Annotated in this window: 77 protein-coding genes and 1 pseudogene (1 of these 78 running past the window's edge); 8 read left to right on the top strand and 70 right to left on the bottom strand. The window is 49.4% G+C overall.

The features are described from left to right. From RB620_RS00390 to RB620_RS00295, 20 genes and pseudogenes are all read right to left on the bottom strand, one after another. Nucleotides 1–1,145, bottom strand: partial view of an RICIN domain-containing protein gene (locus RB620_RS00390; protein ID WP_308091518.1) — the 5' portion only. 565 nt of this gene lie to the left of the window's left edge; the window shows 1,145 of its 1,710 coding nt (coding positions 1–1,145); it begins with the start codon at nt 1,143–1,145; its stop codon lies off the left edge, out of view. A 113-nt stretch (nt 1,146–1,258) separates the two neighbouring features. Beyond that, on the bottom strand, nt 1,259–6,199 hold the full coding sequence (locus tag RB620_RS00385; RefSeq protein ID WP_308091517.1) for a beta-L-arabinofuranosidase domain-containing protein: 4,941 nt from the start codon (nt 6,197–6,199) through the stop codon (nt 1,259–1,261). A gap of 294 nt (nt 6,200–6,493) precedes the next feature. Further along, nucleotides 6,494–6,670 (bottom strand): annotated as a pseudogene (locus RB620_RS00380) (HAD family hydrolase); the annotation flags it as partial. A 118-nt stretch (nt 6,671–6,788) separates the two neighbouring features. Continuing rightward, nucleotides 6,789–8,426, bottom strand: coding sequence for a MutS-related protein (locus RB620_RS00375; RefSeq protein WP_308091516.1), 1,638 nt, complete (start codon nt 8,424–8,426; stop codon nt 6,789–6,791). Between the two features lie 368 nt (nt 8,427–8,794). Then, nucleotides 8,795–9,295 carry a hypothetical protein gene (locus RB620_RS00370; protein ID WP_308091515.1) on the bottom strand — a complete coding sequence of 167 codons (501 nt, stop codon included), beginning with the start codon at nt 9,293–9,295 and terminating at the stop codon, nt 8,795–8,797. A 279-nt stretch (nt 9,296–9,574) separates the two neighbouring features. Next, nucleotides 9,575–10,345 (bottom strand): helix-turn-helix domain-containing protein, encoded by a 771-nt coding sequence (locus RB620_RS00365; protein ID WP_308091514.1) that lies wholly within the window; start codon nt 10,343–10,345, stop codon nt 9,575–9,577. Between the two features lie 126 nt (nt 10,346–10,471). Further along, a complete protein-coding gene (locus RB620_RS00360) occupies nt 10,472–11,077 on the bottom strand; it encodes a class I SAM-dependent methyltransferase (protein WP_308091513.1) in 606 nt (201 codons plus the stop codon). A gap of 156 nt (nt 11,078–11,233) precedes the next feature. Beyond that, on the bottom strand, nt 11,234–12,760 hold the full coding sequence (locus RB620_RS00355) for a glycoside hydrolase family 43 protein (RefSeq protein WP_308091512.1): 1,527 nt from the start codon (nt 12,758–12,760) through the stop codon (nt 11,234–11,236). A gap of 41 nt (nt 12,761–12,801) precedes the next feature. Beyond that, nucleotides 12,802–13,299, bottom strand: coding sequence for a DUF1854 domain-containing protein (locus RB620_RS00350; protein WP_308091511.1), 498 nt, complete (start codon nt 13,297–13,299; stop codon nt 12,802–12,804). Then, a complete protein-coding gene (locus RB620_RS00345; RefSeq protein ID WP_308091510.1) occupies nt 13,299–15,491 on the bottom strand; it encodes an ABC transporter ATP-binding protein in 2,193 nt (730 codons plus the stop codon). Before RB620_RS00345 ends, RB620_RS00350 begins: the two co-directional genes overlap by 1 nt. An 18-nt stretch (nt 15,492–15,509) precedes the next feature. After that, nucleotides 15,510–16,658: an endo-1,4-beta-xylanase gene (locus RB620_RS00340; protein ID WP_308091509.1), complete on the bottom strand. Its 1,149-nt coding sequence runs from the start codon at nt 16,656–16,658 to the stop codon at nt 15,510–15,512. Nucleotides 16,659–16,685: 27 nt separating this feature from the next. Beyond that, entirely contained in the window at nt 16,686–17,636 is a 951-nt protein-coding gene (locus RB620_RS00335; RefSeq protein ID WP_374121341.1) for a carbohydrate ABC transporter permease, read from the bottom strand. Nucleotides 17,637–17,653: 17 nt separating this feature from the next. Further along, nucleotides 17,654–18,571, bottom strand: a complete 918-nt coding sequence (locus RB620_RS00330; protein WP_308091508.1) for a carbohydrate ABC transporter permease — start codon at nt 18,569–18,571, stop codon at nt 17,654–17,656. Further along, nucleotides 18,568–21,114 carry a DUF5696 domain-containing protein gene (locus RB620_RS00325; RefSeq protein ID WP_308091507.1) on the bottom strand — a complete coding sequence of 849 codons (2,547 nt, stop codon included), beginning with the start codon at nt 21,112–21,114 and terminating at the stop codon, nt 18,568–18,570. Before RB620_RS00325 ends, RB620_RS00330 begins: the two co-directional genes overlap by 4 nt. Nucleotides 21,115–21,130: 16 nt before the next feature. Next, entirely contained in the window at nt 21,131–21,757 is a 627-nt protein-coding gene (locus RB620_RS00320; protein WP_308091506.1) for a Yip1 family protein, read from the bottom strand. After that, entirely contained in the window at nt 21,750–23,213 is a 1,464-nt protein-coding gene (locus tag RB620_RS00315; RefSeq protein ID WP_308091505.1) for a hypothetical protein, read from the bottom strand. Before RB620_RS00315 ends, RB620_RS00320 begins: the two co-directional genes overlap by 8 nt. Nucleotides 23,214–23,229: 16 nt before the next feature. Then, nucleotides 23,230–24,099 (bottom strand): carbohydrate ABC transporter permease, encoded by an 870-nt coding sequence (locus RB620_RS00310; RefSeq protein WP_308091504.1) that lies wholly within the window; start codon nt 24,097–24,099, stop codon nt 23,230–23,232. An 8-nt stretch (nt 24,100–24,107) separates the two neighbouring features. Beyond that, nucleotides 24,108–25,064: a carbohydrate ABC transporter permease gene (locus tag RB620_RS00305; RefSeq protein WP_308091503.1), complete on the bottom strand. Its 957-nt coding sequence runs from the start codon at nt 25,062–25,064 to the stop codon at nt 24,108–24,110. Between the two features lie 21 nt (nt 25,065–25,085). Next, entirely contained in the window at nt 25,086–27,977 is a 2,892-nt protein-coding gene (locus RB620_RS00300) for an extracellular solute-binding protein (RefSeq protein WP_374121340.1), read from the bottom strand. A gap of 92 nt (nt 27,978–28,069) precedes the next feature. Further along, complete coding sequence (locus RB620_RS00295; protein ID WP_308091501.1) at nt 28,070–29,440, bottom strand: extracellular solute-binding protein; 1,371 nt, start codon at nt 29,438–29,440, stop codon at nt 28,070–28,072. 277 nt (nt 29,441–29,717) lie between these two features. Between RB620_RS00295 and RB620_RS00290 the strand changes: the two genes are divergently transcribed. Continuing rightward, complete coding sequence (locus RB620_RS00290) at nt 29,718–30,479, top strand: response regulator transcription factor (RefSeq protein ID WP_308091500.1); 762 nt, start codon at nt 29,718–29,720, stop codon at nt 30,477–30,479. A gap of 107 nt (nt 30,480–30,586) precedes the next feature. Here the strand turns inward: RB620_RS00290 and RB620_RS00285 are convergent, their stop codons facing one another. The 4 genes from RB620_RS00285 to RB620_RS00270 are packed head-to-tail and all read right to left on the bottom strand — an operon-like array spanning nt 30,587 to nt 36,162. Continuing rightward, nucleotides 30,587–31,480 (bottom strand): ABC transporter ATP-binding protein, encoded by an 894-nt coding sequence (locus RB620_RS00285; protein ID WP_308091499.1) that lies wholly within the window; start codon nt 31,478–31,480, stop codon nt 30,587–30,589. A gap of 3 nt (nt 31,481–31,483) precedes the next feature. Then, nucleotides 31,484–34,357: an ABC transporter permease gene (locus RB620_RS00280; RefSeq protein WP_308091498.1), complete on the bottom strand. Its 2,874-nt coding sequence runs from the start codon at nt 34,355–34,357 to the stop codon at nt 31,484–31,486. A gap of 46 nt (nt 34,358–34,403) precedes the next feature. Then, on the bottom strand, nt 34,404–35,471 hold the full coding sequence (locus tag RB620_RS00275; protein ID WP_308091497.1) for an efflux RND transporter periplasmic adaptor subunit: 1,068 nt from the start codon (nt 35,469–35,471) through the stop codon (nt 34,404–34,406). After that, nucleotides 35,437–36,162, bottom strand: a complete 726-nt coding sequence (locus tag RB620_RS00270) for an ABC transporter ATP-binding protein (protein WP_308091643.1) — start codon at nt 36,160–36,162, stop codon at nt 35,437–35,439. Before RB620_RS00270 ends, RB620_RS00275 begins: the two co-directional genes overlap by 35 nt. Before the next feature lie 257 nt (nt 36,163–36,419). Between RB620_RS00270 and RB620_RS00265 the strand changes: the two genes are divergently transcribed. After that, nucleotides 36,420–37,190, top strand: a complete 771-nt coding sequence (locus RB620_RS00265) for a response regulator transcription factor (protein ID WP_308091496.1) — start codon at nt 36,420–36,422, stop codon at nt 37,188–37,190. 51 nt (nt 37,191–37,241) lie between these two features. Here RB620_RS00265 and RB620_RS00260 read toward each other — a convergent pair whose 3' ends face one another. The 6 genes from RB620_RS00260 to RB620_RS30500 form a co-directional block, all read right to left on the bottom strand. Further along, a complete protein-coding gene (locus RB620_RS00260) occupies nt 37,242–38,180 on the bottom strand; it encodes a carbohydrate ABC transporter permease (RefSeq protein WP_308091495.1) in 939 nt (312 codons plus the stop codon). 18 nt (nt 38,181–38,198) lie between these two features. Continuing rightward, nucleotides 38,199–39,113, bottom strand: a complete 915-nt coding sequence (locus RB620_RS00255) for an ABC transporter permease (protein ID WP_308091642.1) — start codon at nt 39,111–39,113, stop codon at nt 38,199–38,201. 157 nt (nt 39,114–39,270) lie between these two features. Then, nucleotides 39,271–40,959: a type 2 periplasmic-binding domain-containing protein gene (locus RB620_RS00250; RefSeq protein ID WP_308091494.1), complete on the bottom strand. Its 1,689-nt coding sequence runs from the start codon at nt 40,957–40,959 to the stop codon at nt 39,271–39,273. A gap of 96 nt (nt 40,960–41,055) precedes the next feature. Then, a complete protein-coding gene (locus tag RB620_RS00245) occupies nt 41,056–42,828 on the bottom strand; it encodes a sensor histidine kinase (protein WP_308091493.1) in 1,773 nt (590 codons plus the stop codon). Nucleotides 42,829–42,838: 10 nt separating this feature from the next. Further along, complete coding sequence (locus RB620_RS30505) at nt 42,839–43,156, bottom strand: helix-turn-helix domain-containing protein (RefSeq protein WP_308091492.1); 318 nt, start codon at nt 43,154–43,156, stop codon at nt 42,839–42,841. After that, complete coding sequence (locus RB620_RS30500; protein WP_308091491.1) at nt 43,153–43,560, bottom strand: response regulator; 408 nt, start codon at nt 43,558–43,560, stop codon at nt 43,153–43,155. The genes RB620_RS30505 and RB620_RS30500 overlap by 4 nt, the downstream gene beginning before the upstream one ends. A gap of 116 nt (nt 43,561–43,676) precedes the next feature. Here RB620_RS30500 and RB620_RS00230 point away from each other — a divergent pair, with 116 nt between their 5' ends. After that, on the top strand, nt 43,677–44,819 hold the full coding sequence (locus tag RB620_RS00230; protein ID WP_308091490.1) for a family 8 glycosyl hydrolase: 1,143 nt from the start codon (nt 43,677–43,679) through the stop codon (nt 44,817–44,819). Nucleotides 44,820–45,361: 542 nt separating this feature from the next. On the opposite strand, the gene RB620_RS00225 is transcribed toward RB620_RS00230, so the two are convergent. From RB620_RS00225 to RB620_RS00175, 11 genes are all read right to left on the bottom strand, one after another. After that, nucleotides 45,362–46,606 carry a S41 family peptidase gene (locus RB620_RS00225; protein WP_308091489.1) on the bottom strand — a complete coding sequence of 415 codons (1,245 nt, stop codon included), beginning with the start codon at nt 46,604–46,606 and terminating at the stop codon, nt 45,362–45,364. A gap of 374 nt (nt 46,607–46,980) precedes the next feature. Continuing rightward, complete coding sequence (locus RB620_RS00220; RefSeq protein WP_308091488.1) at nt 46,981–51,252, bottom strand: endo-1,4-beta-xylanase; 4,272 nt, start codon at nt 51,250–51,252, stop codon at nt 46,981–46,983. A 96-nt stretch (nt 51,253–51,348) separates the two neighbouring features. Further along, complete coding sequence (locus RB620_RS00215; protein WP_308091487.1) at nt 51,349–52,812, bottom strand: glycoside hydrolase family 43 protein; 1,464 nt, start codon at nt 52,810–52,812, stop codon at nt 51,349–51,351. A gap of 189 nt (nt 52,813–53,001) precedes the next feature. Next, on the bottom strand, nt 53,002–54,636 hold the full coding sequence (locus RB620_RS00210; protein ID WP_308091486.1) for a response regulator: 1,635 nt from the start codon (nt 54,634–54,636) through the stop codon (nt 53,002–53,004). Further along, nucleotides 54,629–56,380 (bottom strand): sensor histidine kinase, encoded by a 1,752-nt coding sequence (locus RB620_RS00205; RefSeq protein WP_308091485.1) that lies wholly within the window; start codon nt 56,378–56,380, stop codon nt 54,629–54,631. Before RB620_RS00205 ends, RB620_RS00210 begins: the two co-directional genes overlap by 8 nt. Nucleotides 56,381–56,416: 36 nt before the next feature. Continuing rightward, nucleotides 56,417–58,096 (bottom strand): extracellular solute-binding protein, encoded by a 1,680-nt coding sequence (locus RB620_RS00200; protein WP_308091484.1) that lies wholly within the window; start codon nt 58,094–58,096, stop codon nt 56,417–56,419. 204 nt (nt 58,097–58,300) lie between these two features. Then, on the bottom strand, nt 58,301–59,356 hold the full coding sequence (locus tag RB620_RS00195) for an ABC transporter substrate-binding protein (RefSeq protein ID WP_308091483.1): 1,056 nt from the start codon (nt 59,354–59,356) through the stop codon (nt 58,301–58,303). A 149-nt stretch (nt 59,357–59,505) separates the two neighbouring features. Further along, complete coding sequence (gene yjfF / locus RB620_RS00190) at nt 59,506–60,471, bottom strand: galactofuranose ABC transporter, permease protein YjfF (protein ID WP_308091482.1); 966 nt, start codon at nt 60,469–60,471, stop codon at nt 59,506–59,508. Continuing rightward, complete coding sequence (locus RB620_RS00185; protein WP_308091481.1) at nt 60,464–61,504, bottom strand: ABC transporter permease; 1,041 nt, start codon at nt 61,502–61,504, stop codon at nt 60,464–60,466. Before RB620_RS00185 ends, yjfF begins: the two co-directional genes overlap by 8 nt. 6 nt (nt 61,505–61,510) lie before the next feature. Continuing rightward, nucleotides 61,511–63,022 (bottom strand): sugar ABC transporter ATP-binding protein, encoded by a 1,512-nt coding sequence (locus RB620_RS00180; RefSeq protein WP_308091480.1) that lies wholly within the window; start codon nt 63,020–63,022, stop codon nt 61,511–61,513. 113 nt (nt 63,023–63,135) lie between these two features. Then, nucleotides 63,136–64,167, bottom strand: coding sequence for an ABC transporter substrate-binding protein (locus tag RB620_RS00175; RefSeq protein ID WP_308091479.1), 1,032 nt, complete (start codon nt 64,165–64,167; stop codon nt 63,136–63,138). 259 nt (nt 64,168–64,426) lie between these two features. Between RB620_RS00175 and RB620_RS00170 the strand changes: the two genes are divergently transcribed. From RB620_RS00170 to RB620_RS00160, 3 genes are read left to right on the top strand one after another with little or no spacing between them, the layout of a single operon-like run. Beyond that, nucleotides 64,427–66,244 (top strand): sensor histidine kinase, encoded by a 1,818-nt coding sequence (locus RB620_RS00170; protein WP_308091478.1) that lies wholly within the window; start codon nt 64,427–64,429, stop codon nt 66,242–66,244. Between the two features lies 1 nt (nt 66,245). After that, a complete protein-coding gene (locus RB620_RS00165) occupies nt 66,246–67,871 on the top strand; it encodes a response regulator (protein ID WP_308091477.1) in 1,626 nt (541 codons plus the stop codon). Continuing rightward, the gene (locus tag RB620_RS00160) at nt 67,864–68,838 is read left to right on the top strand and encodes a sugar ABC transporter substrate-binding protein (RefSeq protein ID WP_308091476.1); all 975 of its coding nucleotides are present in this window, start codon (nt 67,864–67,866) and stop codon (nt 68,836–68,838) included. The genes RB620_RS00165 and RB620_RS00160 overlap by 8 nt, the downstream gene beginning before the upstream one ends. Before the next feature lie 130 nt (nt 68,839–68,968). Here RB620_RS00160 and sigK read toward each other — a convergent pair whose 3' ends face one another. The 14 genes from sigK to RB620_RS00090 form a co-directional block, all read right to left on the bottom strand. Continuing rightward, nucleotides 68,969–69,667 (bottom strand): RNA polymerase sporulation sigma factor SigK, encoded by a 699-nt coding sequence (sigK, locus tag RB620_RS00155; protein ID WP_308091475.1) that lies wholly within the window; start codon nt 69,665–69,667, stop codon nt 68,969–68,971. A 204-nt stretch (nt 69,668–69,871) separates the two neighbouring features. Continuing rightward, a complete protein-coding gene (locus RB620_RS00150) occupies nt 69,872–72,175 on the bottom strand; it encodes a glycoside hydrolase family 3 N-terminal domain-containing protein (protein WP_308091641.1) in 2,304 nt (767 codons plus the stop codon). Nucleotides 72,176–72,182: 7 nt separating this feature from the next. Continuing rightward, on the bottom strand, nt 72,183–73,778 hold the full coding sequence (locus RB620_RS00145) for a response regulator transcription factor (RefSeq protein ID WP_308091474.1): 1,596 nt from the start codon (nt 73,776–73,778) through the stop codon (nt 72,183–72,185). 13 nt (nt 73,779–73,791) lie between these two features. Continuing rightward, entirely contained in the window at nt 73,792–75,579 is a 1,788-nt protein-coding gene (locus RB620_RS00140; protein WP_308091473.1) for a cache domain-containing sensor histidine kinase, read from the bottom strand. Nucleotides 75,580–75,658: 79 nt separating this feature from the next. Further along, on the bottom strand, nt 75,659–76,489 hold the full coding sequence (locus tag RB620_RS00135; protein WP_308091472.1) for a carbohydrate ABC transporter permease: 831 nt from the start codon (nt 76,487–76,489) through the stop codon (nt 75,659–75,661). Nucleotides 76,490–76,504: 15 nt separating this feature from the next. Continuing rightward, complete coding sequence (locus RB620_RS00130) at nt 76,505–77,377, bottom strand: carbohydrate ABC transporter permease (RefSeq protein WP_308091471.1); 873 nt, start codon at nt 77,375–77,377, stop codon at nt 76,505–76,507. 378 nt (nt 77,378–77,755) lie between these two features. Further along, nucleotides 77,756–79,069: an ABC transporter substrate-binding protein gene (locus RB620_RS00125; protein ID WP_308091470.1), complete on the bottom strand. Its 1,314-nt coding sequence runs from the start codon at nt 79,067–79,069 to the stop codon at nt 77,756–77,758. Between the two features lie 145 nt (nt 79,070–79,214). Continuing rightward, nucleotides 79,215–80,234, bottom strand: a complete 1,020-nt coding sequence (locus tag RB620_RS00120; RefSeq protein ID WP_308091469.1) for a glycoside hydrolase family 130 protein — start codon at nt 80,232–80,234, stop codon at nt 79,215–79,217. 405 nt (nt 80,235–80,639) lie between these two features. Then, a complete protein-coding gene (locus tag RB620_RS00115; RefSeq protein WP_308091468.1) occupies nt 80,640–83,258 on the bottom strand; it encodes a family 16 glycosylhydrolase in 2,619 nt (872 codons plus the stop codon). A gap of 208 nt (nt 83,259–83,466) precedes the next feature. Continuing rightward, nucleotides 83,467–85,008, bottom strand: a complete 1,542-nt coding sequence (locus RB620_RS00110) for a response regulator transcription factor (RefSeq protein ID WP_308091467.1) — start codon at nt 85,006–85,008, stop codon at nt 83,467–83,469. Between the two features lie 3 nt (nt 85,009–85,011). Further along, nucleotides 85,012–86,859 (bottom strand): sensor histidine kinase, encoded by a 1,848-nt coding sequence (locus RB620_RS00105; RefSeq protein WP_308091466.1) that lies wholly within the window; start codon nt 86,857–86,859, stop codon nt 85,012–85,014. Nucleotides 86,860–87,003: 144 nt separating this feature from the next. Next, nucleotides 87,004–88,677 (bottom strand): extracellular solute-binding protein, encoded by a 1,674-nt coding sequence (locus RB620_RS00100; RefSeq protein WP_308091465.1) that lies wholly within the window; start codon nt 88,675–88,677, stop codon nt 87,004–87,006. A gap of 89 nt (nt 88,678–88,766) precedes the next feature. Further along, on the bottom strand, nt 88,767–89,639 hold the full coding sequence (locus tag RB620_RS00095; protein ID WP_308091464.1) for a carbohydrate ABC transporter permease: 873 nt from the start codon (nt 89,637–89,639) through the stop codon (nt 88,767–88,769). A gap of 14 nt (nt 89,640–89,653) precedes the next feature. Continuing rightward, nucleotides 89,654–90,574 carry an ABC transporter permease gene (locus tag RB620_RS00090; protein WP_308091463.1) on the bottom strand — a complete coding sequence of 307 codons (921 nt, stop codon included), beginning with the start codon at nt 90,572–90,574 and terminating at the stop codon, nt 89,654–89,656. Nucleotides 90,575–90,723: 149 nt separating this feature from the next. Here RB620_RS00090 and RB620_RS00085 point away from each other — a divergent pair, with 149 nt between their 5' ends. Then, nucleotides 90,724–91,470, top strand: coding sequence for a glycoside hydrolase family 16 protein (locus RB620_RS00085; RefSeq protein WP_308091462.1), 747 nt, complete (start codon nt 90,724–90,726; stop codon nt 91,468–91,470). Nucleotides 91,471–91,759: 289 nt separating this feature from the next. On the opposite strand, the gene RB620_RS00080 is transcribed toward RB620_RS00085, so the two are convergent. From RB620_RS00080 to RB620_RS00040, 9 genes are all read right to left on the bottom strand, one after another. Continuing rightward, the gene (locus tag RB620_RS00080) at nt 91,760–93,121 is read right to left on the bottom strand and encodes an ABC transporter substrate-binding protein (RefSeq protein WP_308091461.1); all 1,362 of its coding nucleotides are present in this window, start codon (nt 93,119–93,121) and stop codon (nt 91,760–91,762) included. Nucleotides 93,122–93,272: 151 nt separating this feature from the next. Continuing rightward, nucleotides 93,273–94,256 carry a carbohydrate ABC transporter permease gene (locus RB620_RS00075; protein ID WP_308091460.1) on the bottom strand — a complete coding sequence of 328 codons (984 nt, stop codon included), beginning with the start codon at nt 94,254–94,256 and terminating at the stop codon, nt 93,273–93,275. Next, a complete protein-coding gene (locus tag RB620_RS00070) occupies nt 94,253–95,146 on the bottom strand; it encodes a carbohydrate ABC transporter permease (RefSeq protein ID WP_308091459.1) in 894 nt (297 codons plus the stop codon). Before RB620_RS00070 ends, RB620_RS00075 begins: the two co-directional genes overlap by 4 nt. Next, nucleotides 95,136–97,379 (bottom strand): DUF5696 domain-containing protein, encoded by a 2,244-nt coding sequence (locus RB620_RS00065; protein ID WP_308091458.1) that lies wholly within the window; start codon nt 97,377–97,379, stop codon nt 95,136–95,138. The genes RB620_RS00070 and RB620_RS00065 overlap by 11 nt, the downstream gene beginning before the upstream one ends. Next, nucleotides 97,372–99,387, bottom strand: a complete 2,016-nt coding sequence (locus RB620_RS00060) for a YIP1 family protein (protein WP_308091457.1) — start codon at nt 99,385–99,387, stop codon at nt 97,372–97,374. Before RB620_RS00060 ends, RB620_RS00065 begins: the two co-directional genes overlap by 8 nt. A gap of 53 nt (nt 99,388–99,440) precedes the next feature. Then, nucleotides 99,441–100,289 (bottom strand): carbohydrate ABC transporter permease, encoded by an 849-nt coding sequence (locus RB620_RS00055; RefSeq protein WP_308091456.1) that lies wholly within the window; start codon nt 100,287–100,289, stop codon nt 99,441–99,443. Continuing rightward, complete coding sequence (locus RB620_RS00050) at nt 100,286–101,263, bottom strand: carbohydrate ABC transporter permease (RefSeq protein ID WP_308091455.1); 978 nt, start codon at nt 101,261–101,263, stop codon at nt 100,286–100,288. Before RB620_RS00050 ends, RB620_RS00055 begins: the two co-directional genes overlap by 4 nt. Further along, the gene (locus tag RB620_RS00045; RefSeq protein WP_308091454.1) at nt 101,260–104,199 is read right to left on the bottom strand and encodes an extracellular solute-binding protein; all 2,940 of its coding nucleotides are present in this window, start codon (nt 104,197–104,199) and stop codon (nt 101,260–101,262) included. The genes RB620_RS00050 and RB620_RS00045 overlap by 4 nt, the downstream gene beginning before the upstream one ends. Next, on the bottom strand, nt 104,196–105,326 hold the full coding sequence (locus tag RB620_RS00040) for an ABC transporter ATP-binding protein (protein WP_308091453.1): 1,131 nt from the start codon (nt 105,324–105,326) through the stop codon (nt 104,196–104,198). The genes RB620_RS00045 and RB620_RS00040 overlap by 4 nt, the downstream gene beginning before the upstream one ends. 408 nt (nt 105,327–105,734) lie before the next feature. Between RB620_RS00040 and RB620_RS00035 the strand changes: the two genes are divergently transcribed. Further along, a complete protein-coding gene (locus tag RB620_RS00035) occupies nt 105,735–107,069 on the top strand; it encodes a family 43 glycosylhydrolase (RefSeq protein WP_308091452.1) in 1,335 nt (444 codons plus the stop codon). A gap of 105 nt (nt 107,070–107,174) precedes the next feature. Here RB620_RS00035 and RB620_RS00030 read toward each other — a convergent pair whose 3' ends face one another. The 6 genes from RB620_RS00030 to RB620_RS00005 all read right to left on the bottom strand — a co-directional run bounded on the left by RB620_RS00030 (nt 107,175) and on the right by RB620_RS00005 (nt 115,144). After that, nucleotides 107,175–107,408, bottom strand: a complete 234-nt coding sequence (locus RB620_RS00030; protein WP_308091451.1) for a hypothetical protein — start codon at nt 107,406–107,408, stop codon at nt 107,175–107,177. Nucleotides 107,409–107,496: 88 nt separating this feature from the next. Next, nucleotides 107,497–108,276, bottom strand: a complete 780-nt coding sequence (locus RB620_RS00025) for a phytanoyl-CoA dioxygenase family protein (protein ID WP_308091450.1) — start codon at nt 108,274–108,276, stop codon at nt 107,497–107,499. A gap of 185 nt (nt 108,277–108,461) precedes the next feature. After that, complete coding sequence (locus RB620_RS00020) at nt 108,462–109,334, bottom strand: helix-turn-helix domain-containing protein (RefSeq protein ID WP_308091449.1); 873 nt, start codon at nt 109,332–109,334, stop codon at nt 108,462–108,464. A 722-nt stretch (nt 109,335–110,056) separates the two neighbouring features. Continuing rightward, nucleotides 110,057–113,677 (bottom strand): Ig-like domain-containing protein, encoded by a 3,621-nt coding sequence (locus RB620_RS00015; RefSeq protein ID WP_308091448.1) that lies wholly within the window; start codon nt 113,675–113,677, stop codon nt 110,057–110,059. Nucleotides 113,678–114,089: 412 nt separating this feature from the next. After that, complete coding sequence (locus RB620_RS00010; protein ID WP_308091447.1) at nt 114,090–114,683, bottom strand: chloramphenicol phosphotransferase CPT family protein; 594 nt, start codon at nt 114,681–114,683, stop codon at nt 114,090–114,092. A gap of 227 nt (nt 114,684–114,910) precedes the next feature. Next, nucleotides 114,911–115,144: a hypothetical protein gene (locus RB620_RS00005; RefSeq protein ID WP_308091446.1), complete on the bottom strand. Its 234-nt coding sequence runs from the start codon at nt 115,142–115,144 to the stop codon at nt 114,911–114,913. Between the last annotated feature and the right edge of the window lie 199 nt (nt 115,145–115,343).

The following is a 115,343-nucleotide window of genomic DNA, read 5'->3' as shown; positions in this document are numbered from 1 at the left end:
GCCGTATTATTGAAATCGGCCATCAACTGAATTTTTTCTCCATTGGCCTTGGTTCCGTTTTTGACATCCATCACTTTATTATTGGCAGATACGCTCTTGATCTCATAATGCCCGCTGCCCATGTTAGTAATGACCCACTGCTGTGCAGTACCGCCAAGATCCGACCATTGCTGCAGTTGCAAGCCGCTCACATCCTGCCCGCCCGGGATATCGACTACTTTACCCGAGCTTCTATTGATAAGCTTATAAACTGCTCCAGATACGATACCGTTTGATATACCGCTACCCGGGTAGGATTGTGCTCTCTCATAGAACCAATCGAATACAAAACGTCCCATCGCATCCCGTGTCGTGTCGCCATCCCATTTGATACCTGCAGTTGGGTCGGCAACCGAGCTTCTTGGCCCGGGCTCGAGCAATTCACCGTTTGCACCCATGATCACACTAACATTCCCTGCCGCGGTGAAAATGGACTTCGTATTTTTGCCGAATCCTTCGCTCGAAGCGTTAAAAAGATTCCAGTATTCCGGATCTCCGTCAACACGCTTGAACCATACGCACTCCGTAATATTGATGGGATAGACATCAGCGGCTGGTTTTATCGTCGTATCCCAAATCGATTGCAAGGCGGCCATGTCATCGCCTCCGCCATAGCCCGGATACCAGTGAACGGCATATCCATAGTTGCTTAACGGATCCGTTATCGGGTAGATGGCAGCCAATTCATACAGTTGGTCCCAGCCGAGTCCGGCTGCCCAAATCACATTATCCGCCCCCGTTTCGCGAATCGTCGAAATGATTTCATTCTGAAAATCCCTTAATGCCTTCCAATGATCGACATAATCGGGATCTCCAGTCCATCCGCTCCAGTGACCGTTGGCATAGCTTTGCACGGGTTCATTAATTAGTTCAAACATAACATTATCCGCGCTTTTCAGCTCTGGCTGCGAGGCAATATAGCCCCAGATCTCCTTAAATTTTGCCAAATTTTCAGGAGTTGTAGATTGATAATCGTTAAATGTAAACTCGAGATCAATCGTTACGTAGACTCCCTTCGTCCTTGCATATTGCACGTAAGGAATAATAATCTCTTGAACCGCTGTTTGCAGACCCGCGAAATTATATTGACCCACAGCAATAACCATACGTATGAACCTTACAATCATCGCAGCCCTTATTATTTCACGAAGCAAGACCGAGGAAGAGTAAGGAGTCTGAAATTACAAGCTCCTTACTCCTACTCATGTTCATTACGATGTTAAATGAAATCGGAACTCTTTAATAACCTCATAACGACTATCGCAACCTCCGCTCGAGTTATCAAATCTTTCGGAGCTAGCGTGTTCTCATTTTTACCTGAAACGATACCTGTCTGAACATTTGCAGCTATCTCTTCCTTTGCCCAATCCGAAATGGACCGCGAGTCCTGGAAAGTTCGAAGTACGCTATCGGCAGACTGATGGTCAGTATTGTCCCAGAGACCCGTAAGTTTCATAGCCCTGGCCAGAATTGTCATCGCCTGCTCGCGCGTAATCTTATTCATTGGACGGAACGAACCATCCTCGTAGCCACTTATCAAACCATAAGCATGTGCGGTTTTAATTGCGCTTCCGTACCAGTCCGCTGCTTGTACATCCGTAAACAAAGTCGCTCCGGCTTCCAGCCGCAGACCCAAAGCCCTGACTAAGATGGCAGCAAATTCAGCGCGCGTAATATCGTCATCTGGACGATATTCGCCATTCTCATTCCCGCCAATAATCTTTCTTGATCCCAGTTCCAGAATCGCATTCTTCGCCCAATGCGCGGCGCTGTCATTGAATGATGTCTCGTTATGCACGACAGCATAGAGACTATTGGACAAGCTCTTGATATTGGCATAATACTTGCCATCCTGATTTACAACAGTGGTCGGAACATGTCGAATCGAGCCATCCGGTTCAATCACGATGCCAGTAATAATATCTTTTTTATCCGTTCTATTCGGAAGTGCAATGGATCGTTCGACATAACCTATGAACTCGGAAAGTTCGAAAAACTTTTCTCCGATTACGATTCCAACCTTGAATTCCACGGGCGGTGCAATTAAGGAAAGCTCATTTCCATTCATTAGCTCATCTACCCACTCCACTTTTTCTTCTGACGGACTGCCAATTTCCACTTGAAGATAAACATCTGCAAGTGTGTTCGATAACCCTGACTGGTTGACGATCATCGAGACGTCCAAAAGTTCTGTTGGTAGTGTGTATGTGCCTTTTTTCGAGCGTAATTCCAGTTTAATTCCTTTCTCCTCCATTAATTTAAGCGACTGTCCGGGAATTGTGGCAATCGAGATATCAGAATCGATGTGAATGGGTACGGTTAATACTGTTCCTTGCGGCGTTTCTTCTAAGCTTTTTGTCAGACTTTTTTCATCGAACTTTACAGTAACGAGCGACTGACCGTCTCTAGTCGATTTCGATGCGATTCCTTTAATGACTGTTTTTCCATCCGCAACAGCCATGATAACGTCATCTTGAGCATCTATCTGATTTGAATTGTTGGGGGTAGGAATGCCTCCTCCCGGCTCTGAAGTATCGTCTTGCGACTTCTTAATAGAAAGCGTATACGTATTCTCTGTTTCTCGATCCTCCGCAACTACCCGGATGTTTAGCGTAGTAATGTCTGCACTGAGCGGAATTTTTCTCTCAATCGTGTCGTCAATAAGAATATCATCAACGTAAACCAAGGCATTGGCATTAACAGGCTTAAAACGAACCATTCCTTCCTCGGCATTATGCGGCACGGAAATTGTCCATTCACGATCGTGGACGGTTGCCACTGTGTTTCCGATCGTCACACTTTGTAAATCCGCATTGGTACTATAGTCTTTCATGATCGATACCGTCCCGAACAAACCACCCATGAAGCTGTTGCCTCGATTGGCGAACTTCACCGTCACTTTGCTTTTACCCGCAACTAAATGAGCGGGTATAGCATACCGTACATCATAGAATTGGGCTGGAGTCTTGGCTTCGACCGTCACTTCCTGTATCAACGCACCGTCAACATATACGTTGAACGTTCTTCCGGCATCGCCGCTGTAATATTTCGTCGATACATAATTTGTAATGGCCGGGTTCACTGCCAAGTCGTAGCTGAGCCAACCTTCACCGGTATTCGCGCCTGATGCATGGCGATACTGGTAACCGCCATAGGAACCGCCTGATGAATTACCCTGCAAATTATGAGCCAATTCATGTTGATCATTGGTGACTTGCACCTCATCGATGAGCGCGACTTCCTTCCTCGCCGTGTTCTTTTTATTCAGAATATTGTTTTGAAAGAAAGGAGAATCCAATGCTGATAAGTAGAAGTAAATGCCATACCTTTCACCCGTATTTAAATAATAAGGCGTGAATATCAGGTTGTCGTCTTCATCGGTATTACGAAGCGTGAACTCCACTTTTCCTTCCGTCTTGACCAAATTGTTCTTGACGTTCGACATCCATTCCTCGACGGTTCCCTCTTCGATTAAGATATAATCTTTGAACGACAAGCCTTCCGGAATATGGGCTTTTTGCACGGCTAGATGAGGTACGGACACCATTTGTTCCGAACCCATTCCTGCGCTCAGAACAACCGGACCGTACGTAAAGGCTACCGCTTCTTCGTTATCCTTCAGTGCCGAGACTTTGACTTCCATTGGAAACGTCACTTCTACGATGTCTCCGGCTACCCAAGCACGCTCTACATTCACATAACCATCAATGACCGTCTCATTTACTACATTACCGTTGACTGAAACATTAACCTGCTTCCCTTCCGCCACCCAATCCGGCGACCGGAATTTGAAATTAACGTTTTCGCCTGAAGCTGCATGAATCGTGAACGTAACTTTATCACTTGCAGGCAGGTCTGCCTGCTGCGTCAGCTTCAGTCCTTTAGCTCTCCACTCCAGAATTGAGCTTACGTATGTGTTGACATATAAATCGGACTCCGTGTGGAAGTATAGGCTATCATCCAACTTACTGAAGCTTTCCATACCCGTTCCAGTATCACACCAGAAGCTCTCGAACTCGGTTCCGTATAGCTTAAAATAACCGGTTCCCATCGGTTTGAAGTATGTCGTCATTCCCGTCTCCGGGTCCATGGAAGCCATGATTTCATTCTTCAATGCCCTCTCATAGTAATCCGCGTATTTAACGTCGCCAGTCAATCGGAACAGCTCTCGCGTAAGCTTGAGCATATTATACGTATTGCATGTCTCAGCATTAACGTTGTTCCTATGAGCGTCAAGAAGACCAGGTTCTCTAAAATGCTCATTTTCACTGTTTCCACCGGTCACGTACGTATGGTCATGAACAACCATTTCCCAGAAGTTCTCGGCTGCTTCTAAATAGAACGTTTCCGTTTCCCCTACAGTTCTGTAACGGTTCAGTGCGCCAATAAACTTTACAATCTGGGTATTAGCGTGTTTGTTCTGCAATACATCCGTTTCATTGACAATCGGCGTGAACAACGAATCTTCGTCAAACATATGGGCAGCTATTAAGTGAGTCGGCTCCTGTGTCACCTTGTACAGTTCATACAAGCCGTCATTCATACCACCGTATTCGATATTGAGGACTCTTGTATGTATCGCTTCGTCCCATGTCTGTGTTCGATTGTAAGTCCAATCGCCCAACTCGTCCGCAATTTCTAATGCCGTGTCGTTTTCCGCATACCGGTAAACATCAACTAAACCCGCTACAATCTTATGCATCGTGTACCAGGGCACCCAACTAGGGCCTTCTGCTTTTCCTTCGATTACGTCAAAATGCGTTTCAGGCGTCGCGAATAAATAGCCATTCGGACTCGCCTCTTGGGCGATCTTCAATTCGCTGACCAAATAATCGATCTTTGTCTTGAGCTGCTGGTTGACGATGGGGTTTCCTTTTGTTTGCTTATAGGCTTGTGAAAGCGCTGTCAAATAATGGCCCATGGTATGGCCTCTCAGATAACTCCATTCGCCTTCCCAGCCTCCATACAACTCAGCCTTCTTCGGCAAACCCGCGACTGTTCTAAATCCTGCCATTAGACGATCTGGATCGAGTGAGAGGAGATAATCTACGTTTTTATTAAAAGCATTAACATAGAACGGATCTGTAACTTCCACGTCTTCCATGTCGAAGGGCTGGATAGGAGCAAAATCGTTAATAGGTGAGTTGGATTTAATAGTCAATTCGAATGATCGAGACAAGGTTACTGCGCCATAGGTGACGGCCGCATTCAAAGTGACCACTGTATCCTCCTCAGGTTCGAAAACTTCACCTGTATTTGAAAGTACGGCCGTATTGGAAGATGTCCATACAATTGTGCTTCCGTTCGTTCCGCGGGTTGGGAGCGGCAGACTTACTCTAACAAATTCCGGCAGCGTGATTGAATTCAGATCTAAATTGGCAAGCGCCGACTCGTCAATAGCGCCGCCATCGTCTTGGTACAACGTGCGAATTTCTTCCATGGATATATCCGTGCTGTAAATTTTGAACTCGTCCAAATTAAGCTTGGCGTATCCCCCACCGTAACCAGGAGAATTAAATCCTAAATATTTGTGGTCAGAGTCATTAGAGGCAATGCTTCCCGTCTTGCTTGTATATAACACGTCCTGTGTAATGCCGTTCCGGTAAATTGCCACATCTTTCGTTGCCTGATCGTAAGTGACTGCGACATGTGTCCATTCACCCACAGGGAAGAACTCGCCTCTGTTTCCAATCACATAGGATTCCTGTACTCCGGTACCCGTTGATAACTTCAGCGGAACTTCGTCGCTCAAAATACTGAGATACCAGCCTTCTCCGTTCCATGATCCGCTCGGTTTGTTCCACATCAACATGTGCTCGCCCGACAGCGACTCGTCAGGTTTTATCCAGAAGGAAACCGTTAAATTCTCCGGTTGCAGCACGGATGAAGTGCCGAGATCGATGTAGTTATTCGTCCCATTCAACTGAAGTGCCTTTCCCACTTTTCCTTCAATGTAAGTCGCTGTTCCGTTTAACGTACCTTGAATCCCATTCGCAGATGAATCCGCTATTGAATCCTCGAATCTCAGATCCAGTTCTTTGGCTGCTTCCAAATCAGCCGCTTGCAAAGTACCAGTGACGACCACCCCGTTCGCTATTAACGTGAAGATTAGTGCAGCGATCGCCGTTTTTTTCAAGCTTCTTTTAGATACTTGCTTCATTCATTCATCCCCTAACATATTCAAATAATCACGATGCATTATCATTGTAGCGACCATGAAAGCGTTTTTACATGGAATATCATATTCAAAACGTAGTGAATCTTTGGCACTTCGAATGAAAGCAAAAAGGTCAATCGGTGGATTAACCGATTGACCTCTTACTTTAAAATGAAATTAGTCGACCTTTGAAGAATACCTGGTACACTCAAAAATGCAAGTATCTCATTTTCGCTTTTTTCCGGTATTGAATAATAAATGCAGCAACCTTCACGATTAACTTTTTTCTAAGTGCAATCAAACTCTCCTCCTTTTTCCTTGATGGATAGCCAGAATGAACCATGTAGCCTGATAAGGAATCAAACCGGCATCCGCAGCGCCCTGCAGTTCATTCGAGCCCCCGTCGCCTACAAATAAACATTCGGAAGGAGATAAATTTAATCTTTTGCAGGCCAATTGATAGATAGATGGATCAGGCTTTGCTAATTTTTAAAACATAATATTTATATTAAGCCAGGAATGCGGCCCAAGCTTCAACGTTAGATGCCTAAGTATTCAACATAAAAAGAATCTATACTGCATTTAGCAGCGCTTAATTATTATTCATCACACGGACGAGTTGCTCGTAGGTTACACCATATTTTTGTGCAATATCACGTGCATAACTATTGCCCTGTGGACGTGATCGACGGAGGACATAGCTTCTCTGTCCTGAGGCTGTATCAATCTCAGCGGTGAGCGTATCGATACGGCTGCCCCCTTCAAGTGGGACAGCGTTGAGCTTATCTATCTGGTCTGTTAATTCATGCAAATGTGTTGCAAAAATAACGCGGCAGCCTGACACACGTAATGCGAGCAGCACTTCACCCGCTATAGCGGCAGCCTCAGAAGCGCTTGTGCTAGAGAAGGTCTCATCCATCAGAAGAAGGCTATTGCAAGTTAGTTTACCGAATACCTGTTGTAATCGACTGCACTCTTCACCGAAGCGTCCCTTCATCTGATGATCCCGAGCTTGGCTCTGTGCATGCACAAGTACACGATCCACGGGACGAATCGTTGCCGAGTAAGCAGGGACAAACAGCCCCAACTGATACAGCAGCTGCGCGATTCCTACCGCTTGCATGAAAACGGTCTTCCCTCCCTGATTAGGTCCCGTCAGAATATAGATCGACCCGTTCTCATCAAACGTAATGTTGTTCTTCACTACCGAAGATGCGCCATTCGCTTGTTTCTCCGCTGCCTGGATCGCTAACAACGGATGATACAGTCCATCGATAACCGACGATTCTTCGTTCTCGGCGACTTGTGGCCTGCAAAGTGGAAGACCTTTCAATGCCAGCTGTTTCATCCATGAGACACTGCTGAGCAAGAAACGAATTTCAGGCGCTAATCCTACTAAAAAGTTAGAGGAGGTAACCGCGTACATCTTAATACAGTTGCGCCATTCTCGGACGGACCCTTTTAATATCGTGTTCAATGCGCTATTAATCGCTCTGCTCAAAGCTAAATTCTGTTCGCTGCTTCGCTCTTTTCCAGACGCCATGAGCGGAGCTAAGCTTTGAAAGCCATCATCTTTCATATCCAGTCGCAGCCAGCGATCAATCAGGTTTCCAGAACGAAACAACTGATCATTCACAGATATAATACCTGCTTCACAAGGGTAGAGCTGCGGATCGAGATTGATACCGACCGTAATGCTTTTAATGTTGCGTACGCTGAAGGAAAGCTTGCGCGTATCCACACGCAGCGATTGAAAGGTTGGGCTTTCGTATCGTTCAGCAATGAGTTGAGACAGGCGTTGAAGTCCTTGGGAGGCGGGTTGGGTACTGCACAATCCATGATATAACCGTTCAACACACGACAAGTAAAGCTCAATCTCTGAGACTGTATATAAGGAAGCTGCTGTATCATCATCCGACCAACGATCACGCTGCTGTAAATCTCTCAGATCCTCAAGTAATGGAAGAAGCTCGTATAGCAGTAGATAAATTGCCTCCTGTCTATACAAATCTTCCACGATATTAGAACGATACGTAATGATCTGAATGTCAGAAGTAAAGTACATTAACGGATGAGGCTGCTTGGTTCGATATCCCCATGGACCGTTACTGATTTCGTGAAATAAAGCATCCAATCCTAAATCTACAATCTCGGCTTGCATTGATACTGTGGAATAGATTGAATCAGTAGACATTCCGGTTGGGTATAGCAAACTAAACATCTCATCCATATCTGAACACACCTCGGATCAAGACTTGTAGGATCAACTTCCGAACTATTGGGGCTATCCAGATGGACAGTATGATTGATAACGAAGCCAGCAATGTCAGAACAATTCGTGAATAACCGTACTGCCTCCATATTTGCGCAAGGAAAATAAAGCGATGGCATACAGTAGCAATGAGAATCGGGATTGTGATAAAAATAAACACATTAACCGAAAGTGCAGTCAACAGCAGTAATAGACCGAATTGACATAACACCTCACGGAAGATTAGCGCTCTAGGCGGATTAATGAGCATAATACGTTCTGGCATGTAGAGCTTGGAATGGTTAGCCATTCATTTACCTCCCATCGTGCAAATCGTAATATGCCGTTTATACCTTCAATATTCTGATTGGAATGAAGGTTGATAATGGCCCCGTTCCCCATCTTGTTACGCTAAGAACAAGACAGCATTCCGCATTTCCATATCGATTGATTAAAGCAACTGGAATCTCAACTGTCACCTTATATGGATCCACTGATAATTCCCAGCAGCAGCCTTCCGGTCTTTCTTCCGTTGCCAATAGATTGTTATCTACAGAAAAACAGCATCTTTGCTCGTCAGTGAATATTTCAAACACATCACAATTCAGACCTGGCATCAGTTCATGGAGTATTATCGAAAATACAAATCGATGAGCTTCCCGTCTAATTGTTATGCGCTGTACTTGTTGTACGCCATGAGAGTTATAAGAATGAATATTCGGAACCTCAACCTCGATATCGTCAGACAGTGTAATAGGTTCTGCAACAAGGTTTCCAATGAACTCAGTAAGCCCGAAGTAAACAAATTCCTCGCGTTCAGATGGAATATATGGGATCGATTGCAGCATACTCAATTCCATCTGCCGATATAGTGCCACCACCAGTAAGTTTAACCGCTGTATCGCCTCCCAACAACCCGTCACAATGTAGGACCTTTAGAGAATCTTAAAGTATTAAGCGAATTCCCGTTCAATAAAAAGGACGCTCCCTCAGCTGCGCTTGGGCTACGTCCTCCTCACACTAAGAAACTAATCTATTTTTCTGACATAAATAGCTTTCTGTGCAGTCACTCATATCAACTGGCTGCCTGAAGGGCGATGAACCATACTTTCCTTTCTGTATGAAACTTACTTCCCTCCCACTGTCACATTCATTGTACCTCGTTTATTTATAGATTGATGTACGATTGCTAATAAACGAACAGCTAGATCAGCCTTATAATTTAGACGGTAACCTCCTCGTACCCGATCAACAAACCCCAGTTCAATACACTCTGTAAGAACGAGGTCGAAATTATTGATTCCGGGCAGTAGAGAACGGAGAGTGTTTTCATCCACCGCATAGTCCGGTTTCAAATCGTCTATATCCCGTAAGAGGACGAGTAAAACTTCTCGAATATCATCGGATAGCAGGTTAAGCGGGAACTCGGCTTCTTTCCCGAGCGTCACAATCGATTCTTCCAGAAATGTTGTCGTCGCGATACAAACCAGCCGATCTTTAGCCCATAGACCAATTCCGGTTGGACCCAAATGAATGTGTACAAGCGATGGGTGCACATTCTGTTCTGCCTGCGGCGAGTGTATAGGCGCTTCTACAACCAAGATCATATCGCGAAGGAACCTGATTTTTTGTTCAATCGTCATGTTAAAAGCCGCTTCCCTAATTTGCGGCAATAACGACTCGATTCCGCCTTCTCGCCCTAATAAATAATCGGTTGTGCAATCGAATAAATCGGCTAGCCTTACGACCAAAGAGAGATCGGGAACTGAATCGCCATTTTCCCATTTCGAGAGTGCTTGCGCGGACACAGACACTTGTCTCCCTAGCTCTTCCTGCGTAAAGCTGCGGGACTTCCTAAGATGGGCAATTTTTACTCCAATATCGCTTAATCCTGCCATAAGAAGAAAACCTCCTTTTCATGTTTATCATTAAAATAACGGAAATGTCTCCTGAGGGGTATCGATGCATACGGGAGTCCACAACTACTGGTTGTAGAATTAGTAACTGTAGTTGTGTTATAAAGCTTATAAGGTCGTTTCACCGGGCTTTTTTATTTTGCAGATATAAAAAGGGTACTCCGGAAACGCATCGTAAGTATTCAATTCTTCCATTTGGTGTTCTGTGCTCCTTATATACTGCTCGACCATTTCAACAGGAGACTTTCTCGTGTTCGCCATGAACATCAGATGCCCGCCTGGTTTTAGCAAGCCAAAACAGGAATCCAAACACTTATTGAAATTTCCTGTTTCGTTTATGGCAGATCCGATTAACGTTACAATTTCGAATTCTGCCGCAGGAACACCTTCGTCAAATATACTCATGCATAAAACCTTCGACGGATTGGGATGCCCCTCTCTTCTTTGCCTGTACTCGAAAATTTCACAAATAGCTTTGTTGATATCGATACTTGTTACGGTGCCCCTACCATTGAGCCAATACCCCAGATAATTGTCCCAATCACCCATACCAATGCCAACATTGCATACCTGCAAGCTATTGGTAACAGCAAACGATTTACTAATGTAATCTCTGGTTATCAACTCCGTATGCAGGCACTGCGGGGATAGGTTCCATTCACCGGAATCGGGACTTCTTAGCTCCAGATAGTAATTCAATAACTTTTCATCCATATCGTCCTCCGTTCTAAAATGCTTCATAAACGCGACTCGTTCGACACCGTCCCAGATTGGACCACGCCATACCTCTTTGTAACGCAGCTTTTTGTAAAACGTTATACACCTCCGCCCTAATCGAACGAAGGTGTATATTCGCTTCTAATCTAACATCTATTCCATGCCCTCATAATCAAACCATTCAAAATGAGCTGGTGTCTCCGCATGCGATCCGTTGCCTGTTGCGTACATGGCGATCATGACGCCGGTGAAACCGCCTGCCACTTCGGTAGCTAATAAAGACGACTCTCCCTGACCAAACCAGAACGGCTCATCTTTTTCCTCCAAAGAGAACCCGAAGCTATAACCCTCTCTTTCCGCTTTAATTGTCAGAACAACGGAGTCAGCAGGATATGGCACCTCGTTCTCCACTTTCCACAAGGAGCCGATTCTCCGGCGGAAAATGAGTTTCCTCTCGCCAGCGATTCGACTAACTGCCAGATCATAATGGAATCGTTCGCTCATATAGACAGTCAGTCCTGCTTCCTCCCCATCCTTCCGTGGCGCAAACGCAAGATTGGTTGAAACTCGGCAACTGAAATGCTGCTGCCTCCGCGCGACGAATGCAGGCGCCCCGGTTTCGTTCAAAGTAGCGGCTGTTCCGCGAAGCGTCAGACTTCCCGGACGATCCGTTAATGACCACTTCTCTTCGTCCGGTGAACGCAAGAAATTCCAGCAAGGCGAAAGCGTTGTCGCGTCAAAATCGTCCCGAATAGGCAATTCACTTGCGGTTTCTGGACGCAAAACTAGTCCATCAGCTGGCATTGTTTCGCTAACGGTACCTTTATCACCAATGATCGGCCAATCGTCCCAACTCCAGGTGACCGGAGCAAGGAATGTCTCTCTGCCGAGATGGTGGCGTTTCGGATATCCATGAGGTCTGATGGCCAGGAAGACAGCCCACCAGTCGCCTTCCGGAGTCTGAACCAGATCCGCATGCCCCGTCGCATGTATATCCTTCATCAGGCTTCGGTGCGTCAAGATCGGATTATGCGGGCAAGGCTCGAACGGTCCGTCCGGCCGTTCGCTTCTCGCAATCGTCTCCATATGGCCATACTCGGTACCGCCTTCAGCGATCATGAGATAATACCAATTTCCGATACGATATATGTGAGGCGCCTCCGGGTATTGACCTCCGGTTCCCGTCCACAAAAACTTCGGTTCCGACAACCGTACCCCTGATTTAATGTCGATTCGACTCTGGTAAATGCCAGGACCTTCGGTGCCATGTGCAGCCGAAGTTAAATAAACCGTACCCTCTTCGTCGAAGAATAGGTCGGGGTCGATTCCCGGATGATCGACGAAGAGTGGATTCGACCATTCTCCTCGCGGATCGTTCGTATGCACGATAAAGTTTCCGCCAGCCGATATATTCGTCGTGATCATGTAGAACGTTCCTTTATGCTCGCGAATCGTCGGCGCGAATATGCCTCCGGAGCTTGGAGCCCGGCTAAGATCAAGCTGCTCAGGGCGGGTCAGTACATGTCCGATTTGCGTCCAATTCACGAGGTCCTTACTGTGAAACAACGGAACTCCTGGGAAATATTCGAACGAGCTTGTAACAAGATAATAGTCTTCTCCGGAACGGCATACGCTTGGGTCTGGATGAAAACCTCTAATAATGGGATTTTGATAGGTCATGTTTTAAACTCCTACTTTCTTGTATAGTTAATTACAAATGGCTATATAACTTCTTCGAGCTTCTTACGACTCTGAGAATCGAGCGCTTGCCAATCGGGAATTTCACATCGTTTACCGTTTAGATCGGTCAGAATAATCCGGCCTCCGCCTGGATACTGGATATGTTCATGTAAGTTCCGCATCACCATTTTCGTTCTTCCGAGATGGGTCTGCAAATCCCACAACCATAAGCCCGATTTGTTCTTCACGCTATCCACGCGAGTCACTTTCGGAAGGAAATACCGGAGCTGAAGCTCCTTCTCCAGCTCATCGGCACTTTCCTTATCGAGATCACTTATCATATAGACGATCCCAAGCTCTTCTCCTTTTACATTGCGGATCGAAATATAGGAGGAATCGTGCTTGAACGGAAAAGCGCGGTAAACCACAACCTCTTCACATATCTGACCGTCAACCACACCTTGAAGGATGCCGCCCTTGTTGCGCGACAGTGAAATCTCCGCATGGGTTAGCCTGCGAATATCATATCGATTCTCCATTAGACGCCTACTCCCCTGATCTGCGACATTTCTTTCTGCGCATCTACTAGTTTGCGGTAAACGCCGTCCTTATTTTCCAACAATTGCTCATGAGTGCCAACCTCTACAATTTTGCCCTGATCGAGCACGACAAGCCGGTTCGCTCCCCTAAGCGTGGACAGACGGTGGGCAATCGCGAACGTGGTTCTTCCTTGAATTAATCTTGATATCGCTTCTTGGATTTGACGCTCCGTCTCCGTATCCACGGAGGCAGTCGCTTCATCCAGAATCAATATCCGCGGATCATGGATGATAGCGCGCGCAATGGCAACACGCTGCTTCTCGCCCCCCGAAAGCTTATGACCGCGTTCCCCGACTCTCGTATCGTAGCCATCGGGAAGGCGAACGATAAAGTCGTGCGCGTTCGCAATTTTGGCCGCTCGCATAATCTCAACCGGGGTCGCATTCGGTTTGGAATATGCGATATTATCCGCGATCGAACCATCGAAGAGAAACGTCTCTTGAAGAACGACCCCGATCTGCTGCCTGAGGTCGGATTGACTGATCTGCCGAATCGGAACGCCGTCTATGAGAATGGCTCCCTCATCCGTATCGTAGAATCGGCATAGCAAATTAATGAAGGTCGATTTGCCGGCTCCGGAGTGGCCGACAAGTCCGATCATCTCTCCGGCTTTAACCCTAAGATTTACATCCTTTAATACGGGATGATGCTTCTCGTATCCGTACGTCACACGCTCAAAGTCGACTTGGCCCTTAATCATACCGAGAGATACCGGTTGAACAGCTTCCGGTACTTCGGAAGGCGTATCCATAATTTCGAATATGCGATGAGCAGACGCGATCGCATTGCTCGCCCAGTTAATCATCTGGCTGACCCATTGCAGCGGCCCGAACAACATGCCTAAGTATGCGACGATCGCCATGAGCACCCCTAGCTGGATTTCATTACCGAGCACTTTCCCCCCGCCGTAATACCAGATAAGCAACGTACCCACTCCGGCAATAAGATGAAAGGCCGGGAAGATAATTTGCCACAGGCCCTCCGTCTTAATATTGTTCTGCACCACTTCCAGGTTCGCCCCATCGTATCTTGACATCTCTTCGTTCTCTCTGCCGAATGCCTTTACGACGCGAATACCTTGCATGGATTCACCTACCATCGTGTTGAGTCGGAAGATGGATCGCCATTGCTGGTAGAGACGACGTCCAACCTTTGGCAAGATCGTGAAGGACGCAATGATCATGAAGGGTACGGGTAACAACGCAAGCAGGGACAACTGCCAATCCAGGCTAAAAATAATAACACAGATAGCGACGAAGCGAAGCATTTCGCCGCCTACGTAGATGACGCCGTCCGTCAGAAATTGACGCATCGATTCAGCGTCGCTATTGACGCGGCCTATAAATTGAGAGGTTTGCCTCCTGTCGAAGTAAGCTAGCGACAGCCTCATGAGCGAGCCGTATATGTCATTCCGGATATCGCCCATCACTTTAGAACCAACCCAAATACCGATAAATCCCCGTACGGTCTGCATGACTGCCATCAGAACGGTGGTTATGCCTAAAGCCAGGACGAAGACCAGGAGTGCCGAGCCGGCTGCTTTCGGTTGAAGCACGTCGTCTATAATGAGCTTTGTCAAATAAGGCGGCACCAATTCGATAATAGTCGTCAGGATAAGCAGGAAAGCCGCCGTTGCCATTTGTGCTTTATAAGGTTTGGCGTAACGCAGAACTCGCGCAGCCGCTTGGCCCTTGTTCAGGCAAAATTGGCAAACCTGCGTACCTTCTCCGAGCGGATGTCCGCAAGAAGGACAATACCGCGGGAGATCCCGTTCCGAGACGATAGGCAGCCCTTCCTTCTTGGCAAGCGCTCCGATGAGCTTCGCGGCAAATCCGATCATCGATGCATGCGTGGCTGTATAACGTCCGAGCACGACGGGACCCTCATCGGTATCAACGATAAGGGATCCGCCGCCAATCCCTCCCGCACTCCTCGAATCCCGAATCTTCCGTACGGGTATGGCCTCCTTCGGTCTTTCTTCATTCTCCCAAACGAAGATCGTATCGTCAGTTACGGCGATCCATTGCTCTCCGAAGGCTCCATTCAGAAGAAGGTCCGTACGGCAGCAAAACAGCGGCTCCGCCGTCAGTTGCTTCCGGAATTTCTCCGGAAGCTGATCTAGTATGGCCATAGACTCCCCCACGTTTCATTAGTCTGTTTTTACAGACGGATCAACGACAGACCAAAAGGCCGGCTTGGCTTGATACTGCTTGTCGAACAGCAGCGGCGCGTTGGTCCGTTTAACCGGAAATCCGTTTAACCATGTATGATCATCCGCAATGCCCCAAAAAACGACGCCGCTCAAAATCTCCCTATGATCCCTGAACGCTTGAAACAGCTCTCCGTATCGCTTGGCCTGCTGCGCCAAAATTTCCTCCGGGATAACCGTGCCGTAATCACTTCGGTCATTCCAACTGTAGATGCTCATATCCAGCTCGGTTACGATATTATCTAGACCCAGCTCCGCGAATTTCCTCATCGACTCGATAATGGATTCAACCGTCGGACCGTAGACATCGATATGCGTTTGATGACCGACACCGTCAATCGGCACTCCTTGATCCAGCAGCTTCTTTACCAAATCGTACAGGAGGTCACGCTTTCTCGGATCGTCTGTCCCATAATCGTTAATATATAATTTGATATCCGGCCCGCCTGCTTCTCGGGCGGCTTGAAATGCTGTAGCTATATAATCGATGCCGGCTATTTTGTACCATTCGCTGGCACGCATGCCGTCCGGATCAGCCGGCTCGATTACCTCATTTACGACATCCCAAGACTTAATATCGTTTTTGTAACGATCAACGATCGTCCGAACATGCGTATCAAGCCTCTCCAACAGCAGCTTCTTATTCGCCTTTTGCCTAACCGGATCGGTCTCATCCACCATAGGCTTACCTTCCGAATCCTTGAAGAACCAAGCTCCGACCTGGCTGTGCCAGACCAGGGTATGGTACCGTATTTCCATGCCGTTTTCCTTTGCGAATGCCACGATTTTATCTGCGTTCGACCAATTGAAGGTTTCTTCCGCAGGATGAATCGAATCCGGCTTCATCACGTTTTCGGCTACTAACCAGTTGACGTGCTTCTTCAGCAATCCAGCTTTCAGCCCATTCGTCTGGGAAGGTTCAATTGCCGCTCCAATGGGGAAGAAATCCGCATATTCAACAGCCAATGAGGGAATATCCGACTGAGCAGGTTCATTCGGATCAGATCGGTTCACGATCAAGATGGCTACGATCAGGATGAGAACAGCTCCGGCCATGATTCCCGAAACTATCTTAGCTAATCTTGACAAAACAGTACACCTCCTTTGGTACCAATCTTAACCGACGATACCCGTTCTTTCGATGCTTTCCACGAAGTATCGTTGAACGAACAGATAAATAATGATGAGCGGTAAAATGGCGAGCAGAATGCCCGTATCCTGCACCATGCTCTGGAAGAACGGATCCGTGCCGATCTGTACGCCATCCACGACCGTAACCTTTAAGTTGTAAGGCAAGGATGCCAGCATGAGCGACATCACTTTACTTGACGTCAGATAAGTAGTCGTGAAGAAGCTGTCATTCCACTGCCATACGAAGGAGAAGAGCAAAACAGTAACGATGGCCGGAATAGCATTCGGGAGCATGATGCGGAGAAACGTTGATCCGATGCCCGCCCCGTCAATATAAGCTGCCTCTTCAACCTCCTTCGGAATTCCTCTAAAGAACTGTCTGAAAATAAAAATGTAAAGTCCTGCTTTAAGCGAATTCCCCGTAAGCGACGTCAAAATAAACGGCCAGTAGCTGTCAAGCAAATTGACGGAATCACCGGTCAATAACGGGATTAACCCGAGCAAGGTGAAATCCTTTAGGTTCATATAAATCGGAATAAGGATAGTCGTTGGCGGTACCAGAATGGTCAGAATGACCCCCGCAAACAGCAGGTTGCTCCCCTTAAACTTCAGCCTTGCGAATGCATAGCCCGCAAGCGCGCATGACACGGCAGTCAGAATCGTTGTCGTAGCCGATAACGCAAATGTATTCAACAAGGTCTCCCAATAATCCATGATCGTGATGGCATATTTGAAGTTTTGAAGCGAAAAATGTTGAGGGATCCATACCACGATAGGCGAATAGATATCCGTTTTATCCTTGATTGCCGTCGAGATCTTCTGAAGGATTGGATACAGAATGATAAATGATAATCCCGCGATCAACACCAATCGTACAATCGTCCATAACCAACGCTTCCAGCTTTCGATGGATAACAAGCGCGTTAACAACAGCATGATGCTCACCTCTCCTTCTAATCTTGGTAGAAGACCTTCTTGGATACTAAATATGTGCTAATAAGCAAAATAATCATGATCGATAGGAAATAGATCCACGCCATTGCGGAACTGAGCCCGAAATTGAAAGTACGAAATCCCGTATCCATGATCAACTCCGTCATTGTATTCCGTGAGAAGGAATCGATTATTGTGTAGATCATATTGACCAGAATAAGCGGGCTGACCATTGGAAACGTAATTTTCCAAAATGCTTCGTAGCCCGTCGCTCCCTCAATCTTGGAGGCTTCATACAGTTGAGGAGAAATCGTCTGAATGCCCGCCAGGAAGATCAAAATCTGAACCCCGGACTGACTTACGATTTCATAAATTCGATCGACTGCACCTGTTAAATATAGAACGATGTCCTCGTTCACGCCGGCTCTCAGCATGATTCTCTGTAATTCAAAAGAACTGAAAGCACTGCTAAAAGTTCCCGACGTACCGGAGCTTTGTTCCGTTACCGCTTGAACCAGGCTTTGCGTATCCAAATTCGCAATAACACCTGATGCCAGGATGACCGGCAGGAAGAAGATGGATCTTGCAAATGCCCTTCCAACAAACTTTTGGTTCAGCAAGACGGCAAGGAATAAGCTGAAGACGACAATTAACGGTACGTTGACAACCATATTGACGATGGATTCCGTCAACGTGCGATTGAATTGGGTATTTATCGTCAAGGCTTCTACGTAGTTCTGGAACCCGATGAACGATATCGTCATCCCGCTCGCATTGGCGTCGATCTTGCTCAAGCTGTATTGCATGGAAGCCGCTAGTGGCATGACGAAAAAAAACAAAAACCCCAGCAGCCATGGCAAGACATACATAAAACCCCAAAACGCTTTCTGCTGCGCGTATGTCCGTCGTTTCGTCCCGAGCTTCGATACAAACCTCAAGATCGTTCACCACCTGTCAAATAACTCTTGGCCTCGACCGTACTGCCGTCGATCCGTACCGCTTCTTCGTTGTAGTTGACGATTACATAGTCTCCGTTCCCGTAAACCGTCTTGTACACGCCGTCCGCTAATTTCTCATGTCCGATGATTGGATCGTTGCGAACGCCTTTAAGTGTCTCATTTATCTGGCTATAGATTTCTGCAGCCTTATCGATCCACAACTCGTAGTTAACGGCGTACAATTGGTTGTATTCCGTATCCTTCACCTTGTAATTCGGCTCATAGATCCATTCGAAATGGACTCCGGATCCGTACTCCAAGCTTTTCAGCACATAATCTCTTTCGTCCGTAAACGAGGAAAGGTTGTAAGGTGCTCCCGTATAACCAATTAAGCCGTGTATGACCATTTGGTAGAACGGAATGGCTTCGTCTTCAATCTTGAAGCCGCTATTTGAAACCGGTACATTCGTTAAATCCGTCACATATGGGAGAGCATAAGCATTGCCTCCGTCTGCCATAATTTCGTGGCCTTCTTCGTGAATTTGCTTCAATGACTGAATGGAAAGTCGTTCCGATTCCGCACGGTCGATCTGTTTATTTTTCAAGAAATCGCTGTTTAATTTATCAGCCAGATCTCTAAGCGAGATGCCGTCGGTCTCATACTCGTCGAAGTCGTTTAGCATATCCTCCGTGTATTTACCTACAAGGCGTGGCGAAATGGCATAGGAGGGCGACTTGGATCTGTCCCGTCTATTAATCGCAAGATTCAACGGATAGACGTCTGCCGGCACGTCACGTAATGTTCGCGAGGCATCATTTTTCTCATCGAACCCATCCCCTGTATTCGCTATTAATAAAGCAACATCAGGGAACAATGAGATCCCTTGAGACTGGGTATACGACGCGAAATTCCGTAAGCCTTTGCTGCCTCCAATTGCCCGATCTACCGAAATCTTATCCGGCACTTCATGATCAAGCCCGCCATTGAACCATCCCGAATACTTGAGTTTGATATTGTTAATATTCCGGGACTTCGCCTGCTCCAGAATTTCTTTTGCCTGCTCGAAAGTCGTTAACGGTTCAAGCGCTTTGTATGGTATACCCGCGAAGTGTTTTTTTGTCGAGATGCTTCCAATCAGTTGCATGTAGAAAGGAAGATCTTCTGCATTCCGTTCAGGATCGGACTGTGGAAGTCCGTTGCTTGATTGCAGGTAATCACGATAATAGCGTGCCATACCCGAATAGGATGCATCGTCTCCATTCAGAAATGCGTAACGAACCTGATAATCCGTTGACATGACATTCTCCTGGAACATTGGCAACGACCGTTCCTGCCCGCCTGCATTTAACGTGAGTTGTCCTTTGTTAATGACATAAAAGCTGGGATAGACATAGTTGTAGCTATTCAAGCGCCCGCCAATGTCCGCGCTAATCGTAGAGACAGACGCGCCTTCTTCTATGATTCCAAGGAATGCCCCGCCCTCTTTCATCATGCCGAATACGGGAAGTCTGACCTGTTGCTCCCTCACGCCGTCCTCGATCGCATTCATGGCCAGATCCTGTCCAAACACCGATTGTTGGTATGCCGGATATTTGTTCTTGCCATTGTTAAAATGAATGAGAGCTCCGGAGCCGTCTGGAACAAAGATGGATCCGCTCTGTTCCGGTCCTCCCGCTCCGAAGAAGTTCATGAATGATATCATATTTACCGGGTATTCTTCGGGATATTGAAGCTCGGAAACCGGCACCTTTACAACCAGACTGTCACCGTCAAGCATATATTCGATAGAAGCCCGGAAAACAGTCGGAGCGGGTTTGTCCTGTACGAAATTCAATTCCGCCATATCCTGCTCCAAATCTTCTTCCGAGTAACCCGCATCTTCGAATGCCTGGATCGCCCGGTTGAGCTGTATGCCTTGCAAGACGCTGTCATTTCTTTGGTAAATCGAGGTTTCTTTATCCAAGCGATAAGCTAGCTTAATCGCCCGTTTCCCGGTATTGTCCAGTTTATCCGACAGCTGCTCGAACCGCTCCGCGCTCAACATTTTCGGAAGGTCATACGCCGATACTTCATCCTTGCCGAATTGATAGGATACCTTAACGCCATTCTGTAATTCTTCAAATGCGATTTGTTTATGAACGACGCCGTCCGTATATGAGTTGATCGAGTTCATCTGTCCGAAATTGTTATAATAGTCGATCTTCATTTGAGCGGACAACAAATCTTTGTTTACTCCTGCCGCGTTGGAATCCGACTCCCGTTCGGGCGGATTGCTATACCAGATTTGTCCGCTTCTTTTATCCAAAATCGCAATAACGCCAGAGGTTTCTTCAACAAATAATCTTAATTGTTCATTCTCGACGATACCTTTCATACTCGATAAGCGAGGGTCGGAGAAGGATGCTGATAAAGCTTTCCCCTTCACGAAAGCCTCAATTACGCTATCGTCGCTGGCAGATGAATTGGAACTATCCGAACAACCGGTGAAGACAAGCGCTGCAATTGCAAATGCAGCTAGAACGGATAACCTTGCAATCTGCATTTTCATTCCTCCTTTCCTATTTTCTCAAGGAGATCTCTTGATAGATTGTCGATACGAATCCCATCATTTCCTGAATCAAACTAAAGAACAACATACAGATAAATGCCATGAAGCCCATGGCCACAACCGACAAGAGTATGGTTCCGATCGCTTTCGATGGAGAATATTGATGGACCGTCATATTGCCTACGAATAACAGATACAACGACCACATTACGGCAGCGCTATTCGAAAAATAGTAAAAGGCCGTTTCCTGCAGCGAGACAACGTTACTGAGCCATATCCACGGAAAGTTAATGATAACCAACGGCAGCAGCGCAAAGCAGGTCGAAGTAAAGATTTCTACAAACTTTCCTTCTCCATCCATCAACGTCGTAAGCGACCAATTCGCCACGCACCAAAACAAGACAGGTACAACCACATAAATAATTTCCATCAAGCTGTTCATATTGTTCGGATTATAAATGTTGACTAGAAATCCACTGTACTGGCTGCTTAAGATATTCGTTATGGCCAGTAAAAACAAAATGAAGAAGGAAATAATGAGATTTGCTTTTTTACTGGCTTCATACTTAAGATCCCAATAACCGTTAAAGGGATGAACGATGAGGTAAAACGGGTATTTAACCAGTTCTCTATTCAATCTCCACACCTCTCTTTCTACCCGTTATTTTCCGCCATCTTCCCACAGCGAACGCAATGACAGCCAATATCGCGATCCCGGTCATAATGGAAGGGAAATATTCTCTCAATACTTGCTTACGGTAAAGCAAAAACGCTTTCGAATAATTCTCCTGGTCATAGCTTTGCTTAAAATAACGCATTGCTTCATTGTAATTACCTTGCCTTAGCAGTGCTTTGCCGATGCCTGCGTATGCAAATTCCAGATTCGCATTCAAATTAATCGTTTCGTTATAGAGCTCGAGTGCTTTTTCTTCATCGCCACGATAGTAGCTTCTAACCGCTTCGTTAATAACTCGACCATACGATGTCGGTTCGAAAACCGTTATTTCTCCTAACGCCTTATCTAGCACAATGAAATCTTCTCCGATATGTTCGACGGCCGTCGGTGTATTAAACTCCCCGAGCCGGTTCCCTAGCCCGCCGAATACGTACATGAAGTGGCCATCGCCGTTGTACGTAAAAACTCTTCCCCTCTTGGAGTCAAGCACGGAATAAATTTCGCTGTCTCCGACGTCGATATCTATGAGTCGAGAAGGACCAATGTCGCTTGTGTACCAAATATCACCTTCCGGGGCGTAATACCCTGTTCGTCTCAAAATATCGTTCCCTTGGGCGTTAAGTTTCTTAATGGTATCTCCCCATAAATCTCCGTTCGTAGCATAAATAAATCCTTCTTCATTAATATCCAGATTGGTGAATTCGGTTGGCGTAAACATGACCATCTGGCTGCGCTGCGCTTGTGTGGACAACCGCTTCCAGAACAATTCGACAGGATCTACATATACTCGGTTTGCGCCGATAAACGAGGTAAACTGGCCGTCGGAGTTAAACTCCATAAACCCGTCGAACACTCCTATTGCCATGACGTAAATGCGCTGCGCTTTGTCTACCACAACCCGAACGGGTTGAAAATCAAAGTTCGATGACAATAGCTCCGATTGTGGCGCATTCAGGATCTTCACTACATTCAAGTTCTGATCAAGATGTACGACACGCTTATTGCCCGTATCGGCCACTAAGATGTCCTTCTGTTCCGTGACGAATAATCCCTGAGGACTAAGGAACGAATCCTGTTGTCCTTCTCGAACGAATGAATCGATGATTTGAAGCAAGTTATATTGCTGATCCATAACAATAATTCGGTTATTGCCGGAGTCCAGCACATAGATCTGATGGTCTGCTGTCACATGAAGATCACTCGGTTCTTTGAACGGACCTGCTCCAATTCCATTACCTGTCAATAACTCGGTGCCCTGATAGGCAACAGGCGCCGAGACAGGATTCCCCCAGAACGAATAATTATAGGAGGCATCACCGTCGGCAGCGTAAGCTAACGACCCTCCCGCGCTCATACCAATCAAGCAGCACAGTGCAACCCCGATGCTTACTTTTAATTTTTGGATGTTCTTCAACATTGAGATCGGCTCCCTTCTAATCCTTCATCCCGGAAGTAGCCATCGTTTGAATGACGTTGCTTTGCGAGATGATAAAGAGCGTGATGGGAACAATCATCAAAATTAAAGCGATGGCAGCTCCTACACCTGCTCTGGCGATGCCTCCCAGCGTGATTTGCCCGAGCGCGTAATGTAGCGTCTTGAGATCCTCGCTATAAATGAAGCTGCCCCCGTCCGTTCCCCATAACATCGGAAACTGCAAAATCATTAGCGTCAACCAAGCCGGTTTCACGTTCGGCATGACGATACTCCAATAGATCCGGTACTCGCTGGCCCCGTCAATCTTGGCGGCTTCCAGCAAAGCATCGGGAATCTGTTCCATAAATTGCTTCATGAGAAACAGTCCGAGCGGAAACGCCAGCGATGGCACAATGACAGAAGCATGAGTGTTAATCCAGCCAAGCCAGGACATGACCATATAATTCGGAATGGCTGTAACGTGTCCCGAGAACATAAGCGACAGGACGACGACCGAGAATAGAGTCTTAGCACCTAGAAATCTGTACTTTGCAAGCGGATAAGCCGCAGCCGATGCCAATAGGATATGGCCAACCGTGCCGGCGATGGTGATCAACAGCGTATTCGCGATATAACGAGTAAGCGGAACCCACGAATTGCCCATTAATGCAACCAAATCGAAAAAATTATCTAGCGTCGGATTATTAACGAGAAGTCTCGGCGGGAAAATAAACAGTTCGTCGAGCGGCTTAAATGCATTATTCACCGCATAAATCAGCGGCAAGGCCATAAAACAGCCAAATACAGCAAGAAACAAAAACAATAAGAAACTCACGGTAAACGAGCGGTTCAGTCTACTGGACGTTCGGAATGACGACATCAACTTCATAACCAAAATCACTCACCTATCTTTCTCAACAGTTTTTGCGTCACCAAGTTAGATCCGATCATTATGCAGAACAGGATCGTGGCTATGGCGGATGCGTATCCCATTTCGAAACGAATGGTGCCAAAGTCGATTAGATGCGTGACAATGGTATGCGCCGCATAGTTAACGCTTGGGAATCCAGCTAGCGCAATGGAGATGTCGGCTACCGCCAATGAGCCGGTAATTTGCAAGACGGCGCCGAACATTAATTGCGGTCTCATCGAAGGAAGCGTAATAAACCACAGTTCTTGCCAGCGATTCTTAATGCCATCCATAACCGCCGCCTCGACAATAGACTTGTCGATCGTCTGGAGTCCAGCGATAAAGGCGAGGAAGCTCGTACCCAAACTAAGCCATAGCTGGACGATCATGACGATCATCAAAATGTATTTCTCGTTCGTTAACCATTGAATGGGTTCTAATATAAATCCGAATTCCATTAGAAATCCGTTCAAATAGCCGTAGCTGTCTCCGGAAAATACAATTAGCCAAATAAAGAATACGTTGCCTGAAATCGATGGCGCATAAAAGACCAACGTCATAAACGCGCGCACCTTCGGCGATAATTCGTTAATAATCCACGCGAAGATAAAACAAGCGATGTAACTAACGGGCCCTGTAATGACGGCAAACATAAAGGTATTCTTCAATGCGATCATGAACACGTCGTCATTCAGGAACAGCCTGGAGTAGTTCTGCCATCCGACAAATCGTGGAAACTCCAACATATTGAAGTAAAAAAAACTGAGCAGCAATGAAAAGGCTACCGGTATAACCGTAAAGGTGAAGAAGATAAGCATGTATGGGCTCATCAAGATGTAATAGTGTTTGTTCTTCTTCAACTCTCGCCAGATTTCCGCTAGCTTTGACCTTTTATTAGGACGTATAACATCCGACACGGCCTGACGGGTCGTTTCTGCTTGCATCGGCCTCCACCCCCTGACTATTTACGGTAAGTTGAATTCTTTCCGCTTGAGTTCGATCTCGTCGTTCATATAAAGAATATAGTCCGACAACGATTCGCGAGGATTCTCGTTCCCATTCACGACTTTACGGAAGGCATTATCAAGATGCCTGCCTGTGAAGTATCCTCCCGGCACTTGCGGAATGCCCTTGACCCATTGCCATTGACTCTCTAAATTTTGATAATCTTTGACTGGCCAAGGCAGCTCTTCGAGAGCTTCAATATTGGCGGTCGGGTACCGAGCCGCTGCGCCCATAAGACCTTCCATTTCTCGTCCGTAAGCGATCTGAATATCCTTGCCCGTCCACCATTTCATGAAGGCCCAAGCTGCTTCTTTGTCATCCGCATTCTCAAGCATCATAGCTCCGGTCGTATGGCTCGCAACTGCATGATTAATCGCTCCGTCAGTCGACTCAGTACCTGGTACAATCGTAAAGTCCCACAGGCCTTTGATTTCAGGCGCCATTACAGTAAGCATGTTATACGTCGTGTAATCGGCAATTCCGATCGGCATTTCTCCAACGCGGAATCGGTTCGGAAAATCAGCAGTTAGTGGAAACTTATAATTGGTATAGAACTGCGTCCACTTTTTGAATACCTCCATTGATACGTCTGCATCCAGAGCGCTCTTCCGATCGTCTTCCGTATAAAACTCACCGTCATTTTGATACAATAAAGCGGCAAAAGTCGCATTCGGCACTAAGTTTGCATTCGCCGCTTCAAGCGGCAAATAAAACTCCATATTATTCTTCTGAAGAACGGCAATCATATTGTAAATATCCTGCCATGTTTTCGGTGGCTCTAGGCCCAGTTCTTCAAGAATGTCTTTACGGTAAAATAGCATCGGAAATGTCTGCTGCTCCGGGAGAGCATATACGCCGCCACCATATTCATAAGGCACCAAGGCGCTGTCGCGGAATCGAGAAGCGACATCCTTGTAATCGGCAAATTGCGTCAGATCAGCCGCAGCGCTTCTCATCGCATAGTTGACGGGAACATCTTCACCAATCTGAAGTGCAACGTCCGGTCCTTCGTCTGCTAATGTAGCCGGCAAGAGAATGTTGCCTGGAACCAGCTTAAGATTTACGGATATGCCTGTCTCTGGCGTAAACGAATCGTCGATTAATGCTTTCAAGACTTGGGCTTGATCTCGGCCCGTCGTTACCCACACCGTAACCGATCGATTCGAATCGGCAGTATTGCCAATGCTGTCATAATCCTCGGTATACGATGCGACATAGGCACCTAATTCGTGCATAACTTCCTCAAGGAATGTTGCTTCTACTCTCTCTAGTTCCTTCCCAGGAGAAGAAACAACCAGATAATCAAGCGTCAATGGCTGCTCACGAACCGTCAGAATCCAGGTTCCAAGACCCCCGACATTAACTTTGAATGAATTCAAGCGCCTTGCAACCGTTTCCGGATAAGCCACCAAGTCATTCAATTGTCGAACCATGGAATGTAGAACAGCTACCTTGTCGCTCTTCTCCCCGGTCGATTGCTCCAAATAATCGGCTACGCTTTGTATAATCTTGGCCTGCTCCTGGAACACTTCCGTCATCTCCGGAATGCGCTTCTCCAATTGATAATCCCGATAAGGGTCCGGCGTATTGGAAGCAATCATGAGAATCTTGCGGTACATCTCGTTAAGCTCAAGTACGCTCGACTCGATCGTTCTTAAGAGCGGGGCCATATCTCCTAGAGATACCATCATTCGAATCGTATGCTTTCCTTTGGTCAAATGGAATAAATAGGGTTCTTCCCCGCCGAGCACATCCATTTTCCATTCCAGATCGAAGGTGAAGCGTATTTGCTTCATCTCCTCAAATGGGATTTTTCCGTCAATCATGATATTGCGCGTAGCGTATATTCCGCGAAGTTGATCCTGCTTGCGCTTTAATGCGATTTGATATTGACCATCCTCTTCCACTTCGAATTCCCATTCAATCCATTGTCCAGGCAGCTTCCAATTGAGTCCTCCGATTGTATTCACTCTAATCTTGGACACATCGTAAGGAATAACGGTTGGGCTGGATCGGTCGGATACAGGATACAAGGTCGGAGAAGATTTTAGGTTCGCCTCTTCTGCTTGAATCAGAATGTACTGGTCTTGTGTTGGTTTCACCCCTGCCGCTTCATATCCCGCGGCCACCTGTTCATAAGGCTTCAGCTCTTGTTCCTGATATAACTCGATATAGTCAATCGCCATCGGTTCGCGAAGCGACTTCAGAGAAAGTGTTTGTATGCCTTGTTCTAGATAGAAGGAATAAGGTTCTTCATATCGGCCCTCGCCATCCCGGAACGAAGCCATTTGCCAATCGGGCTTTTCAATCTGTCTAGGACGTAAATCATTGCCCCTGTTATCCTGTTGCACTTCATCGTGCCGATTGTCCCAAAGCCGGTCGAATAAGAGGATCTCGGCACCTTTGAATGGAACAATCTGGTTTATCGTTAATTCTCGCTCGATAGCCGAGCTTTTCCCTTCCATAGGGAAATAATGAATTCGAATGTTGTACAAGCCCGGTTGATTGACCGGCACTTCCCAGCTGACGCTTCCTTCCTCCGGCGTCAAAAGTGCTTGGCCGTCTAACCCTTTGTAATCGGCTGCGACATCGAATCCTGCACCTGAATGTTCCCCATAATCTTCGCCCTCGATTCGGATGACTTGATCCGGACGGCTTGCTGTCGAATGGCTATTCAAGTAATGTTCGTAACCGCCTTCGACTTCATTGTTCGTAACGGCCTCAAACTCGTCCATGGCAAGAACCTGCCCATCATTGGAGCCATTCTTAGAAGGGTAGAACGCCCAAATGGACAAAAAAAATAATATTAGAACGAGTATGACCGCAACATAGTTCTTCTTCCGTATGATCAATTCTTCTCCCCTCCTAAAGCTGCGAATAAAATTCAACAACTGTCCCCACCTAGAACGTTCTAAATGGGGACAGTTCGACAATCGATCTTTTATTATTGACCGTATACCTGGTCAATCGCCGCTTGGAACGGACCTTTGTACTTCTCAACGATCGTGGATACCGAAACACCGGTCATGAGTTCCCCATTAAAGGCGTAAATGTCCATACCTGCCGGAACAAATGTCGAGTGATCTAATACAAGCATGCCTTCCTGAACCTTCTTTGCGTTTTCGATGTCATCTTCGCTTGTAAAGTTAGACTCCAACATGGATTGCGAAGGATAATCGAACATGGAATCGATATCGTGAATTTTTTCCCAGATGTACATCAGCTGCTCCGGATTCTCAACGGCTTTCGGAATCGTTAAAGCTTGGAACAGTCCTTCGCCGGAGTGATAAGCCGTTGCGCTTGGTCCTTTCGGGAATGGGACGAATCCGATCTCGTAGTCAGCCATATCCGTCTTAAGTCCCCAAATCTCCCACATAGCACCGGAATACATCAATGTATTGCCTTCGCGGAAATACAAGCCGGGATTTTGCCCTTCAACAAACGGTCGATTAATTTGCTCTACGCCAATTCGGGATACGAAATTGAGCGCTTCAAGCGTCTTTGGATCGTCGAGATTCTGCTTGTTATCTTTTGTGAGACCTGTTTCGTTGGAGTAGAGCGCCGGATCGAGCAGCCAATCGTTAGCCAATCCCCAAGTATCCAACTTTCCATCATTGTTCGTGTCTTTGTTGGCTTCCTTGGCAACTTGAATAAATGTGTCCCAGTTCCAGTTGTCTTCGTTGACATAGTCTTGAAGAGGCTTGAGACCGAGCTGATTCAATAGCGTTTTGTTATAAAAGATGCCGGTAATCAGATTTTCTTGACTGGCATCGAATCCGTAGCCTCTGCCGTTGTACGTGTAGTTATTGTTTGTCGTGAGTTGATTAAACACTTTTTCATTTTTCGTGTATTCGTCAATTGGCCAGAATAGATCTTGTTTCACTAGCGTAGGAACCGAAACGGTCTTACCCATTCTGACGATATCGCCAAGCGGCTCACCGGCAAGAAGCGACGCCGTTATTTTATCGTGGTATTCCATGTAATCGAGGACGACGACTTCCAATTTGAAGTTATGCTTGGCTTCAAGAGCTTCCAGGTTTTCGATGCGCGCGATATCGTCCGGATTTTCGGATTCCCGGTCCAGCATATTAAACCAAGATGTTACCTTGATCGTCTTGCCGCCCAAATCAAAATCCATCTCCGGAGTTCCCGTTTCTTCTTCTCCGGTACCCTCGTTCGTCGGTCCAGCATTGTTGGTACCATTGTTGGCACCGTTGTTGGCACCGTTGTTGGCACCGTTGTTCGAATTGCCGCTGCAGGCCGCGAGTACAAGAACTAACGCGAAGAGCAGCACCATCATTTTGCGAATCCGCATTCGTAATCCCCCTTAAAATTTGTGAACACATCTGAAGTTTAGCGCTTACATTTGGTTGCAACAACCTGTCGAATGCGAGGTGTTCAACCCGCTAAATTATAGATATAATTGGGCGGTCTGAAAGCGTTTTATCAGTTGTACACCAAGAGGTAAACGAAGGTGAACAAAGCAAATAATAGCATGTTGTTATCGTCGTCGTTGATACAGATAATGAAAGCGTAATCTATTGGTTTGTTGTGGGTTCAGTATTAACGCAAGTGCAATGGGGGGGTATATCATGCATAAGGTATTACTGATTGATCCGAATCATCATTCAAGAATCAGAGTTCAGAGCATGTTGAATTGGAACAGTCTAAATCTCACATTAGAACATGTTTCCAATTCGCATGATGACATCATTCCATTAATTTCTAACCATCACTATTTGATTGTATTAATCAGTATCCAAGGTGCTGATGCCGAGGGAATAGATTTGTGTGGGATGATTCGGGAAAAACTTAACGCACCGATTATTCTCATCGGCGGAAGCCAAGATTTCCGGTTAGCGAAAAAAGCGATGTATTATCAAGTCCATGATTATTTGCCTGAACCGGTATTCTCCCATCAATTAACGGCAAGCTTGCAGTCAGCTAAAGAAAAAATTGGAATAAATCTTCCGACAACGACTAGGTTGACCAATCTAAACCATTCCAGCAAACTACCCACTTCCCCGAACAAAGTCATAGAGAAAGTCAAAGAATACCTGGAATATACGAAGTATCGCAATATTACCTTAAAAGAGATTTCATCGATTATGCATTTCAATAGCTCGTATTTGGGTCAATTGTTTAAAGAACATGTGAATATGACATTCAATGAGTATTTGTTACAACAGCGGATGGAGAAAGCCAAATACTTGCTAGAGCACACGGATATGAAAGTATACGAAATTGCATGTGAAATCGGATATTCGGAGATGGACTGGTTTTATAAAAAATTTAAGTTGCATACCGGATTAAGCGCCAACGAGTACAGAAAAATTTTCTCCATTACAGCATAAGAAACAGCGGCATTTCGCTGACGGGGAACCGTCTCGAAGCGCCGCTCTTTTTTGATTCTGCCGCCGTTGACGACAAGTTGCTAATTTTCATGGGCAACGGAAACACGTTACCCTGTCTTTCGGTCATGTGGAGGATAGAGAATAATCCGGCCGTCTTCCATCTCCACCCGTACTTTGCTGCTGTCTTTGAAGCCTTCAACACCGAGATATCCAGCGGGAATTTGCAGGCGTCCAGCCTTATCAACAACGGCATATTCAATATGGCTCTCTGCTTCAATCTTCTCTTCCTCAGAATCAAGTAACGCAATCTCTTCCGCATATGAAACTCTTCTTATCATCTCTGCCGATGTTTTACCATCCCGGATCTGAACGACCCGATCTACTTTTCGAGCAAGTTCCGGATCATGAGTAACGATAACGATCGTGATGCCTATCGTCCTATTCAGGTTTCGAAACAGATCCAAGACTTGATTAGACGTTCTCGTATCAAGTGATCCAGTCGGCTCATCCGCAAGCAGAAGGGGAGGTTCGTTAGCAAGCGCAATGGCAATAGCTACGCGTTGCTGCTCACCTCCTGAAAGTTCGCTTAGCCGATTTTTCATCCTATGACCGAGACCTACCGCCTCTAGCAGCTCAAACGCCCGTTCCCGACGACGCTTACCGCGCAGCAGAATCGGAAGCTCTACATTTTCCAGCGCGGTTAAATAAGGGATTAGGTTACGCGCATTATTTTGCCAGACAAACCCGACGCTCTCCCTTTTGTATTTAACTAAATCTTTTTCTCTGAAAGTCAATAGATCCTTATTATCAACAAAGAGCTTTCCGGCGGAGGGCTTGTCGAGCCCCCCGAGCATGTTTAACAACGTCGACTTGCCACTGCCGGAGTTTCCGATGATCGCCATTAATTCTCCAGCCTCGACCTTCAGATCAAGCCCTTGCAGCGCGACAACCTCGAGATCAGCGGTCTTATAAATTTTGACTAGTCCGTCACAATGAATCATCGTTTACTCCTCTCCTAGCTTAAGCGCTTGGGCGACCCGAGTCCGTGCCAGCCGATACCCGAGGATGAAGAGCCCAACAAACAAGGTCGCTCCAACTATTGAATACAATTGCAAATAGTCGCTGAGTTGACGTACGATCTCGAACGGCGGTACCTGCTCTTTCGTTACGAACGACATTTCGAATAAAGGAACGTACAAATCGCTAGTTAAGTTTCCAATTAGAACGCCGATTATAACTGCCGCTCCTGATGTTAACGCTTGTTCGCTAACCAACATGCCGATAATTTGCAAGAACGGAATACCCATCGCCCGCAACACTCCATATTGGAGGGTTCTCCCTGCAAAAGTCAGTATCCAGAATAGAAGGAATCCAAAAAAACTGATAAGCATCGAAATGGCGAATCCAAGCGTCATCACGCCATTGATTGCTAGCCGAAACGGATCGTTTTTCGAATCAATTAGTTGCTGTCTTGAATCCTTGAAACTGACGATTGAGATTTTTTGTTCGGCCAACTGCTCATAAATTTGTTGACTGGTCGCGTTTTCATTCAAATTCAACCATATTTCATAGGGTTCAAGCGCTATTCGGTTCTGGATTGTACTCAAATGACCCACAATGAGATGAGGTTTCTCGATCCCATCATTCCCTTCCGATTTACCGCTTGGCAGCGGATTCCATGTAGGCCAATAGTCGATAATGCCATAAACCGTGAACTGGACTTGATCATGTCCTTCCCAATTGATTCGGATAGGATCTCCAGGCTTGACTTTGGCAGCGTCGGCAATTGATCGTGAGATTAATACTGCATTTGGATTTGACGCAAGCAGGTTCAAATAACTGTTCATGTGATAGTTAAGCAACCCATCTTTCATCCATGCCGTCTCGCCAAAATCCTTTGTATTAATACCCATTAAAGTCGTTTTTCCAGTCGTTCCTTCCTTGCCATTAACAAATTGTGCCCCTTCTTTTCTGAACACCTTTGCATGCGATGCAACACCCTCGAGTTCTTGTAAAGGCTCAAATGGCGGCTCAATGTATTGAATCCGTTTCATATCCGCAAATTCATTTTCTGATAGCTCATTTGTTGCGGATAAACTTGATGATGGCAACTTGTTGCTTGCCCATCGAGTCATCAAAGCCATATCGGCTCCTATGGCATATTGAATCTTACTCTCCATATTCTCATTAATCGTTCTGGCGGCATTCGCGCTGAACAATCCGGTAGCGACGGTCATTATAAGGAACACTTTGATCGTTAAATATTGACCAGACGAGCGACTTATTTGAACCAGAGAGTGGTATAACGCCGGCGGCCACCACCTGCGTCCCGCCCAGAATAGGAGTTGAACCAAATAAGGATATATACGAAGGACTAGTAACCCGCTTCCTAACGCAAAAACCGCCGGCATTAAAAACAGGAGAGGATCAACCTGCAGAGAATCGGAGTCCAGCGCTAATCGCTGCAAATCTTCCCGACGCTTGTTAAAGTTATATAATAAATAGAGTGCTAAGCTAATAAGCAGGACGTCGAGACCTGTTTTGTGCCAGAAGGACATTTTATTCAATCGTGCCGACTGTTGTTTATGTCCCACGATGCTGGTACGCGTCGCTAAGAAAGCTGGGATTAGAATCAGCAGTATGGCACCTCCAACCGCTGCTGCAGCGATCTTATAAGCCCCGCTGCCGAGGCTGACTTCTAGCACCGACCTTTGCACGAATTCCAGAAAGCCGCTTGAAGCTCCCAATACCTTGGTGAACGTGACGCCAAGAAATGGCCCCGCCGCCAAAGCACAAATGCCAAGTATAAGGCTTTCCGTCGTATAGGCTGCCATAATCTGCAGGCGGCTGGCTCCGCGACTCCGAAGCACGGATATTTCCGTCTTTTGCTTTTCGATAATGAGGTTCGCTGCCATGTATAGATAAAAGACCAACATAAGCACAACTGGCGAATAAAGCGATAGCATCATAAGATCAAGCTTGGATTGTATGCCACTATAGGAAACGATGGTCTCGGTAGCAGGGATATTTATCTCCGAGACACCTAGACGTCCTTTGAAATAACGCCGTATATCCCGGTCTGTGGAAACAAATTGATCCATATTATCAACAGACAAGCTGTCGTATTTGAGAGCGTAACGCCACTCCAAATTTGCGACCGAGAGCTTGCCTCCTTGCGTAAATTCGCGTTCGAACTGCTCGTAAGGAATAATAAAACCGTCTGTGTATTCTTCTGTCATGTAAGGCAAATAGGGATCGGCGCTTGGGTCTGTTTGAATGATTCCCACAGGAATGACTTGGAAGCGAGTCTGTTCATTCTCTGGCGACTGGGCTATCAGTTCCTCTCCAAGATCTCGTTTCGCCCCTAGTAAGAACTTCTGGGTAACCAAGGCTTCGAAGACGCCATCCGTACGATCTGCCGGCATTCGACCATCGATTATACGAACACGCTTATCCAAGCTCGACAGCGACTGAAAACTTCCCGTTGTTCTTTGTGATTTGATCTCTTGCTCCGAAGCGTCCGCTCCATATACCTTCAACTTCAACGTTGAACGCTGCTGGTAAAACGATAATGCATCCAGTCCTATCCGCTCCGGAATTAATTGGACAAAACGATCAGCTTGCGAAATTTTTTTCTTCGTTTGATCGTCCATTTCGACAGCTGAGACTGATGTGCTAATTCTTACGTAACCTGGATATACGGCCTCACGATACTGTATCGACTGCAATTCTTTAACCAACGTCCGCTGCAAGATTGCTTCCGAATACAGAGGCATAGAACTGAACAGAGCTACGCATAAGGTTAGACCAAACCATAGGTTTAGCTGCAGCCATTTGTTTTTTGCCATCTTTCGTAGAATCATCGTCCATATGGCCATGTTTTCACCCCATCCTTGAGCCCGGTCGCTCTGGACATTGTTAATGTCAGTTATTCAGAATGACCTGCTGCCCTTCTTCAATTCCCTTTACAATCTCAACCTCGGTTGATGTCGTCAAACCAATCTCAATATCCACTTCTTTACGCCGCTCGCCATCTACTACTTGCACGTAGTTGCGTCCCATATAAGTGCGAATGGCCGAGCGCGGAAGTATGATGATATTCTCGCGTTGCTGAAGCGGAATCGTTATCTCAGCGCTATGGCCTACTTGAACATCTCCCGGCACATCATCTATTCCAATAATAATAGTCATCGCATTGCGTTCAGACTTTGCCGGATCGCTGCCAGGGGGGACGCTGGATGGAGTCTGCAGTACTTTGCCCGTATACTCCACGCCTTTATATTTCAAATTGGCAGGCATCCCGACTTCCAATGCCTGAAGTTCTTTAGTTTCCGTAGCTGCATAGGTGAGCTGCAAACTTTCCGGATCCGCGATTGTTATGATGGACTGGAATGCATTTACGAAATCGTCCGTCTTAAGTTGTTCCGCAAAAATAACAATACCTGCAAATGGAGCGTATAACCGTGATTGAGCGAGACGCTCCTCCATCGATTTCAAGGAAAGTCGTTCCTTCTCCAAGTCGATTTCCCGAAGACGAAGATCAATCTCATTTGCCCCGGCTGATAGCGCTTGTTTATAAAACAGTTCGGCGCGTTCTACATTCAGTCTCTGCAAGCGAGTTTGCAAATCAAGATCGCCAGTATCCATTTCCGCAATTAAATCCCCGGCCACTACTTTCTGACCGAGAGCCACGTTCACTGACTTGATTCGACCGCCAAGCCCTTTGAATGAAAGCGTCTCCGTTTTGGATGAAACAAAATTTGCCGTACCACGAAGTGTAGTCTGAATTGTTCCCTTCGATGCTTCCACTAAATTCAACTGTTCTTCATTAGGCTCTACAAGCGGTGGCTGTAGTGAATCCTCTTCAATAGGGAGAAGCGAGCATCCCGATAACATTATCATTACGGATAACATGGCGGCCGAGACCTTGAAGCGGCAATGCCGACTCGTCTGACGTTTATCTGTTGGTCGTCTGCGAAACAATTTTTCCATCCTCCAATTCAAAAACGTGATCAACCAGTTCCATAATTCCAGGATCATGGGTCGTCATAACGATCGTCATTCCAGTTCTCTTTACTAGATCTCTGAATACGCGCATGACTTGCAATCCCATCCTGCTATCGAGTTCAGCGGTTGGCTCGTCTGCGATGAGCAGCACAGGCTCATGTGCGATCGCGCGAGCAATAGCAACGCGTTGCTGTTCACCGCCGGACAACTCAGACGGACGGTGTCTCATCCGCTCTTTCATACCGACACACTCAAGAGCGCTCTCTGCCGCTTCACGATTCCCCATTACGGGACTGCCAGCTATACGAAGACCAAACTCCACGTTTTCATAGGCCGACATTAACGGCACAAGCCCAAAAGACTGGAACACCAAACCAATCTCCTTACGCCTTAGTGCATTTCGCTCTTTGCCGGACATCCCCGTAATTTCCCTATTGCGAAAAAAAACCTGGCCTTCCGTCGGCTCATCAAGGGCACTGAGAATATTCAACAATGTCGTCTTACCTGAGCCAGATCGTCCCTTAAGCGCCGTGATCGCCCCAGTTTCAATGGTTAAATGAATATCAGAAAGGGCGTTGACGGAAGCATTACCTCTGCCAAAGATTCTCTTGATGCCTGCTGCCTTCAGGATCGCCTCGCCGCTTGTTCGGAGTGTTTTATCCCCCACGACAGACATTTGGCTTCCCCCATTCTCTTCATGACTTGCAATCATTGTAGCGGTTAAGTATCCCAAAAAGTACCTGTCGTTTTTTGTATAATGACCCGTTAAATAATAGATGTTAACTACAAATGCAAAACTATTGTAAACGCTCGCATTTAGGTAAAGAGATGTTGTAAGAATAAAAAGATGCACCTTGTTCATAACGTGCTTGATTCCGCATAATTAAAGCGTACTCAATAAAGATTACTTTCGAAAAGCGGGGGGCCTCAACCATGTATTCCGTGTTGCTTGTTGATCAGAACAGTCACTCTAGAACTCAAATCAAAAACATGATTGATTGGAAGCAACATGGTTTTTCAATCTCTGCATCGATCGATGAGTACGCTAAAGTCACGCCAATCATTCGTCGAAACCAATACTCGCTTGTACTCATTAACATGAGAGGCTTTCAGTCTGGAAGCATTCTTCTCTGTCAGCGGATACGGAAAAAAAGCAAAGTCCCCATCATTCTCCTTGGAGGAGACGATGATTTTCGTTTAGCAAGAAAAGCTATAACTTATCAAGTACGTGATTACTTGGCTGCCCCCATACAAACAAGCGAACTTGCAGAAAGTTTGAAAGCGGTTAAGTTGGAACTAGACAGCTTGGAGAACGCCAAGCCGGAGGCCAATTCTCATCCTTTCGATACCCCTTTGAAAGAACCTATTCAATCTTCGGAATCCATTATCGACCTAGTCAAAGGTTACGTTCAGCAGCAACTGCATGAGAATGTGACTTTGAAGAAGATTTCGGATTTAATGCATTTCAACAGTTCCTATCTGGGGCAAAAATTTAAAACCCAAGAAAACATGACCTTTAATGACTATTTGCTTCAGCAACGTATGGAAAAGGCCAAGATATTATTAGAAAAAACGGATATGAGAGTATATGAAATCGCCAATGAAATCGGCTATACGGAGATCGATTGGTTTTATAAGAAATTCAAAGAATATACGGGATCAAGCGCGAATGAATACAGAAAACACGTTTCTGAAACGGCATAATGCAATAGAAAAGGCGCAGGACTTATGATCTAAGTCTTGCGCCTTGTTTTGTTAACCCTTAACTCCTCCAACCATCATACCCTTAACAAAGTACTTCTGCAGGAATGGATACACCATGATAATTGGTACAGAAGCTACGATTGTCATTGTAGCTCGAACGGATAGCGGCGTAACCGTATTTTGCTGAGCCCCGCTCGCGCCGTTAATCATGCCGTCCAGGCTTGACGTACCTGAACTGGCATTGGAGTTTTGCAATATTTTCTGCAACTCATACTGTAATGTACTGAGGTCAATATGTGAGGAGTTGTAAAGAAACACATCAAACCAGGAGTTCCATTGGTACACCCCCGAAAATAGAGCGACAGTCGCCAATACAGGCGCAGTAAGCGGCAAAACGATATTGAAAAACGTACGATATTCTCCCGCACCATCGATTTTGCTGGATTCCAGAATGCTGTCGGGCAATCCTTCGATAAAGGATCGAATAATGATGAGATTAAACACCCCAATGAGACCTGGCCAAATGTACACCCAGAAGCTTCCGATCAGATCCAGATCCCGAATAAGCAAGTAATTAGGAATTAATCCTCCGTTGAAATACATCGTTAAGATAAAGGCAACCGTGATGAAATTGCGAAGCACGTAGTCCTGTCTGCTGATTGTATATGCAACCATGGCTGAGCAGAACACCGTCGTCACCGTACCGATGATCGTACGCAGCACGGAGATATAAGTAGCATGGAAAATTGTCGCTTCCTTAAAAATATAATTGTAGTTTTCAAGAGTCCATACCCGCGGAAGCAGATAAATCCCGCCCTTGATCGAATCCTGCGCGCTATTTAGCGACACCGCCAGTACATTGAGAAATGGATAAAGTGTAACGATCATCAATAAGATCATAAATACATAGTTGCAAATATCGAAAATGCGATCCCCCGTAGACTGCTTGATTCTAGTCGACTTTTTTGCCTTCACGCTGCTTGCGGCCATATTCTCATGCCCTCCATTCTAGAATAGTCTGGATTCACCCATGCGTTTCGCAAGCGTATTTGCCGCAAACAACAGGATGAAACTGACTACCGTCTTGAACATTCCCGCGGCAATTGAGAGCGAGAAGTTACTCTGTGCGATACCATACTTCAAGACGAATATATCAATGTTCTCGGAATAGTCCACATTCAAACCGTTGCCAAGCAAATATTGCGGCTCAAATCCCGATTCCAGCAAATAGCCGATATTCATAATTAATAACACGATGATAACCGATTTGATTCCCGGAAGCGTAATGTACATCATTCGTTTAAATCGGTTCGCGCCATCGATCTCCGCCGCTTCGTATTGCGCGGGGTCGATCGTTGTCATAGCTGCCAGATACACAATTGTATTCCAACCGATATCCTTCCAGATGGAGCTAGCCCCGAAGATCGTCCAGAAATATTCTGGTATACCTAAAAATAAGATTTCATTTCCTTCTTTGACGGTACCTAGCCATTTCAATAGTTGATTAATAATGCCGTCAGGTGCCAGCGTTGTCTGAATGATACTGGCCGCTACGACCCATGAAATAAAGTGCGGCAAATAACTTACCGTCTGCACGACTCGCTTAAACGCTACCCGGCGGATTTCATTCAACAATAGTGCGAGTCCAATTGCCGTAACAAAGCCAAAAATTAAATTAATGGAGCTCATCGCGAGCGTATTACGCAGTACACGGATGAAACGTTCGTCTCCAAATAAAAACTGGAAATGATCCAAACCGATCCAGGTTTGCTCCCAGAACCCAAGAGCAGGCTTATAGTCTTGAAAAGCAATCGTCCAACCCCAGATCGGAACGTATTTGAATATGAAGAGCCAGATTAAAAAAGGAACAGACATGATAACCAATGCTCGTTGCCTGACCAGCTTCTGAATAAATAGACGGATCCCCTTCGCTTTATTGCTCTCTGATGCCCGGGACGTTGTCTCTACAATATTGGTTTTCAAACGATTCTCTCCTTCCGGTATCCAGTGGTGTGAAGGGAATAGAGGAAAGGCCGGAGTGTCTGTCCATTCGCAGTGTCCGGCCTTTCTCCAAGATCGATTATTTAGTTGCTTCGACTTTCAGCTTCACTTGATCCGTCGTCCATTTCTCATATCCGACCGTATCCAGCTTGCTTAATTCTTTCATGTAATCTTCCCAGACCGATTCGAACTTGTCGGGAGCAGACAGAACCAGTTTCGGGAAGTATTTCTTCGTCAACTCGTCTTTTTTCGTTTCCCACATCAGCTCAGGGGAATTCTGTTCCTTGGCGAAGCCCCAGGCCGGGTACCAAGCGCGGAATACAGGCTTGGCGAACATCTGGCTATATGTTTGAACGTCGTATTTCTCCAAGATTTGTTTATCCTTATCCGTCAAGCTCGTTTGGAATACTTCCGGCTGAACGCCAACGCCTTTGGCGTTGCCATCCGAGAGAGTCGAGTTACCCGTGTAGCTCGGCCAGTTCCAACCATATTGCTTAAAGCCGAACTTTTCGTTAAAGGCTTCGTCGATCTTTTCGATTTGTTCCTGTGTTCGATAATATCGGCCATTCTCATCCACTTCGTACGTCTCGCCTTTAATGCCCCACGAAGTTAGAATTTGGTTTTCTTCCTTCAGCATGTTGTCAAAGTATTGAATAATACGTTCCGGATCCTTTGCGCTCACCGTGATGCCGATTCCCCGGTTCGTAACAAGTCCGCCTTGCGGATCTATATACGCGTCAGGCGTATTCTCATCAAACGTTACGGGCAGAGGGAAATAGTTGTAACCGTCGAGCGAAGGATCTTTACGCGCCGCATCCTTAAGTACATTCAGCCCGCTTTGCACTTGCCATCTGTAATCGAAGAAACCGAGAACATTGTGCGAAGTCAGTTTTGCAATATATTGATCATAGTTATCTACGAACGAAGCTTTATCGAACATGCCATTAGCATTTAAATCGCTTAGCGCCTTCAGCCACTTCTTGGAGGCATCGGAACCAGCGTATGTCTTCGCTTCCAGCGTGTTTGGATCTACCATTACGTTACCATCGTTCGGGTAACCCATCAGGTGCATCGGCGGATTGGAGGTTGCAAAGAAACGCCAGTCATGCGACAACGATACCATGCCCGTCAATTTCTCATCCTTGTGCTTGTCCCTGTAATTCGTAATTAACTCGATATATTGATCGAGCGTTTTGATTTCCGGGTAACCAGCCTCTTCCAGCACTCGGCGCTGCACCCAGAATGCTGCGCCTGGCTCGGGATCCGGTACGAACTCTCCAACTTGTACAGCGATTGGCAGAATATAAAGCTTGCCGTCCTTGGATCTCATTTGGTCCAAGTACTGACCGTATACACGCTTAATATTCGGACCGTGTTGTTCAATAAGATCGTCGAGCGGGATGAAGGCTCCTGCATTCAACACTTCCTCCATTGCCGCGTCCGGAATTAGGACATCCGGATATTCGCCCGAAGCAATCATCGTACCGATTTTTGTGTTCAAATCGCCAACGAGAAACTCCAATTTAAAATTGACGCCGGTTTGGTCTTCGAGCATTTTCCCGATTGTTGTTTCGTTTGTATTAACGTCCTTGGTTCCGGCCACGCCATTATAGATCGTGAAGGTGGCCTTCTCTTGCGTCTTTCCCTCTCCTCCGCTTCCGCCGTTTGTCGCGGCTGGTTCGTTATTATTGTTACCAGAACACGCGGTTACAACGGAGAGCATTAGGGCGGCTACAGCTGTAAGCAACATTATTTTCTTTTTCTTCACTGTTTTTCTTCCCCTTTCGATAACTATAATTTGTTGCATCTTCATTATAAAAGCGATTACATTTTTTGATGACCCGCGTATGAGTAGCGTCTTATTTCACAAATTATAGTTTTGAGTCGAATCACGCGGTAATCGTATTTCGACTAAAGTTCCTTTACCCAATTCGCTCGCTGCTTTAAATCGGAACTTGTCGCCATAGATCATCTTCGCACGGTAGATAACGTTCTGAACGCCTATTCGTTCGCCCATCACTTCTTCCAGCTCTAAGAAGCGATACCAGGAAGCAACCTTCTCCTGCTCCATGCCGACTCCGTTATCCCGGATGGTAAACACAATTTCGCTTTCGTCAGCATTAATCCGAATATCGATCTTGCCGCCACGTTTGAGTGGTTCAATCCCATGTATGCAGGCATTTTCGACAAACGGCAGAAACACCATTTTCGGAACTTCAACCGATCGGGTCTCCGCAGCGATGTCGAGTGAGAAGTTCAGCTTTTCTTCGAATCGATACTTCTGAATATCGAGAAAGCATTGTATAAATCCTAGTTCTTCATTGACGCTAACCCGATCGCGATTCCAGGTTAGCGAGCTTCGGAAGACCTTGGCCATGCTGTGGATGATCGCTGCCGTCTCTTCTTCATTTTTGAGCATGCTGCGCATCCGGATCGTTTCCAGGGCATTAAACAGGAAATGCGGGTTGATTTGACTTTGAAGTGCATTTAATTGTGCTTTGCGGCGCTCAAGCTCCATGGACTTTGTTCGAATATCTGCCAAGTACACATCCTGGATTAAGGACTTCACCTGTAATATCATCTGGTTGAACTCTAGTGTCAGTTGCCCAATTTCATCTTTTGACTCCGGTTGACCTATCATTTCAAAATTTTGGCTTTTTACTTTTTTCATATGTTTCAGAATCTGTACAATTCGCTGATTAATCGACTTCGTCATCAAGAGAATGAAGGCTGTGGGGACGACCATCATCATGCAAGCGGACCACCAGATAAAACTACGCGATTTCTGTACTTCCTGCACGACCTCGTCTTCATTTATCGTACCTACGATCCGCCAACCATCCAAATAGCTGATTCCCCGATACTCTTTCACGAATTCAATCGAATCTTTCGACGATAATGACGAAAACCTTGTCTTCCTATGTTCAATCCAATTAACATTCGTATTCGTCGTGTACTCGATTTCGCCCTCAGGATTAAGCAGATACATGTCGCCTTCCATATTCAAATTGGCGAAGATTGATTCCAAATCAATTGTTTTGAAGTCAATCCGGAGCAATTTCTCCTTCTGCATCTGATCCGAGAAATAATTGAGCTTTCGAATCAGTGAGAAAGTTGCGAAATCGCCGTCCATGCTTTCTATCCGGGTAAACACGGGCTGTGAACGCTTACTGCTTACAGCTGCTTTATACCAGCTCGTGCTACGGATATCGTCCGATAAATAGCCGATATTGCCTGAATGAAGCAATGAGAGATTATCCGCATAAATGGTGACGCTCTGGAGCGACAAGAAGCCCGGACTGTAATTTCCGAGCGTACGCCTTAGGTATGAATCGTAAGCCTCGATATAGGATTCGGGATTAGCGAAATCCCGCTCAAGGATTTCATTCGTATTGTAGTCTGCGTAATAGAAAGCGGATAATCCCACTGCTTCATCTATTTGTGACCGGAAATCGTTCCGGATCTGCTCAACTGCACGCTCGATGTCATCCAGCCTTTGCGTCTTTACATTGTTCGTGATCACCTGGTAAAAGATAACGTTAGTCAACAAAAGTGGGGCAAATACACTTACAAAATAAACAAAAAACATTTTGTTGCGCAACCGCATATCGTTCATCAAGCTCAACATAGGCTCCATCCTCTCACGGCTACTCCTGATCATTCACTTGATTGCGGTATACCGACGGTGACATTTGCTCTCGTTTCTCGAATTGTGTGACGAAATAAGCAGCTTGATTAAAGCCAACCTGCTTCGCGATCTCATAAATACGTAAATTCGACTCCCTCAGCAGTTTCTTTGCTTCGTCCATTCGGAGCTTCGTTAAGTACTCATTGAAATAAATACCGTACCTTCGCTTGAACAGTTGGCCGAGATAAGCCGAGTTCAAATAGAAGTGGGAGGCTGTGCTCTTCAGATTAATTGGCTCGCGGAAATGCTCTTCGATATAGCTTTTTATAGTGATCAATAGGCCGTGTTCTTTCGGTTGTTTCTTCTCCACCTGCCTAGTACGAAAATTTTTTCAAGCGCTTGCTTAATTTCAGCTTGATCAACAGGTTTCAAGACATAATCCAGCACTCCGTATCGCATTGCTTGCCTAGCGTACCTGAAATCGTTGTATCCGCTAATAATGATAAATTCCGTTTCCATCTTCTCTTCAAATGCGGCATGAATAAGTTCGAGCCCGTCCAGTACAGGCATCCGGATATCCGTAAGCACCAAATCGGGCTTTTTTTCTCGCAATAGGATTAAGGCGTCCTCGCCATCTTCGGCCTCGTCAATGACTTGAAAACCACTGCTTTCCCAATCCAGCATCTTTATCAGGCCTTTGCGCACAAATTTTTCGTCATCAACAATAATGACGGTATACATCGTCTTCACCCTCCCAGACCAAATTCAAAATCATATACTTTTCAAAACAAATGCTGAAATTTATGAAATGGCTTTCATGCTATGATGAAACAAATAAGAGATGGAGGTTTATTTAGATGACGGCACTCACGCAAGGAGCCTATTATTCAGGTGAATACCGCAACCTGTTTAAGGAACTCGGATATTCAGAAAAATCGATTATAGAAAAGTTGGATAAGTCTTGGTCCGAACTATTCGATGGAGCACCCGATGTGCGTATCTACTACCCAATGGGCGATAATATGGGCTATATGCTCGATACGGGAAATTCGGATGTACGTACTGAAGGCATGTCCTACGGCATGATGATGGCGGTTCAGATGGACAAGAAGGACATCTTCGATCGGCTATGGACGTTTTCAAAAACGTTTATGCAGCATAAGGAAGGTCGCTACAAAGACTACTTTGCTTGGCACTGCAAACCTGACGGCACTCGCATATCCCAAGGTCCAGCGCCTGACGGAGAAGAGTTTTACGCCATGGTGTTGTTTTTTGCTTCAAACCGTTGGGGCGATGGTCCTACTCCGTACGACTATTCCGAACAAGCAAAAACGATCCTTCGTGCTTGCGTACACAAGGGCGAGGAAGATGACGGCGATTCGATGTGGGACCCTGAGACGAAATTGATCAAATTTATTCCGGAATCTCCATTTAGCGATCCATCCTACCATTTGCCTCATTTCTACGAATTATTTGCGCTGCAGGCTGATGAGCGGGACAGACCTTTCTGGCGGGAAGCAGCTGCGGCAAGCCGGGCTTACCTTCATACCGCTTGTCATCCGGTCACAGGTCTGTCGCCTGAATACGCGAATTATGATGGTACGCCAACTGAGCCGCAGCCTCACGGAGACTTCAGACATTTTTTTAGCGATGCATATCGGGTTGCCGCCAATATTGGTCTGGACTGGGAATGGTTCCGCTCCGACCCTTGGCAGGTGGGACAATCGAACCGGCTGCAGAGCTTCTTCCGTGATATCGATGTATCCGATTACCGCCGTTACATGATCGCCGGACAGCCGTTCGACGAACCAGCTTTGCATCCGATCGGTCTCCTTGCAACGAATGCTATGGCCTCGCTTGCCGCGGACGGTCCAGAATCGGAGCAATTCGTCCGTCTGTTCTGGAATACACCGCTTCGTATCGGCGTTCGCCGCTATTATGACAATTGCCTTTATTTCTTCACCCTGTTGGCTTTAAGCGGCAATTATCGCATTTATTAAGAAGAGACTCTGCTCCAGGGCTTTAATTTTACGATTTCCAGACGAAAGAACAACCTGTTGCATGATTGGCGGATACCTGTCGAATTGCAGGAATGATTTATCTTAATTCAAAGCATAAAGAAAAGGCTGCCGATTGGCAGCCTTTCATAATGAATTAGCAAATGCTCCTTGTGAAAAGATTAGCCGGCCCCAACAACCACTCGGTACCTAGAAGCCTGCAGATTAAACATATGAGCATATTTCCCATTAAGCTTCATAAGTTCATCGTGTGATCCCTGTTCAATAATTGTACCATTTTCCATCATATAGATTCGATCAAGTCATTTTATCCATGACGACATTCTCGGAAAGTGTTGCTGCGAACAAACGGAGTGATTATTAGGATTATCCATGTATTCTTGATCTTCATCCCCAGCCATAAACCGTCAACCACTATCAGGCCCGCCCCTCCCATAAAGACCCTTCAATGCGAAGGGCCCTTTCTTCGAAAGTTTTAACAAGCGTTGCCCGCTAAATCAACAGCAATAAGTTGATTGTATGTATTAACATTCCAATATTTGCAACGCTTTCTCCAAGACAGGATCACGTCCAATGTATGAGTCCTCACGATCTCGATAAATCGAAATATCGGGTTTAATTCCAACGCCTTCGAATTTTGTACCATCAGGCAGAAAAGCACGAACAGAACCGATGCCGACGTGTACATCTTTATAATCAAAGAATACTGGCTGCCCTGTCGAACCCCAAGTAGTCTCCCCAATCAGGATTCCTCGACCTGTATCCTTGATTGGCATCAGAAAATCTTCCGCTGCAGACCCCGTATAACGATCTGCAAGGGCGATAATCTTACCGGCGAATTGACAATAAGAAGGTTCTATCCAATCCCCGACACAATGAGCACCTGTTCCGTCTGGCAATAATGTGAACTGACTGCTGTCAGAGTGTCGGCGACGCAGGTGACCAATGTTAGGCGAGGTTTCCGTCCACCATCTATATTGACGATCCATTATGGCTTTTGTTAGTGATGATGGTGTGTTTCCTCCACCATTAGAGCGTACATCAAAAATAATGACACGGGCTGATGAGAATTGTTGGACGTAAGATAGCGCATCTTCAGCGTAATGCGCCTCTTGGAAACTAGGGATACGAATGTAACCAACTTCCCCGTCCCTTATCCAGCGACCCTCTGTGCGTTCTTGCTTCTTTTTGTAGTTTTTTGCTTTAAGACTTTTACTTCTTGGGTCATCAGCGTCCAAGCGAAAAGGTTTGTACTTAAACTCTCTAACCTTATCATCCCTCTTTCGAACTCTTAATATTGCTTCGTGGACATTCCATAAAGTTGGCATGATGTATTGCCACTGCGTTTCCTGTGTTTTAGGTTGGCGCACTGTTACAAATGGTTTTGCTTGTGCCATCCATTCATCGGGAGAAAATCCATCTATTAGTTCAATAACATCGCCCTCATCAACCTCATCAATCAAGCTACCGATTACAATCCAGCCTTCATCCATGCGTTCTAATTGAAAGCCAACTTGGGACCCTGAATCAAACGTTGTATCATAACACCAAGAATGTCCATTTTGGAGTTTCCCGATCCACCGTCGCATTACTGCAACGAACCGATCCCTGTTTTGCGCAGCGAGTCCTTCATGTAAACATTCTCGATAAACATCATTCAGTTGTTCACGAGGGAAGGAGGAATCTTCCCAATGAGCAAAATACTCCGCAATTTGATGATATATCCTCCCGGTGATCCATGCCCGTTCCTCAATACTAAAGTCACCCACCTATGTATCCTCCAATCCTTCTGCCAGATTCTCATCGTTCTCTCTTTCGAGAAGTGTTTGCACCATTCCTTCAAAATCCTCCTCTTTTTCATACGAGATAGCGATAAATCCTCCAACCAGCGTATCGTTATACCTTGTTAACAAAAGCTATCTAAGATTAGAATAACTCTTCCGTTGTTTAGAGAATAGGTTGAGTATTGTTTAAAAGTGACTTTGCATAACGCGGGTGAGATCTGTTGAAAATCTTCGTATCCGACGATTCCGCGGTTTGTAAGATCTTAACAATCGGAACTTCATTTTTCATCATATCGGATAGCAAATTAATGAAAAAATAACTGCGCAACGCTTGCGCAGTTATTTTTATTAATTTGAAATTACAACCATTCCAGGATCCGGTACAAGATACTCGCAGCTTCGGCTCGCGTAAACGTACCCCGAGGATCGAACAAATTTCCGGGCTTACCGCTTACGATATTCGCTTGCTGTAGCTCGGACACAGCCATTTCTGCATAGTCCGATATTCGAGAGTCGTCCGCAAACTTAACCGATGTTTGCTGCTTCGGTAATTCGATAGCGCCTGCTTTAATAGCCCGGATGAGCATAACGGCCATGTCTTGACGGCTAATTGCCTCACCTACTCCAAAGAGACCACTCGTCTTTCCTTTGACGATTCCAAGCTTTGCGGCGGTAGCCACCGATAACTCGTAATAAGCACCGTCAGCTCCATCTGAGAAGGCATGATTGGCGTTATTTGTCTCGAGACCAAACGTCTCAACCAAGAGATGAATAAATTGTTCCCTTGTAACGGCCAAGTTCGGAGCGAAAGTTGTTTCGGAAATGCCTTTAGCAATTCCCCGTGCCGAAATCGCTTCTATGGCTTCACGTGCCCACTCGGCTTCATTAAGATCTTCAAACGTTGTAATCGCGACTGCTGCCGCATACTTGCTGAAATGCTTCACTTTAAATTCCAGGGATCCCGCCTTGTAACGAGAGTTTTTGACAACCTCAAGCGTTCCGTCGTCCGCAATATAATAAGCAACGACTTGTCCTTTCTTGTCTCCAGTCTTCAATTCATATGGGATGAATACCTTGACGGTATGACCATTAGCAAAGTCCGTGACGGACTTGCCGCCTACCATTAACGTAAAATCGAATACTTGATTGTTACCTAAAATGGCTTGCGTTGGCTCCGGCAGCGTCTTAGGATCGACATGACCAACCGTCAGCTTGACTGGCTTAGATTCTTCATCAGTCAACAACAAAGCAAGTGGCAACTCCAGTATAGCCGCTCCCGAACGGACAACAATGGTCTTAATGCCGGCTGAGACTGCTTGCCCAAGCTGTTTTGCCGATAGAACTAACACTCCCTGGCCGAAATCGTCGACTTTCGCTCCAATCGTTAACTGACTTTTCTCAGCCTCCGCGATTGCTGCTGTGAAATCGACATCCGACATGGTCGGAGGTTCTTCGCTTGGAGTAGTTGGTGGTGTATTCCCGCCTCCTCCTGGACCGCCTCCGGGTTCAGTCTCTGCTTCCACAAAGGTCAATTGACCATAGCCAGTCGTACTTTGCCAAGAAAGTCCGGATCGATCGTTCCAGATGGCAACACTATCCCTTGCCCCATCTCCGTTATGATCATCATTAACCTGAATGTCGAAGCCAATCGTACCGCCGACGGTTGGCGTTATGCCATCAAGCAGAATCGCTGCTTCTACGACATAACCGTTAGCTGTACGCTTCGTTGCGGATACCAAATTCCCGCTCTTCGAAGCTGGATTTAACGTCTTCTCGTTATCGAAATTGATCCGATATTGACCATCGTCTTCTTCAAAATACGCGGATGCGGCATTATTCTGGTCAATGAAAATTTCAACCGAATCTTGCTCGTGTGCATTAGCGCTCTCCTTAGAAAGTAATGGATCCGTCACCTCTGCTAACACGTACAATTTTTCATCGTCCCATAACGTACGTACCTTCGCTGTTGCTCTATCCGAACCAATAACCCATCTTTCCGTAGAAATCTCATTAGCGGATGACCATATTTGATCCTTCTCGCCGTCAATCGTTGGCGTTCCTACCACAGAACGCGTGAAGAGAGGCCCCTCTGCTAACGTGAGTATGCCAAATTGAGAGGTGTCCGTATCTTGCTGGTTAGTCGTATCGTTCCACGATTTGATTGTCGGCGGCTGGTCTTCCCCGTCCAATATCCTAACGTCAAAACCGATTTCTTGACCTATCTCTGCATCGCTCAGCGGTATTGAAGCTTCGATGCGATATCCGTCATCCGTTACGGAAGAAGCAAATGTCGTTCCTGCCGGCGCATTCATGCCGCTTCGGGAGAACGAATATTTCTTATCATCCTCTTCGTAGGCATCCGTCTTTCCATTGTTTCTATCAACGAATACTTCAACCGCATCGCTTGCATTGACTGAAGAATCAGTAACGTCAGCCGTTACATACAGCCGATCACTCTCCCATAGCGACTTGAACGTAAAAGCAACTTCTCCTGCATTCGAAACTTGTATTGCCGGTGTACGGTTCCATGCTTCGTCTGTAACAGCATCAATCTGCACACCTCCTTGGCGTGCTGTCGCGTAATTAATCTCGACCGGAACTTTTGTTGGATCGACGAGCGCCCAGTATGCGTATTTCGCCTGAAGTCGCTCATCGAACAACAGCGGCCAGTTATTGCGGGTAACAGGGAATGTACGAAGCCAGGTATTCCAATCATCCTTGCCCCAGAAGATAACAGCCGTAATTTGATCATCGTGCTTTTTGAATACGTCAAAAATTTCCTTGTAACGATGAGCCTGCTTCAACTGAAGCTCGAGAGGAAACGTCTCGTAAGATTGTGAATCGTTCGTATAAATGCTCATGTCCAGCTCTGTAATTTGCTGCTCAATGCCAAGATCCCGGAACTTCTCGATCGTCTGGTCAATTTCCTGTACGGCAGGATATTCAATGCCGATATGAGTCTGATGGCCGATGCCATGAACCGGAATACCTTTGTTCTGCAATCGCTTGATCAAGTCATACAACGCTTGTCTTTTATCTGGAATATTCGTATTGTAGTCATTAATATACAGCTTAGCGTCGGGATCCGCAGTATGCGCATACTCGAACGCTTTCTCTATAAACTCTTCGCCCGCGATTTGATACCAGAGACTGTTGCGAAGTCCATTCGGCTGCTGATCGCCAACTTCGATTACTTCGTTCACGACGTCCCATGCATATATCTGACCTTTGTATCGGCCAACGACTTCGTCAATATGGCTCTTCATGCGCGCAAACAACAATTCTTTGCTAGCTAGATTGCCTTCTTCATCGTAGAACACCCATTCAGGCGTCTGCGAGTGCCAGATCAACGTATGCCCGCGGAAAGCAATGTCATTTTGCACGGCGAAATCGTAAATCTTGTCGGCTCTAGCGAATTCAAACTGGCCTTCAACCGGCTCTGTTGCATCCCATTTCAGTTCGTTGCCGGCAGTCAGACTGTTAAAATGTTTTTTCAGCAGTTGAGCATCCGGTCCCTCCAGATCTTCGATCTCCTCCACCAGCAATGATGAGCCCAGGATGAAGTGATCCGCGAACACATCTTTCAGGTTCGGAATGTCTTGTTCGATTTCGATCGGTTCTGGTGGGGGAACCTGCTCGATACGGAAGTCATCGATAAGAAACGGGAGAGTCGGCATATCAAACGATTCGAAGTAAACGCCGATATATTCCACGGGATGATCTAGCTTATATTCACCGGATACTTTGACCCAGCCATCATCGTTTACCGTTTTACCCGCTACTCTTTCATAATAGGTAGTTCCACCAGTTGATCGTTGCACCAACAACGATACAGGGGCATCCGCCGTCCCGGTTGGAAGCTTCACCCATGCCGAAATTGAATAATTGTTTCCGCTTTGCATAAACGATGTCAAGTCGAGTTGAGGTCCATTCCAACCTTGCTGCCGGTTCTCGACCTTCAAACCGTATGCCCCAGAATAAGCAGCCTCTTGTACGGCCGTCAGTGTCTCATTGCCGCCACGGCCAATCCATCCCTGAGTCGTACCGTCTTCGAAATCGGTAACGACCGGCTCGGGTCCGGCTACATCTACTTCCGTAATCGAGACATCATCAACATAGAAAGATCCAAGTGATGTCGGAAGCTCGAAGTATACCGTTAGTCCTGTAGCCTCACCGGAATAAGAATAGGTTGCGGAAAGCTTCGTCCATTCATCATCGCTAACCGGAGACTGAAATGCCAAAGTATCGAAGAACGTCTTGCCTTCTGAATCACGTGCCACCGTCATGCTAACATTGGCATCGGCTTCGCCCTCCTTGAGCTTCACATATGCCTCAAAACGGTAATCCATGCCCGGCAACAGAGCAGCCGTTAAGTCATAACCTGGACCGTTCCAATTCGCCGTTCTCCCTTCAGATAATAATGCTTGATTTCCGCTATGTGCTGCTACCTCCGAAATCGACAGAGTATCCCCGCGACTAAACCAACCTTGCGTAGTCACATCCTCAAAATCGAAAGCTAAAGATACAGGCGCCGCATTCGTCCCCTTAGGCGCAGTCAGCATTGCGGACGAAATGACAAGAGCGCAAGCAAGCATCAAGGCTAGCGTCTTTTTCAATCTCATCCAACTCATCAAAAACACCTCGCATTCACTGTTTTTATTCCATAAAAATGCCCCTTGCGGGGCGTTTTGTCTGGCATGATCTATGTTTGCGGATCGTGTTGGTGTCTACCTACGGAACTGCCAAGCATTGAGACGAACCAACTCCTTGTCTGGATCGCCTCTAAATATAAAATACAAATCGTGCACGCCATTAACGTCGTGAACGTCGGTATTTAATTCTTTCCATTGATTCCAACCGCCGGTTGATGGAATATCCATCTTGCCAATTACCAATCCGTCTAAACCATCGAGTCTGAGCTCTAATGTGCTTCCCGCTTCTGCGCTCGACACCCATGCCAAAAAGGATTGTGCCCCGCTACCAAAATCAACGGCAGATACAGAAATCCAATCTCCATCGCCAATCTCAGTGACTATTTGCTTGGCTGATCCCCGACCTTCTTCATCCACGACAAGGGGGCTCGCATTAATTCCCGCGCTCCATGCAATTGTCGCCGCATCCGCCAGCGAATACGGATCGAGTTTTTTAATTCCTGCTACGCCTCTCATATCGGCATTAATCTCTTGTATGGAGCCGTCAGCATCGAACTGAACGATATTCAGATGCGTCGACCGATACCCTTTTGGAACTCCCATCGCTTTGGATAAAGTCTGTGCATGATAGGCCATATACCATGTCCCTTGGAACTGGAACATCGCATGATGGTTATTGCCTCCTACACCAAAGAAATGACCCGGATTTTTGAGTATCGTGCCTTTGTAATCCCAGGGTCCCATAGGACTACTGCTCGTCATATAGGCGATCTCACCAGCAGGAGGACTCCCTTCCGGTCGTGCTCCATCGTAGAAATTCGAGCAATAAGTAAAGTAATAGACACCGTTATATTTATTAATGCCGGCATCCTCGAACATGAATGGGGCAGGTATTGCAGCTGCCTCTCCTACAATACTGATCATGTCTTCCCCAAGCTGGATAACGCGCGCGGTATTAGGCATCTCATACTCGCCTTCCGGGACGCCGCCGCCGTAATATAGATATCCCGTACCATCGTCATCTACCAATACGGCCGGATCGAATAGCCATGTGACGCCTGACGCTGCTGGCATTTCTCTCGAAATGAGAGGTTTGCCTATTGGATCCACCCAAGGACCGGTTGGGCTGTCACTCGCCAATACGCCGATGCCGCTTGCATTATTGGCGAAATACAAGAAAAACTTGTCTTTCCCTTTGATGACTTTATGTGCGGCCGCTGGCGCCCAGGACTGCGTCGCCCACTTAGCTGCGCCGATTGGTCCGGCTACGTTAATAACACCATGATCCATCCAATTTACAAGATCGTCAGAAGATACGACCGACAACGTATTAATCGTTCCATATGTGTTGTCTTTGACATTCCCTTCCGAATCAAACTCGAGTACATCATTCGTGTTGTAAAGGTACACGCGTCCGTTGAACACCAATGCATAAGGATCGGCGCCGAATTTGTGGGCAATAACCGGATTACCGTTCGGTGGAAGTTTTCCTACTGGCTTTGTAAGCGTAATGCTGCTAACTTTCAGTTCATCATTCATGCCTTCCATCAACTCCCGATTTTTAGTTGCAATACATATATAAAAAGTGTAACGCTTACATTTAACGTCAACAACCTGCCGAACACTACGTCCAATACCTGTCAAGTTCTAGAAGTTCAAAACACGCTCTCCATTCAACTACAGAAAAGAGCGACAAACTTGGATTCCCAAGTCTGTCGCTCTTTTTGTTTAATAACCCTCGCTTATGATTAAACTATCGCGATACTCTTGAGGCGTCATTCCTGTCGCTTTTTTGAAGAATCGAGTGAATGAATGGGCTGCCTCGTATCCGACTGCGTTCGCAACGTCCCTTACCTTCTGATCTGCGTCCTTCAGCAGCTCCTTAGCTCTTCTAATACGGCATTTATCGATATATTCGGATAAATTAGAGCCATACTCCTGTTTGAAGAAACGGGATAAGTATGACGGATTAAAATAATGGATCTCTGCCAACCTAACCAATGATAAATCATCTTCCAAGTGATTTTCGATAAAGTGGCAGATTTTCTCGATAACCTGAGAAGCACGATCTCGTTCATCCTTGTTTTTATGTTGGAAGATGGCTTCCGCGACTCCTCGAAGATAGATAAAACCGTCTTTCATTGATGGATGATCGTCTATGCGCATCAATTTTCCGTAATCGCCGATTTGACCATGTAACCCCAATCGGTTAATATGCGCAAGTAAAAGAAGTGCAATAGAATAATACCCTTCGGTCACTTTCTGTACGTTTCCTTGAACTTGCAATAATAAGTTTGACAGCATGTCCATCTCCGTGAAGAAATCCGCAGGTTTTCCGCCTTCCAGATGCGCCTCCATTACTTCAATCTTTTGAGCAAAATTCAGGCCTTCTTTCATAATTCCGGTCTCATTGGAACGGTCTATTAAAATCATGGATAAACCCGTACCTACCTTTAATTGCTGCAATTGACGAAGACGTTCATATTGCGTTGATATATCTTCCCATGCGCTTTCAGTCCCGCTGACAGTAAAACTGATGGTAGATTGCAGCGATGCCTGGCAAGCATCTTGAACGAGTTCAAGTGTTCCTTCTAAATATCGTATAAGATGTTGGTTAAAATTCTCATCGATACTGATTAAAGGTTGAATAATCCAAAGAATATCACCGAGTTTATCTATGATTCCAATGCTTCTGGTTTGCTCTCCAAGAAATGTGTTCCATATCATACGGGTCGAGGCAAGAATTTTGCTTCGTTCCGTAAACCCAGCTTCCGATGAATACGAGAGTCGGCCAAGCACAAGTATTATAGAATCATTCGGATCCAAGCCAATGTTCAGTTCTTCGAAATCATGAGCCAAAACTTTAGCCGTATCCGTTTCGATAAAGGCGTTTTGAAGAATATGCCGAAAATAATTTTCTTGCGCCATCCTCTCTAGCGTGTCCATCTGAATGCGCGATTGCTCGACCAATTGGTTCATTTGGATATCATGGTTAAGCTCCTGAATAACCTCTTGCACCATGGCAATTACTTTATCGTAGCCTTCCGTCTTCAAAATATAACGTGCAAATGGAATTTGAATTGCTTTATAAGCATAATCGAATTCGCTAAAACCGGTGAGAAAAATAACTTTGCATCTTGGCCAATATTTCTGAATTTCCTCGGACAACTCCAGGCCGCTCATGCCCGGCATCCGGATATCGGTCAGAACGATATCGATTCGAGTTCGGGCCAACCAATTAAGAGCTTCTTTGGCCGAATAGGCTTTGCATATATCGAGTGACTCTGGAAGTAGCTGGTGAAATACCTCGTATAAACCATCCGTTATGATTTCTTCATCGTCGACGATTAATAGCCTATACATAGTCGATTCCCTCCTCCTCCTGCTTTATCCGAATGATAACTTTCAGCCCATTCAGCTCGCTTCTAGACAAAAATAATCCGCTGCCCTCTCCGAAAGTCAGCACAAGGCGGCGATGAATATTGATTATTCCTGTCATTTCATACGAATTAGCTGTATCATTCAATTTATTTTTTAGTTCTTCTATATCGAAATCGGTCAGACTGCTGCCGTTATCTTCAATGGTGATCAGAGCTTCGGAATCCTTTCTTTCGAACGATACGCGCAGAAGCCCTTCCTCTGCCATCTTCTCTAGACTGTGTTCATAAGCATTCTCGATTATGGGTTGGATAATCAGCCTCGGCACTCTTATACGCTCCATATTCTGCGGTAATTCATCGAAGCTTACTTGAATACGCCTAGAAAATCTAAGCTTTTGTATTTCTGTATACATCCGTGAATGCTTCGTCTCTTCTGAAAGAAGAACATGATCTTCACCGTTCCGCGTAATGAATCGAAAATATTCGCCCAGCATGTTGGTGAATAATTCGACACGGTCGACATCTCCGGTTTTAGCTAGTGAATTAAGGATAAAAAAACTATTGTATAAGAAGTGAGGGTTGATTTGGGATTGCAGTTGTTTTAGTTCCGCCTTCTGCATCATCATTTTTTGTTTGAAATCCTGTTCGATCAAACTTTGCAGTTTATTCTGCATATGGTTGAATCGAGTATACAAATAACCGAATTCATCCTTCCTCTCATATTCGATTGGCGTATCAAGAGTGCCCCCCTCCATACGCTTAAATCCTTGCACCAGATACAGAATCGGGCGATGTATGAATCTGTAGGATGAAAATGAGAAGATGATAATCGCAAGCAGCGATACTAGAGCAAACAAAAAAGCCCAATTATAAAACATTCCAAGCGGGCGTTTAACGGTTTCTTCTGGCAGATAAGTTCCGACCGATACTCCTAAAGACTCGGAATAAACCTTATTCAAATGATAATTGTTCCCGTGCATCGTCATTTGAAATTCACTACTTTGCCTTGCATCGGCTAGTTGCACGAATTCGCGAATCTCTGGGTCAATGTCCGATTGGCTGCCAATTGTAAAGCCGGTCTCCTCGGAGATGAGTAGAGACTCGCTATCGGGGTAAATATTGATCTGATGGAGCGATTTCCGAATTTTCTCGCTATCCAGATCAATATGGATAAGTAGTATCGGCTCCTCTCCTTTTTTTCCGCTCTGCTTAGCAGCGCTGAGATGAAGATCGTTCTCCCAAAGGATCAATCTATTCTTATTTGGACTTGTGAATTCTCGAAAGGTATTAAATCGAATCTCATCGAAAGATTGCACGGCATTCGAAGTCGAAACTGTTTTTCGGATTGTACGAAAGTGAACATAGATATCTTTTATATAGGAGCTGCCGTTCTGAAAAATGGTCAATCGGTGAAGAAGGTCCCCTAGACTAGCCTTTTGCTCAGTAGGGTCCATCAGTACCCATGTCGCGGAAATTTTTTTTAACTCTCCATCATCGACTAAATTGAACAATTGAAGTTCCATCCATTCGACCTCACGATTTAAACCATCCAAATAATAGTCTAATTGCTTCACTGTAGCCCTGGATATGTCTTGACTGGCGTTTGTATAACTCCAATTGTAGAGATAGAGCCCCAGCAAGATGATGGGAAGCACAACGACAAGATAAGTGAGTACCAAACGCGCGAAGATCGAGTTGCGCAAGGAAAGAACAGGAAATTTGAACAAATGAACGCCTCCGTTGCCTCTTGTTGATGGTCAAGATTACGAATTTTTTTTAGAGAACCAATCGTTAACCTCTTCCGTAATTTTATCACCGCCAAGATCTTTCCATTCCGTAACAAATTGATCGAATTCACTGATTGGTCTCCCCAGAATGATATTAATATAGGCGTTCAACTGCAGGTCGTGCAATACGGATTCCTTATCGATCATCGTTTCCGTAGGGGCACCCACAAAGTTTTCATATAGCAATTGACCATTTTTTTCGTATTTATCCAAGATAGCAAAAGCACCCGTTGGACCATACGTTCGTTCCCATCCCCATCCTGAATCTTTACCGGGGCCTCCAGCCAAATACGTTTCGATATTTTTTTGAATCGCTTTTGCCTCATAATCTAACTTTGAATAATCTCCTGTCTGTCGAGCTTCATTCAATTGTCGATAAGCATCCAGATTTTTTTTTGCTGGATAGGGCGTTACGGGAGAGAGCTGCCAGATTGGGAGCGGAGAACTGTAATATTTTTCGTATTCGGCGGTTTCCCCCCAATTTTTCTCTAAATGCAGATTAATCATTTTCACAATGGCTTCAGGATGTTCATAATCTTTATTGACGGCTAGAAACTGATGGGTGCTGAATCGCAATGGAACCTTTGGCGGATTACCCGTCGCGGAAACAATTGGGAATGATCGCCATTCAGATTCAGGATTTTTTTCTCTGCTTGTTTGTACAAGAAATGATCCCCATTGTTCGCCATATAGCATACCTAATTTTCCTGCTGCTACGTCCTCTTTCACTTTATCGCCGCTCTTCAGACCGAATTCGCGATCTATTTGACCATTTCGGTACATGTCTTGCAATACTTGCAGCGCTGTCTTCACTTCAGGTTGAATGCCGCCGAATATAAGCTTCCCGGACTCATCCTTTAGCCACAGATTCGGAAATGCATGATAACCTGCCATGAAGTCCATTAAACCCATAACAGGATCCCACAAATATTGCGTGGCGGCGAGCCCGTAAGTATCGTACATTCCATTTTGATCTGGATCCTTTTCTGTAAACGCTTTCGAAATTTCCAGTAATTCCCTCATTGTTTTGGGAGGCTTCATGCCGAGGTTTTCAAGCCAATCCGTACGAATCCACAGAAACTGTGCCCCTTCTATGGAAGAACCTGTTTCGGGTATCGCCATTAATTTGCCGTCGATCGTTGAGGCGTCGAATGGAGCGGATCCTTCCAGACCCAGAATTCGTTTCGTAAGCGGCGTAGCGAACTGCTCGTAAATTTCTGTCATATCTTGAATCAAACCTACGTTGCTAAGCAATCTAAGCTGCTGGGCATTTACTCTAACGACATCCGGAATATTACCTGAGGCTAAGGCAACACCTAATTTTTGATAATAGAGATTACCCTTTGCTGTCCATTCATAGTCGATTTGAATACCCAATATCTCCTCATATAGTCGACTCCAAGTGTTATCCTCCAGAGTTTGGCCAGGGAGATCTTTGAGTAGATTGTCTAATCCAGAGCTCGTTTCTCTTACAAAAGAAACCTGGATTGGAGGATCATACTTATCAAGTCCTATTTCCTGATGAATGCCTCCCGTTTTATCTTCGTCAATCTGCGAAATTCCGCTATTCTGATTTGCGCAAGTCGATAACAAGGAACTAAACAAAACTATATTCAAAAGTATTAAGCCGACTTTACGAACGTTCGATACCCGCATAGAATACAACCTCATTTCTTTGAGATCTGTTCACACATAACGAGCTGTATAAACTCCATTATCCAAAACATCTTTTCATTTATGCAAGGTGCAATAAATGATATTATTGCCTATCCTTTACTTGTTATTTCGAAATTCAATAATAGTGATGATTTATACTCAGATATAGCATAAGCCCGCATGTCACAAACATGCGGGCTCATGTTAATATTGCCGGTTCGGCGCTTCTTTCTTAGCTGCATCTTCAGTAAATACACTCTCCTGCGGAACGATCCGTTTAGGCAAGTTACGACCATCCATAATTTCGCGCACTGCTTGCATGATGATGGGACCGAACAATGGATTACATTCGACAATGCAATTAATTTTACCTTCTACCATCAGTTCGAAAGCTTTTCGCGTACCATCAACGGATATGATGACGATATCCTTTCCAGGTTGAAGGCCATATTCCTCTATCGCTTCAATGGCGCCGATCGCCATATCGTCGTTATGAGCATACAATACGCGAATTTCGCTCCCCATTTCCTGCAAATACGAACGCATTATTGCCTTTCCTTGTTCGACCGTAAAATCTGCGGGTTCGGCTCGTTGAATCACTAGATCCTTTCTCACTTGAATCACATCTCGAAAGCCATTCCCTCGTTCGATTGTCGGGGATGATCCTTCCGTGCCCTGCAATTCTACAATATTGATGGGGCCTGGTTCATCTCTAAGCTTATCCAATAAATATTTGCCTGCCTTCATACCCTCTTCATAAAAGTCGGCTCCGATTGTCGTGACGTATAGAGAGGGATCCTCCACTTTCACAGCACGATCGGCCAGTACAATCGGAATGCCTGCGATCTTTGCTTCTTGAAGGATCGGCTCCCATCCTGATTCAATTACAGGCGAGAATGCAATGACATCAACCTTCTGCTCGATAAAACTACGAATAGCTTCGAATTGCTTCTCCTGAGACTGCTCCGCGTTCTCGAATAGCAATTTAATGCCTGCTTCTTCTGCTGCTTCTTGAATCGATCGGCTATTTGCTCTGCGCCAATCACTTTCCGATCCAAGCTGGGAGAAGCCAAGCACAATTGGTTGATCGCCATTAGCCCAATTGTTTGGTTCGATCGTTGCATGCAAAGGCTCACTTGAACCTGTAACGACAGGATTATGGCTCTCCTGGTTTCTTCCAGCATTGTCACAGCTGGTAACTATAGACAAGACAAAAGTCAGAATAAGCAAAATGGTCTGTTTACCCAACTTCCTATTCATGAAGCCCTCACCTCTACACGTCTATGACATTCAACTGACTCTGAAACGATCCATTTGCCCTTCAAGTACTGTGGAAATCGTTTTTAAACGATCCGAAGATACTGCCATGATGGATGAATGCAATAATCGTTGACAGCCATCATTATATGCTAAACTGCCTTCGCTTTGGAAGCCCTTACATTGATTACGCGCTGCAAAATGATAAATAAGAACAATAGAACGCCAATTACAATTTTCGTCCACCAAGAGCTAAGCGTACCTTCGAAATTAATAATCGTCTGAATAAGACCTAGGATTAAAACGCCGAAGACGGTACCCAATACGTATCCGACGCCTCCGGTCAAGAGCGTACCGCCGATTACGACAGCCGCGATCGCATCTAGTTCTAATCCGACGGCATGAAGGCCGTAGCCTGAGAGCATATAGAAAGTGAATACAACGCCGCCAAGCGCTGAGCAGAATCCGCTAAATACGTACACGAGAATTTTCGTTCGAGCAACAGGAAGACCCATCAGCATAGCTGACTGCTCACTTCCGCCAAGCGCATAGGTATTTCGTCCAAATCTTGTGTAATGAGCGAGGTATATAGCAACTGCTACGACGGCAAGCGCGATTAAGACACTGATGGATATAAAGCTCCCGCCTGGCAGTTGAATTTTCGTCTGTGCCATTTCTCGATAGAAAGGATTATCGATCGTAATGGTATTAATGCTAATCACATAACACAGGCCTCTTGCCAAAAACATACCGGCGAGCGTAACGATAAACGGCTGAATATCAAAATAATGGATGATCGCTCCCATTGCCCAGCCGAACAAGCTGCCTATCGCGAGAACAAGTGGAATGACCACTAAAGGCGGCCAACCTTGTTCGATTAAAGTGGCGGATAACATCGTAGTAAGTGCTACCATGGAACCGACGGACAAATCAATTCCGCCAGATACGATAACGAATGTCATGCCGACTGCCACGATTAACAGAAAAGCGTTGTCGATAAGTAAATTAGTAATTACTTGTAGTGAAAAGAATCCCGTATAACGGAATGCGCCGGCCATGAACACGATCAGGAACAATCCTATCGTCACTAAGATAGGCAAAAATTGTTTTTTAACCATTTTGCGTTACCCCTCTTTCCACCGGGTAGCGGCGCTTCTTCCACTTGCTCGCTAGAACGCTGCGGAATTTCGAGGATTGTACCAGGCAAACGGCAAATACAACAAATGCTTTGACAACCAGCGTAATTTCAGGCGGAACACCGATCATGTAGATGGTTGTTGTCAACGTCTGAATGATCAAAGCTCCGACAATCGTTCCAGACAAATAGAATCGTCCGCCATTCAAGGACGTGCCCCCAATGACGACAGCCAGAATAGCATCCAATTCGTACCAAAGACCCGCATTATTGCCGTCGGCACTCGATACATTCGAGCTCAAGATTAAACCAGCCAGACCGGCACATAACCCGCAGAAAATATAAACGGCTAAAATGACCGTACGCGAACGTATACCTGCAAGCCGGCTTGCAGTCGAATTGGAGCCGACTGATTCAATGAACAGACCGAGCGCCGTTCGTCTCGTCAACCAAGCTGCCGCAATCCAGACGGCTGCGACTATAAAAATTGAAAATGGCAACATGGCCAGCCAGCCGGCGCCAATAAATTCGTAACGGTCGCTCGAAACTGTAATAATTTGACCGCCTGTTACTAGCTGTGCAATCCCACGACCGGCAACCATTAGAATCAAGGTAGCAATAATGGCCTGCATTCCTGCTCCCGCGACCAATGCGCCGTTCCATAATCCGAATACGACCGAGAGTGCCAACGAGACGGCAATCGCAGTCAGAACGGCACCAAAGGCGTTCTGGTCAGCTGATTTACTGACGATCAAGCAAGCAACTGCGCCTGATATCGCCACGACTGATCCTACAGAAAGGTCGATACCTCCTGTTGCAATAACGAGCGTCATACCGATTGCGACCAGCATCAGAGGCGCACCATAATTCAATATGTCGATTAAGCTACCATACAAGTGTCCTCCCTGAATGCGTATTGAGAAGAAACCAGGTTTATAAATCAAATTGAACATGAGAAGCGCCGCAAGTACCATAAGCGGCCAAAACAGATGATGCTTCGAAATCCGGTTCCACATGTCGATTTACCCTCCCGCTATTGCCTTCATGACGTTTTCGTGACTCAGCTCATTCGAATCCATCATCTTCACGACCTGACGATCTCGCAGGACGGCGACGCGATTGCTGACTCGAAGTACTTCTTCCATCTCCGACGAGATGAACAACACGGACATGCCTTTGCGAGACAATGCCAAAACAAGCTTTTGGATTTCTGCTTTGGCGCCAATATCAATGCCTCGCGTAGGTTCATCCAGAATGAGAAGCTTCGGTTCCATGAGCAACCATCTCGCCAGAAGAACCTTCTGTTGATTGCCGCCGCTTAAATTACGTATGAGCTGTTCCGGATTTTTCGGATTAATATTTAACGCTTTGATGTACTCATCGGCTATCTCATCTTGCCGCTTACGGGATATGGTCCGGATCCAACCACGGCTTGCTTGCAAAGCGAGAATAATATTTTCTCTTACGGTTAGATCGGCAATAATTCCCTCCGTCTTGCGGTTTTCGGAGCAGAACGCAATGCCTTGCTGAATAGCTTGTCTTGGGGAATCGACCTTGCCGTCATTTCCGATGATCCTAAGTTCTCCGGAGTCCGACTTATCGGCGCCGAATAATAATCGCGCAGACTCGGTACGGCCTGATCCTAGCAGTCCCGCAAACCCGATTATTTCGCCGCGGTCTATGTCGAGGTCGTACGGCTCGATCGCTCCCTTGCGGCCTAAGCCTCTTGCATGCAAGAACTTCTCGCCCTTTTTTGTCGTTTCCTTTGCACCAGACTGCGGCAGTTCGGCAAGCAGCTGCAAATCTTTGCCGATCATCTTCAGAACGAGGTCGATTCGCGGTAAATCGTCAGCCATATATTCGCCAACAAATTCTCCGCCTCTCAGAATCGAGATCCGATCCGATATTTCGTAGACTTGATCAAGAAAATGAGTAACGAACAGTATCGCTAGACCCTGCTCTTTCAGCTTTCTCATGACGGCGAACAACTCACGTACTTCGTTTGTATCTAAGCTAGACGTGGGCTCGTCTAGAATAAGAACTTTTGCCGAAATGTTCAAAGCCCTCGCAATCGCGACAAGCTGCTGGATGGCCACCGAATAAGAATCCAAAGGTAGAGTAACGTCAATTGAGAGGTTTAATCTCTCTTTCAATAGCTGTTCCGCTCGGTGGTTCATCTCTTTCCAGCGGATACGCCCGAATTTGCGCGGTTCCCTGCCGATAAAGATATTCTCTGCCACACTTAGATTCGGGCAAAGGTTCACCTCTTGGTATACCGTCGTAATCCCTGCATCCTGAGCCTCAAGAGGACTGCTGATGTGAAGCTGCTTTCCTTCCAACATGACAGTTCCTTCATCAATTTCATGAACGCCGGTCAACACCTTAATTAACGTTGATTTGCCTGCACCGTTCTCTCCCATCAACGCATGAACTTCTCCAGGGAACAGACGGAAACGAACGTCGTTCAGCGCTACGACACCTGTAAATCTTTTGTGGATGCCTTGCATATCCAATATTGGTTTTTGATTATTCATGTGGTTCTCTCCTCTCCTCCCACCGAATGAAAGAGTCACCCTAACCCTGCTTATATCAGGCTAAAGTGACTCGATCAAAGGCTTTTGATCAACCTCAGGGATTATACCGAATCTTAATATTTCCGGTCAGCTAATACGGCTTTCGCTTCCTCGGAAGTGAACGTTCCTTCTTCTGTCACGATACGCTGTGGAATTTCTTTCCCTGCCAAAACGTCGTTTACTGCTTGCATCAATTGTGGTCCTAGCAGAGGGTTACATTCAACGATAAAGTTGATTTTGCCTTCGGCTGCTGCTGTCATTCCATCTTTTACTGCGTCAACCGTAATAATAATAATGTCTTTGCCCGGAACAAGTCCTGCTGCCTCTATCGCTTGGATGGCACCTAGACCCATATCGTCGTTGTGCGCATAGAGAACGTCGATATCCGGATGCGCTTGAAGGAAAGATTGCATAACTTCTTTGCCTTTAGCCCGGGTGAAGTCGCCTGTTTGCGAAGCAACAATTTGCAAGTTTGCATTATCTTTAATAACTTCTTCGAAGCCTGTTTTGCGGTCGATAGCCGGCGCGGAACCCGTTGTACCTTGCAGTTCCACGATCTTCACTGGTTCTGTAGCATCCTTGTACTGCTCAACCAGCCAATTGCCTGCGCGGCGACCCTCTTCCACGAAGTCGGAACCGATGAACGTTTTGTAAAGCGATGTGTCTTTCGAGTCGACCGCGCGATCCGTTAGAATAACCGGAATACCTGCGTCCTTTGCTTCTTGTAATACCGTATCCCAACCGGATTCAACAACCGGCGAGAATGCGATGACATCAACCTTTTGCTGAATGAAAGAACGGAGTGCCTTTATTTGGTTCTCTTGCTTTTGCTGTGCATCGGAGAATTTCAATTCGAAACCGGCTTCCGCTGCGGACTCCTTAATCGAGTCGCTGTTTGCCGTACGCCAACCGCTCTCAGCGCCTACCTGAGAGAAACCAAGAACGACTTTACCGTCCGCCGGAGCCTCGCTTGCGCTGTTGCTCGGAGCATTAGCTGGCACGTTTCCTCCGTTGTTTCCCGTGTTCCCGCTGTTGCCACAAGCAGCGGAGAACAACATCATTGCCACGAGTCCTGCCGTAGCGCCAATCTTCGAAAATCTCTTCATTTGTTTCATGCCTCCCCTTGTTTTCACCGCGTTAACGGCTGTGCCATCATTATAAAACGCTTTCAGAAGGCAATTATACGGAGTATCATGTTCATTCTATTTGTTCTCATGGGAACTTTTTTTGACCAAAAGCAAAAAGATTTGTTCTCATGTCGATTTTATAGATTATTTTTGTCGATGGATGCGTTTTCAAGGGGTTTTGTGTATGATGTATTCTACTAGTAATAGGATATCTGCGCGCGAAGGGGTCTGTCGAATCATGAAAACAAAATTCCGCACGACCATATCGAGTGTAAAGGCAAAAATGCTATTAATGTTTGTCATTCTAACTTCGATTCCTCTTATTGCCGTCGGTTTGATCTCCTATCAGAAATCGTTCCACACGGTTTCTGAACATAGTAAGGCCTCTACCCTTTATATTGCTGATCAACTTGCCCGAAGCATCGATATCCTCATTCAGGATGCAAGCAGGTTACTCGAACTCGAGAAGAACCCAACAGTTCTTCAGTTCTTGTTCCGCCAGACTGATTCGTATACGGATGCCAAAGAAATATTACTAGCTTTTGACCTGTATCGAAAAAGCTATCCATATGATAACGTTCTCAATATATCCATGATCAATTTGTATGGCAGAGGCATAAGCGAACGGAAAGGAGTTTTCACGCAAAATCAGAACCCGCTTCGTAATCCTCATTTTCAGCATCTCATTCGAAATCCTGACGACGTACTAATTATTCCTTCTTCTGATGCTTCCACGCTTGATAGACTAGATGGATATCAGTACGAGGATGGTGTCATTTCAATTATTGCGACGATTAAGCAGCAAATTACCCATGAAGTAATTGGATTTATGATCATTGACCTGAGCGACCAGTTTGTAAAACAATTCTCCGATGCCTATCATATCGGAGAAACTGGTCGATTTTTCGTAACGGACCGCAATGGCCAGTCCATTTATCAATCAGAAGAATCCTCCCAGTTGCTTCCTGACGACTTGATCGCCACGAAATTCACGGGAACAAAAGATAGTTTTGTAACTTCACATGAGGTCAAGCCCATCTTTGTAACATACACCACTTCGGAATCGACGGGATGGAAGATCGTAGGCGTGGCTCCGCTTCAGGAGATCGTAGGCGAAGCAAATGAAATTAGGCAACTCATTATTGTCAGTGTCTGCCTGAGCATCCTTTTTGTAATCGTTCTCTATTTCTTTATCTCCTCACGTCTTACCAAACCGCTCAAGATTCTTAAAAACAGAATGCGAAAGGCTGCGCTTGGCCATTTAGATGCAAAGGTTAATCCTTCCGGTAATGATGAAATCGCCGACCTGGGTATGAGCTTTAATACAATGATCGAACAGATTAAAGAACTTATGGAACTTAGTATTCACGAACAAAAAGAGATTCGGAAATCGGAGCTTCGAACTTTACAAGCTCAAATTAATCCGCATTTCTTATATAACACTCTTGATACTATTATTTGGATGGCTGAAGCAGGTAAAAATCACCAAGTTATTGACCTAGTCAAGGCTCTTTCACGATTTTTCCGTATAAGCTTAAGCAAAGGGAAAGATTGGATATCGGTAACGGAAGAAATTGAGCACATTCACAACTACCTTGTCATTCAGCAAGTTAGATATCGCGATATTTTAGATTTCGAAATCGATATTCAGCCCGAAGTAAGTCGGCATCCGATTTTGAAGATGACTCTTCAGCCCATTGTGGAGAACGCGCTTTACCATGGAATCAAGAACAAACGGGGAAAAGGTCTCATAAAGATTATTGGCACTCTTGATGATTCAGGGCAAACTCTGGCCATCTCTGTACATGACAATGGAAGAGGAATGAACTCAGAAGAGGTCGACTTATTAATGGGTCGTATTGGCGAGGCCAGTGAGGAGGCCGCACCTAGCAGAACGATGGAAACGATCAGTACCGAAGGCGGCTTTGGCTTGAGGAATGTCAATCAGAGAATTCGATTATTTTACGGTTCACAATTCGGCCTCGTCATTCAGAGTCAAGAAGGAATCGGAACTTCCGTAACCGTTCGAATCCCTATACTCCCTGGAGGAATTTAAGATGTCCAAAAAAATATTTTTTGTCGATGATGAGATTGTCATTCGAGAAAATATTCGCAGCTGCATTGATTGGGAAAAAGAAGGATTTTTTTATTGTGGCGATGCCCCGGACGGTGAACTTGCGCTTCCCATGATCGAAGAGCATCGCCCTGATATCTTGATTACGGATATTAAGATGCCTTTCATGAACGGACTAGAGCTTAGCACAATCGTTCGAAAGCGCTTCCCGGATATAAAAATCGTCCTGCTTAGCGGACATGATGAATTTGATTATGCACGTCAAGCACTCCGTATTGGAATTGAAGACTATTGTCTCAAACCGCTAGACTCCACTGACATTATTAAACTGATGCGAGAAGTATCTACCAAAATCGATCGCGAATACGAACAAAAGAGGAAAATCGATCAACTTGCGCAAAGCTTAAGCGACATGGAGGAGGAATCCCGAGATCAGCTCGTTTCAAAGCTTTGCGGAGGTATCATTGCATCTGCCGAGGCTGTCGAGATGGCCTCTATGCTTGGAGTTCCTCTACTTGCACGTCATTATGCGGTGATCGTAACCGATATCCGTGTACACATTGATTCTGATCATTCCGCTCATACCCAAGTTAGTGATTTCGCAGCCGAAGTAACTAATTTGATATCCGAAAACGTCGATTTCCTGACAAGCAAGCGCAGCCGTACGGAAACGGTTTGGGTACTCAAATCAGAACAACATGAAACATTACGAAATCTTCTTGATCTGCTAACGGAAAAGGTGAAAATGAATGAATCTAGTCACAGTTCCCATTTTTCAATTGGTATAGGCAGCATTCAAGACCGATTGCAAGGCGTTCATGATTCATTTCTTGAGGCTGAAGAAGATAAGTACTGGCGTCGACTCACCGAACAGCATCGGCGCACTCTTTTTGAGCTTTCCAGCTCGTTTGATGTCAACACCTATCTAGATCGCGACGCTTTTATTGAGTACTTATCAACCGGTTCTCCACGTCAAGCTGAGAAACAAATAAGACAGTTAGCGCTAGGACTCGCCGATGTGGAATGGAGTACGTCTCTATTTGGTTTTTACACGCTCAGCGATTTAACTTTCGAAGTCATACGTAAAGCTATAAAGCTATACCGTACCGTCCCAACCGAGGTTAAACATATCGAAAAAATGAAAGAAATAATCCGCTTGGTAAAATCATTCGACGAAGCATGCGACTACTTAATCCAATTAGCCAATCAGTTTTGGAAATGGCGATTAGACTCTGCAAGCAAATATGGAGATTTGATTGCTCAAGTAAAGTCTTACGTTCAAAACCATTTTGGCCAAGAAGGACTTTCTCTGCAGGATGCTGCAGACCAAGTCAATGTGAGCGCAAGCCATCTTAGCAAAGTATTCAGTCAAGAGACCGGCCAAACGTTTACTGAGTTTCTTATGATGACTCGAATTCGTAAAGCAATAGAACTTATGCAGTCAACGAATGCAAAATCCTACGAAATAGCAAATGAGATCGGATACAGTGACCCGCACTATTTTTCGAATTTATTCAAACGGGTTACAGGCATGACCATCCGTGATTTTCGTAAGCATGGACAGCTTGAAGACTTTGAATGGGGTCAAGGAGGTATGCGAGGTGCTTAAAAGACCTGCCCATTCAATCGTTTTTCGAAGATTATGCATATTGGGACTGGTCATAATCATCGGCTTAGCTGCTTGCTCGAATTCCTCGAAAACGCTAACTAATGGTGTAAGCGAGGTGAATAAAGATCTTACAACTCTATCGGAATCTGAATTTACATTCGGGATCATTTATCCACTGGCTCATTCCTACTATGAAAGAATTACCGATCAAGCAAAACAAGAGGCTGCAGCAGTCGGAGGCACATTAATCGTACGTGCACCTGACGAGGCAAACGTCGAACAACAGATCCGAATGCTTGAGAGCATGATTCGCCTGAAGCCAGATGGAATTGCGATATCACCAATCGATAGCATAGCCTTGACTCCTTACATCAACCAAGCGGTTGATGCGGGTATTCCGGTCGTTTGCTTTGAATCGGATGCTCCTTCCAGTAAGCGCTTAGCGTTCATTGGAGGCGACAATAAGCGAGCGGGCGCACTTATTGGAGAATCCCTCTCCAAACTATTAAGTACTGGAGGGATGGTATTAGTCGAATCAGGTGTTTCCAATACGCAAAGTCATCAAGAGCGGCTTAATGGGTTTATTGATTATATTCGAGAGCATACGGAAATTCAAATTCTGGAAGTGCGGCACCATGAAGGGAGCTCCGAACGTGCTCTGTCCGATTTGGAGCGAATGATCGATGATCACCCGCATTTCGACGCTTTCGTCGGTCTCGACTTCATCTCTGGTTTCAGTTCGATATTAGCTTACAAAGCTATGGGGTTAACCCGTTATGCACTAACTTTCGGAATGATGCCATCTATAGAGGAAGCGATTAATAACGGACAAATCACACTGGCTGTTTCTCAAAATGAGTCTACTTGGGGAAGCAAAATTATTAGTACTCTTCTCTCCGCCAAAAATGGAGAGTCCGTCAATGAATTCATGGACACGGGAGAGTCTATTATTGTTCTGGAGCAATAGATAAAATATTATATTAATTCCCATTATATGCATCAGTTAGCAGAAACAATGAACCCCTACCACAATAGCTAACCTGTATGTGGTAGGGATCCGCTTAAAAGTGCTAATTCAAATATATTAGTTTTAAATGCTATTTCTTCACCTTATAAAACTCATGATAAAGCTTCATAAGTGCCCTCTTCTCAATCCGCGATACATAACTCCGCGAGATCCCCAGCTCCTTCGCGATCTCCCGCTGCGTCCGTTCATCCCCGCCATGCACCAGCCCGAAGCGGCCGATGACGACTTCCTTCTCCCGGTCGTCCAATATGTCCAAATTCTTGTAAATCTTGCTCTTCTCGATCTTGAGCTGCACTTTATCCGCCACATCGTCGGACTCCGTGCCGAGGATGTCGATCAAGGTGATCTCGTTCCCCTCTTTATCCGTGCCGATCGGATCGTGCAAGGATACGTCCTTGCGCGTCTTCTTCAAGCTGCGAAGATGCATAAGTATTTCGTTCTCGATACAACGAGCGGCGAACGTAGCCAGTTTCGTGCCTTTGCCCGTTTGGAAGCTTTCGATGGCCTTTATGAGCCCAATCGTTCCAATGGAGATTAAATCCTCAAGGTCTTCCCCCGTGTTATCGAATTTTTTGACGATATGGGCTACCAGACGTAGGTTATGCTCGATGAGGATATTACGCGAATTCGCGTTGCCTTCCGCCATCAGCGCCAGATGTTTGGCTTCCTCTTCCTCTTTCAACGGTTGAGGGAACGCATTATTTTTTACATACGAGACTAGAAGGGTCAACTGTTTAATGAATAACGCAATTGCCGAGAACAATCCCATCCTCCGTACACCCCCAAGCTGTATTTGGCAGGACGTCAGGCCGCAGCCTCCGCCCGTGCGCGCAAGAACGTTAGTTGTACATTGTATGTGGGCAGGGGCCTATGTGTGCCTGTACGGGAGGATTGCTGTCGAAAATAGAACAGGCCGGCTACGACGCGACTCTCGTCGTCCGTGCCGGCTGCCTGCCTGGAATGTTTCTTTTCCTTATAGAATCGTCAGTTCCGCTTTGAGAACATCTCGCAAACCGCCGCCAACCTGAATCTCCACCTTGCAAGGCTGTACCGCAAAGGTCATGGAGCTGTCCCAAATTCCCAGCTCATCGGCGCCTAATTGAAGCCGAACCTCACGTTCTTCCCCTGGCTGCAGAGCTATCTTAACAAAACCTTTCAGCTCCGCAATACGCCTTGTGATAACGGATTCTCTAGCTTTGATGTATAGCTGCACCGTTTCCAAGCCGTCGACAACGCCAGCATTTTTCACCTTCACGGTAACCTCGATCCGCTCGCCGTTCGTGAGTTTGCCGGCTGCAATCCGCGTGGCGGATAAGCTTAAGTCACGATATTCAAACTTCGTATAGCTCAGCCCGTGCCCGAACGAATACAGGGGCGCTGCGGTCATATCGACATACATGCGCGGACGGCCAGGATCCTTTTGGTTGTAATAAACCGGCAGCTGCGCCGACGAACGCGGCAGGGAGACGGAGAGCTTGCCGCTCGGGTTGACCTGTCCGAACAAAATTTCCCCGATGGCTTGCCCGCCTTCCTTGCCAGGATACCAGGCGCACAAGACGGCATCCGCCAGCTCGTTCACCTCTCCTATAGCATGAGGCCGGCCTTGTACCAAAACGATGACAATCGGAGTGCCGGTAGCCGCCACGGCCTCCGCCAGCCGGATTTGCGCTTCTCCCAGCCTCAAATCCGCCAGGTCTACCCCTTCCCCGCAGTCCATCTCTGCCGGTCGCTCTTGCCCGATGACGGCTTCGCCGTTGCCATCGAACAGATCGCCGAATTGTCTCGTACTGCTGCCGCCCAGAACCAACACGGCGACATCCGCATCCTGCGCGACGGCAACGGCCTCGGCAATTCCCTCGATTGACGAAGATCGAATGCCGCAGCCATGCGCATATACGATATCGGTGCCTGCGGGCGCCGCCATCCGAATCCCTTCCAGCACGGTCGAGCCCGTCTTCGGTCGCTGAACGCTTGTATAGTCTCCAAGCTGATTGTAGATTCGATCCGCGTTGGGACCGATAACCGCAATGCGCTTGCCCTTCCCTTTCAAGGGCAGCGCCGCGTTGTCATTTTTGAGCAAAACGACCGATTCACGCGCGATGGACAAATTGAGACTCCGCATAGCCGGACTGCCGACGACGGATGCAGCCTTAGCTTCGTTCGTATACGGACGGTCAAACAAGCCGATCTCGAACTTCAGACGAAGCACGCGGGCGACCGCCCGGTCGATAAACGACTCGGCGACGAGTCCGGACAGCACGGCAGCCTCCAGCGTGGTGAACGACTTGTCCCACAAGCTTAAGTCCACGCCCGAAGTCAAAGCTAGAGCGGCGGCCGCCTCATGTCCTCCTGTCAGCGCAAGCAACCGGTCGATCGCTTGGCCATCTGCCATCACGATGCCCTCGAAGCCCCATTCGTCCCGCAAAATATGCGTCAGCAGCTTGCTGTTGGCATGGCAGGGTATGCCGTCAATCTCATTATAGGCGGCCATAAATCCGGCCGCCCCCGCCTTGGCTCCTGCCATGGCGGCGGGGAGATGAATTTCTCGCAGCTCCCTCTCGCCGATGCTCGCGGGAGCCGCGTTTTTGCCGCCGATTCCGGCTCCTTGCGCGCTCAGATGTTTGAGAACGACGGCGACTTTATCCTCTTCGGCAAGCTCGCGATCTCCTTGCATGCCTCGAACGGCCGCTTGGGTGAACGCCGCCGCTAGATAAGGATCCTCGCCGAAACATTCCTCCGAGCGCCCCCATCTGGGATCCTGCATGATGTCTAGCACGGAGATCAAGCCGAGGTGAGCGCCCCGGCTTCGAATCTCGGCCGCGGTTTGGCTGTAAGCCCGTTCCATCAATTCGGGGTTCCAGGTCGAGCCTACGTTTAGATTGACCGGCAGCATCGTCCCGTCCAGCGCCTGATGGCCATGCGGGCACTCTTCGCTTAATAGGACGGGAATGCCCAGTCGGGTATTCTCCTTGACGTAACGTTGAATCTCATTGGCCACGGCGGCGCTGTCCTGCGCGACGATGCCGTTCGCATAATCGACGCCCGACCACGGATCGCTGCGGAACAAGCCGTACAACGCGCCCATTCCGCCGAACGCGGCCACCTCTTCCTTGAACGCATCCGTTAACGCATAGGCTCCGCTGTCCTGTTTCTCGTACGCATCCCAACCGTACATGCGTTGATTCAATTGTCCGACCTTTTCCCTGAGCGTCATCCTCGTCATCAAGTCAGCGACGCGTTCTTCGATTGGCAAGCCCGTCTGCTTATATTTTTCCATCATCTCTTCACCCCGGTTCCGTGTTGCCCGCTTGCAAGCTTCTGTATTTCTTAGGGGTCATCCCCATATACGACTTGAAGACGGTTACAAAATATTTATATTCCTTATATCCCACCTGGGCCGCAATTTCGAACACTTTATCATGCGTAGTGGCCAATAAGCATTTGGCCCTTTCCATTCTCAGTTCGTTTAAAAATTCGGTGAAACCCTTGCCGGTGCTTTGTTTGAAAATATAGCTGAAATAACTGGGCGTAATTTTCAGCCATGCCGCAACCTCGGAAGCTTTGAGTTCCTCGGTGTAATGCTCCTCGATATATCGTTTGGACTTCTCGACGATCCAGTACGAGCGGTCGCCGCCGATTTGCTCGATCAGCTCGAAGAGCTTTTGCATGTTCCGATGGACCGCCTGTTCGAGCGACTCATACGTATTAAAGAGGTTCAGGTCGATGGCGCTTCCGCTTATCCCCGAATCCAGTCCCGTAATGCCGCTCTTGCGCAGTCGCTGCCGCAGCAGCGCAAGCAATTCCTCGTATGAGGACTCGATTTCATGCAGGAAGTAGAGCTGCTCTTTGAAGAAAACGAACAAGCTCGCCACCGCTGCCTGCATATCGTTTTGGCTCTGTTTGAACAAGGCTGAAGATAGAAGCTGTACGGACTGCGCCAAATCGAGGGCAGCCGGCTGTCTTCTTTCGCTCCACAACAGCTCCGTATGCGAGTCGAGCACCGTTGCCTGCTCTAACACATGGTAATTTAAGAGGTTTGCCGCTTCCGCGCAGCGCAGGGCGGTTTCGTTCAAATCCTCGTAAAGCTGCGATACCCCCAGGTAGAGGGCTGGCGGTTGCATGCATGCGCGAGCCGCTTGGTTCCATATCGTTTCCCATTCCGCTGCCTGCAGCTTTCCATCGGCCACGATCAACGTAATCAGCAAATTCTCGTGGTCGAAAATCGAGAACGAGCGAAGCTCGGGCCGAAGCCCCGCGGCTTGACGAATGCGGTCTAGCCACTGCTCTCGCAGCTCATCGAGCTGCTCCGGCGTCAGCTCGCCGTACCGTTCTTGATACCGATCCAATTGGCTCGCAACGATTCGATATTGGGAGCCCTGCAGCGACGGCGGCGCTTCTTTGCTATATGCGATTCCATTCCTGGCCACATTCGTCAGCCACAGCTTGATCTCTTGACTCCCGTCCTGCCTGCTTCGGACACGCATCTCCTCCACCATTCGGCTAACGGCTTTGACAAGCTCGTCGATCTCAACGGGCTTGAGCAAATAATCGTGAACGCCGATCCGCATCGCCTGACGGGCGTAATGAAAATCCTCGTAGCCGCTGATGATGATGATTCGGACATCGGGATATCGCTGATTCAGCTGGCTTGCCAGCTCCAGCCCGTCCATCCCGTCCATCCGAATATCCGTCAGCACGATATCGGCCTGCTCCCGCTCCATCAATCGGAGCGCCTCCTCGCCGTCATACGCCTCGCCGATAACCTCGACGCCAAGCTCCGACCAGTCGATCGTCAAGCGCAGTCCCCTGCATATGACTGGTTCATCGTCAACAATGATCAATTTGACAAGCGGACGCTCCGCTTCACCCTGATTGCCCATGATGTACACCGCCTTAGCTTTCCGCATTCGTTAGAGGCAGCCGCAGCCGGATCACGGTTCCCTCTGGTGATGATTCCACGATTTGCAAACCATAGCTTGGCCCAAAAGATATCGTGACCCGCTCGTGAATATTGTGCAGCGCGCCTCGTCTCCCCAGCATGGGATCGAGCGAACGGGTTGCTTGCAAAGCCTCTATCATTTCTAGTTGCCGTTCCGGACTCATGCCCTTCCCGTTATCCGTCACGTCGACCCGGATTTCGTCCTCGCTGCTATATGCGATCACTTCGATCATATGAACGGGCTTGGACTTGTCCACGCCATGCTTGAAGTAATTTTCCACCAACGGCTGGATCAACGCCTTGAGCGTCGGCGTCTCCTCCAGCCCGGGCTCCAGATGAAGCTTGTACGCCAGCTTGTCGCCCAGTCTATATTGTTGAAGATACAAGTACGCCTGTACAAACTCCATCTCTTTCGCAAGCGTCGTATGATGATGATTGTTCCCTACCCGAGCTCGGAAAAACTTGGACAACATCTCGATCAGGCGGCTCGACTTGTCCGCCTTCTCCAATCTTGCCGTCCAGCGAATCATATCCAAGGTGTTGTACAGAAAATGAGGGTCGATCTGATTTTGGAGCAGCTTGAGCTCGGACTCTCTTTCGTTCAGCTCCAGCTTGTATTTGTGTTCGATCAGCTCTTCGATCGTACCGACCATGGCGTTGAACTTCCGATTCAAGTCCGCGATTTCGTCTTGGGATTCGACCGGCACTCTGACGGTGAAGTCGCCGCCGGCTACGCGAACCGTCTCCTTTTTTAATCGTAAGATAGGCCGGATGATCATGTAATTGAAGCCGTAGAATGCCGTTAACGCCAGCGCGACGATAGCCGCCAATATGGCCGTCATCATCCATTCGGCGCTTCGGAATTGCTCCGATAGATGCGACTCGGGGATCATCGCGACGATGGTCCAGTCCGTCAACGGCATCCGATGGTACAATGTCAAATGCGGCTCGCCGTCCACGTCGACCGTGCTGAAGCTGCGGTCGCTCCGGGCAAGCTCATTGATTTGTTCGGCGTACGGCTGAAAGTCCAGATCCGTTTGATCGTTCGAAGCCAGCAGAAGCTCTCCCTCCGCCCCCAATAAGTAGACGTTGCCGGAAGAATCGTTCAGGATGCCCTTCTCCAGCTCGGACACGACGCTCTCTTGATCAATCCGAATCGTGAGCAAGCCGAGCGGTTGGGTAATATCGACGTACGAGTTGAGCACGCGTATCAAGGAGAAGACGTTGACCTTGCCATACCAGGCGCTATCCAAGGCATAACCCTGCGTCCAGAACAGTCCGCCTTTCATGGCTCTGGCTTTGTTCTCCCATCTGCTTTCGTTGCCGGTAAACGGTTCCCCCATCCCAATCGAATTGCCATTGTTGCCGACGATCTCGATGGACCTTATATAGCTTTTGGACATGAGCTGGAAGGTTAGGAAGTTCTCGATATCGTTTTTCAGATCCGCTTTCTGTTGATCTCCGAGCGGCGGATACGTTCTCAGATAGCGGCGCATATCCGGACTCAAGATCAAATAATCGGCCATATCCGTCACCATCTTCGTTTGCTCCGAAAGCTGGCTGGCGACATTGTCCAAATTGCGATGGATGGCGCTTACATACTGCTCATGCAAAACACGTTGATAATTGTATTGAACGATAACGCCGACTCCGACGGTGGGCAGGATCACGAACAATAGAAAGATGATGAGCGCTTTTTTTCTCAGACTCAGCCGTCCCCAGCTTCTCCCGCCCATTGTCATGATGCTCCTCCTTCGCAGCCGGCCCTATGCTAGCGGTTATCCTTGTGGGTCATATTGTACCTCTATGTCGAATCGCGAATCAACCTTTGACCGCGCCGGCCGTCATGCCCGTAACCAGCTGCTTCTGCAGGAGGAGATAGAAGACGACGATCGGGATGAAGGCGATCGTTAACGCTGCCATCTGGAGGGTATAGTTCGCGGTTTCGAGTCCGACGAAGTTGGCCAGACCGAGCGGCAGCGTCTTGAGGCTGTTGGTCGTAATCAACACCAAAGCGAATAGATATTCGTTCCAGTTATAGATGAAATTCAGGATGACGACGGTTGCCATGGCCGGACGCGTGAGCGGCAGGATGATCGACCAAAAAATACGGAAAATGCCGGCGCCGTCCATGATGCCCGACTCCTCCATGTCTTTCGGAAAACCGCGCATGAAGCCTTCCAGAATGAAGACGGTAAGCGACAAGTGAAATGCCGTATACGGCAGAATGAGCGAGAAATAAGTATCGATCAAGCTCAGCTTTTGCATAATGAGAAAGATCGGAATCAATGTGGCATGGATCGGAACCAGCATGCCGAGCAGGAACAATCCGTACGTCAATCCGCGCAGCTTGAACTCGAAGCGAGACAAGAAGAAGGCCGCAAGCGCCCCTAGAAACACGGTTACGATAAGCGAAATAAACGTAATCAGGAAACTGTTGATAAAATACGTATCCATGTTGGCGATATCCCATGCCTTCACGTAGTTCGAGATGTGGAACCCGGTCGGCAAGGAAAACGGATCCGCCGCATATTCTTGCTCCGATTTAAACGAGTTAATGATCATCCAGAAGATAGGGACCAAATTCATCAAGGCGAACAAACCCAGAAAGATGTATGCGAATAATTTAAATACCGGAGATCTCTGTTTCACTTTTCCCCCTCCCTCCTAACCTTTTTCCTTGCCAAGCCGGTTGGCAATCGTAATGACGACCAGACTGAACAGAAGAATCATAATCGACACCGCGCTGCCGTAGCCATACTCCAGATTGACGAAAGCGCTGGAATACATATGGATCGTCATGACCTCGGTTTGATGCGCCGGACCGCCGCCGGTCAATACTTGAATAAGATCGAACACCCGGAACGAATTGCTGATGCTGTATACGATCGTCACCATTAGGGTGGCTCGAATCATCGGAAGCGTCACGAACCAGGTTCGCTTCAGGCCGGTCGCGTCGTCCAGCTCCGCCGCTTCGTTGACCTCGTCGGGAATATTTTGGAGCGCCGCCAAGAACATGACCATGTACAAACCGACGTTTTGCCAAATGTAGGCGATGCTGATCGACAGAATCGACCATTTGGGATCGCTGAGCCAATTTTGCTGCCAGCTTTCCAAACCTACGAATGCCAGGAAATTGTTGAGCAAGCCGTACTCCGTGTTGTAGATCATCCCCCAGATGAGCGAGACCATAACCGAAGAGATGACGACCGGCATAAAGCCGACCGTACGGAAGAAGCCCGAGCCTTTAAGCCCTTTGTTGAGCAGCAAGGCCATCAGAAGCCCTAGCGGCAGTTGGCCGATCAGGCCCGTTACCATGATGAAGATATTGTTTTTCACCGATAACCAGAACGTATCGCTCTGGAACATTCTCGCGTAATTGTCGAGACCGGCGAATTTCATGTCGCCGATTCCGTTCCAATCCATGAGCGAATAATACAAGGAAATTCCGATCGGAACGATGGCAATCCCTAGATAGATCAGGAGGGCCGGGAACAATCCGATAAAGATCGCCAGCCTGCTCCGTTTAAGCGTATGCATCCACCATTCTCCTTTTTAGATGTAGTTCAAAAAGTCCGCTTCCCATTACGAAGTATTTCCAGAGGCTTACTCGACGTCGAATATTTCATGATGCCCACGAAAGTGAAGGGAAGCTTCGATGCCAATTCCGATTACTTTCGCGGGGCCCGAGTTTGCCGAACCTTCCATTGATGTGCTCACGTAGCTCCGCTACGCTCCGATACTCAGTTTCTAGTTGCCTTCCATCTTCTACAGCGTTTTTGAAAAAAACGCAGCATCGGAAGCATAGGATAACCGAACTTTTTGAACAAGTATTTTAATTTTCTTCTAGGCCCTATACAGAGAAAACCCGGAACCCGGGTTTTCTCTGCCTGTGCCGCAAGCATGATCTTCGAAGCTTTACTTCTTGTTGTACTCGTCCATGGCCGCTTGCGTATCCTGCGCGACCTCCTGCGGCGTTCCGCGTCCTACGGTCAAAGCTTGCAAGCCGTTCTGGATGACGCTGACGACCTGAGTCGGAATGATGCTGTCGAACACGGGAGCCGTTCCTTTGCCGGTCAATTCAAGCATTTCCTTAAGGTACGGGCTTGCATCCTCCGGTACGTCGACCTTCGCGGGAACGACGACGCCGTTGCTAATCAAGTCCTTGTACAATTCTTCGCTGACGAAATATTTCATGAATTCCTCGGCCGCTGCTTTTTTACGCTCGTCCAGCTTGCTGTTGATGGCGATGCCGTATTGAACGACGCCGGCGCTCTTTGCCGGATCGCCTTTGCCTCCCTCTACGCTCGGGAACAATGCGATTCCGAACTTATCGCCTTCTTCGTTATTGATACGAACGCGCGCGTCAACCGTCGAGGAGGAGATGTGCATCGCTGCTTTGCCTTGGATCAGATAGTCCTGGCTTTGCACGGAGTCCATGTTGTTCGCATCCGTATTGAAGGCATCCAGCTTGCTGAGCTCATCGATAACGGAGATGGCGCTTACGAATTCCGGATCGGTGAACTTCGCTTCGCCGCTCAACACCTTCTGCAAGAAATCGCTTCCCGTGAAGCGGTCTCCGATAATGGACAGAATCGAGGACTGCAACGGCCATTGTTCTTTGTTGCCGAGCGAGATCGGAGTCATGCCCGCTTCTTTCAGCTTTTTGACCAAATCGATAAAATCCGCATAAGTCGTCGGGAATGCATCGTAGCCTACATTGGCCAGCATCTCTTTGTTGTAATAAACGATATCGACAAAGGTCTGCTTCGTCGGAATCGCATATTGCTGACCGTCCACGTTAAACGGCAGCAGAGCGCTCTCCGGCAAAATATCGTTCCACGTATCCATCAGGCCGTTGATCGGATGAAGCAATTCTCCGTCCACGAGCGGTGCAAGGTCCGCTCCCGGCCACACGACGTTGATATCCGCCAGATTATTGGCCGCCGCGAGCGTGCGAAGCTTCGTTTTATATTGAGCGGACGGAACTTCGTCGGTTTTGATCACGATGTCCGGATGCTCGCTCTGGAACTTTTCGATTCGTGCCTTGTATACATCGTTGTCGATGTTAGGCGTCGTCCAAGGATGCATCATCGTAAGCGTTACCGTATCGCCCGAAGAGCCGCCGCTTGCGTTGTTTTCAGCGGAGTTGCCGCATGCCGCCGTCGACACGGCCATTAATCCTGCTAGCGAGACAAGAAGAGTTCTTTTTTTGAAGTTCGAATGGACCATCTTAAACCCTCTTTCCATATTTGTAATCGCTTTATAAAGGAAGATCAGTAAACGGGGCGCCCGATTGATCTATACATTTATTATAAAAAATCCGAATGATCGGAAATATCCTATAATTCTTCGATTTTATCCTGCGCTATGCCAGTTATTTTCGATTCGAAGGCTCGAGCAGGTGTTCAAGCATCTCGTCAAGCGGTACCGTCGCAAGCGCGATGGCCGTATCCGTGACGCCATAATAAATGTGCAGCATACCTTCATCGAGTACGCAGCCCGTCGGGAAAATGACATTCGGAATTTGATAGCCGAATTTCTCGTAATACATCTCGGGCTCCATAATGAAATTCGAAGTACGCGCCAAAATTTTCGTAGGATCCTCCAGATCGAGCAGCATCGCGCCAAGCCGATATACGGTTTGCCCATCGACCCCATGATAGAATAGAAGCCACCCCTGCTCCGTGCGAATCGGAGGCGTCGAGCTGCCGATCTTTTTCATTTCCCATTCTTGTTCCGCTTTGGCAAACAACACCGGATCTTCCCAAGTCTTCAGATCGTCGGAATACGAAATCCAGATCGCGGCCTGCTCGGTGCCGTATTCTTCTCCGATATACTCCTCCGGCCTGCGGAGCAACGCGTATTTGCCGTTTATTTTTTCCGGAAACAAGATGTTATTCCGATCGTTGATTTCGAGCGGAGTCGTCGTGGATACATACTCCCAATGAATCAAGTCGGCGGAGGAGAGCAGCATCGATCTTGTCAGCCAGTGCCCCTCTTCTTCGCCCCAACCGTCCGGATACTTCGGAATGGAGCGCTCCGGAATGCCGGTGCCGGTCGGATAATAATTCATCGCGCACGGACGGAGCGCGATCGTCATATAGTAGGTATCCTCGATTTTGACCATGCGCGGATCCTGCACGCTGCCGTACGGGAAGCCCAGCATGTCCGGCGTCACCACGGGCTCGTCCACGACGTGGGTGAAGTGGACGCCGTCGGCGCTCTCGAGCAGACCCAGGTAGTTTTTGCAAGGCGTAAGGGAGCCGGCCGTTCTTTCGATCATATAAAATTTGCCGTTATCCTTAATGACGGCGGGGTTGAATACCGTCGCCAATCTCCAGTCGTACAAGCCCGGTACGACAATCGGGTTTTCAGCATGTCTAGTAATGTTCAATGATGTCCCCTCCAGCTTCATCAATTCATAATATAGAAATCATTATAGCCCTCCTCGTATGGCAGTTATATCCCACCGAATTTAGAAAACATCCGAATTCTATCATTAATAAAAAAATAGGGCTGCCCCAAAAGTCGTAAATGACTTAGGGACAACCCAACGCCCAACCGGCACATGATTATTTTTAAAGTTCATTCATCAATCGAGCTACTTATTGGCGATACGATTGTAGTCGAAAATTCGAATACAATTCGGACTTTGGGGCTAGATTCGATGAATCTGTTCGAAAAATCGACTAGAATTCATTCAAATTCGGAAATTCGGATCATTATGTTCGAAAAACCGTCTATAATGGCCCTCCGTTCGATGAAGCTAGGCATTTTCCGGGGTATTCCGGTTTCCCGATTACTCCGGCGTTCCTTGGGTTACGCCATGAATATACGTCTGCCAAGGCGTATCCAGCGCTCCTTGGCCCGGATTGTATGTGAAGAAATATTCGACGGTGTCGCCAGGCTGCAAGTTGTTGACGGGATACGTGAAGTTACCGTTGCCGTCATTCGTCATCGCGACATTGAGCTGCACGCCGTTGTTGATCTTATAGTGGAGGTCCGAGAAGGTGGCACCGTTCACGTAGAACAACAGGTTGTTGCCGCTTTTCTTAATGCCGCGCACCCCGTCGCCGATGATGATCACGGTCGGCAATACCGTGATGGTGCTGACGTCGGTGAAGCTGCCGTCGGCGGTCGTCGCCGTCACGGTGGTCGTGCCCGGCGCGACGCCTGTCACGAGACCGTTCGCATTGACGGACGCCACGCTCGAATTGGCAACGCTCCATGTAACCGTCTTGTTCGTCGCGCCCGAAGGCGCGACGTTCGCATTCAATTGCTCCGTCTGGCCTACCTTGAGCTCGGCCGTGCTCGGATTCACAGTGACGCCGGTAACGGGAACGTTCACCGGATCCGGATTGCCGCCTTCGCCCGGCTGATAGACGCGAACGTAGTCGACTAGCATCAAAGCCGGGATATCCGATGGATCCGGAGCCAATCCGCCGTCGAAGTGTCCGCCTACGGCAAGGTTCATGATGATGTAGAACGGCTGGTCGAACGGCGCGTTCGGATTGTTCGGAGCGGCTACGGAATACCATTGGTCGCGCGTCACTTTGAAGAAAAACTTGCCGTCGACGTACCACTTGAAGTTATCTTCTTCCCAGATCAAGGAATAGACGTGGTAATCGTTCGCGAACGTCTGTCCTGAAGGGAAGTGGTATTCACCTGCGAGATATTTGTTCACCGGCCATTGGCCGCCGTAGTGGATCGCGCCGCTAGTCGTGCCGGGCAGGCGTCCCTTCGCTTCCATGATGTCAATCTCCCCGGATGCGGCCCAAGCGCCGTATACGGAATCTTCCGGAAGCATCCACATCGCCGGCCAAATGCCGTTGCCCGTAGGCAGCTTGGCGCTGAAATCCACCCGGCCGTATTGGAATGCGAACTTGTCTTTCGTGTTGATGCGGCCCGAGGAATATTGCGCGAAACGGTTCGGATCCTGCGGGAACGACTTCGGATCGTTCAGCGCGCGCAGATTCAGCTTGCCGTTCTCCAGGAATACGTTTTGCGTGCTGTTCGTATAGTGCTGCAGCTCCGCGTTGCCCCAGCCCCAGCTGTTCGGGTCTTGGCTGATATAGTAGCCCGTTTCGTAATTCCACTTGCTTGTGTCGAGAGTCGTGCCGTTGAATTCATCCTGCCAGATCAGCTCCATGCCATCGATGGTCGCATCTGTCGGCGTGCCGATCTCGATATCCTCATGATCCGTCACGTCCGGACGCGGCGCGTTCGGGTTGCCGATGAACGTATACGTGACGTAATTGCCACCGATGCTGCCGCCCGCCTGACCGTTAAGCGGATAACCGATGCGGATTTGCATATCCACCTGGATCGGCTGGAACCACAAGCCGTAGATGTAGTCGGCCCAATAGCCCCACTGGTTGGCGTCCGACATGTTGTTATAACCGCTTCCGGAATAAACGAAGCCGCTTTGTCCCGAGCTGGACATCGGCACCCATTGGCCTCCTAAGTTGATTTCGTAAACGAAGTTGCCCAGCTCGAAGCCGATGGCCGGATTGCCGTCGATCTTCGGCAGCGGAATGCCGATGACGCCGCTTTGATCCGCCGTAAACGTCGTGCCGTCAAATGGCGTCAGCGTGTAGGAATTGCGGACCGGCTTGTTGAAGACGATCGTATACACCACGTTAGCCCCGGAGGTTTCGGACTCCAGCTTCACGTTGATCGATTCCGTGACCGTGAACCAGTAGCCGCCCCCGCCTTCGGTGAATTGGCCGAAGTTGCTGTTGTAAATCCAGCCGCTGGCCGCGTTGTTGTCGATGTCGACCCATGTGCTGCTATTCACGGTCTTCACGTACACCTTCAAGTCGTCGGCCACGGCCGCGTAAGGAATCGCCGGATTGTTGTTGAAAGTCGGGTAAGTGAACCCTGCGCCGCCCGTATAGCCTGCCGTAATTTGCGGCCCTTGCGTAGGCGCCATGGACGTTATGGTCTGCGTGTTGATGTTCTGGAATTGGAGCGTGTAGTTCAGCGCAACCCCGCTGTTCGCTTTGGAATGCAGCTGAATTTCCGTTGTCTGGGAGAGCGTGAACCAGTAGCCGTTCAAGCCGCCGTCGCTCCAATGTCCCCAGTTTTGGTTATAAACATATCCGCCGGCGCTGTCGATATCGACCCAGCTGCCGTTTACTTTCACTTTGACGCCGACGTCGTCGACGACATCGCTCCAGGCTGCGGAGCCGCCGTTGAACACCGGCATCACGAAGCCGTAGCTGGCTTGACCGACGCCCGATTTGGAGATGACCGGACCGTCGTTTGCCGAAAAATAAGCCATCGAAGTTACCGTGGTTCCCGCTGCACGAACGCCCGAAGCCGGCATCAAGCAGGCCGCGGTAAGCAACACGGCTGCCAGGAGAATGCTTAGTCCCTTTTGCATGTACCCATTTACACCCATTTGAAATTGCCTCATAAGTGCCTCCTTCATGATATGAATAAAGCCGTTCAGGAACGGAGTCACCCTGTGCGCATCAAGGTAACCGCTTACACATGATCGCCTAACCTGCTGTTATCCCTAGAACAACTTAATTGTAATGGAGGTCTTTATCGGCGGATAGGTACAAAGTTTTTGTGTTTGGGCCATTATTTTGTCTTTCGGAGGTCGACATCGAATAAGGAATTCAGCCGGACTTCCAGCGCGTCCGCTCGCGGTATTCGGTTGGCAGCATGCCCATCACTTCCCGGAACGCGCGCGTAAAGCTTTTGTAATTTTCGTAGCCGACCATCGCCGTTACGTCGACGATTTTGTGATCGGTGTCGGCGAGCAGCCGGCGCGCTTTATCCAGCCGGACATCGCGAAGATATTCCGAGAAACCTTTGCCGACGTTTTTCTTGAACAGGTTCGAGAAATAAGCGTAGTTGAGCGACACGTGATTGGATACCATCGCGAGATCCAGCGGCTTATGATAGTTCTCGTGGATGAACCGGATCGCTTCGTTAAGGTCCTGTGTGTTGCGGTAACTGCACTTGAATTCGTCGTAGAACTGGTTCAGCCGGAGAAGCTGCTGCTGCAGTGCCTGAAGATAGTCGCGTATGCCGGGATAATCGAACAGGTTGCGCAAACAATCGATGTCCAGCGTTTCTTCGCCCATGTAAGGCCGGATGACGCGCTCGTATTCCTCCAGCATCTGCACGACGGCGCGGCATAACTGCTGCGTGTAACGAATGTGGTAGCGCTGCAGCGTTTTTTTCTGAAACAACGCGGAAATGCCTTCGGCGATTTTGCCGCTGTTTTTGGTGCCGATCAGCTGAAACAGCGCATAAAGCTCCTCGTGTGGAAGCTGCCATTGCTGCTCCAGTCCTTCGATATGCACGGGCAGCATGCAGCGTTTGTCCGGGAACAGATAGCCGTGACGGTAAAGCTCCATCGCTTGCTCGTAACTCTCCGGCAGCTTACGCAAGCCTCGATGCGGTTCGGTTACGGCCATGAGGGCATCCAGTTGACTTTCTTTCAAGGCGGCAGATAGCGCTTTCGGATCTACGGATGCGTCCACCGCCAATATCAGATGCGGACGATGCTGCAGGCAGATGCATCCCCGCCTGCCGTAGACGTTGTAGGCAATGGATTCCATGCCATGGGCGCTGCCGGTGCCCGGCTGATTGACCCTCAGCTCCTCACGCAGCAAGCATAGGCGGTAATGGCTCCACAGCTCCGCATGCTGCTCCTCCGTCTCGCGAATCCATGCTTCGTCGCTTTCGGCTCCCTGCATGAACATGCTTAGCTCCTTGCGATCCGTCTCCTCGGCGCGCTGCGATACGTGCATCATATCGCGCGAAAGCGCCTGCCGGGTTCGGATCTCCTGCAGCACATGCTCGACGGAGGTTTGCAGATCCTCCCGCTTCACGGGCTTGAGCAGATACCCCTTGGCCCCGAGCCCCATGGCCTTCTGCGCGTAAGCAAATTCGCTGTATCCGCTAATGATGAGAAAATCAGCCTGAATACGCTCTTCTTTGCTCCGAGCCATAAGCTCGAGTCCGTCCATATCCGGCATCCGGATATCGGTAATGACCAGCTGGATGCCGTGCTGACGCAACAGCTGCAGCGCCTCCATTCCGTTGGCGGCGGTATGAATCGAATCGAGCTCCAGCGGAAATTGCTGCAGCATAGTCTCCAGGCCGTCTCTTATATTTTTTTGATCGTCCACGATAAGCACGCTGATCATTGTCTACCATCCCCCTAGATTCTCGTTTTTCCAAGGCAGCCGTATGGACACGTTCGTAAATTCCCCTTGCGCGCTGTCGATCCAAAGGCCGCAGCCGGGGCCATAATGAAGCTGCAGACGTTTATGCACGTTCTCGAGTCCGAGTCCGTTATTGCTTCCTTCGATCGGCGCCGGCGCATCGGGCGAGTCGCCCCTCAGCGCATCCTGCAACGCGGCGAGCCGAGCCGGATCGACGCCCGCACCGTCGTCGCGGATCTCAATAAGCAGCAACTGGTCGCGTTCCACGGATACGGTAATTTGAATATGCACGTTTCCTCCGGGAGGTGCCGCATGATGTACGGCATTTTCGACGATCGGCTGCATGCACATCTTCGGTATGTCGTACCGCAGCACCTCTTGCGGCAGCTCCGCCGTCAAACAAATCCCGTCGCCTTCCATAAAGTTGATGAATCCGATATAGCTTTCGATGTTCGCAAGCTCCTCGCCAAGCGTGACGGTGTCGCTCCTCCACTTCATGCTGTAGCGCATCAGGGCTCCGAGCGCCACCAGCGCGTCGGCGATCGCGGGCTGCCGCTGTACCTCTGCCCGCATGCGGATCGATTCCAGCGCGTTATACAGAAAATGCGAATTGATCTGCGAATGCAGCGAGTGCAGCTGCGCATTTTTGGCAATCAACTGTTTATCGACCACCTGAGTCATCAATTGCTTGATTTCGTCGAGCATATTATTGTAGCTGACCGCCATCTCGTCGATTTCGTCGCCGGTTTCTCCCTCGTCAAGGCCGACATCGATTTTCGCATCCAACTCTCCCCTGCGTACTTTGCGCATCGAAATGAGCACTCGCTCGAGCCGGCGGAAGATACGTTTCGTCGTTTGCGAGACGAGCACCAGCATGAGCAGCAGCACGCATAACGCGATGGCCGCCACCAAGCCGTACCAGCTTCTCGGCCCCTTCGTCAACGCCTCGTACGAAGCGATATCCACAACATAAGCGTCTAGCGGCGCGATGTACCGATACAGCGCATAGAAGGTTTGGCCGTCCGTCTTGACCGTAATCGGATCTTGCTGCTCCAGCACATCCAGCTTCCCGCGAATCGCTTCGAGAATGCCGCCGAGCGACTCCCCGGCATCCTGGGCGAATGGATGCTCGGCATTGTAGACATAACGGGACGGAAGGCTCCCATCCATTACGATGGAGAAAAATTGCCCTTCGGTTTCCTCTAGCAGCTGGTCAAAAAAGACGTTGTGCTCCACGCGGATTTCCATAATGCTAGGATGCTTCAGCTGCTGTCCCTGCAGGCGGACCAGCCGGTAATAAGCCAGCGTATGATCGCCTTGCTTGAGCGCGAACAAACGATAAGCCGATCCGCCCGCTTCGCGAAGCTCCGCCCAATATTCTTGCGGCCAAAACTTGTCGTAATGATAGATTTCGGGCCATATCTCAAACACGTTCGGATTGTCGACATAAAAGCTAAGCTGACTGATCATCTCGTTGCTCTGTATAATGTGGCGCATCTGCTCGAATTGATTTTGCCTGAATTTCACCAATCCCAGGCCATCCCCCCGCATGTCGGAGTGGATATAATCGACGAACTGTTTTTGCGTCAGCGCGGTCGAGGAAACGTTTTCAACAATGTTCATTTTGCTACGCAGCTGCTCGTTAAGCCGCGCGACATGGCTGCTGCCCGTCGACATCGCGTCCTTGTAGAGCTGATCTTCCTGAAGGCGGATAAATAAAAAAGAAACGGCAAGGGCGGGTATCGCAATAAGGATGCTAAATGCGATAAATAATTTTTGGGATATTTTGGCGTTTCTGTATATCTTACTTATTCTATTCATGACGATGTTCACGACTAGGCCCTCCCCACCATCGTAATATACCATATATTACAACCGTATCGGTAGGTAACTAGGCATATGTTCCGAGATTGCAATCGTTCCGTAAAAGCAGGGAATACCGGCCGCCTGAATCGGCGGCCGGCAACTAGCGTATTATTATTCCGCCATTTTGGCTTTGCGCGCGTCGAGTTCGGCTTGGCGGGCTTCTACGACCTTCGCGAAGCCGTATTCGTCGCGGCGCGCGACGAAGCTTTCGAAAATTTTATCGAATGCCGTTTCGTCCTTCGCCGTGATCAGCTCCGGAAGCGTTTCTTCCCAGTTCTGCGAGATTCGCGACCAATTGACCGCCGCTTCGGAATCGCCGAGCGGATCGAGACCTTTGTAGATGCCGCCGTCGATGTCGGCTTGCGCGTTCGCGAAGTCTTCCATTTGCTTGATGACGGGAGCCTTCTCCGGTCTCCATTGGTTGACGATGACCGGGTTGCGCATCATCCAGTACGTATCCATAATGCCGTATTCTTTCTCGAGCTTCTCGATATCGCTTGCCAGCATCTCCGCCAATTCGGGCTTCGCTTGCGGCTTGCCGTTCGCCATTTCCCATGTTTCGCCTTCTTTGCCCAGGAACAGGTCGCGTTGACCTTCCTCGCTGGCCATGTACGTCAGGAAACGAATGGCGCGTTCCGGATTTTTGGCCGATTTGCTGACCATCGTCACCATCCAGCCGTCCATGTTGCCCGGGAACAGCTTGGCAGGATCGCCACTGCTGTTTTGCGGACCGTCGACCGCGATGTAGTAGGAGTCTGGATTCGCGCTGGCGGCAAGCATCGGATTGACGGCCGCCATGCCGTTCCATTCGCGAACCATCATGAAATAACGGGCATTGTTCGTTTTTTCTTCCACTTGCGTATCGGAGTCGACGAGGAAGTCGACGTTGATCAGGCCGCGCTCGTAAGCCGTGCGGAACGTCTTCAGCCAAGCGACATAGTTCGGATCGGTTACGCGGTCATAGACCTTGCCGTCCTTCTCGAACGGAATGGCGAGCAGGTTCTGCAAATATTCCGTCATGCCGTAAGGCACGTTTCCTTGCGCGAAAAACGGGCTCATCGGCTGGCCCTTGTATTCGGAAAATTGATCCTTCAAAAGCTGCAGCGCGTTCAGGAAGCCCTCCGGCGTGGACAGATCCGGGCTGCCCATCTCTTCGTACAGATCCTTCCGCACCAGGAACGTTTGGTTGGCGGCCGTCATGCCGGTTTCGTGCATCAGATTCGGACTGTACGAATCGTTCGGCATGCCGTACGTGTTGCCGTCAGGCTGGCGGTACCACTTCAGCGTGCCGTCGCCCGCCACCTTATAAAAGTAAGGATCGTATTGATCGGCCAGTTCGTTGAGCGCGTAGACATGGTCGCCTTCCCACAGCTTTTTGACAGCGGTTTCCCATGAGCCCATGCTAATCAAGTCGGGCAGCTGGCCGGACGTCATCATCAGCGTGAGCTGCTCGTTCGCGTCGCCGGACGGCACCTCGATCTTGACGTTCACGCCCGTTTTCTCGGTCATGTATTTGGAGTTCAGACTCTCTCCCCACGTATGAGGATACCAGGAAGCGCCTACAAACCAAGTCAGATCGACCGGGCTGGTGTCCAGCTTCCATGCGGGCTCTTCCGGATTGAGGGCCGTCTCGGTCGGCGAAGCCTCCGGCTGCTGCGTGCTGTTGCCGGCATTCCCGACCGAATTGCTCCCTCCGTTGTTCGAGCCCGTGCATGCAGCCATGCTCAGCGTCATTACCGCTGCGAGCGCCATTGCCGTAATCGGTTTCATGCGTTTGCGCGTCATGCCATGATCATCCTTTCTTTGCCCCTATTTTGTATTTTATATGGAAAGCATGCGCCTCCGAAACTAGCAATTGGGAGACGGCACGACTTTCAACCTTTGATCGCGCCGATCATGACCCCTTTGACCAGGTAACGCTGGATGAAGGGATAGAATATCAAGATCGGAAGCGTTGCGACCATCATGGAAGCGAACTTGATGGAATTGCCCGGCAGCCTGGCGCCGAATTGCGCCATCGCTTGCTGCTGCATGAACGACATGGAATTTTCCGCGATGATTTTGAACAGCATCGTTTGCAGTGGCAGCAGTTCCTGCGTTCGGATGTACAGCACGCCCTGGTAATAATCGTTCCAATGATAGACGGCCGAGAACAGCGAGATCGTGGCGATGACCGCCATGCTGTTCGGCAGAACGATTCGGAACAGAACGCCGTAATCCGACGCGCCGTCTACCTTCGCGGACTCCTCCAGGCTGTCCGGAATGGTCCGGAAGAAGCTCATGAAGATGACCATGTTGAAGAACGAATACATCGCCGGGATGATGAATACCCAGAAGTTATCGTAGAAGCCCAGCTTCACCATCAAAATGAACGTCGGGATCAACCCGCCGGAGAACAACATCGTGATCAGCGCGATTTTCATGTAGATTTTGCGCCCGACCAGGTTGGTCTTGCTGAGCCCGTAGGCCACGATCGCGGTGAACAAGACGTGGACCGCGGTGCCGATGACCGTGCGCAGGGTCGTTATCAGAAAGCCGTTCATCATGTTCTCGTTGCTGAACACGACGCTGTAGCTGTCGAACGAAATCGCCTCGGGAATCCAGTTGACGAGTCCCAGAATCGCCTGCTCCGGCGCGTTAAGCGAATTGACGAGCACGAACCACATCGGATAAATCGTCATGAAACATACGACCAGCATCACCAGCGTGTTCACGACCTCGAAAAGGCCAATTCGTCGTTTTGTCATGATTCCGACCTCCTTTAGAAGATTCCGTCACCGCTTAGTTTTTTGGATGCGTAGTTGGCCATGAACAGCAGAGCCAGCGCTACGATCGAGCGGGCGAACAGAACGGCCGTTGAGAAGGAGTGGCGACCCGATACGAGACCCATGTTATAAATGTACAAGTCCAAGCTTTCGGCCATCTTCATGTTCATGTTGTTCTTGAGCATGAACACCTGATCGAAGTTGCTGCCGAGAATGCCCGCGACGGCCAATATAAACAAAATCGCGATTGTCGGTCGTATGCTCTGAACGGTAATGTGCCACATTCGCTGCCAGCGGTTTGCCCCGTCCAGCTCGGCCGCTTCGTATAGCGCCGGATCGATGCCGGCGATGGTCGCGATGTAGATGATGGCGCTCCAGCCGGTTTCCTTGAGCGTGTCCGAGAAAAACGTGATCCACCAAAAGTACTTTGGATCGCTATTGTACAAAATTTCGCGTTCCTGAAGGCCGAGCCCGATCATCAGTTGGTTGATTACCCCGCCTTCGCCGAGCCAGCTCAGCATAATGCCGCCGAAGATCGTCCAGGCGATGAAATGCGGCAGGTACGAAATCGTCTGTACCGTTCGTTTGAAGCGGATGCTCCGGATTTCGTTCAGCAATAGGGCGAACACGATCGGAATGCCGAAGCCCAGGAAGAGCTTGATGCTGCTCATGCCGAGCGTATTGCGGATGGAGCGCCAGAACCGGTCGTCCGTCCAAAATTCCTCGAAGTGCTTCAGCCCTACGAAGGGCGACTCTAGCATCGGTTTGGCAATGCTGTAGTCCATGAAGCCGATAATGAGCCAGAACATCGGAATGTAGCAAAAGATGAACATCCATACGATCCCGGGAATGACCATGCTCTGCAGCTGCCATTGTCTAAAAAACGTTTTCATTGTTCCTGATTTGTGTTGAGCCACAAGTCCCGCCCCTTTCCTTCTCCATCGTATGAAAACGCGACCATAAAAAAAAGGCCACCATTTTTGACCCTATCCCATTTTTTTAGATTGTGATTGAACGGCCTTCAGAATCGAGTATGCTTATCGTATCTGAGAGGAGGAATCTAGCAGTGTACAAACTGATTTGGCAGCAGGATTTCTTGAAAAGCGGCGCCGACCTAAGCGATTGGAACAAACGCCTCGGCAACGATATCGTCGACGATGACGGCAATGTGATCGTGGAAGGCTGGGGCAACGGGGAACGGCAGTTTTATACGGGGCATGAAGAGAATGTGTATATAGACGGAAATGGGCTTCACCTTCGGGCGCGCCGCGAGACGACGACGATCCAGGATGGCCGGAGCTTCGCTTATACGTCCGCGCGGATCGATACCAAGGACCATATGTCGTTCACGTACGGCAAGCTGATCGTGCGCGCCAAGCTTCCCACAGGGAACGGGATATGGCCGGCGATCTGGCTGATGCCGCAGGAGTCGGCATATGGCCCTTGGCCCGCTTCCGGCGAGATCGACATCCTGGAAGCGAAAGGCCGGCTGCCCCAGCATATTTTCGGGACGCTCCATTACGGCAAGGACTGGGAGAATAAAAAAATCAACGAGTTCTCTTATCGATTCGAGAACGGATCGATTGAAGAATTCCATGATTACGGGCTGGAGTGGGATGCCGAATCCATCAAGTGGCTGGTGGACGGGCATGTATTTGCGGAGCGCAGACTGGAGCCGGGAGTCATGCCGTTCGACAAATCGTTCTATTTGATTCTGAATTTGGCGGTTGGCGGCTGGTTCGACAATGTGCCTGTCAACGAAGAGGCATTGCCCGCGGTCATGACGGTGACGGGCATTTGGTTGTATCAGTAACGAAAGGAGCTGTCTCGAAAGATGCGTTCTCGAGGCAGCTTTCTATGTTTTGCGAGGAGGATGCGGGAATGGTCAAATGTACACGAAATTTCGTATCCAACGAGCCCAAATGTGCCTCTAGAGCGCCAATGTGTACGAAATTTCGTATCCAACGAGCCCAAATGTGCCCCAGGAGCGCCAATGTGTACGAAATTTCGTGTCCACGAGCCCCGAACGAAAAAACGGCGGCACAGGGATTCCCCTAATGACCGCCGTTTCGTTATGTTTCATCCGGAAAATCGCCCCGCCGCTAGTTGCCCAGCTCCGCCCGGACCTCCTCAGTTCGTTTGTTCCACTGCTCGGTCGCCGGCACGATCGTGTTGATGTCCGCGCCCATGAAGATGACTTCGTTCAAAATGTTGTTCCAGTTGTATTCCCCGAATGCCGGAACCGTCAAGCCAGGTTGAATGTATGCGTTTTCTTTCGCGAGCTTGACGGCCTCTTTGTTTTTGCCTTCCCACATCGGCGTCTTGTCGTAGTAGTCGATAATTTCGGGATCGTTGATGGACGCATTCGCGCCTTGATCGATTTTCCACTTCTGCGCTTCTTTGGAGAATTGGAAGCTGATCCAGAGGAACGCCTCTTCCTTATGTTTGGAACTGCTCAGCATGGACAGCGGTCCGTAGATCGTGTAGCCCGGCTGGCTTTTCTCGCCGCGCGGGAACGGGAGCACATCCCACTCAAAATTGGCGTTCGCCTTTAGGCTTGGCAGCACCCAGTCGCCGCCGATCGCGAAGCCCGTTTTGCCGTTGATGAATTCGCGCGTCACGTCGCCGCCAGCCGTCGCGGCGTCGAAACTTTGCAGAGAGCCGTCCTTCGTCACGAACTCCTGCAGCCATCTGACGTCGTCCAGCACCTCCGGCGTGTGCAGCACGCTTTGGGTCAAGTCCTCGTTCAAATAATGGATGTTCGCGGCATGTCCGTCCGCGATCGCTTTGGTGCTGAGGAGGCGCATCTGCCATTCCGATTGCGTCGTGAGGCCGAATTCGCCTGCTGCCGGATCGGTGATCGCTTTGGCGATATTGCGGAAGTCCTCGTACGTCCAGTCGTTGGCCGGCATTTCTTGGCCGTGTTTGGCGAGCAGGTCCTTGTTCACGAGAATCCACATCGGCACGTCGACCATCGGTACGGCCAGCTTCTTGCCATTCCATGTCATCGTGTCGAAGAAGCCGTTCGGGAATTGCGTCGCGTTGAACGTCGGATCCTTCTCGATATACGGGGACAAATCTTCGAGCAGCCCTGCTTGGTCGAACGAAATGAGGTCGGAATCGATTTCCGTCAGGTCGGCAGGCGTGCCGGCGGCTTCCAGCGACGCGATGATTTCCATGATCGGCTGGCTGTTGACCGGGATTTGCTCGATCGTGATCCAAGGGTACTTCTCCATGAACATGTCGTACAGCTCGCCGTACGAGTCCTTCCAGGAAATGATCTTCAACGTAACCGGCTCGCGGTTATCCGGAGAAGCGGTCGGTTCGGCTCCTTCGGTTGCCTGCGTGGCTGCAGGCGCGTTCGTCGGCGCGTTGCCGCCGTTTCCGCCGGCGCAGGCGGTTGCGACCAACATCATGGCCGCCAGCATTGCCGTCATCTTTTTATAACCCAGATTCTTTTTCATACGATTCCTCCTCGATTTGTGGTGGTGCTTGCCCCTTTCAAATTCGGCTTTCGTCGCTTCCGGCGAGGGCTCATCCGTCTTCCTTCCGTCAAACCATGGTCGGTGTAGCGCGGATTCGCCTCCGCATCACCTCCTTTCCGCTTAAGTCGCCTTATTCCACGATTCCCGTCCGCTCGATGCCGCTGACGAACCACTTCTGCAGCACCATGAAGATCAGAATCGGAGGCAAAATAATCATGAACGCCGCGGCCATTTTGGTCCCTTCCGTAATGGGATTGACGATGGTGCGCGTGTTGCCGAGCAGGGTCGGGTTCAATATTTCCTCCAGCATGTCGAGCCGGATCGAAAGCGGCGTGAACCCTTTGGTCAGAAACATCGACGGCTCGTAATACAGGTTCCAATACCAGATAAAGGAGAACAGGAACACGACGAGGCAAGCCGAACGCGCGAGCGGCAGCATGATGCCGGCGAACAGGCGGAACGTCGACGCCCCGTCCAGCTTGGCCGCTTCCTCCAGGCTCGGCGGCTGCGCGCGGAAAAACTGCATGAAGATCAGTATGAACAGCGCCGCTTTCACGCCTTGGCCCAGCGTGGCCGGCACAAGGAATACGAATAACGTGTTAAGCAAGCCGAGCTTGCTGAAGATGACGTACAGCGGAATGATAATGACCTGCGGCGGGATGACGAACGTCAGAATGATCAGCGCCACGAACAGCGCCCGGAACGGCACCGACAGGCGGGCCAGCGCGTAGCCCGTCATGGAGCAGACGATCACCTGCATGACGGAGCAGGTCAAGGCGATCGTCGACGTGACGAGCAGCGCCTTCGGATACTGCAGGCCCTCGAATGCCTTGGCGATGTTCTCGAAGGTGGCTTGCCTCGGAATCCAGCGCACCGTCGGGTCGTACATGTCGGCAAGCGTCTTGAGCATCGTGCTGACCATGTACAAAATCGGCTGCAAGTACAGATACGCCACGACGGAAAGCAGGAAGTAGATGACCACCTTGGCGAGCAAGCCGTCCGACACGCTCCTGCCCATGACGACGAGCTTCGCCTTCTGGGCGCCCCGGCTCCAGAACAACGTCTGCAGCCCTTTGCCCGCCTTGGTCAGTCCCAGCTTCAAATCCTCGATCATGCGCGCCCCTCCCTTCTTCTCAGATGGCGCCCGGATACGGCGAATACGATGCCGATCAGGACGAAGATGAATGCGAAATAAATCCATGCCAGCGCGCTGGCGTAGCCGTAACCCGTATCCACCTTGAACATGTTTTCGCGAATATGCGCGATGACGGGATTCAGCGGAAAAGTGAACAAATCGATGATCGTATACAGCACGTTCAGCGTGATGAACGGCACGCAGGCGGGCAGCGTGATTTTCCAGAAGCTGTCCCAAGGCGTGGCTCCGTCGATGCGTACCGCTTCGTAGATCGACGGCGAGATCGTCTGGAAGCCGGCGACGAAGATCAGAATCTGAACGCCGGAGTACCAGAGAATCAGCACCGCGTTGCCCAGCACGGACATGACGGGTTCGGCGAACTGCTGACCCACGTATTCGATGACGATCGGCTCCAGGTTGTATTGGTCCAGGAACGGAATTTCGCCGACCTCCTGGGTGAACAGCTCGGATAGCACCTGCCCCGTCGCGAAGATGACCGGCAGGAAGAAGAGCGCCCGGTACAGAAACCGGCCGGGAAACTTCTGGTTCAGCAACAGCGAGATGAACAGTGCGAACAGCACGATGATAGGCACCATCAGCAGCATTTGCTGGATGTAGGTAATGAGCTGCACGGGAAATTCATTGTCCTTCAGGAAGGCGTCCCGGAAGTTCCGCATGCCGATCCACTCGTATTTGAAGCCGCCTACGCTCACCTGTACCTTGTTAAAGCTCATGAACAGCGACCAACCGACGGGAATGACGACGAACGCCGCGAAGCCTAGCAGCCACGGAAGCATGAACAGCAGTCCGGTCCCGTATCTTGAGCCGTGGTAACGAAGCTCGGCGCGTCTTCTCTCTCTAGCTTCCATCCGTCGCGCCTCCTCTCTCCACGTGGAATGTGCCGCTGTCGTAGTCGACGACGACCCGCGTGCCGTCTTCGTAGTCGGTCGCAAACCGCCCGTCTTCGAGCTTCTTATGGTCTTCGATCCGCTGATCGTAGACCGAAGCGAGCTGCTGGAACGCCTCGTATTCCGTTCCGATGCGGTCGAGCCACTTCTCGTATTGGCTGCTGTACAAGTAGTTGGACGCCGAATATCTCAGCGTGCGGGAATCCTCGTACGTCAGGAAGAAGGAAGGCAGCGCTCCGTATTCGATCGCCCGCAGCAGCTCCTCCTGCGAGTTGTTCCGCAGGTTGCCGTCGCCGAACGTGTAATCGGCGTAACCATGCACGACCATCGGATAGAACGGCACGGTCTCGTCGACCAAAAAGTCGTAGCTGGAATCGCTCGGCAGCATCGCGATGAAGTCCGATTCGGCGAGCGCGTAATCGTTGCCTCGGTAGACGCCGGCAAGGCCCAGCGTCTCCCGCGTATAGCGCAGCAGCCCTTCGTAAATGCCGGCCGTCTGGGCGCGGGTCGTTACGTCGCCGCTGACGTAATCGTTAAAGACCATCTCGCCCAAGTAGTTGTAGAGCATGCCGGACACGCCGAGCTCCTTGAGCTTGCCGATCGTCTCGTACGCCATCGCCACCGTTCGCTCGGGTTTGCTGATGAACCAATCTTCGTAGAGATACACGGTACCGTCGATGCCGCGGATGCCGTTATTTTTGCCTGGAAGCGTCGACTGCGCCTCGTTGACCCACACGAAATCGTCCTCGAACCAGACGGGGAAGCCATAATCGTCCATCTTGCCGATAAAAGATCGGGCAGCCTGCTCTCCGCCGAGCTTCGATTCGATGGGCAACCGTTTGTGCATGTCGTAGTCGCCTTCGTTCTGCCAGCCGTAATAGACGATGTTCATGTTGCCCACGCCTTGCGCGGCGACCGCGGCGACGATGGTCTCCGCTTGCTTGAACGTCGTAGCCGCGGCGTATCGGGTCCCGCCGTAGGCTTCCTCGTAATTGCCGCCCATCAGCTTCAGATACAGCGGAACCTGTTCCGTCGGCCGAAGCCGCTCGCCCAGCCGACCCTCCGCCTCCAGATAGTCGCGGTACGACTTCGCCATGCCGGAATACGTCGCGTCTTCGCCGGTGAGGAACCGGTATTCCACCTCGCGGTCCAGCTGCAGCCGCTCCTTCTGGACGGAGCGGATCGGCGTCGCGGTACGGCCGACGAGGTACAAATATTCCTCGCGGAACAAATGTCCGGCGTGCACGCTGTAGAACGACGATTTGAGGCCGGGCGGCATCGCGTTGACGACGGCGGATTCGCCGCCTTGCGTCAGTACGGCCAGGTAGGCGTCGTCCCCGTTTTTCAGCCCGAACACGGGATAGGCGATATTCTCGCGCCGTTCGCCGCTGCGCGTCCAATTGTTCGCGTTGGTCAGCTCGAGGCCGTATACCTGATGGGTATAGCCGCGGGACAATCCGACCCGCTCCGCGTCGAACTTGATAAGTCCGCCGGGACCGTCCGGCACGAACAGATAGCCGTCGTCCGACGGTTTCGAAGCGCCGAAATAAGGGAGCAGATCTAGGCTGAAGACGGCGAACTCCCCCGTCTCCGCCACGCCGTCCGACGGGATGCGCGCCTTGAGCCCGCGATCCGTCAGCTCGTATTGCAGGACGAACGACAACCCTTGATCGGCGAAGGTGTAAGACACCTGCAGCACGTTTTCGGATTTGCGGTAGCCGACCGTCAGCCCTTTGGTCAGCGCGTTCGCCACCTGGCGGATCGTCTGGTCCTTGCCCTCCGTCTTGACGTACGTCAGCACGAACGGCGACTTCAGGTTGTCGAGCAACGCGCCTTTGACCGCTTCGCCGGCGAGCTGCGCGTCGTCCGGGCTGCTCGTCCAGCGCTTGCCCGATGCCCGGTCCAGCAGGGCGATGGCCGAGGAGGACGGGTTCGCGTACAAGACGAACCGTTCCGTCGACAGCGCCTCGGCGAAGCCGTCCGGCCCCTCTTCGGGACGCCAGGCAAGCTCTTCGCCGAGAAGCGACTCGCGAGGGAGCTCCTCCTTCGCGATGCCCGCATGCTCCATCGCCGCGGCGGGAGCGATGTCCCCGCCATTGATCAAACCGATCAGCAGCAGCAGGAGCAGTCCCGTCAAGAGGACGGCCGTTATGATTTTGACGCGCAAGGAAAGGCGCCGGAAGTAGTTAACCAATGAACGTCGCCTCCTTGTACAGCTGGTAGAAGAAATCGTAAAGATTGTAGGTCAGCCCCGATACGATCAAGACAAACACCCAGATAATGCCGATCGCGAACGCGGTCAAGCCCGTATTTTTGAGCGTCTCGGCAAAATCGTAATTATGGATCACCTGCGTCATGACGATCAGCATGGCGGCGGTCCATAGCAGCATCGCCGCGTTCAACGCGTCGATGATGACCCGCTCGTCGAGCGTGACGACATTCGAGAGCACGATCAGAGGCACGGACAGGAACAAGTACGGCGCGAGCGCAAACGTGCTGCCCTGAATGACCTCCCGGAATCGTCCTTCCCCGTCCCTGACGCTGCAGACGAGATAGTTGGCGATGATCCAGGTCAGCCACGGCACCGCGAACCAAGCAAGCTCGCTCATGAGATTGACCTGGGACAGCTCCACCGGATTGAACAGAAACCCTCTCAGGTAGACGTCCGCGATTTTGACGCCGACCACGGCCGCCAGCAAAAGGAAAATGACCTTGGCCGATACCTTGGACTCTTTCAGCTTGTAGAACCCTTCGTACGGGTGGAACATGATCGTTCGGAAAATGCGCAGCTCCTCGAGCGGACGCTCCCATGAAGCCGGCGGCGGATACCGCCGCAGCAGCCGCTTCGCGAGACGCGGGGCGAACCAGATCGCCGCTAACGCCGTTACGGCGATCAATGCCGCCCAGACGAAATGCTGCTGCAGCCATCTAAGACGGATTTGCCAGAAAGCGTCGGAATAATTATCCGTATCGAACGCCGTTCGCAAGTAACGGAGCGCCTTATTGTAATCGCCTTGCTGGAGATAGGCCTTGCCAAGCCCCTGGAAAGTGCCGTTATACATGTCGTTGCGCGCGTACACCCGATCCCAGGCCGCTTCGCTTTCCTCGTAGCGGCCTTGCCGGTACAAGGCAAGCGCCGATAGCACGTCGGTGCCGAAGTCGGTCCGAACGAACTTGTGCACCGTGCCCGTTTTGCCGTCCGCCACCCAAATGTTGAATTTCGAGTCGACGGCGATGCCCGTCGGAAAGCCGATAACGCCGAATTGCTGCGTCTCCTTGTCGATCAGTCCGAAGTGGAACAGCGCGTTGCCCGCTTCGTCGTAAATATCGATGCCTTCGGAATCGGTGTCGGCGCTGTACAGGAAGCCGTTCTCGTCCGACACGACGTCGACGATGCCGTGGCCGTTCAGCAGCGTCTTGTTCTTGAAGGCGTCGACGCCGCCGGCGTTCAGCTTGCGGATCGCCCCGCTGCCGAAGCTGCCGGCCGTCGCGGTCAGCAGGAAGCCGTCCTTGTCCGCGGCGACGTTGACGACCGGCAGCGGCAGGCTCGCCTGCTCCTGCGCCATCTGCTCTTTGTTCAGCACGAGCTTTTTGATCCAGCTCATGACCGTCCCTTTGGCTTTGTTCGCTCCGAAGAAACCTTTGAATTCGCCTTCCGGGCTTAAGCGCACAAGTCCTTGATACGCCGAGTTCAAGCTGATGTACATGACGCCGCGGCGATCGACGACCAGCTTGGTCGGGATGAAGGAGACGCCGCCGAGCAGGCTGGACTCCGGCTTGCGGTATTCGCGCGAATAGGTACCGTCCTTGCCGAATACCGCGATCCGCTGATTGCCGGAATCCGCGACATACACTTCCCCGTCGCCGCTGACGTACACGCCTTGCGGCGCGTTAAGCTGTCCGTTCCCTTCGGCGTCGCCGATGACGCCGGTCACTTGCCCGTTCTGGTCCAACACTGCGACTTGATTGCCCGCTTTGTCCACCACGTATACCGTGTCGTCCGCCGCGACGTGCACGTCCGCGGGTTCGCCTAGCCGCACGCCGCCGATGTCGGCCGGCTCGTAGATCGGCTGGAGCCGAAGCCACGTCGACTGGTTGGCGTCGTAATAGCCCGTTCGGTACGGAAGCTGCGCGTGGACGGCTTGCGGCAACAATCCCGCGGCGACGCCCGCAAGCAGCAGCATCAGGATGAATCTTCTCATGGCTACGACTTCCTTTGTTTTGAAATAATGACGTTTGCTTGTATCTTGGAGGCCTACTTGATGCCGGAATGCACCATCGTCTCGAGCACCCGCTTCTGGAAGATCAAAAAGATGATCAAATTCGGCAAGAAGAGGAGCAGCCCCGCGGCAGCCGCCATGTTTTGGCCGGCGACGCTGTTCTGCAGGCCGTTGATCAAGCTGTTGACGTAGAAGGCGAGCGTCCGCATCGTCTCTTCCTGCATGAACAGCGTCGACGTCTCGATGTCGCCCCACACCGCCTGGAACGTCAGGATCGCGATCGTGGCGATGGCCGGCGCCGACAGCGGAACAACGATTCTCGCGAAGATGAGCGCGTGGCTGGCGCCGTCGATTTTGGCCGCTTCCAGCAGCTCATCCGGAATTTGCGAGATGAACCCGATCAGCAGGAACACGGCGACAGGCGACGCGAGAAGCGGCAGCAGATGGCCGAAATACGTATCGTTGATGCCGATTCCGCTGATGATCAGATAGCGCGGAATGCCGACGGTTTCCGGTGCGAACATAAGCGAGAGCGTGATGAGCGACATGATGAGCGCCTTGAAGTGGAATCGGTATTTGCCGAGCGCGTACGCCGCCATCGTGCTGACCAGAATGACGCCGGCGAGCGCGAGCGCCGCCACGAGCAAGCTGTTGAACAGGTACCGGGTGAACGGCACCGTCGCGTTCGACGCGTGCAGGAACAGCAGCTCGAAACTCCGCAAGGTCGGATTTTGCACCAGGAACCTCGGCGGGAACAGGAACAGCTCGTTCTGAGGCTTGAACGCATGGTTGAAGATGAACAAGATCGGCAGCGACATAAACGCGGCGAGTGCCGTGAAGCTCGCGATCAGCCCCGCCTGGAACCATGACCATTTGCGCTTCATCCTCGCGCCTCCTCTCTCTCGCCGAACAGCCGGTACGCGAACCGCATCGCGAAGAAGCTAAGCAGCAGCAGAATGACCGAGACGGCCGACGCGTATCCGAGCTCGAAGCGGATGAACGCGTAATCGTCGATATGATTGATGAACAGATGGCCGGAGTAGGACGGCGTGATCGGCATGCCCGTCAGCTGGACCGAGATGCTGCCCGCCTTGAGCGTGCCGACGATCGACATGACGGCGCTGAATAGCATCTGCGGCTTCATCGAAGGAAGCGTGATATAGAACACTTCCTGCAGCCGGTTGGAGACGCCGTCGATGCGCCCCGCCTCGTACAGCTCTTTATTTACCGTCTGCAATCCCGCGAGCATCGCGAGAAAGCCGACGCTGAAGCTGATCCAGAGCGAGACGACGATCATGATTTTGAGCAAATATTTCGGATTCTGCAGCCAGATGATCGGGCTGTCGATCCAGCCCATGCCGAGCAGGAAATCGTTGACGTACCCGACGCGGTCGCCGCTAAAGGCCGCGATCCACACGACCGACAACGCGACCGCTCCCGCCATGGACGGCGCGTAAAAGGCGAGCGTGTAATAATCCCGGATGCGCAGGGGAAGCTGATGAATCAGCCACGCGAACAGGAATGCCAGCAAATACCCGCCGGGTCCCACGAGCAGCGCGAACAGAAACGTGTTCGGAATTGCTTTGGTCAAGAAAATGATGTCCTGCGTGAACAGCGCGATATAGTTGTCGATGCCGATGAACCGCAGCTCCCCGAAGCCGTCGTAGGAGGTAAAGCCGAGAAGCGCCGCCATGAACACCGGAATGATGATGAACACGAGAAAACAAATCAGAAACGGCGCGAGAAATACGTAACAAAACAAGTCCTTCCGGAGCTGCCGGAAGAAGAGGGCTCCCTTCCGCCGCACGGATGCCGCGCGGCCGGCCTGAGGCCGGTTCGTTGCAAGCTCGGCGTTCATTCGTCGCCCTCCTTCCATTCGTAAGGTGTCGTCAGTTGCGGAATATCGAGGTTATGCCCGTCTTCGATACCGAAGTCTTTCTGCCTGCGCCGCATCTCCCGCTGGAGCGACAGCTGCGCCTCCTCCAGCGACTCCTGGGCCGGCATCGCCTCCAGCACGGTGCGATTCCAGGCGAACTCCATTTCCCTCGTCAGGAAATAATACCCTGGCACGTACGGCATGTTTTTCGCCCAGCGCGCCTGCTCCCGCAGCGTCTCCACGTCCCCGGACGGCCATACGAGCGACTGCATCGCCTTCAGGTTCGCCGTGTTCCATCGGAACTCGAGGCCGTAATACGACTCCAGATCGCTGGCGTATCGCGTCTGAATCTCGTCCGAGGTCCACCATTTCAAGAACTCCCACGCTTCGTCCTTCCGCTCGCTCTTCTCCATGATCATGCCGGCGGACAACGCCTGCGGCGACCAGCGCTCCACGACGCCTTCGTCGTTCTTCACGCCGGGCAGCGGCGCGATGCCCCAATGGCCGGTAATTTCCGGTGCGGCGACCTGCAGCTGCACGTACGTATTGAAATCCGCGATGCCGAGCGGAATGTCTCCGTCGCGGAAATGCTGGAAGAAGGCGGGAACGTCGATCGGCAAATTATGTTTCACGTACAGATCCGTCCACATGCGGAACGCCTCCTGCGCTTCCGGCGACGTCAACTGCCCGTTCAGCCCGTCCGGGCTGTATACTTCCGCCCCATGCTGGAAAAAGATCGTCGCGAAGTCCGCTTTGGGATAGCTCATCGTCATCCCGTTCTCCTGCAGCGTGGGAAGCATGTCGAACATGTCCTCCCACGTGTCCGGCACGGAGAGCCCCAGCCCCTCGAGCACGTCGGTCCGGTAGAACAGCACCTGGAAATTTTGCACCTCCGGCAAGCCGTACAGGCCGCCATCGTACATGAGCGCCCTCGCCGTGCCGGGCGCGAATCGCTCCAGTACTTCTTCGTAATCGGGGAAGCTGCTCAGATCGTATGCCGCGTTCCGCATCGCGAAGTCGGCCGGCGTCGACTCGGCAACGCCGAGCGCCACGTCCGGCACCTCGCCGGCGGCATTGCCGAGAATAAGCATATTGGGATTCGGCATCAGATTGATGTTGACCGGAATGCCCGTGCGCGGCGTAAATTCCTGATCGACCAGCTCGCGCAGCAATTCGGCGTAATCGCGCCCGCGCTGCACCCAGATCGTCAGAGCTTCCTTCTTGTTGTGCGCCCTCGTGTCGTAGTCCAGGTAGAACGAACGCGCGAATTCCGTAATCGCATACGGGATCCGGCTAGCCAGCGTCGACGTCTTGAGCCCCGTCTCCGTCACCGGCGTACGGACCACGATGTAGTCGAGCAGCAGCGGCTGGTGGGTGAGCGTCGACAGCAGCGTCCCGATTTTGTTCTGGATGGTGGAGAAATTGTTGATTTTGACCGGTATTTCGTCGACGTCCTTCGCGAGCTCCTCGAGAATGCCGATCGATGCCCGCAGCGATTGCGACAGATCGGAATCCCGCCCGTTCAAGCCGTCGATGTAGTCGCGGATCCCGTTCATCCGCTCGATGAATCCGGCCATTCGCGCTTCGACCTCGGGATCGAGGCTCCGCATATTCCACGTGCGCGTAGAGTCGATATTGGCGTCGAACGACGATTTGCTGTAATTGCCGGTCAGCAGCCGGATTTCCCTGTCGTAATCGGCCAGATCCGCGAGTGCGGCCTTCAGCGCCAGGAACACGGGCTGCAGCGGCGTCGAATCGGATGTCAGCCTGAGCGTGTGTTTGCCGGCATCGAGGTAGATCCGATAAGGCTCCCCGTCCTCGCCGGACAAAGGATGGATGACAAACGACTTCTCGTTCGGCACGCCGTATCCCGACAGCTCCCGGAACGGCACCTCGCCGTCGATCGAGATCGTCCGGTACGCCTTAAAGCCGTTGCGGTAATCCTGGAACGACTTCAGATCGATTTCGTACCAGCCGTCCGCGGGCACGGAGAAATCCCACTCCGCCCATTCCCCCGGCAGCCTCCAGCGCCAGCCGCCGAGCACGTTGTACGTGATGCGCCCCTTCGGGTCGGGCGAGATGTACGGCTCCGACCAATAATCGGTCTGGATCGCGACGCTGGACTTTCGGTCGACGCGTTCCGCCTCCAGCAGCTCGAACCAAGGCGCAGGCGATGCGTCCCCGGCAGGCAGGGCCGCTTGGTACGCCTCGTAATCCGGCAACGGCTTCGGCGCCCGGAACGACAGGTCCGACAGCGCTAAGCCCTCTCTGACGCCCGTCAACCGGATGGTATGCTCGCCGGCTTCCAGCTTGAACAGCAACGGCTCTGACGAAGCGGCGAAGTGGACCATCGGACCTTCGATCCATTCCGTGATTTCCGTCTGGGTCGGCCGGATTTGCTGGCCGATTTCGTTCGTGTCGTACGGATATTTGGAATCCTTGAACATGCGCTCGAACTCGATGCGCTGCGCCTCCGCGAATGGATAGGCTCCGTCGATCTGGATCCCTCTGACCGCGGAAGCGTTCCCTCCCGGCAGCGGCTTGTAGCCCATATGCAGCTCATACCAGCCCGCTCGTTCCGCGCGGAAACGCCATTCCACCCATCCCTTCTCGTTTTTCCAGGATAGGACGCCGCCGTCCGCAGCCAGATCGGCATCCTCCGAAGCGCCGCTGTATCCCGTTGCGGCGAACGGGATTTCCGGGAGCCCGGTATCGGCCGTCATGCCGCCTTCGAGCATGAGATTGACGTAATTCGGCAAGCCGTCCGCGGGCTCGAACGCCATTAGCGCGTCGAGCGACCTCTCTCCCGCTCGCACCTCGGCTTCGTCTCCTCCAGCCCAGCGAACGATGCCGAACACCAGGGCTGCCGCAATCGCGAGACGGAGCAAAACGTAGAGCGTTTTCTTGCGCCGCTTCATCCTTCATCTCCCCCCGCCGCGAGTGACACGCCCGTCTCGCGATCGAAGAAATGCGCTTTGTCCATCTTGAACGAGATCCGCACGGCGGCGTGGCGGGCGTAATCCTCATCCGGCTGCACACGGCAGATGACCGTCTCTTCGCCCAGCTCCACGTAGACGTACAGATCGGCGCCAGTCACCTCGCTCATGGATACGACTCCACGATGCCAGCCCGGCAGCGGTTCGCCCCCCGTATCCGGCATCAAGCCGGCATGCTCGGCCCGAACGCCCATGACGACCTGGCGAAGCGACCGCGAATCCCGGCTGAGGCCCGACGCGATGCGATCCGGAATCGCGAGCTTCAGCCTTCTGCCGCTGAAATAATAGACGCCGTCCTCGCGGATGATTGATCCCTCCAGGAAATTCATCTGCGGCGAGCCGATGAAGCCGGCAACAAACCGGTTCGCGGGCTTGTCATACAGCTCGCGCGGCGGCGCGACCTGCTGGATGACGCCGTCCTTCATGACGACGATGCGCGTTCCCATGGTCATGGCTTCGACCTGGTCGTGCGTCACGTATACCGTCGTCCTCTTGAGCTCGGCCTGCAGCTTGATGAGCTCGGCTCTCGTCTGGGCCCGAAGCTTGGCGTCGAGATTGGACAATGGTTCGTCCATCAGGAACACCTGCGGCTCCCGGGCGATCGCCCGGCCCAAGGCGACGCGCTGCTTCTGGCCGCCGGACAGCTGATTCGGCTTGCGCTCCAGCAGATGCGAAATTTCGAGTATTTTGGCCACCCGGTTGACTCTCAGCTCGATGTCGTGCTTCGCCGTCTTGCGCAGCTTAAGTCCCAGCGCGATGTTTTCGTAGACGGACAGATTCGGATACAGCGCGTAATTCTGAAACACCATCGCGATGTCCCGGTCCTTGGGCGATACGTAGTTGACGTATTTGCCGTCGATGTACAGATCGCCCTTCGATATTTCCTCCAGCCCCGCGAGCATGCGGAGCGTTGTCGACTTGCCGCAGCCCGAAGGCCCGACGAGCACGAGAAACTCCCCTTCCTCGATATCCAGATGGAAGTCGTTCACGGCCGATCTCTCTTCGCCTTTGTAGTTTTTATAGACGTGATGGAACGTAATGCTTCCCAACCTCACTCACCTCTTGTACCGTAATGGAGCATGGCGTCGCTGCTCGTTTGCGTCCGACCCTCCCGCTTCCCTTTCAGTGTAGAGCAATTCCGGATGCTTCCAAATGAGCCAATCGCAAACTTTCCATTCCGCATTTGGCTTGTTCGAGTCGGCGAAACTATGATCTGTGCCCCGGAAAACTGCTCAGTCGCATGTCCGAGCCTCATTTATTTCCGACAAAATGTAACCGCTTCCGCGAACCGTCGCGCTGAAATCGCCGGCAGCGCAGGACTGCGTAGCCGAAACCCTATTGTTTTGTCCTGCATTGTTTGCGATTGCCTCATGGCGGCCGGAGACGCGCTGCTTTATGCTGTTACAGAAAAGAAGGGGACATTTCCCCATTCCTATTGTCCAAGGAGGCAGCAAGCCATGAACCAACCGAAATTGCCCGTCGAAGCGATCCGCTCGGCAGGCGTCAACCCCGTCATTACGTCGATCTTCACCGCCGATCCATCCGCTCACGCGTGGGAGGACGGCAGACTGTATATTTACGCTTCGCACGACATGGATCCGGCCCGCGGCTGCGATCTGATGGACCGGTATCACGTCTTCTCGACGGAGGACATGGTCAACTGGATCGACGAAGGCGAAATTTTGCGCTCGGACGACGTAGCGTGGGGCCGGCCGGAGGGCGGCTTCATGTGGGCGCCTGACTGCGCGTACAAGAACGGTACGTATTATTTTTATTATCCGCATCCGAGCGGCTCAAATTGGAACGATTCCTGGAAGATCGGGGTGGCGACGAGCAAGGAGCCTGCCAAAGGTTTCGTCGATCAAGGGTACATCGAAGGGCTCGGCGGCTTCGCAATGATCGATCCTTGCGTCTTCGTCGACGACGACGGCCGGGCGTACATGTATTACGGAGGCGGAGGCGTCTGCGCGGGCGGCGAGCTCGCGGACGACATGATGTCCATGAAGGGCGAGCTTGTCCCCATGAACGAAATCGAGGATTTTCACGAGGCGGCGTGGGTGTTCAAGCGGAACGGCCTTTATTATTTGACGTACGCGGACAATCTGGAGGGCAACAACCGGATGCATTACGCCGTCAGCGACAAGCCGCTCGGTCCATGGACCTACAAGGGCATCTTCCTTGCACCGACGGGCTGCTCGACGACGCACGGCTCCGTGGCGGAGTACAAAGGCAAGTGGTATTTGTTCTACCATAACCAAGCGATCTCGGGCGAAGGCAACTTGAGAAGCGTATGCATCGACGAGATCGCGTTCGAAGAAGACGGCTCAATTCGAGTGGTCGAGCAAACGACGAGCGGGCTTCGGTCGGCCGGCGACTTGTCCGCTCCGCATCCGAACCCGGACCGTTATTACGCTGTCGACGGAGTGACGGAAGGCGGCGCCGGCCTCAAGCAGAGCCGGAGCGGCATCACCTATGTCGGCGGGCTGGATCAGGAGGGCTCGTCCATCCGCTTCGATCGCGTGGACGGCGCGGACGGCGGCCGCGCCGCGATCTATGTGCACTACGCGACGGGCGAACGGCTGGCGAAGCTTCGCCTCTTCGTGAACAGCAAAGACCATTCGCTGCTTAACCTGCCGTCGACCGGCGGAGAAGACGCGTTCGAAGGCATCGCCGCGTTGACCGTCCCTCTAAAGCCGGGTCAAACGAACGAAATCCGTCTCGCGGGCGGCAGCGGCGCAGCCAGCATCGATTACGTGATCGTCGTGCCGTTCGGACGCCCGGAAAACGCCTGAGGACCGATTCAAAACTGTATTGCGGTTCAAGGTCATCCGCCGATCGGCATAACGCTGGTCTGAGACGGCAAAGCCGCCCGCGATCGTTCGCGGGCGGCTTTTCATTCATTCGATATTGGCGTTAACGGTTCCGGCAATCGCTCTTTTAAGCTCTTCCTTGGAAGCGAAGCCGTGCCACTTGCCCTCCGTCATAAAGGCGGCTTGTTTCGCGCATCCGACGCATTGGGACTGGCAGCGATCGATCTCGATCTCGACGCCGCCGGCTTGAAGCTCGTTCAGCACGTCCCCGTACTGATGCCGCGTCAAGTTCGTTACGCAGCAGCGAATTGGCGAGACCAAGCGCCCTCCTCCCCCGGCCGTATTTGACTGACACGATGTTTCGCTCGGCGAAACGGTTCCAGCTTCGCGCTTCGGCGCAGTCGACATATTAGCAGGATTCCTTCGGTACGAAGCCCGCGTACGCGGACTTGCCGTCCTTCGCGATCAGCGGACCGTTGCGGAATACTTCGCCGGTATCGGGATGTTTGGAGCCGTCCACGGAATATTGGATGACGTACCCTTTGCGCGTCTGCGTCTTGCTCAGATTCGGCGTGCTGCGGTGGAAGAGAAGCGAGTGGAACGCGACCATGCTGCCTTTTTTGAGCTCGACCGGAATGCCCTCGATGTCCCCATAGTAGCAAATCCACCCGAGGTCGGTTTTGATATGGGGGACAAAACCTTTGCGATGCGTGCCGGGCTGCACCCAGATGCAGCCGTTCTCGACCGTGGCATCGTCGAGCGCGAGCCAGCAGGTCAGGTAGTGAACCGGATCCGTCGGCACGTAGCCGTTATCCTGATGCCAAGGGAAGTCCTTGCTTGCTTCCGGGCGTTTGTAAACCGATTGGTCCCAATACAGCTTCGTGTCGGGTCCCAGAATCGTCGTCGTAATGCCGACGAATCGAGGATCCGCGATGAAATGCTGGAGCTTGGAGCTTCGGAAATTCAGGTTGCCCGTAAAATTGATCTGACTGGCGAGATTAATAAAATCCTGCCCTTTCGTGCGGAGCGCTTGCTCGGATTCCTCGTCGAAACCGTCGATAATGCCTCGAATCTCATCCATCTCCTCGGCGCCGAACAATGAATCGAAAACGATATACCCTTGCTCCTCGTAGTGTTGCATTTGTTCTTCGGTAATGTTGACGGACTTGCCTGCGTGTACGGTAGACATTCGGATCGCATCCCTTCGTTAGTGGTCTTCGCCCTTCTGTCTCCATTATCCGCGGACCGGCGTCCCCGATCATTAAAGCGGTTCCACCACTTGTGGTAATTTTTCCACCCCGGCGGCATTTCGGCGAATGCGGCTTGCAGTCGTCGGCCGGATCATGGCCATAACCCCCCGCCTTTGCATTCCGGTCATTCTCTCGCTCCGTACAAATCCGTCCGCTGCAAGGCGAGGTAATTTTCCCGGTATTCTCCTGGCAGCATACCGAACCGGCTCTTGAACTGCTTGCACAGGTATGAGGCGTCCGTCATGCCGCAGGATTCGGCTATCGCTTCCAGCGTGCCGTCGGTTCGCTCGAGCAGCTGCTTCGCCCGGTTCAATCGCATCCCGCGCAGCATCTGCATAGGCGTGACGCCGTATTGCGCCGCGAACGCGCGGTCCAGGTAATTGGCGTTCAGCCGAAGATCGGCGGCCAGCTCTTCTCGCGAAACCTTTTCATGCAGCCGGCCCGACATCATGCCGATCAATCTGGCGAACCTGTCGGCCGATGACTCGAACGCGGCTGAGCGGGGCGGTGCGCCCGCTTGCTCCCAGCCCGCCATGATCAGCTCCATCAGCTGCAAGGCGGCGGACGTCAGCCTCAGATCTCGGAAGGAGCCCTCCTGATTGTCCCATGCAACGAGCAGCCGCTGGAAGGCGGCTTCGTAACGGGCCGGCTCCGGGATGGCAACAACCGGCGACACGCGGAACAACTGAAACAGATCGAAATGGTTCGCGAACCATATATTGGTTTGCATCCACAAGTGGGTGCCCTTCGTCTCCGCGCATTCCGAGAATGGCAGATGCGGCGGGTGAAGCATGACGGAGCCGGCTTTAACGCGATGCGTTTCGCCTCCCGTCTCCGTCTCCACGTCGCCTTCCTTCACGTAGCTGATGATCCAATTCGGGAATGAACGCGACTCCAGCCGCAGCCGCGAATAAGACGCGCTGCTTACCGTAATCAACTGCACGGACCAGGGGCCCTGCACCCAGTCCGCTTTTATATCCGTACTGCCAGCCGCCATCAGCCATTCCCCCACTATGCGTTTATTAGAGCCTAAAGTTCGGATCCCGCAACGATACGTAATGGAAGTATTCGCGCGAGAAGATGCGATAATTATTTGGAGAAAATAAAGTATTAGACTGGGGTCGTTGATTTAACGCGGTTTTGATTTGAAGAATCGTCAACTTTTGAAAAATTAGTTTTAGACTGATCCATTAAAAGAATCAGCGGCGGACCAAGACTTGATAAATAAAGTCTTAGACTGTTGCTGTAGTCATTCAACTAAAGTTCGAACGTTAGCGCAACGATTCTTCAGTAATAAAAAATCCAGCAGGGTAGTGCTCATCTTCTTCCGAATTTACATCAGGATACCGATTGAGAGTTATCGTGTTCGATTAAATATTCTTTTGCCTTAACGTCTCGACATTTTGGTAAGTGAAAAGCTTGCAATCCATTTTGAACGATCCCGAAAGACAACAATAACATCGGTATTACAATCGTTACAATCCCAAGAGTCTTCGAGCCACTCTTCAGCTTCTATCCATATTTGACGCTTCGAATAGTTTATATCTGACTCCCTTGTATTCAGCCATCGTTCTCTGTTAGAATTGACCACTTTTAATTATTTATAGGAATCTCCGTTACATCAAGGGTTATTGGGCAATCATTCCGAAAGTTGAGTTATAATTTCTATTATGGCAAAAAAAAAGCCGAGCGCTGTAACACTCGGCCTTCCATTACCCGTCACCCCACAACGATCTCAATTGGATCGCTTACTTCCTTCCCTGTCTGCTTGGCATAGAAGGTAAGCGTTTCGCCAGCCGTCAGTTGCACAGAATGTAGATCAATGGCGAATGCGGCTCCAGCACTCTTTTGAAAGCTTTGCGAGCCTATTATTGATCCGTTTCGTACGACGTAGATGGTGACAAAATCATTGGCACCCAATAAGTTGATATCGTAGGTGCCGTGAATTTGTCTAGTCTCCTCGCTTAATTCGCTTGTAATGAACGGAGTAGTTGACTTAGGAGAAGTCTGCAAAGTGAAATACACGGGAGCACTAGGAAGCCTTCCTGATTCCTTAGCAACGACATAGAAGCGATCGCCGCCACGGAAGAAAACGTAGTTCATGGAGAAGTACCACTGTCCCGTTGAATTACCTGCTTGAATGCCTGCTACAAGCAGCGTTCCATCTTCTCTATAAACACTGACTTTGGATCCAGGGCTCGCCGATCCGATGAGCGTTGAACCCCCGCTGTACACCGGCCCGCTAATGCTTACTGGGCTGGATTGTTCGGTAAGAGCCTCCAGGGTGATAACGAGATTATCGCTCACCAGCTTTCTCTCTGCATCGGCGCTCAGAATGAATTGGTCTCCCGGCTGCGGTAGGGGTTGATTAGGCAGTACGATCCCGAATTTACCATCTGCGCCAGCTATTATGTCACGGATAAACGTACCTGTCGCCGTCCTGAATCGAAGAATAGAGTTTGGTTCCGAGATCCCTCGAATGGTATATCCCGCCTCCGCATAAGCAGGACCGGTCAAAGTTGGAACGGGAGTAATCTCGCTTGGCTGCAAAGCCGTGAATACGAATGGAGCGCTCTCCTTCTTGTTGGGAGCGAGGGCCGTGACTTGATATTGCCTCCCCGCAACAAGCTCCCCGTAATAAAAATTAATGCTGGCGGACCCCGATGATGTGATCAGCTGACCAATAATAGTTCCATCCATTTCCTTGACATATACCGTCATTCTAACTTGATCCACGGTTTTGACAACAATGGTCCTAAGATCGTAATAGACATCTCCCTCAACTAGAGGCGTATCCGTTAAAGGTCTTGTCTGAACAACAAAGCTGGTCGGTTCGCTTATCACCATCTCGTAGCCTTTTGCCGTGATATACAAGGTCTCGCCGGCAACAAGAGGCTCCGTTAACCGCACGGAATAGTCGCCGCCAAATCTTACCTCGTCGGCTGTTCCTTCACCAATTACCGTACCATCGGAACGTTTCACCACAATCGCCGCTTCACCTTCTGCCGTTCCGGTTATTAAAGTATCATCTTCATACACGATAGCCTGCACAGTCGGGTTTGCGGTAACGACAGTCGGCGCCATGACAGTTAGGATAACGGGATCGCTTTTTCTTTTATTATTGGCCTGGGCATAGAATAGAAGCTGTTCGCCTACCTTTAACTTGTAGCTGTCGGGAATATACAGGCTGAAAGAATTTCCGAGATTATTATGATAAGAACTGATTACCGTTCCGTCCAGCTTGGTTAAGGTTATGGCATTCCCCCAATCCTCGAGCGTGCCTCTCACGAACTTCGTATCATCATATACCGTATTCACTTGAGGAGTTGCAGTTTTAGGTCTTTCGACTACCGTTATCTCGAGCTCTCCACTGCTCCATCCGCCGGCCGTATAGAACGTCACGTACAGCTTATCCCCGTCATTCAGCACCAAGCCCGGATTATGTTCAAATAGGTTCGTGCTAAAGAAGGGATCGTACTTCCATTCTTCTTGCCCTTCCGGGAACGTACGGAGCCGAGTCCCATCCTCTGTCTCAACCTTGGCCATAAAAGGTTCCTCCAGGTAAAACACGCTGCCGTGAATATATCCGATATCGGAATAGACAACCTCTCCAACCGATGGCTCCGGCGCTTCTTCTTCAACAATCTGATTCGGAAGTGTCAAATTCTGACCAGCCACTACCGTGTATGGCTCGCTGTAGTAGAGGATAATGCCCAAGTCCATATTGAACGTATAGGTACCAGGCAGGACGTTCTTGAATGTAAACTGCCCTTGTCTCGTCGTGATATCGATGTATGTCTCCGTCGTTCCGTTCACGCCTCTAAGCTCAACCCGTTGAGTGCTTATAGGCAAGGGACTCGGTCGATCATATTCCTTATAAAATAACGTCCCCGTCACGGTCGCCGTAGTAGGCTCCGTTGGCCCCGGTCCCGGTGTGCCTCCACCAGGAGTGCCGCCTCCCGGTGTTCCGCCGCCAGGGACGCCTCCTCCCGGGCTTCCTCCACCTGCACTAGGAGCAGCTCCTCCTCCCCCTCCTCCGGCAGCGGGAGCCGCCGGCTTCATGGAGTCGGGAATATCGGAGCTTTCGGCTTCTCTCGATAACTGAATATCTGCGATCGTGCCTTCGCCGGAAAGCCTTGTTTTACTTTTCAGATCAAGCTGCTGTACGGCAGCGTCCTTGTGCAGCTGAATATCGTTTACCTCTATATTCGGCTGAACGTCAAGCGTCCCTATACGTCCGGAACGGATCGTCAATGAATCGATATTCCCGCTGACCGTAATGTGGTCGAAATCCCCCGAGAATACAATATTCCTCGCTCCTGCATCTCTGTTAGAAGCAGGAACGATATTCACGGCAACGAAGCCCTTCCCGGAGCCTTCCTTCTCGAGAACCGCGCTGGACCGTACTTGCGTATCCTGAATGGAGGTAGATCCCTCCGCTACCACTCTTACAGGGGCGTCCTCGCGATTGACTTCCAGCCTTCCGATCCGGCTGTCGACGAGATGAACGCTGTTCTCTCCCCCGCCTTCGATGCGAGTAACTCCCTCGACCTTGATTTGCTTCAGATAGACTTCTCCATCGCCAATATCCTCAGAGAGAATCAGATCTCCGAAAATATGCATATTACGCAAAGTAACATCCTCAGCATGAATCGTGACATCACTATGTACATATTGGAGCTTATTGGTGCCATAGGTACCGGCATCATCATAAGACACTGCGCTTGCTTCCCATGCGTTCTTAATGGCAACAACCGTCTCCGCTCGCGTCATCAGACGCTTCGGAGCGAACGTGCCGTCCTCTTCCCTCACCATAATCCCCTGAGAGACGACGCTTTCGATAGCCGCTTTACTCCAAGAAGGAATACGATCGCCGTCTTGGAAGCTTATAGAGGCCGATAAGGAATCGTCAGCCTTGGGCGGAACGATCTTCGATAGGATCATGGCGCTTTCTTGCTTGCTTATAGGCAGATTAGAACGGAACGTCCTGTCATTGAATCCATTAATATACCCGTAGGCGATTGCTTTCTGAACCTCCGGGTATTCCCAATCCGACGGCTTCAAATCTTTGAAGTCGACCTTCTCTTGAATCATATACCGGAATGCCCGATTAACGAGAGAAACGAATTCGGCTCTAGATACTTCGTTGTCCGGTCTGAAGGTCTGGTCCGTATAGCCTTTAACAATTCCTTTGTCCAGCCATTCCCGGATATCTGCTTCCGCCTCGTGACCGTTAATATCGGTTACTTGGACGGACTCGGCATTTGCCGTGCTGTAAGACGCGAACATGAATAACAATAGGAATAGTCCTGCAAGTCTCGATCCGCTCAATTTCCGCACGAATTCGCACGCTCCTCAACAATTCATTAAGAAACCTTCTATCCGTTTCCTATCATTGAAAAATATAACAATTGATATACCTATTCCATTATAGGCTCTTAATAACGTCCTATCAATGACAGAATTTCATACCCCGGCAATCGATTCAGCGATACCCCTGAACAAAAACTATCAGCTCATCGCGGAACAAATTGTGAACCGCTACGTGACTTCTGTTTGGTAAAAATAAAGTATTAGACTGAACGATTAAGATAAAGCAGTGGCAGACAAAGAATTGAGAAATAAAGTCTTTGTCTGCCACTGTTGTCATTCAACTAACGTTCTCCGTTAGCTTAATTCCGAAATCTTGTGGGCAGACCGAGGGGCAATAGCCCCAATGCTTGAACATGTTGTTATCTGATGGATTTGCCTACTATGAAACACTAATCTCTCTTTTACTTAATTTCTTAAATGCAGAGTAACCCTGATCGGACTTAATAAAACTTAATATTTTATCGGCACATTCGGTTGGACTCAACTTTTCCGTATTTACTTCAAGATCATATTCATTATAGGAATATACTCTGTCGAACTGGGAATGTGCTAGTCCAATTATTCGATCTCCCCTGCTCTGCTCTCTTCTTGTGAGTTCTTCTTTCGAGCATCGTACGCCTACAAACAATATAGGATGATCAACAAGTAAATTATAGAAATCATTAAAGTACTTGTCATTTGCGATTATGGTATCTACTATTACATTAAAACCCAGTTCTGCTAACAATTTAATTGTCGAATGGTACACTGAGCATATGGAATGATCAACTATTTGTGAGACAACTTGATGATCTATTCCTCTTGGAGGTTCATCTGGAAATTTATTATTAACAAAATCATTGTAATTATTAAAAAAATCATCAATTGATAAATGATAAAAAGGAATTTCTTTCTGACTTATCATTTCAGTCGATATGGAGGTCTTTCCAGAACTTGACGTTCCGTTCAAAAACACAATGAGTCCTTGCTTCACATGAATCACCCTTATCTATAAGATTTGCGTTTCATTCGGACAACCTTATTTCAACAAATTTCATTAAATTATCCAACTGATAAAATATTCGAGGAACGATTCAACTATCCTGCCCTTTAGCTTAATGGAAAATGGAGTAGTCTGCTGGGCTGGCAAGCAGGCTACTCCATGATGATTAAACTAGCGTTCCTCGTTACCTTAACAAGGTCGAAGTGATATATCGCATTTTATCCTTCTAATTTCTTAAACCCACAGAAGTCAAACAATGCATATAAAATTTCTAAGCTGCGCAATGGTGAAGCTTCTATTTCTTCTCTTTCCAAAATATCTAGTGCTATCCATGCATCACGATGGGTTTTATTGAAGAAGCCGTTTTCTAGTCCATAACAACCTTTTCCGACTGCATAGCCGAATGCAATACACCTATTACGTTTTATGTTTGTGGGGTTGCCTGCCGACATTTTCCATGCCCACAACTTAGATAATTCGACTATATAATTGCAATCGTCATTGAACCAGCCGTGGTCCCATGTGAAAAAGCCGGTTCAACCCCTGAATTCTTGAGTCTAGGACACTTAACGCACGTGCTCCTCAGTATTGCTTAAAATTGCTCAGACTTTCACGATTAAAGGCTCCACTTCACCAGTCGTCGCGGCAACA

The sequence above is a fragment of the Paenibacillus sp. LHD-117 genome, assembly GCF_030929555.1.
GTDB lineage: Bacteria > Bacillota > Bacilli > Paenibacillales > Paenibacillaceae > Pristimantibacillus.
Note: the sequence above shows the minus strand (reverse complement) of the source record. Positions and strands in the feature narration are given on the sequence as shown.

Bases quoted from the DNA above. Each gene is read 5' to 3' on its own strand.
- RB620_RS00385 (WP_308091517.1), bottom strand. From the start codon at position 6,199: ATGAAGCAAGTATCTAAAAGAAGCTTGAAAAAAACGGCGATCGCTGCA.
- RB620_RS00375 (WP_308091516.1), bottom strand. From the start codon at position 8,426: ATGGATGAGATGTTTAGTTTGCTATACCCAACCGGAATGTCTACTGAT.
- RB620_RS00370 (WP_308091515.1), bottom strand. From the start codon at position 9,295: ATGCTGCAATCGATCCCATATATTCCATCTGAACGCGAGGAATTTGTT.
- RB620_RS00365 (WP_308091514.1), bottom strand. From the start codon at position 10,345: ATGGCAGGATTAAGCGATATTGGAGTAAAAATTGCCCATCTTAGGAAG.
- RB620_RS00360 (WP_308091513.1), bottom strand. From the start codon at position 11,077: ATGGATGAAAAGTTATTGAATTACTATCTGGAGCTAAGAAGTCCCGAT.
- RB620_RS00355 (WP_308091512.1), bottom strand. From the start codon at position 12,760: ATGACCTATCAAAATCCCATTATTAGAGGTTTTCATCCAGACCCAAGC.
- RB620_RS00350 (WP_308091511.1), bottom strand. From the start codon at position 13,299: ATGGAGAATCGATATGATATTCGCAGGCTAACCCATGCGGAGATTTCA.
- RB620_RS00345 (WP_308091510.1), bottom strand. From the start codon at position 15,491: ATGGCCATACTAGATCAGCTTCCGGAGAAATTCCGGAAGCAACTGACG.
- RB620_RS00335 (WP_374121341.1), bottom strand. From the start codon at position 17,636: ATGCTGTTGTTAACGCGCTTGTTATCCATCGAAAGCTGGAAGCGTTGG.
- RB620_RS00325 (WP_308091507.1), bottom strand. From the start codon at position 21,114: ATGCAGATTGCAAGGTTATCCGTTCTAGCTGCATTTGCAATTGCAGCG.
- RB620_RS00315 (WP_308091505.1), bottom strand. From the start codon at position 23,213: ATGTTGAAGAACATCCAAAAATTAAAAGTAAGCATCGGGGTTGCACTG.
- RB620_RS00310 (WP_308091504.1), bottom strand. From the start codon at position 24,099: ATGAAGTTGATGTCGTCATTCCGAACGTCCAGTAGACTGAACCGCTCG.
- RB620_RS00305 (WP_308091503.1), bottom strand. From the start codon at position 25,064: ATGCAAGCAGAAACGACCCGTCAGGCCGTGTCGGATGTTATACGTCCT.
- RB620_RS00295 (WP_308091501.1), bottom strand. From the start codon at position 29,440: ATGCGGATTCGCAAAATGATGGTGCTGCTCTTCGCGTTAGTTCTTGTA.
- RB620_RS00290 (WP_308091500.1), top strand. From the start codon at position 29,718: ATGCATAAGGTATTACTGATTGATCCGAATCATCATTCAAGAATCAGA.
- RB620_RS00285 (WP_308091499.1), bottom strand. From the start codon at position 31,480: ATGATTCATTGTGACGGACTAGTCAAAATTTATAAGACCGCTGATCTC.
- RB620_RS00280 (WP_308091498.1), bottom strand. From the start codon at position 34,357: ATGGCCATATGGACGATGATTCTACGAAAGATGGCAAAAAACAAATGG.
- RB620_RS00275 (WP_308091497.1), bottom strand. From the start codon at position 35,471: ATGGAAAAATTGTTTCGCAGACGACCAACAGATAAACGTCAGACGAGT.
- RB620_RS00270 (WP_308091643.1), bottom strand. From the start codon at position 36,162: ATGTCTGTCGTGGGGGATAAAACACTCCGAACAAGCGGCGAGGCGATC.
- RB620_RS00265 (WP_308091496.1), top strand. From the start codon at position 36,420: ATGTATTCCGTGTTGCTTGTTGATCAGAACAGTCACTCTAGAACTCAA.
- RB620_RS00260 (WP_308091495.1), bottom strand. From the start codon at position 38,180: ATGGCCGCAAGCAGCGTGAAGGCAAAAAAGTCGACTAGAATCAAGCAG.
- RB620_RS00245 (WP_308091493.1), bottom strand. From the start codon at position 42,828: ATGGAGCCTATGTTGAGCTTGATGAACGATATGCGGTTGCGCAACAAA.
- RB620_RS30500 (WP_308091491.1), bottom strand. From the start codon at position 43,560: ATGTATACCGTCATTATTGTTGATGACGAAAAATTTGTGCGCAAAGGC.
- RB620_RS00230 (WP_308091490.1), top strand. From the start codon at position 43,677: ATGACGGCACTCACGCAAGGAGCCTATTATTCAGGTGAATACCGCAAC.
- RB620_RS00220 (WP_308091488.1), bottom strand. From the start codon at position 51,252: ATGAGTTGGATGAGATTGAAAAAGACGCTAGCCTTGATGCTTGCTTGC.
- RB620_RS00215 (WP_308091487.1), bottom strand. From the start codon at position 52,812: ATGAATGATGAACTGAAAGTTAGCAGCATTACGCTTACAAAGCCAGTA.
- RB620_RS00210 (WP_308091486.1), bottom strand. From the start codon at position 54,636: ATGTATAGGCTATTAATCGTCGACGATGAAGAAATCATAACGGATGGT.
- RB620_RS00200 (WP_308091484.1), bottom strand. From the start codon at position 58,096: ATGCGGGTATCGAACGTTCGTAAAGTCGGCTTAATACTTTTGAATATA.
- RB620_RS00195 (WP_308091483.1), bottom strand. From the start codon at position 59,356: ATGAATAGGAAGTTGGGTAAACAGACCATTTTGCTTATTCTGACTTTT.
- yjfF (WP_308091482.1), bottom strand. From the start codon at position 60,471: ATGGTTAAAAAACAATTTTTGCCTATCTTAGTGACGATAGGATTGTTC.
- RB620_RS00185 (WP_308091481.1), bottom strand. From the start codon at position 61,504: ATGTGGAACCGGATTTCGAAGCATCATCTGTTTTGGCCGCTTATGGTA.
- RB620_RS00180 (WP_308091480.1), bottom strand. From the start codon at position 63,022: ATGAATAATCAAAAACCAATATTGGATATGCAAGGCATCCACAAAAGA.
- RB620_RS00175 (WP_308091479.1), bottom strand. From the start codon at position 64,167: ATGAAGAGATTTTCGAAGATTGGCGCTACGGCAGGACTCGTGGCAATG.
- RB620_RS00170 (WP_308091478.1), top strand. From the start codon at position 64,427: ATGAAAACAAAATTCCGCACGACCATATCGAGTGTAAAGGCAAAAATG.
- RB620_RS00165 (WP_308091477.1), top strand. From the start codon at position 66,246: ATGTCCAAAAAAATATTTTTTGTCGATGATGAGATTGTCATTCGAGAA.
- sigK (WP_308091475.1), bottom strand. From the start codon at position 69,667: ATGGGATTGTTCTCGGCAATTGCGTTATTCATTAAACAGTTGACCCTT.
- RB620_RS00150 (WP_308091641.1), bottom strand. From the start codon at position 72,175: ATGGAAAAATATAAGCAGACGGGCTTGCCAATCGAAGAACGCGTCGCT.
- RB620_RS00145 (WP_308091474.1), bottom strand. From the start codon at position 73,778: ATGGGCAATCAGGGTGAAGCGGAGCGTCCGCTTGTCAAATTGATCATT.
- RB620_RS00140 (WP_308091473.1), bottom strand. From the start codon at position 75,579: ATGACAATGGGCGGGAGAAGCTGGGGACGGCTGAGTCTGAGAAAAAAA.
- RB620_RS00130 (WP_308091471.1), bottom strand. From the start codon at position 77,377: ATGCATACGCTTAAACGGAGCAGGCTGGCGATCTTTATCGGATTGTTC.
- RB620_RS00125 (WP_308091470.1), bottom strand. From the start codon at position 79,069: ATGGTCCATTCGAACTTCAAAAAAAGAACTCTTCTTGTCTCGCTAGCA.
- RB620_RS00115 (WP_308091468.1), bottom strand. From the start codon at position 83,258: ATGAGGCAATTTCAAATGGGTGTAAATGGGTACATGCAAAAGGGACTA.
- RB620_RS00110 (WP_308091467.1), bottom strand. From the start codon at position 85,008: ATGATCAGCGTGCTTATCGTGGACGATCAAAAAAATATAAGAGACGGC.
- RB620_RS00100 (WP_308091465.1), bottom strand. From the start codon at position 88,677: ATGACGCGCAAACGCATGAAACCGATTACGGCAATGGCGCTCGCAGCG.
- RB620_RS00095 (WP_308091464.1), bottom strand. From the start codon at position 89,639: ATGACAAAACGACGAATTGGCCTTTTCGAGGTCGTGAACACGCTGGTG.
- RB620_RS00080 (WP_308091461.1), bottom strand. From the start codon at position 93,121: ATGAAAAAGAATCTGGGTTATAAAAAGATGACGGCAATGCTGGCGGCC.
- RB620_RS00075 (WP_308091460.1), bottom strand. From the start codon at position 94,256: ATGATCGAGGATTTGAAGCTGGGACTGACCAAGGCGGGCAAAGGGCTG.
- RB620_RS00070 (WP_308091459.1), bottom strand. From the start codon at position 95,146: ATGGAAGCTAGAGAGAGAAGACGCGCCGAGCTTCGTTACCACGGCTCA.
- RB620_RS00060 (WP_308091457.1), bottom strand. From the start codon at position 99,387: ATGAGAAGATTCATCCTGATGCTGCTGCTTGCGGGCGTCGCCGCGGGA.
- RB620_RS00055 (WP_308091456.1), bottom strand. From the start codon at position 100,289: ATGAAGCGCAAATGGTCATGGTTCCAGGCGGGGCTGATCGCGAGCTTC.
- RB620_RS00050 (WP_308091455.1), bottom strand. From the start codon at position 101,263: ATGAACGCCGAGCTTGCAACGAACCGGCCTCAGGCCGGCCGCGCGGCA.
- RB620_RS00045 (WP_308091454.1), bottom strand. From the start codon at position 104,199: ATGAAGCGGCGCAAGAAAACGCTCTACGTTTTGCTCCGTCTCGCGATT.
- RB620_RS00035 (WP_308091452.1), top strand. From the start codon at position 105,735: ATGAACCAACCGAAATTGCCCGTCGAAGCGATCCGCTCGGCAGGCGTC.
- RB620_RS00025 (WP_308091450.1), bottom strand. From the start codon at position 108,276: ATGTCTACCGTACACGCAGGCAAGTCCGTCAACATTACCGAAGAACAA.
- RB620_RS00020 (WP_308091449.1), bottom strand. From the start codon at position 109,334: ATGGCGGCTGGCAGTACGGATATAAAAGCGGACTGGGTGCAGGGCCCC.
- RB620_RS00005 (WP_308091446.1), bottom strand. From the start codon at position 115,144: ATGTCGGCAGGCAACCCCACAAACATAAAACGTAATAGGTGTATTGCA.